101 protein-coding genes and 6 pseudogenes (1 of these 107 running past the window's edge) are annotated in these 113540 nt (G+C 67.2%); 49 read left to right on the top strand and 58 right to left on the bottom strand.

All coding sequences use genetic code 11. The features are described from left to right. Both HWY45_RS30305 and HWY45_RS30310 read right to left on the bottom strand, forming a co-directional pair. The coding region (locus tag HWY45_RS30305) for an AAA family ATPase (protein ID WP_176118417.1) at positions 1-938 on the bottom strand (938 nt) is incomplete at its 3' end. Between the two features lie 30 nt (positions 939-968). After that, positions 969-1478: a BCAM0308 family protein gene (locus HWY45_RS30310; protein ID WP_059807612.1), complete on the bottom strand. Its 510-nt coding sequence runs from the start codon at positions 1476-1478 to the stop codon at positions 969-971. A gap of 399 nt (positions 1479-1877) precedes the next feature. On the opposite strand from HWY45_RS30310, the gene HWY45_RS30315 reads away from it, so the two are divergent. Then, entirely contained in the window at positions 1878-3548 is a 1671-nt protein-coding gene (locus tag HWY45_RS30315; RefSeq protein WP_059880859.1) for an acid phosphatase, read from the top strand. A 124-nt stretch (positions 3549-3672) separates the two neighbouring features. Beyond that, positions 3673-3954 (top strand): annotated as a pseudogene (locus HWY45_RS30320) (NAD-dependent epimerase/dehydratase family protein); the annotation flags it as partial. A 105-nt stretch (positions 3955-4059) separates the two neighbouring features. Here HWY45_RS30320 and HWY45_RS30325 read toward each other — a convergent pair. Continuing rightward, on the bottom strand, positions 4060-5925 hold the full coding sequence (locus HWY45_RS30325; RefSeq protein WP_059880866.1) for a phosphoenolpyruvate carboxykinase (GTP): 1866 nt from the start codon (positions 5923-5925) through the stop codon (positions 4060-4062). A 1137-nt stretch (positions 5926-7062) separates the two neighbouring features. Between HWY45_RS30325 and HWY45_RS30330 the strand changes: the two genes are divergently transcribed. The 6 genes and pseudogenes from HWY45_RS30330 to HWY45_RS30355 all read left to right on the top strand — a co-directional run. Further along, positions 7063-7560 carry a YbaK/prolyl-tRNA synthetase associated domain-containing protein gene (locus tag HWY45_RS30330; RefSeq protein WP_059881015.1) on the top strand — a complete coding sequence of 166 codons (498 nt, stop codon included), beginning with the start codon at positions 7063-7065 and terminating at the stop codon, positions 7558-7560. Between the two features lie 24 nt (positions 7561-7584). Beyond that, a complete protein-coding gene (locus tag HWY45_RS30335) occupies positions 7585-8217 on the top strand; it encodes a helix-turn-helix transcriptional regulator (protein ID WP_059566754.1) in 633 nt (210 codons plus the stop codon). Beyond that, a complete protein-coding gene (locus HWY45_RS30340; RefSeq protein WP_059880869.1) occupies positions 8207-9178 on the top strand; it encodes an ornithine cyclodeaminase family protein in 972 nt (323 codons plus the stop codon). Before HWY45_RS30335 ends, HWY45_RS30340 begins: the two co-directional genes overlap by 11 nt. 164 nt (positions 9179-9342) lie before the next feature. Next, positions 9343-10320 (top strand): threo-3-hydroxy-L-aspartate ammonia-lyase, encoded by a 978-nt coding sequence (locus HWY45_RS30345; protein ID WP_059807625.1) that lies wholly within the window; start codon positions 9343-9345, stop codon positions 10318-10320. Positions 10321-10460: 140 nt separating this feature from the next. Then, positions 10461-10712, top strand: coding sequence for a hypothetical protein (locus HWY45_RS30350; RefSeq protein WP_059566772.1), 252 nt, complete (start codon positions 10461-10463; stop codon positions 10710-10712). A 48-nt stretch (positions 10713-10760) separates the two neighbouring features. Next, positions 10761-11045 (top strand): annotated as a pseudogene (locus HWY45_RS30355) (4-hydroxy-2-oxovalerate aldolase); the annotation flags it as partial. Positions 11046-11181: 136 nt separating this feature from the next. Here the strand turns inward: HWY45_RS30355 and infA are convergent. The 3 genes and pseudogenes from infA to HWY45_RS30370 form a co-directional block, all read right to left on the bottom strand. After that, positions 11182-11439, bottom strand: coding sequence for a translation initiation factor IF-1 (gene infA / locus HWY45_RS30360; RefSeq protein WP_026044026.1), 258 nt, complete (start codon positions 11437-11439; stop codon positions 11182-11184). 489 nt (positions 11440-11928) lie between these two features. Next, entirely contained in the window at positions 11929-12132 is a 204-nt protein-coding gene (locus HWY45_RS30365) for a cold-shock protein (protein WP_006751843.1), read from the bottom strand. A 289-nt stretch (positions 12133-12421) separates the two neighbouring features. Continuing rightward, positions 12422-13287: pseudogene (locus HWY45_RS30370) on the bottom strand (hypothetical protein); the annotation flags it as partial. A gap of 584 nt (positions 13288-13871) precedes the next feature. On the opposite strand from HWY45_RS30370, the gene HWY45_RS30375 reads away from it, so the two are divergent. Further along, positions 13872-15014: a trypsin-like serine peptidase gene (locus HWY45_RS30375; protein WP_230946763.1), complete on the top strand. Its 1143-nt coding sequence runs from the start codon at positions 13872-13874 to the stop codon at positions 15012-15014. A gap of 81 nt (positions 15015-15095) precedes the next feature. On the opposite strand, the pseudogene HWY45_RS37005 reads toward HWY45_RS30375, so the two are convergent. The 3 genes and pseudogenes from HWY45_RS37005 to HWY45_RS30385 all read right to left on the bottom strand — a co-directional run. After that, a pseudogene (locus tag HWY45_RS37005) lies at positions 15096-15248 on the bottom strand (PIN domain-containing protein); the annotation flags it as partial. Positions 15249-15355: 107 nt separating this feature from the next. Then, a pseudogene (locus HWY45_RS37495) lies at positions 15356-15548 on the bottom strand (hypothetical protein); the annotation flags it as partial. Continuing rightward, entirely contained in the window at positions 15490-16617 is a 1128-nt protein-coding gene (locus tag HWY45_RS30385; protein WP_059566750.1) for a 4-hydroxyphenylpyruvate dioxygenase family protein, read from the bottom strand. The pseudogene HWY45_RS37495 and the gene HWY45_RS30385, both read right to left, overlap by 59 nt. On the opposite strand from HWY45_RS30385, the gene HWY45_RS30390 reads away from it, so the two are divergent. From HWY45_RS30390 to HWY45_RS30405, 4 genes are all read left to right on the top strand, one after another. Beyond that, positions 16603-16830, top strand: a complete 228-nt coding sequence (locus HWY45_RS30390) for a hypothetical protein (RefSeq protein WP_155631715.1) — start codon at positions 16603-16605, stop codon at positions 16828-16830. The two genes, HWY45_RS30385 and HWY45_RS30390, sit on opposite strands and share 15 nt — an antisense overlap. A gap of 142 nt (positions 16831-16972) precedes the next feature. Beyond that, positions 16973-18280: a shikimate transporter gene (shiA, locus tag HWY45_RS30395; protein WP_059880877.1), complete on the top strand. Its 1308-nt coding sequence runs from the start codon at positions 16973-16975 to the stop codon at positions 18278-18280. A gap of 217 nt (positions 18281-18497) precedes the next feature. Further along, positions 18498-19799 (top strand): UDP-N-acetylglucosamine 1-carboxyvinyltransferase, encoded by a 1302-nt coding sequence (locus tag HWY45_RS30400; RefSeq protein WP_059807637.1) that lies wholly within the window; start codon positions 18498-18500, stop codon positions 19797-19799. Positions 19800-19969: 170 nt separating this feature from the next. Then, positions 19970-20740 carry an IclR family transcriptional regulator domain-containing protein gene (locus tag HWY45_RS30405; protein WP_059807641.1) on the top strand — a complete coding sequence of 257 codons (771 nt, stop codon included), beginning with the start codon at positions 19970-19972 and terminating at the stop codon, positions 20738-20740. 15 nt (positions 20741-20755) lie between these two features. Here the strand turns inward: HWY45_RS30405 and HWY45_RS30410 are convergent, their stop codons facing one another. From HWY45_RS30410 to HWY45_RS30420, 3 genes are all read right to left on the bottom strand, one after another. Beyond that, positions 20756-23056 (bottom strand): ATP-dependent DNA helicase, encoded by a 2301-nt coding sequence (locus tag HWY45_RS30410; protein WP_059880880.1) that lies wholly within the window; start codon positions 23054-23056, stop codon positions 20756-20758. Beyond that, on the bottom strand, positions 23053-24750 hold the full coding sequence (locus HWY45_RS30415; protein WP_059880883.1) for a VRR-NUC domain-containing protein: 1698 nt from the start codon (positions 24748-24750) through the stop codon (positions 23053-23055). Before HWY45_RS30415 ends, HWY45_RS30410 begins: the two co-directional genes overlap by 4 nt. 67 nt (positions 24751-24817) lie before the next feature. After that, positions 24818-25696 carry a MipA/OmpV family protein gene (locus HWY45_RS30420; protein ID WP_059880886.1) on the bottom strand — a complete coding sequence of 293 codons (879 nt, stop codon included), beginning with the start codon at positions 25694-25696 and terminating at the stop codon, positions 24818-24820. 306 nt (positions 25697-26002) lie between these two features. Here HWY45_RS30420 and HWY45_RS30425 point away from each other — a divergent pair, with 306 nt between their 5' ends. Next, the gene (locus HWY45_RS30425) at positions 26003-26269 is read left to right on the top strand and encodes a hypothetical protein (protein WP_059880888.1); all 267 of its coding nucleotides are present in this window, start codon (positions 26003-26005) and stop codon (positions 26267-26269) included. Positions 26270-26505: 236 nt separating this feature from the next. Here the strand turns inward: HWY45_RS30425 and HWY45_RS30430 are convergent, their stop codons facing one another. From HWY45_RS30430 to HWY45_RS30440, 3 genes are all read right to left on the bottom strand, one after another. Then, the gene (locus HWY45_RS30430) at positions 26506-28305 is read right to left on the bottom strand and encodes a methyl-accepting chemotaxis protein (protein ID WP_059566742.1); all 1800 of its coding nucleotides are present in this window, start codon (positions 28303-28305) and stop codon (positions 26506-26508) included. 218 nt (positions 28306-28523) lie between these two features. Beyond that, positions 28524-29510 (bottom strand): zinc-dependent alcohol dehydrogenase family protein, encoded by a 987-nt coding sequence (locus tag HWY45_RS30435; protein WP_059880891.1) that lies wholly within the window; start codon positions 29508-29510, stop codon positions 28524-28526. Next, on the bottom strand, positions 29491-29772 hold the full coding sequence (locus HWY45_RS30440; RefSeq protein ID WP_059880895.1) for a DUF3562 domain-containing protein: 282 nt from the start codon (positions 29770-29772) through the stop codon (positions 29491-29493). Before HWY45_RS30440 ends, HWY45_RS30435 begins: the two co-directional genes overlap by 20 nt. A gap of 690 nt (positions 29773-30462) precedes the next feature. Here HWY45_RS30440 and HWY45_RS37500 point away from each other — a divergent pair. After that, a pseudogene (locus HWY45_RS37500) lies at positions 30463-30687 on the top strand (hypothetical protein); the annotation flags it as partial. A 261-nt stretch (positions 30688-30948) separates the two neighbouring features. Here the strand turns inward: HWY45_RS37500 and HWY45_RS30450 are convergent. Both HWY45_RS30450 and HWY45_RS30455 read right to left on the bottom strand, forming a co-directional pair. Beyond that, positions 30949-32805 carry an FAD/NAD(P)-binding protein gene (locus HWY45_RS30450; protein WP_063888846.1) on the bottom strand — a complete coding sequence of 619 codons (1857 nt, stop codon included), beginning with the start codon at positions 32803-32805 and terminating at the stop codon, positions 30949-30951. Between the two features lie 90 nt (positions 32806-32895). Next, positions 32896-33852: a phytanoyl-CoA dioxygenase family protein gene (locus HWY45_RS30455; RefSeq protein WP_170304028.1), complete on the bottom strand. Its 957-nt coding sequence runs from the start codon at positions 33850-33852 to the stop codon at positions 32896-32898. Between the two features lie 321 nt (positions 33853-34173). Between HWY45_RS30455 and HWY45_RS30460 the strand changes: the two genes are divergently transcribed. From HWY45_RS30460 to HWY45_RS30475, 4 genes are all read left to right on the top strand, one after another. Further along, a complete protein-coding gene (locus tag HWY45_RS30460; protein ID WP_081069729.1) occupies positions 34174-35670 on the top strand; it encodes an amino acid adenylation domain-containing protein in 1497 nt (498 codons plus the stop codon). 2 nt (positions 35671-35672) lie between these two features. Next, positions 35673-35921 carry a phosphopantetheine-binding protein gene (locus tag HWY45_RS30465; protein ID WP_059566735.1) on the top strand — a complete coding sequence of 83 codons (249 nt, stop codon included), beginning with the start codon at positions 35673-35675 and terminating at the stop codon, positions 35919-35921. A 53-nt stretch (positions 35922-35974) separates the two neighbouring features. Continuing rightward, entirely contained in the window at positions 35975-36898 is a 924-nt protein-coding gene (locus HWY45_RS30470; protein ID WP_059566734.1) for a chlorinating enzyme, read from the top strand. A 79-nt stretch (positions 36899-36977) separates the two neighbouring features. Continuing rightward, positions 36978-37958 (top strand): SDR family NAD(P)-dependent oxidoreductase, encoded by a 981-nt coding sequence (locus HWY45_RS30475; protein WP_059991016.1) that lies wholly within the window; start codon positions 36978-36980, stop codon positions 37956-37958. Positions 37959-37989: 31 nt separating this feature from the next. Here HWY45_RS30475 and HWY45_RS30480 read toward each other — a convergent pair whose 3' ends face one another. The 8 genes from HWY45_RS30480 to HWY45_RS30515 form a co-directional block, all read right to left on the bottom strand. Continuing rightward, a complete protein-coding gene (locus tag HWY45_RS30480) occupies positions 37990-39384 on the bottom strand; it encodes an MFS transporter (RefSeq protein WP_059566732.1) in 1395 nt (464 codons plus the stop codon). 42 nt (positions 39385-39426) lie between these two features. Next, positions 39427-40116 carry an NUDIX hydrolase gene (locus tag HWY45_RS30485; protein WP_230941948.1) on the bottom strand — a complete coding sequence of 230 codons (690 nt, stop codon included), beginning with the start codon at positions 40114-40116 and terminating at the stop codon, positions 39427-39429. 405 nt (positions 40117-40521) lie between these two features. Then, positions 40522-41172 carry a BON domain-containing protein gene (locus HWY45_RS30490; RefSeq protein ID WP_059807673.1) on the bottom strand — a complete coding sequence of 217 codons (651 nt, stop codon included), beginning with the start codon at positions 41170-41172 and terminating at the stop codon, positions 40522-40524. A 118-nt stretch (positions 41173-41290) separates the two neighbouring features. Continuing rightward, positions 41291-42226, bottom strand: a complete 936-nt coding sequence (locus HWY45_RS30495) for a universal stress protein (RefSeq protein WP_059566729.1) — start codon at positions 42224-42226, stop codon at positions 41291-41293. Positions 42227-42436: 210 nt separating this feature from the next. Further along, positions 42437-43819, bottom strand: coding sequence for an amino acid permease (locus HWY45_RS30500; protein ID WP_150998693.1), 1383 nt, complete (start codon positions 43817-43819; stop codon positions 42437-42439). A gap of 444 nt (positions 43820-44263) precedes the next feature. Then, complete coding sequence (locus HWY45_RS30505) at positions 44264-45289, bottom strand: VTT domain-containing protein (RefSeq protein ID WP_059566727.1); 1026 nt, start codon at positions 45287-45289, stop codon at positions 44264-44266. Positions 45290-45480: 191 nt separating this feature from the next. After that, the gene (locus HWY45_RS30510) at positions 45481-46551 is read right to left on the bottom strand and encodes a zinc ribbon domain-containing protein (RefSeq protein ID WP_059566726.1); all 1071 of its coding nucleotides are present in this window, start codon (positions 46549-46551) and stop codon (positions 45481-45483) included. A gap of 193 nt (positions 46552-46744) precedes the next feature. After that, on the bottom strand, positions 46745-47215 hold the full coding sequence (locus HWY45_RS30515; RefSeq protein ID WP_059566725.1) for a universal stress protein: 471 nt from the start codon (positions 47213-47215) through the stop codon (positions 46745-46747). 331 nt (positions 47216-47546) lie between these two features. Between HWY45_RS30515 and HWY45_RS30520 the strand changes: the two genes are divergently transcribed. Both HWY45_RS30520 and HWY45_RS30525 read left to right on the top strand, forming a co-directional pair. Further along, complete coding sequence (locus HWY45_RS30520; protein WP_081069730.1) at positions 47547-49673, top strand: PAS domain-containing sensor histidine kinase; 2127 nt, start codon at positions 47547-47549, stop codon at positions 49671-49673. Further along, positions 49670-50317: a response regulator gene (locus HWY45_RS30525; RefSeq protein WP_017329510.1), complete on the top strand. Its 648-nt coding sequence runs from the start codon at positions 49670-49672 to the stop codon at positions 50315-50317. Before HWY45_RS30520 ends, HWY45_RS30525 begins: the two co-directional genes overlap by 4 nt. A 42-nt stretch (positions 50318-50359) precedes the next feature. Here HWY45_RS30525 and HWY45_RS30530 read toward each other — a convergent pair whose 3' ends face one another. Next, on the bottom strand, positions 50360-50761 hold the full coding sequence (locus tag HWY45_RS30530; RefSeq protein ID WP_059566723.1) for a lysozyme inhibitor LprI family protein: 402 nt from the start codon (positions 50759-50761) through the stop codon (positions 50360-50362). 397 nt (positions 50762-51158) lie between these two features. Between HWY45_RS30530 and HWY45_RS30535 the strand changes: the two genes are divergently transcribed. The 5 genes from HWY45_RS30535 (at position 51159) to HWY45_RS30555 (ending at position 56229) form a co-directional block, all read left to right on the top strand. Continuing rightward, positions 51159-51761: a DUF1326 domain-containing protein gene (locus HWY45_RS30535; protein ID WP_059566771.1), complete on the top strand. Its 603-nt coding sequence runs from the start codon at positions 51159-51161 to the stop codon at positions 51759-51761. 57 nt (positions 51762-51818) lie between these two features. Then, on the top strand, positions 51819-52619 hold the full coding sequence (locus HWY45_RS30540) for a DUF2182 domain-containing protein (RefSeq protein WP_059807685.1): 801 nt from the start codon (positions 51819-51821) through the stop codon (positions 52617-52619). Positions 52620-52704: 85 nt separating this feature from the next. Then, positions 52705-53538, top strand: coding sequence for a DMT family transporter (locus HWY45_RS30545; RefSeq protein ID WP_414143475.1), 834 nt, complete (start codon positions 52705-52707; stop codon positions 53536-53538). A gap of 116 nt (positions 53539-53654) precedes the next feature. Beyond that, a complete protein-coding gene (locus HWY45_RS30550) occupies positions 53655-53981 on the top strand; it encodes a hypothetical protein (protein WP_059880913.1) in 327 nt (108 codons plus the stop codon). Between the two features lie 244 nt (positions 53982-54225). After that, positions 54226-56229 (top strand): hypothetical protein, encoded by a 2004-nt coding sequence (locus HWY45_RS30555; protein WP_150998690.1) that lies wholly within the window; start codon positions 54226-54228, stop codon positions 56227-56229. A gap of 570 nt (positions 56230-56799) precedes the next feature. Here HWY45_RS30555 and HWY45_RS30560 read toward each other — a convergent pair. Next, complete coding sequence (locus HWY45_RS30560) at positions 56800-57759, bottom strand: hypothetical protein (protein ID WP_059880919.1); 960 nt, start codon at positions 57757-57759, stop codon at positions 56800-56802. Positions 57760-58140: 381 nt separating this feature from the next. Between HWY45_RS30560 and HWY45_RS30565 the strand changes: the two genes are divergently transcribed. From HWY45_RS30565 to HWY45_RS30575, 3 genes are all read left to right on the top strand, one after another. After that, entirely contained in the window at positions 58141-58767 is a 627-nt protein-coding gene (locus HWY45_RS30565) for a tyrosine-type recombinase/integrase (protein WP_059880922.1), read from the top strand. Positions 58768-59118: 351 nt separating this feature from the next. Continuing rightward, a complete protein-coding gene (locus HWY45_RS30570) occupies positions 59119-59901 on the top strand; it encodes a hypothetical protein (protein ID WP_150998684.1) in 783 nt (260 codons plus the stop codon). Positions 59902-60455: 554 nt separating this feature from the next. Then, positions 60456-61223: a hypothetical protein gene (locus tag HWY45_RS30575; protein ID WP_150998681.1), complete on the top strand. Its 768-nt coding sequence runs from the start codon at positions 60456-60458 to the stop codon at positions 61221-61223. Between the two features lie 427 nt (positions 61224-61650). Here HWY45_RS30575 and HWY45_RS30580 read toward each other — a convergent pair whose 3' ends face one another. The 7 genes from HWY45_RS30580 to HWY45_RS30610 all read right to left on the bottom strand — a co-directional run bounded on the left by HWY45_RS30580 (position 61651) and on the right by HWY45_RS30610 (position 70010). Continuing rightward, positions 61651-62418: a hypothetical protein gene (locus HWY45_RS30580; RefSeq protein WP_059880928.1), complete on the bottom strand. Its 768-nt coding sequence runs from the start codon at positions 62416-62418 to the stop codon at positions 61651-61653. Positions 62419-62675: 257 nt separating this feature from the next. Further along, positions 62676-63005 (bottom strand): DUF4148 domain-containing protein, encoded by a 330-nt coding sequence (locus tag HWY45_RS30585; protein WP_059880931.1) that lies wholly within the window; start codon positions 63003-63005, stop codon positions 62676-62678. A gap of 203 nt (positions 63006-63208) precedes the next feature. Then, the gene (locus HWY45_RS30590) at positions 63209-64069 is read right to left on the bottom strand and encodes a PilZ domain-containing protein (RefSeq protein ID WP_059880933.1); all 861 of its coding nucleotides are present in this window, start codon (positions 64067-64069) and stop codon (positions 63209-63211) included. 77 nt (positions 64070-64146) lie between these two features. Beyond that, positions 64147-66684, bottom strand: a complete 2538-nt coding sequence (locus HWY45_RS30595; protein ID WP_059881019.1) for a penicillin-binding protein 1A — start codon at positions 66682-66684, stop codon at positions 64147-64149. Positions 66685-66944: 260 nt separating this feature from the next. Continuing rightward, complete coding sequence (gene lhpH / locus HWY45_RS30600) at positions 66945-67952, bottom strand: trans-3-hydroxy-L-proline dehydratase (RefSeq protein WP_059880936.1); 1008 nt, start codon at positions 67950-67952, stop codon at positions 66945-66947. A 76-nt stretch (positions 67953-68028) separates the two neighbouring features. Further along, positions 68029-69150, bottom strand: a complete 1122-nt coding sequence (locus HWY45_RS30605) for a branched-chain amino acid ABC transporter substrate-binding protein (protein ID WP_059881022.1) — start codon at positions 69148-69150, stop codon at positions 68029-68031. A gap of 122 nt (positions 69151-69272) precedes the next feature. Continuing rightward, positions 69273-70010 carry a FadR/GntR family transcriptional regulator gene (locus HWY45_RS30610; RefSeq protein ID WP_059880939.1) on the bottom strand — a complete coding sequence of 246 codons (738 nt, stop codon included), beginning with the start codon at positions 70008-70010 and terminating at the stop codon, positions 69273-69275. A 275-nt stretch (positions 70011-70285) separates the two neighbouring features. On the opposite strand from HWY45_RS30610, the gene lhpI reads away from it, so the two are divergent. The 3 genes from lhpI to HWY45_RS30625 all read left to right on the top strand — a co-directional run bounded on the left by lhpI (position 70286) and on the right by HWY45_RS30625 (position 72568). Beyond that, a complete protein-coding gene (gene lhpI, locus HWY45_RS30615) occupies positions 70286-71221 on the top strand; it encodes a bifunctional Delta(1)-pyrroline-2-carboxylate/Delta(1)-piperideine-2-carboxylate reductase (RefSeq protein WP_059881024.1) in 936 nt (311 codons plus the stop codon). 133 nt (positions 71222-71354) lie between these two features. Further along, positions 71355-71762 (top strand): response regulator transcription factor, encoded by a 408-nt coding sequence (locus tag HWY45_RS30620; protein ID WP_059566715.1) that lies wholly within the window; start codon positions 71355-71357, stop codon positions 71760-71762. Positions 71763-71779: 17 nt separating this feature from the next. After that, positions 71780-72568 carry a helix-turn-helix domain-containing protein gene (locus HWY45_RS30625; protein ID WP_059566767.1) on the top strand — a complete coding sequence of 263 codons (789 nt, stop codon included), beginning with the start codon at positions 71780-71782 and terminating at the stop codon, positions 72566-72568. 38 nt (positions 72569-72606) lie between these two features. Here HWY45_RS30625 and HWY45_RS30630 read toward each other — a convergent pair whose 3' ends face one another. The 3 genes from HWY45_RS30630 to HWY45_RS30640 form a co-directional block, all read right to left on the bottom strand. After that, the gene (locus tag HWY45_RS30630; RefSeq protein WP_059807711.1) at positions 72607-72960 is read right to left on the bottom strand and encodes a hypothetical protein; all 354 of its coding nucleotides are present in this window, start codon (positions 72958-72960) and stop codon (positions 72607-72609) included. A gap of 187 nt (positions 72961-73147) precedes the next feature. Beyond that, on the bottom strand, positions 73148-73387 hold the full coding sequence (locus HWY45_RS30635; RefSeq protein WP_059880942.1) for a hypothetical protein: 240 nt from the start codon (positions 73385-73387) through the stop codon (positions 73148-73150). A gap of 41 nt (positions 73388-73428) precedes the next feature. Next, positions 73429-73704 (bottom strand): DUF1488 family protein, encoded by a 276-nt coding sequence (locus HWY45_RS30640; protein ID WP_059566712.1) that lies wholly within the window; start codon positions 73702-73704, stop codon positions 73429-73431. A gap of 206 nt (positions 73705-73910) precedes the next feature. On the opposite strand from HWY45_RS30640, the gene HWY45_RS30645 reads away from it, so the two are divergent. Next, positions 73911-74351, top strand: a complete 441-nt coding sequence (locus HWY45_RS30645) for a hypothetical protein (protein ID WP_059880946.1) — start codon at positions 73911-73913, stop codon at positions 74349-74351. 25 nt (positions 74352-74376) lie between these two features. On the opposite strand, the gene HWY45_RS30650 is transcribed toward HWY45_RS30645, so the two are convergent. The 3 genes from HWY45_RS30650 to HWY45_RS30660 all read right to left on the bottom strand — a co-directional run bounded on the left by HWY45_RS30650 (position 74377) and on the right by HWY45_RS30660 (position 76220). After that, positions 74377-74775 (bottom strand): DUF488 domain-containing protein, encoded by a 399-nt coding sequence (locus HWY45_RS30650; protein WP_059880949.1) that lies wholly within the window; start codon positions 74773-74775, stop codon positions 74377-74379. Between the two features lie 339 nt (positions 74776-75114). Further along, positions 75115-75894, bottom strand: coding sequence for an SDR family oxidoreductase (locus tag HWY45_RS30655; protein ID WP_059880952.1), 780 nt, complete (start codon positions 75892-75894; stop codon positions 75115-75117). Beyond that, positions 75891-76220: a nuclear transport factor 2 family protein gene (locus HWY45_RS30660; RefSeq protein ID WP_059880955.1), complete on the bottom strand. Its 330-nt coding sequence runs from the start codon at positions 76218-76220 to the stop codon at positions 75891-75893. Before HWY45_RS30660 ends, HWY45_RS30655 begins: the two co-directional genes overlap by 4 nt. A 90-nt stretch (positions 76221-76310) precedes the next feature. Here HWY45_RS30660 and HWY45_RS30665 point away from each other — a divergent pair, with 90 nt between their 5' ends. Further along, complete coding sequence (locus tag HWY45_RS30665; RefSeq protein WP_059989152.1) at positions 76311-76649, top strand: winged helix-turn-helix transcriptional regulator; 339 nt, start codon at positions 76311-76313, stop codon at positions 76647-76649. Positions 76650-76773: 124 nt separating this feature from the next. Here HWY45_RS30665 and HWY45_RS30670 read toward each other — a convergent pair whose 3' ends face one another. Next, positions 76774-77976, bottom strand: a complete 1203-nt coding sequence (locus tag HWY45_RS30670) for an amino acid aminotransferase (RefSeq protein WP_059880962.1) — start codon at positions 77974-77976, stop codon at positions 76774-76776. 69 nt (positions 77977-78045) lie between these two features. Beyond that, on the bottom strand, positions 78046-79431 hold the full coding sequence (locus HWY45_RS30675; RefSeq protein ID WP_059880965.1) for an amino acid permease: 1386 nt from the start codon (positions 79429-79431) through the stop codon (positions 78046-78048). 316 nt (positions 79432-79747) lie between these two features. Between HWY45_RS30675 and HWY45_RS30680 the strand changes: the two genes are divergently transcribed. The 4 genes from HWY45_RS30680 to HWY45_RS30695 all read left to right on the top strand — a co-directional run bounded on the left by HWY45_RS30680 (position 79748) and on the right by HWY45_RS30695 (position 84710). Continuing rightward, complete coding sequence (locus HWY45_RS30680; RefSeq protein WP_017329536.1) at positions 79748-80221, top strand: Lrp/AsnC family transcriptional regulator; 474 nt, start codon at positions 79748-79750, stop codon at positions 80219-80221. Positions 80222-80588: 367 nt separating this feature from the next. Next, complete coding sequence (locus HWY45_RS30685) at positions 80589-81302, top strand: lytic polysaccharide monooxygenase (protein WP_059880968.1); 714 nt, start codon at positions 80589-80591, stop codon at positions 81300-81302. A 239-nt stretch (positions 81303-81541) separates the two neighbouring features. Beyond that, complete coding sequence (locus HWY45_RS30690) at positions 81542-83209, top strand: phospholipase C (RefSeq protein ID WP_059881026.1); 1668 nt, start codon at positions 81542-81544, stop codon at positions 83207-83209. A gap of 82 nt (positions 83210-83291) precedes the next feature. Then, positions 83292-84710, top strand: a complete 1419-nt coding sequence (locus HWY45_RS30695; protein ID WP_059880971.1) for a cytochrome-c peroxidase — start codon at positions 83292-83294, stop codon at positions 84708-84710. A gap of 82 nt (positions 84711-84792) precedes the next feature. Here HWY45_RS30695 and HWY45_RS30700 read toward each other — a convergent pair whose 3' ends face one another. The 5 genes from HWY45_RS30700 to HWY45_RS30720 form a co-directional block, all read right to left on the bottom strand. Beyond that, on the bottom strand, positions 84793-85977 hold the full coding sequence (locus tag HWY45_RS30700; RefSeq protein WP_124490561.1) for a glycosyltransferase: 1185 nt from the start codon (positions 85975-85977) through the stop codon (positions 84793-84795). A gap of 174 nt (positions 85978-86151) precedes the next feature. Continuing rightward, complete coding sequence (locus HWY45_RS30705; RefSeq protein ID WP_059880973.1) at positions 86152-87474, bottom strand: TIGR00366 family protein; 1323 nt, start codon at positions 87472-87474, stop codon at positions 86152-86154. Positions 87475-87664: 190 nt separating this feature from the next. Beyond that, positions 87665-89011 carry a chloride channel protein gene (locus HWY45_RS30710; RefSeq protein ID WP_059880975.1) on the bottom strand — a complete coding sequence of 449 codons (1347 nt, stop codon included), beginning with the start codon at positions 89009-89011 and terminating at the stop codon, positions 87665-87667. 150 nt (positions 89012-89161) lie between these two features. Further along, positions 89162-90403, bottom strand: coding sequence for a cytosine deaminase (codA, locus tag HWY45_RS30715; RefSeq protein ID WP_059880978.1), 1242 nt, complete (start codon positions 90401-90403; stop codon positions 89162-89164). 94 nt (positions 90404-90497) lie between these two features. After that, positions 90498-90959 (bottom strand): VOC family protein, encoded by a 462-nt coding sequence (locus tag HWY45_RS30720; protein ID WP_059880980.1) that lies wholly within the window; start codon positions 90957-90959, stop codon positions 90498-90500. A 312-nt stretch (positions 90960-91271) separates the two neighbouring features. Here HWY45_RS30720 and HWY45_RS30725 point away from each other — a divergent pair, with 312 nt between their 5' ends. Together HWY45_RS30725 and HWY45_RS30730 are read left to right on the top strand one after the other, a co-directional pair. After that, positions 91272-92411 carry a porin gene (locus HWY45_RS30725; protein WP_059880982.1) on the top strand — a complete coding sequence of 380 codons (1140 nt, stop codon included), beginning with the start codon at positions 91272-91274 and terminating at the stop codon, positions 92409-92411. A gap of 220 nt (positions 92412-92631) precedes the next feature. After that, a complete protein-coding gene (locus HWY45_RS30730; protein WP_059880984.1) occupies positions 92632-92934 on the top strand; it encodes a DUF4148 domain-containing protein in 303 nt (100 codons plus the stop codon). A gap of 106 nt (positions 92935-93040) precedes the next feature. Here HWY45_RS30730 and HWY45_RS30735 read toward each other — a convergent pair whose 3' ends face one another. Beyond that, positions 93041-93991, bottom strand: a complete 951-nt coding sequence (locus HWY45_RS30735) for a LysR family transcriptional regulator (protein ID WP_059880986.1) — start codon at positions 93989-93991, stop codon at positions 93041-93043. Positions 93992-94199: 208 nt separating this feature from the next. Here HWY45_RS30735 and HWY45_RS30740 point away from each other — a divergent pair, with 208 nt between their 5' ends. Next, entirely contained in the window at positions 94200-96383 is a 2184-nt protein-coding gene (locus HWY45_RS30740; protein ID WP_059880988.1) for an FUSC family protein, read from the top strand. 130 nt (positions 96384-96513) lie between these two features. Continuing rightward, positions 96514-96726, top strand: coding sequence for a hypothetical protein (locus HWY45_RS30745; protein ID WP_059880990.1), 213 nt, complete (start codon positions 96514-96516; stop codon positions 96724-96726). Between the two features lie 139 nt (positions 96727-96865). Here the strand turns inward: HWY45_RS30745 and HWY45_RS30750 are convergent, their stop codons facing one another. After that, positions 96866-97975 carry a P1 family peptidase gene (locus HWY45_RS30750; protein ID WP_059566691.1) on the bottom strand — a complete coding sequence of 370 codons (1110 nt, stop codon included), beginning with the start codon at positions 97973-97975 and terminating at the stop codon, positions 96866-96868. Positions 97976-98014: 39 nt separating this feature from the next. Continuing rightward, a complete protein-coding gene (locus tag HWY45_RS30755; RefSeq protein ID WP_059807759.1) occupies positions 98015-99421 on the bottom strand; it encodes an APC family permease in 1407 nt (468 codons plus the stop codon). A gap of 124 nt (positions 99422-99545) precedes the next feature. On the opposite strand from HWY45_RS30755, the gene HWY45_RS30760 reads away from it, so the two are divergent. Beyond that, positions 99546-100346 (top strand): helix-turn-helix transcriptional regulator, encoded by an 801-nt coding sequence (locus HWY45_RS30760; protein WP_059880992.1) that lies wholly within the window; start codon positions 99546-99548, stop codon positions 100344-100346. Here the strand turns inward: HWY45_RS30760 and HWY45_RS30765 are convergent. Further along, positions 100312-101766, bottom strand: a complete 1455-nt coding sequence (locus tag HWY45_RS30765) for a cytochrome P450 (RefSeq protein ID WP_059881028.1) — start codon at positions 101764-101766, stop codon at positions 100312-100314. The two genes, HWY45_RS30760 and HWY45_RS30765, sit on opposite strands and share 35 nt — an antisense overlap. 87 nt (positions 101767-101853) lie before the next feature. On the opposite strand from HWY45_RS30765, the gene HWY45_RS30770 reads away from it, so the two are divergent. Beyond that, a complete protein-coding gene (locus tag HWY45_RS30770) occupies positions 101854-102798 on the top strand; it encodes an AraC family transcriptional regulator (RefSeq protein WP_059880994.1) in 945 nt (314 codons plus the stop codon). Between the two features lie 19 nt (positions 102799-102817). Here HWY45_RS30770 and HWY45_RS30775 read toward each other — a convergent pair whose 3' ends face one another. The 3 genes from HWY45_RS30775 to HWY45_RS30785 form a co-directional block, all read right to left on the bottom strand. After that, positions 102818-103123 (bottom strand): hypothetical protein, encoded by a 306-nt coding sequence (locus tag HWY45_RS30775; protein ID WP_059566763.1) that lies wholly within the window; start codon positions 103121-103123, stop codon positions 102818-102820. A gap of 88 nt (positions 103124-103211) precedes the next feature. Further along, positions 103212-104543, bottom strand: coding sequence for a carotenoid oxygenase family protein (locus tag HWY45_RS30780; RefSeq protein WP_059880996.1), 1332 nt, complete (start codon positions 104541-104543; stop codon positions 103212-103214). 4 nt (positions 104544-104547) lie between these two features. Then, positions 104548-105177: a DUF2239 family protein gene (locus tag HWY45_RS30785; RefSeq protein ID WP_059880998.1), complete on the bottom strand. Its 630-nt coding sequence runs from the start codon at positions 105175-105177 to the stop codon at positions 104548-104550. 262 nt (positions 105178-105439) lie between these two features. On the opposite strand from HWY45_RS30785, the gene HWY45_RS30790 reads away from it, so the two are divergent. The 3 genes from HWY45_RS30790 (at position 105440) to HWY45_RS30800 (ending at position 108408) form a co-directional block, all read left to right on the top strand. Continuing rightward, entirely contained in the window at positions 105440-106324 is an 885-nt protein-coding gene (locus tag HWY45_RS30790; protein WP_059566762.1) for a LysR family transcriptional regulator, read from the top strand. Positions 106325-106488: 164 nt separating this feature from the next. After that, a complete protein-coding gene (locus HWY45_RS30795) occupies positions 106489-107421 on the top strand; it encodes an AEC family transporter (protein WP_059881030.1) in 933 nt (310 codons plus the stop codon). Positions 107422-107475: 54 nt separating this feature from the next. Further along, the gene (locus HWY45_RS30800; protein WP_059881000.1) at positions 107476-108408 is read left to right on the top strand and encodes a DMT family transporter; all 933 of its coding nucleotides are present in this window, start codon (positions 107476-107478) and stop codon (positions 108406-108408) included. A 33-nt stretch (positions 108409-108441) separates the two neighbouring features. On the opposite strand, the gene HWY45_RS30805 is transcribed toward HWY45_RS30800, so the two are convergent. Together HWY45_RS30805 and HWY45_RS30810 are read right to left on the bottom strand one after the other, a co-directional pair. Continuing rightward, a complete protein-coding gene (locus tag HWY45_RS30805) occupies positions 108442-108801 on the bottom strand; it encodes a DUF4180 domain-containing protein (protein WP_059881001.1) in 360 nt (119 codons plus the stop codon). A 42-nt stretch (positions 108802-108843) separates the two neighbouring features. Next, positions 108844-109257 carry a helix-turn-helix domain-containing protein gene (locus HWY45_RS30810; RefSeq protein WP_059881003.1) on the bottom strand — a complete coding sequence of 138 codons (414 nt, stop codon included), beginning with the start codon at positions 109255-109257 and terminating at the stop codon, positions 108844-108846. 317 nt (positions 109258-109574) lie between these two features. On the opposite strand from HWY45_RS30810, the gene HWY45_RS30815 reads away from it, so the two are divergent. Continuing rightward, positions 109575-109949 (top strand): COG4315 family predicted lipoprotein, encoded by a 375-nt coding sequence (locus HWY45_RS30815; RefSeq protein ID WP_059566681.1) that lies wholly within the window; start codon positions 109575-109577, stop codon positions 109947-109949. A 121-nt stretch (positions 109950-110070) separates the two neighbouring features. Here HWY45_RS30815 and HWY45_RS30820 read toward each other — a convergent pair whose 3' ends face one another. Beyond that, positions 110071-111588 carry a CoA-acylating methylmalonate-semialdehyde dehydrogenase gene (locus HWY45_RS30820; RefSeq protein WP_059566680.1) on the bottom strand — a complete coding sequence of 506 codons (1518 nt, stop codon included), beginning with the start codon at positions 111586-111588 and terminating at the stop codon, positions 110071-110073. 54 nt (positions 111589-111642) lie between these two features. Beyond that, positions 111643-113001, bottom strand: coding sequence for an omega-aminotransferase AptA (aptA, locus tag HWY45_RS30825; protein WP_059881006.1), 1359 nt, complete (start codon positions 112999-113001; stop codon positions 111643-111645). Between the two features lie 106 nt (positions 113002-113107). Here aptA and HWY45_RS30830 point away from each other — a divergent pair, with 106 nt between their 5' ends. Then, positions 113108-113540, top strand: partial view of a LysR family transcriptional regulator gene (locus HWY45_RS30830; RefSeq protein ID WP_059566678.1) — the beginning only. It continues 527 nt past the right edge of the window; only the first 433 of its 960 coding nucleotides appear in the window; the start codon lies at positions 113108-113110; its stop codon lies beyond the right edge, outside the window.

Consider the following 113540-nt stretch of genomic DNA (forward strand, 5'->3'; position numbering starts at 1 on the left):
GCGGCCATGATGATCACGCCGGAATTGGCCTGGAAGCCGTCCATCTCGACGAGCAGCTGGTTCAGCGTCTGCTCGCGCTCGTCGTTGCCCGACATCACGCCGACGCCGCGCACCTTGCCGAGCGCGTCGAGCTCGTCGACGAACACGATGCACGGCGCCTTCTGCTGCGCCTGCTCGAACAGGTCGCGCACGCGCGCGGCGCCGACGCCGACGAACATCTCGACGAACGCCGAGCCGCTGATCGAGAAGAACGGCACGGCCGCCTCGCCGGCCACCGCGCGCGCGAGCAGCGTCTTGCCGGTGCCCGGCGCGCCGACGATCAGCACGCCCTTCGGGATCTTGCCGCCGAGCCGGCTGTAGCGCTCCGGGTTGCGCAGGAACGCGACGAGCTGCTGCAGCTCGGCCTTCGCCTCGTCGATGCCGGCGATGTCGTCGAACGTGATGCCGGTTTCCTGCTGCACGTAAACGCGCGCCTGGCTCTTGCCCATCCCGCTGAAGTCCTGCAGCCCGCCCTTCCTGCGCAGCATCATGTTCCAGATGAAGATGAAGGCGATCAGCGGCAACACCCACGACGCGAGCGCGGCAAGCCAGCTCGCGTCCGGCGTGCCGTGATAGCGGACGCCGGCGGCGGTGAGCGTGTCGATCAGGTGTTCGTCGGTGACGCGGTTGGTCGTGAAGCGCCACGGCGTGCCGGCTTCCTTGACGACGGCCACCTCCGACGCCGGCAGCAGCGTGCCCGCTTCGGGCATTCGCAGCGTGCCCGAGATCGACGACGGGCCGATCTCGAGATCGTCGACGAGCCTGGCGGCCACCAGCCGGTGAAAATCGCTGTACGCGATCTGGGTCGATGTCGGATGCAGCATCAGCAGCTGCACCGCGAACAGCACGAAGAAACCGATCGCGATCAGCACGCCGGGATAGTCGAACTTCTTGTCCATGGCATCGGGCCGGCCGCGCGGTTCGCTACGCTATGCGTCCGCGCGATGCCATTCGGCGCGCAGCATGCCTTCGCCGTCCGGATAGTGCAGCGTGAGCTTGCCGTGGTGCGCGCGCACCATCGCCTTGCCGAGGCGCCGCAGCAGGTGCACGCCGGTCGTGCGGATCGTCAGCGCCGCATCGCCGTCGTCGATTTCCATGATCCGTTCGAGCGGGTGCTCGCGGGTTTCGTCGTCCGCCTGGTGGTTGAGCAGCGCGAGGATGTCCGCGCGGCGGCGCGCCAGGTAGGCGCCGCTCAGGACCAGTTCGCCGGCCGGCGCGTGATCCTCGGTGCGCTTGCAGGCCGGGCACTGCTGGGCTTTCGCGTCGTCGGACGCCGCATGCCAGGTCCAGCGGCCGTCGTCGTAGGATGCGCCGCACGTGGTGCAACGGGTCGCGGTCTTGAGCCGCTTCGGCGCGTGATAGCTGTCATCGGTATGTGCGGGCGGCCGCTGGTCGCGCCGCATCGCCGACTGCACGGGAGTGGAGTTCGAGTGGTTCATCGTCGCCTCGTTTCGTCAAAGGAATGGGCGCTGGCGCGTTCGCGCGGCGACGCACCGGCCGGCGGTGGCGCGCGCCCCTGACCGACTCATTCCGCGCCGCATGCCGCGGCCTGTCCGTGCGGCCGATTCGGCTGGCCGGGTGGCGGCGGCCGGCGGCATCACCGGCACGCGCGTGCATGCAGCTCGTAAGTCCAGTCTAGTTCGCGCCCGCGCGTCGCGCGACCGGGGCGATTCGTCCGATGAAGCCTTTCAACCCCGAGCCTCGTCGCGTTATAGTCGCGTTCGTGACATTTATGTGACAAATCGGCGCACGCCGATGCACGATGCTCACGCGCGCGGCCGCCGCGCCGCCAACGATCCAACGACGCTATCCACCCGCCTATCCGAGGAGCACACGACGTGAACGACACCCCCGACCGGCCCGACGACCTTCCCGACGACCTCGACCGCCGCCGCGTGCTCGGCGGCATCGCCGCGCTCGGCGCGAGCGTCGCGCTCGCCGGCTGCGAGACGCAGCCGCTGGCCGGCGCCGCGTCGCGTTCCGCCGCCGACTTGCGGCTCGACGACGCGCTGCGCCACCACGTGCGCAACATCGTCGTGATCTACGCGGAAAACCGCAGCTTCGCGAACCTGTACGGCGATTTCCCCGGCGTGCAATACCCGCTGAGCGCGGTGCCGCCCGACCACGCACAGCAGCTCGACCGCGACGGCAAGACGCCGCTGCGCGAGCTGCCGAAGATCTGGGGCGGCCTCGTGCCGCAGGCGCAGGAGATCGACGGCAAGCGCTACATGATCGGCGAGCGCGATATCCGGAACCTGCCGAACGCGCCGTTCCTGATCCGCGACGCGCAGGGCAAGCCGCTGCCGAACAACGTGATCACGCGCGACCTGTGGCACCGCTTCTACCAGAACCAGATGCAGATCAACGCGGGCCGCAACGACCAGTTCGCCGCGTGGGCGGATTCGGGCGGCCTCGTGATGGGCCACTACCGCAATTCCGCCGACACGCTGCGGCTTTGGAACCTCGCGCGGCAGTACACGCTGTGCGACAACTTCTTCATGGCGGCCTTCGGCGGCTCGTGGCTCAACCACATGTACCTGATTTCCGCGCAGGCGCCGCTGTATCCGGATGCGCACAAGCATCCGCAGGCGAAGAAGCTGCTGTCGGTGGTCGAAGGCGATGACCCGACCGGCACGCGCCTGAAGGTCGCGGGCGATTCGCCGGCATCCGCGCTCGACGGCCCGCCGAAGTTCGTGAGCGACGGCCCGCTGACGCCGGACGGCTATGGCGTGAACACGATGGCGCCGCCGTACCAGCCGAGCTACGTGCCGCCGCCCGAAGGCGGCAACCCCGCGTATGCGGACCCGGCCGACCATCGCGTGCTGCCGCCGCAGGGCTACGCGACGATCGGCGACCGCCTGTCGGACAAGGGCGTCGACTGGGCGTGGTACAGCGGTGCGTGGCAATACGCGCTCGAGCATCGCGACACCGGCGACGTGCCCGATTTCCAGTACCACCACCAGCCGTTCAACTACTTCGTCAAGTACGCGCCGGGCACCGAAGCGCGCCGCCGCCACCTGCGCGACGCGGGGCTCGGCGACGCGCCGTCGACCAACCGCCTGCTCGCCGACATCGACGCGGGCCGCCTGCCCGCGGTCACGTTCTACAAGCCGCAGGGCAACCTGAACATGCACGCGGGCTACGCGGACATCGCGTCGGGCGACCGCCACATCGCGACCGTGATCGAGCATATCCAGCGCGGGCCGCAGTGGGCGAACACGGTGATCATCATGACGCACGACGAGAACGGCGGCTGGTGGGATCCGGTCGCGCCGCCGCTCGGCGACCGCTGGGGCCCCGGCTCGCGGATTCCGGCGCTGGTGATCGCGCCGTTCGCGAAGAAGGGTTACGTCGACCACACGCTGTATGACACGAACTCGATCCTGCGCTTCATCAGCCGCGTGCACGGGCTGGTGCCGCTCGACGGCGTGGCATCGCGCAACCAGGCGTTCGCCGCGCGCGGCCAGACGCCGCCGGGGGATCTGACGAACGCGCTCGACATCGGTTGAGTTGGTGCGCAAGCGAAACGACGGCGAGCCTCGTGCTCGCCGTCGTTTCTTCAGGTCATGGCGTTGGCGCAGCTAGGCGGCATCGCGCAGCGCGCCGCGCTCGGCCCGCGCCGCATGACGCCCCGCCATGCAGCGCGTCGCGTCGGGCAAGGCCTATCTGGTCGGCAACGAAAACCTGAGCTTTGCCGACTATTTCGCGGCGTTCTTCCGCGCGGCCGGCCAGCCGCAGCCGGTGCCGTGCGTCGACCACGAACATCCGCTGCTGCCGGACCTCGCGATCTATACGGGGCGCGGCAACGTCGTGTCGTACGAGCCGGACCCGGCGGATGTCGCGGTGCTGCGCTACCGGCGCGGCGACGTGCAGCCCGCGGTCGACGAAGTCGTCGCGCATTGCCGCGCGCTGTGAGCGGTGTCGTGCGCATCGTGGCGTGCGCATGAAAAACGTCCCGCGCGGCCTGCATGGCCGGCGCGGGACGTCGTGTGCGATGCGCCGGCGCTCCGGCGCATGAACTTACTCGCCGACGCGTTCCTCGATCTTCTTCATCGTGTCGAGCAGCGCGGCCGGCAGACGCAGCTTCAGCGTATCGAACAACTGCGCATGCAGCTTCAGCTCGTCGCGCCATTCGGCGGCGTCCATCGACGTGACCGCATCGAACTGCTCACGCGTGAACGCGAGCCCGTCCCAGTGCAGGTCGTCATAAGCCGGCGACACGCCGAACGCATGGTCGGCGCCGCCGCCCTGCCCTTCGAGACGGTCGAGCATCCACTTCAGCACCCGCATGTTCTCGCCGAAGCCCGGCCACACGAACTTGCCGTTGCCGTCCTTGCGGAACCAGTTCACGCAGTAGATCTTCGGCGGCGTCGCGCCGCTCGCGGCGAGTTGCTCGCCCATCTTCAGCCAGTGGCCGAAATAGTCGCTCATGTTGTAGCCGCAGAACGGCAGCATCGCGAACGGGTCGCGCCGCACGATGCCCTGCTGGCCGACCGCCGCGGCGGTCGTTTCCGAGCCCATCGTCGCAGCCATGTACACGCCTTCGACCCAGTCGCGCGCCTCGGTGACGAGCGGCACGGTGGTCGAACGGCGCCCGCCGAAGATGAACGCGTCGATCGGCACGCCGGCCGGGTTCTCCCAGTCGGCGTCGATCGACGGGCATTGCGCGGCCGGCGCGGTGAAGCGCGAGTTCGGATGCGCGGCCTTGCGGCCGGTTTCCTTGCCGATCTCCGGCGTCCACGGGTTGCCCTGCCAGTCGGTGAGCTTCGCGGGCGGCGTATCGGTCAGCCCTTCCCACCACACGTCGCCGTCCTCGGTCAGCGCGACGTTCGTGAAGATCACGTTTTCCTTCAGCGTCGAGATCGCGTTCGGATTGGTCTTTTCACCGGTGCCGGGCGCGACGCCGAAGAAACCCGCCTCCGGGTTGATCGCATACAGCCGGCCGTCGCGGCCGGGCTTCAGCCACGCGATGTCGTCGCCGATCGTCGTGACCTGCCAGCCGTCGAAGCCCTTCGGCGGAATCAGCATCGCGAAATTGGTCTTGCCGCACGCGGACGGGAACGCCGCCGCGACGTGATACTTCTTGCCGGCCGGCGACGTCACGCCGAGGATCAGCATGTGCTCGGCGAGCCAGCCCTGGTCGCGGCCCATCGTCGACGCGATGCGCAGCGCGAAGCATTTCTTGCCGAGCAGCGCGTTGCCGCCGTAGCCGGAGCCGAAGCTCCAGATCTCGCGCGACTCGGGAAAATGCACGATGTACTTGACCGGGTTGCACGGCCACGGCACGTCCTGCTGGCCCGCTTCGAGCGGATGGCCGACGCTGTGCACGCACGGCACGAAATCGCCGTCCTCGCCGAGCACGTCGTACACGTCGCGGCCCATGCGCGTCATGATCCGCATGTTCACCGCGACGTACGGGCTGTCCGACAGTTCGACGCCGACGTGCGCGATGGGCGAGCCGAGCGGGCCCATCGAGAACGGCACGACATACAGCGTGCGGCCGCGCATCGCGCCGCGGAACAGGCCGTCGAGCGTCTCGCGCATTTCGTCGGGCGCGACCCAGTTGTTGGTCGGGCCGACGTCGTCGCGCGACGCGGCGCAGATGAACGTGCGATCCTCGACGCGCGCGACGTCCGACGGATCGGACTGCGCCAGATACGAATTGGGACGCTTCACGGGATCGAGCCGCTTGAGCGTCCCCTGGTCGACCATTGCCTGGCACAGCGCGTCGTATTCGGCCTGCGAGCCGTCGCACCAGACGACGCGGTCGGGCTCGGTGAGTTCGGCGATGCGCGCCACCCAGTCGATCAGCCCGCGATGCTTGACGAATGCGGGCGGTGCGATCGTCGGGCCGTGTGTGACTTCGGCCATGGTGTTTCGCTGCATGAGAGTGTCTCCAGAATTATCGGCAACGGATGGGGGAAGCGGGCCGGGCCCGCGAGATGGGGAAGCGATTCGGGAGGCAGGTTGCAGCGTTCACGGCGCGCAGGACGGGACGCGCGAGCGGGGCGCGTGCCGGAGCCGTGATGCGGGCGAGAGGGCTGGATGTCTCGTTGGAATATGCGAACGCGTGTTTCGCCATGCATGCAACCTGACGTACGACTACATGCAGGTCAGCATACCATCGCAGAAATCGCATTGGCGTTGCGCTGCAGCAAGGCGGCGCTGCGAAAGCGGCCGGGCACGCGCGTTGCATGCGCGTAATTCTTACTGGCACTGTTTCGGCGCCGCGCGGTCCTGATCGGCGCACGTGGCCGTCCGGCAAGGGTTTCGCGGCGTCGGGAAATCCGACGCAAAACGGCCGAAGGCAACGAACGTGCCCGCATCGGCCGCATATTCGCGTTTTCGCTACTGCGGCAAACCCTGAATTAGGTTGCGGACACAACTTCGCGACCGGGCGCGCTCGGCGCGCTGGTCGAGGACGCGTGGCGAGTGTTGGGAGTCCGCTATATTCGACAGTCGGCCCGTCAGTTTCTTGATGTAGATCAGGGCTGCACGGAAAAACAAGGCGGCGAGTGCAATTCCGCCGACGCGGCTCGAAGCGACTCATGGTCGACCAGCCTGCCGAACGCCATGAGCAACCCAAAGAAGCAAAGGACGACGCCTCCTGACAATCCGATGCAGTCGTAAAGGCGCAATCGTGTGAACGGTTGCATGGCGTCGCCCGGTTGGACTGTTGAAGATCCGGATTCGTCAGTGGCCGCGAGCCAGCACGACCAATCCTGCACCGTATGCCGTGCCGGCCGCAGCACCGAGCGCGGCAACATGCGGGCCGAGCGCGGCACCCAAAGTGCCGCCGATTAACGCGCCCCAAGCGGCTGCTCGAGAGCGTGACCGCGCCGATCCCGCCGTCGTTCACGCTCACCGCGAACCGTTTCGCGCCCGCCGTTTCGACATCCCTCCCGACAGCAGCCGCACGCCTCCGGCCGGCCTTTCGTCACATCAAAGACGAAATGTCTAGAACTATACAAATCATCGATATATACTCGTGGGCATCTTCCCGAGTCGATGGGCACATCGGACATGAGCGACTACCCGGTTTTCGAGCGGCTTTGCACGTTGCTGAACACGTCCGGCGCGCGGTTTCGCGTGCTGGAACATCCCGCGGAGGGAAAGTCCGACGCGATCGCCGCGCTGCGCGGCACGGCCCCCGGCCAGGGCGCGAAGGCGATGCTCTGCACGTTCAAGGACGGCGGCGACGCCACGGTGCTCGCCGTGATCCCCGGCGACCGCAAGGTGGATTTCCGCAAGATCAGCGACGTCGTCGGCCGCAGGAAGGCCACGCTGGCGCCGCCCGAACTGGCCGCCGAGATCACGAACTGCGTGATGGGCGCCGTGCCGCCGTTCGTGTTCGACGATCGCGTGACGCTCGTCGTCGATCCGATGCTGATCGAATCCAACGCTGAAATCGCGTTCAACGCGGGCCGCCTCGACCGCTCGGTCGTCCTCGACGCCGCCGACTACGTGCGCATCGCGCAGCCGCTGCTGGCCGACATCACGCGGCCGGACGCGGCACTCTGACGCCCACCCCGGACCCCTTCGACCATGGCCAAGCCCAACGTCAAATCGGAGCAGGCATCGCTGCTCGAACAGGTGCAGCAGATCGCGCAGGGGCTCGGCGAGATGTTCGCGCCGTTCACCGAAGTCGTGGTGCACGACCTGCGCACCCCCGAGCACGCGATCCTCGCGATTCATAACAACCTGTCCGGCCGCGCGGTCGGCGATCCGGCCACCGAGCTCGGCCTCGCGCGCATCGCCGACGACGACTATCCGCAGGTGCTCGCGAACTACCCGAACCGGCTCGCCGACGGCCGCACCGCGAAAAGCACGTCGATCGGCATCAAGGATTCCAGCGGCCGCTACATCGCCGCGCTGTGCCTGAACGCCGACGTCACGCTGCTGCGCGGAATCCAGGGCATGCTGAGCCAGTTCTGCGCCACCGACGGCGCGCCGGCGCGCGAAACGCTGGATCCGGCCAACGCGGACGCGATCCGCGAGCGCATCGACGCGTTCGCGATGAACCTCGCGACCACGCCGCAATCGCTGAAGACCGAGCAGCGCCGCGAGCTGATGCAGGCGCTGAAGGCGGACGGCTATCTGGAAGTGCGGCGCTCGATGGAGATCGTCGCGCAGCATCTCGGCGTGTCGCGCGCGACGGTGTACAACGATGCGAAGTGACGCCCGCCTGCTGCTGCTCGACAAGGACGACGTCGAACGCCTGCTCGTCGCCGACGACGTGCTCGCGGCCGTCGCGCACGCATTCGAATTGCACCGGCTGCGCGACGGCCGCGTGTTCCCGGTGATCCGCGAGCGGCTCGCGACCGGCGGCGTGTTCGGCATCAAGGCCGGTGACGTGCCGTCCGAAGCGCTGCTGGGGTTCAAGGCGGCGGGCTTCTGGCCGTCGAACCGGGCCGTGGGCGGCGAGCCGCACCAGGCGACCGTGATGCTGATCGACCCGGCCACCGGCCGCCCGCGCTGCGTGATCGACGGCAATGCGATCACGACGATGCGCACCGGCGCGGCCGGCGGCCTCGGGCTGCGCGCGCTGGCGCGCCCCGACAGCCGCAGCCTGTGCGTATTCGGCACCGGCGTGCAGGCGCGCATCCAGGTGACGTTCGCGCTGCGCATGCTCCCCGCAATCGAGACCGTGCGCTACCTCACCGCGAGCGGCGCTGCCGATGCCCGTTTCGAGGCGCTGTTCCGCGACCGCTGCGCGGTGTCGCACGCGACGAACGCGGACGACACGGTGGCGGCCAGCGATGTCGTGATCACCGCGACGCCGGGCGGCGGCCCGCTGTTCGGCCCGGACGCGGTGCAGCCCGGCACGCACGTCAATTGCGTCGGCGCCGATACGGCCGGCAAGCGGGAGTTGCCCGACGGGCTGCTCGAACGCGCCCGGCTGTTCGTCGACGATCGCATCCAGGCGCGCCTGATCGGCGAAGCGCAATGGGCGCCCGGCGTCGACTGCGTCGAACTCGGCGACGTGCTCGCCGCGCCCGATGCCGTCGTGCGCGAGCCGCACGACATCACCGTCTTCGACATGACCGGCCTCGCGCTGCAGGATCTCGCCGTCGCGCGGATGCTGGTCGAGCGGGCCGACCAGGCCGGCATCGGCACGCGCGTGCCGTGGCCATGGTGACGTTACCGTCCGCCGCGTTACGCGGCGCCGCAGAACCTGTCGGGGCGGCCCGCCTGCCCCGATGCGTGCAAGACGTGCGTGACATGCGCCATGCACGCGAAACCGCTGGCGGCCTGCGCTGCGCAGGCCGCCCTTCCTGATCGATTCCCTAGAGCGAGTGTTCGATGAATCAGTTGCCTCTCCCCACCTACGCCGATGTCGCCGCCGCCGCGGCCCGCCTCGAAGGCCATGCGCACCGTACGCCGGTGATGACGTCGCGGACGATCAACGAGGAACTCGGCGCGCAGGTGTTCTTCAAGTGCGAGAACCTGCAGCGCATGGGGGCATTCAAGTTCCGCGGCGCGTTCAACGCGCTGTCCCGCTTCACCGACGAGCAGCGCCGCAACGGCGTGGTCGCCTTCTCGTCCGGCAACCATGCGCAGGCGATCGCGCTGTCGGCGCGGCTGCTCGGGATGCCCGCGACGATCGTGATGCCGAGCGACGCGCCGGCCGCGAAGGTCGAGGCAACGCGCGGCTACGGCGGCAACGTCGTGATGTACGACCGCTATACGGAAGATCGCGAGCAGATCGGCCGCAATCTCGCCGAACGTCACGGGCTCACGCTGGTCCCGCCGTACGATCACCCGGACGTGATCGCGGGCCAGGGCACCGCGGCAGCCGAGCTGTATGCGGAAGTCGGGCCGCTCGACGCGCTGTTCATGCCGCTCGGCGGCGGCGGCCTGCTGTCCGGTTCGGCGCTGGCGACGCGCGAGCTGTCGCCGGCCACGCGGCTGTACGGCGTGGAGCCCGAGGCCGGCAACGACGCGCAGCAGTCGTTCCGCTCCGGCAAGATCGTGCACATCGACACGCCGAAGACCATCGCGGACGGCGCGCAGACGCAGCACCTCGGCAACCTGACGTTCCCGATCATCCGTCGCGACGTCGACGACATCCTGACGGCCAGCGACGCGCAACTGATCGACTGCATGCGTTTCTTCGCATTGCGTATGAAGATTATCGTCGAGCCGACCGGCTGCCTCGGCCTGGCCGCCGCGCGGCAGATGAAGGAGCAGCTCGCGGGCAAGCGCGTCGGCGTGATCATCAGCGGCGGCAACGTCGATCTGGAGAAGTTCTGCGCGCTGGTGGCGCAGCCGGCGGCGTAAGCGTTCGGGCGTGCGCACGCACGCCTGAAAGAAGCCGCAGCATGCTGTCATGCGCACGACGCGGCGTCGTCACGCGGCGTTAAGTTTCGCGACCTAGACTGATGGAGTTGTTTCGCGGTTTTGTCGCGCAAGGAGTTGCCATGAACACGCACGCGATCGCCGCCGCCCTGGCGGCCGTTTCTCTTTCGGCGTTCGCTCAACCGGGCGCTTTGACGTCCGGCTCCCCGTCCTCCGCACCATCGCTCACTGACGTGCCGCAAACGGCGGCGCAACTGCCCGGCGCCCTGCCTTCCACCAGCGGTGTCGTGCTCGCGAAAATCGATCAGAACAATACGCCGCCCGATCGCGGCGGCGACCCGAGCGGCCGGCAGCACGCGGGCACGCGGATGTAAGCGCGCGACGGCGCGGGCTGCGCGCGTACTACCCGTTCGCATTCAAGGATCGAGACCGGTGTCGACGTGTTCGCGATTTCCGACGTCGCCAAGGATCTGGTCGTGCCGATCATGGACGCGCCGATCCGCATCGACCGCGACGCGCTGACGCTCGGCTATGCCGGCGTGTACTCGTCGTTCCTGCTGTTCGCGAAGCGCGCGGAGGCGAAGTACAAGGTGCCGGCGCGCGACATCCTCGTCGAACTGGGCGGGCAGCGGCTCGTCGGCGGGCAGGAAGACATGATCGAGGATGCGGCGCCGACGATGGCGCGGGCGCAGGGGGTGGCGGTGTGAGCGTTCGGAAAGCGGTTTCCCGAATCCGCGTGACGGCCCCGGGCCGCTGATCTCACTATGACGCCGCGGCGGGCCACGCCGCCGCGTCGTGCGAATCCGGCGGGGACCGCTCCCCGCCTTCGTCATGCCGCGTCGATCAGCGGCGCGGCGGGCCGCTGCGGGCCGGCGCGCGTTCGTCCTTGTGCCGGTAGTTGATGCGACCCTTCGTCAGGTCGTATACCGACAGCTCCAGCGTGACGCGGTCACCCGCGAGGATGCGGATATGGTTCTTGCGCATGCGGCCCGACGCATACGCGCCCACCACAGCACCGTTTTCCAGCGTGACGCGATATTTGCTGTCCGGCAGCACTTCGTCGACGATTCCGTCCAATTCCAGCAGTTCTTCTTTTGCCAAACCAATTCCTCCAGACAAGGTGATTGAGATCGCAGCTGCAACGGTCGCCGGGCGCATGCGCCCGTGCAAGCGCGTGCTCGAGCCGGCTCGCGATCGGAGCCCGGCGCGTCGCTGCGTGGTGCGATCGGAAAGGCGGTGCCGACGGTGCCGCCAAAATCAAGGCCGCGCCGGTATCGGCATGGCCTCGGGCCGCTCGGGTTGCTGCGATTGTTTCGATGCGAGACGCCCGGCGCTTTCGCCGAGATGCCTCGTTGCGCGTCATGCGGGCGCGCGATGGGTGGAGCGCCTGGCGATGGGTGCGTCGCGGATCTCGCGATGCGCCGCGTCATTCGCCGGCGATACGGGCTACGGGTGCGCCCATGAGCACTGGACGCTCGATCGGGAGGCGATTGCCGCCGTATGCCGACTGCAATCGCCAGGATGCGGCAGGCGCCGCGAGGCGGCATCTGCGCGGCGCCGGCCCCGTTCGGGAGGCCGGCGCGGTACGACTTACTGCGGCGTGATGTTCGACGCTTGCAGGCCCTTCGGGCCGCGCTTCACTTCGTAGCTGACCTTCTGGCCTTCGGCCAGGGTCTTGAAGCCCGTGCCGCGGATTTCCGAGAAGTGTGCGAACAGATCGTCGCCGCCGTTATCCGGGGAGATGAAGCCGAAACCCTTGGTTTCGTTGAACCACTTGACGGTACCGGTATCCATGAAATATTTCCTTAAAACAAATAATCAAACTCGCGCCCTGTCCGGGCACGAACAAAGAGTCAAAGAGGGAGAGACCAACGACTGCCGCACGCAGCGGCCAATGATGAGCAATCGAGCATCTTGAAGACTTCGGTCACGGACACTACCCTTCGCCGGGCATTCCGTCAAGCTGATTCGATGCGACGGGGTGGCGCAGGCAGCCGCCGGCGCCCCGACAAAAGGGCCGGGGCGCTTGCGCCGCCGCCCTCCCGCTGCCCGGTGGCGGCGCCCTCACGGGTCGATTCGACCCTTACCGCTCGAACACGTGATGCAGCGCCGGCGGCGCCCTCGCCGTCCCGGATCCGCATCTCGAACGCCTTGCGCGCGACGCTCGACGGCCGCACGTCCGACGAGATCATCTGGTCGTTGCAGTGCCGGCCGGCGTCGTGGGCAGCTTCACGTCGTGCGCGGCGGCGCGGTCGAGCGCGCCGCCGATTCGTCCATCGAATCGACTTCGGCCATCACGTGCACGCAGCCCGACGGCGCGGCCATCTCGAACAGTGCGATGCTGTGACGGCGCGCGTTGCGGCAGTGCATGAAGTGGATGCGCTTCTCCGGTTCCGCCGGATCGGGCGTGAATTTCACGCGGTAGACGCGGTAGATGTCGGACAGCTCGAAGCCGAGCACGTCGCGCACGATCGCGTCGGGCGCGCCGAACTGCGGCGCGGGCAGCACCGCGTGGCCGAGGCCCATGCTGCCGGTGACGAAGCGCGGCACGCCGAGCGGCGACACGAAGCGGCGAAAGTCGCAGCGCCCGCCCCAGTACAGCTCGTGGCGGTTGCCGGACGGATCCTCGCGCCACACCATCGCTCGCACGCGGCGCAGTGCGGCTTCGTCGCGGGTCGCCCGGATCGGCTCGACGGCCGCGCGCTGCAGCGCCGCGCAGGCCGCGTCGAACGCGGCGGCGTCGGCCAGCTCCCAGCCCGATGCGTGATAGCAGTCCGCGTTGCCGGGAACGATCAGGTAGCGGAAATCACGCTCGTCCATCTTCAGGTACAGCGCGCCGTCGGGCGTATCGAGCGCCTGCATGCCCAGCATGTCTTGCGCGTAGCGGCGCCACGCATCGACGCGCGTCGCCTTGGCGACGACGTAGCCGAGCGCACGGACCTCGATCATGTCGGCCTCCTCCAGGTTCAGAATCCGTTGTTCGTGAAAGGATTCTGGCCGGCCGGGGGCGCGTCACATCGTCTGTTGGGACGAGAGGCGGCGGGGTTGGGCGCCGATGCGGTTTTCGAACCGATTCCGTCGATTGAATCTTGCGGCGTGCATTTGAAACGATGCGAGACGGAATTCGATTAATTTTTTCCGGCGTTATTACGCGAACAAACCAACCGCACATAAATTACCGAAAATAATAACTCTTATTAAATAATATTATATTAACAAATTCATTTTCAAGATATAGATTTTCATTCATTGCTTTTGCAATTGCATTGAAGGCGAACCAGATAAATACAAATCTGCGATCAAGCCCTACCGGCCAATGAAGATCATTAAATAATCAATTAAAACAAGGCGCCTATCTGCCCACCGGCTCGATTAATCGGCAACAACAAAGAGAGTCATTGGAAGCGTTTCCAAGCCATGTCCTCGCAATGCATTTAATTCGCCCGGCATATTTTCATGCCAGCTGAGGGGCGCCTAATGTTCGATAAATATTTCGAATCTCAGAAATTCATAAGTTTGAAAAGGAGATTCAAATGAGCAAGTTGATCAATAAAATCGCTGTCGCCGCGTTGGGTTCGCTGCTCGCAAGCGGTGCGCTGGCCCAGCAAATCAGGACGCACGGGGCCGTCACGCAGATCACGTTACCCGAGCGTGCCCTGCAAGTTGCCGCGATCGATTTCAAGAACGCCAAGCCGATGCCGTTGCCAAGGCCGATCACTGCGCCGGCTTCGATGCTGGATTCGCTGATGTACAACGCCCGGCCGGCGCTCGGCGTGCCGGGCTTTGCGCAAGGCGGCGCCGGGGACGGGAAGCAAAGGCCCGTGCAACTCGTCGCGCCCATCGATTTGAGCCAGACCGGCGTCCAGCCGCAGGAATTCGGAACGTCGAATCAGCCCTATACCACCAGCCAGGTGAATGCATACGGCAACAATACGCAGTATTACTATCCGTTCCGCGCAGCCGGCAAGCTGTTCTTCAACATCGGCTCGGCGACTTATCTGTGCTCTGCGTCGCTGATCAAACCGGGGGTAGTCGTCACGGCCGCGCACTGCGTCGCGAATTTCGGCCAGCGGCAGTTCTACTCGAACTGGGTATTCGTTCCCGCCTATAGCAACGGAAGCGCGCCCTATGGCACATGGTACGGCGCGTCCGCCACCGTCATGACGTCCTACTACGACGGCTCCGATCCATGCGCCGTTGCCGGCGTCATCTGCCAGGACGACATCGCCGTGATCGTGCTGTCGCCGCAAGGCGGATCGTATGCGGGCAACAGCGCCGGATGGTATGGCTATGGATGGAACGGCTATAGCTACAACCCGTCGGGGTTCGCGCTGATCGACCAGCTCGGCTACCCGGTGGCGCTGGATAGCGGCGTCTACATGGAGCGCAACGAATCGCAAGGTTTCGTGTCCGCCAGCAACTCGAACAACACGATCATCGGTTCGCTGATGACCGGGGGTTCGAGCGGCGGCCCGTGGCTCGTCAACCTCGGCATGCCGCCGGCACTCAGCGGCACGGGTTTCGGCAACGCAGCGTCGCACAACGTCGTGGTGGGCGTGACGAGCTGGGGTTATACGGACACGACGGTGAAGCAGCAAGGCGCGTCGCCGTTCACGAGCGGCAACATCGTGACGCTCGTGAATACCGTATGCGGCAGCACGCCGGCAGCGTGTTGACGGCCGCCCGACGTAACGCGTCGCGCGTGGCTTTGCGCTCGTCGTGCCGATCGGCACCGCTGGTCGGCGCTTCGCGCGACGCTAATCGAACGGATTCGCCAGCCGGACCCCTGTCTTCGCGAAATCGTCGACGTTGCGGGTCACGACCGTCAGGTCGTCGATGAGCGCCGTTGCGGCGATCAGCTTGTCGAGCGCATGCTCCGGATGCGGGACGCGCAGGTGGCCCCACCGCTGGCCGCTGGCCGCTGGCCGCTGTCGATGTCGCTGTCGCTATCGCTATCGCTATCGCTATCGCTATCGAATGTCGATGTCGATGTCGATGTCGATGTCGATGTCGATGTCGATGTCGATGTCGATCGGCAGGATGTTCGGCGCGTAGTCGGACAGGATCGTCGCGAGCCATGCCTCGAGCGTCGACGCCTGCCGGAGATCGCCGCGAACCGGCTGCCGGCCGCGCGCTGAGCCGCGTGCCCGCTCAGCCGATGTCGCGCGCCTGCGCGAGCGCCGCCAGGTTCCCTTCCCCGAACCCGTGATGCCCCCGGCGCTGGACGATCTCGAAGAAGATCTCGCCCGGCCGGCGCTTGACGAAGGTCTGGAAGAACAGCTTCGGCACGCCGTCGTCGCCGATCTCGCCGTCGATCAGCACCGCCCGGCTGCGCAGCGCGCCGAGATCGACGCCGTGCCCCGGCAGCCGCGCATCGACCGCGTCGTAGTAGCGCGCGGGCGGCTCGATGAACTCGACGCCGTTCGCGCGCAGCCGGTCGACGCACGACAGGATGTCGTCCGTCGCAAGCGCGACGTGCTGCACGCCCTCGCCCGGATGATCCGGCAGGTACGCGTGCATCAGCTCGGTGCGGCGCGTGCCCTCCTCGTAGACGGGAATCCGCAGCGCGCCGCACGGCGACACCATCACGCGCGATTCCTCCGACACGTGCCAGTGCGCGTCGATCTCGTGGATTTCGCGGAAATGCAGCAGGTCGTGGTAGAAGTCCAGCCATTCCTGCATGCGCCCCGCGCCGACCGTCTGCGTGAAATGGTCGACCTGCTGCAGCCCGGTGCCCGCGAAGTCGAGATCGGTGTGCGCAGTGGCGACGTCGATCGGCCGGAAGTCGATGTCGAAGATCGAGATGTCGCCGACGCCGCCGCGCTGGCCGTCCCGCCCGCGCCAGCGGTCGACGAAGTACAGATGCGAATCGCCGATGCCCTGGATCGCCGGGATCTTCAGCTCGCCGACGCCGACCCGCTCGCCCTCGAACGCCCACGCGCCGAGCGTGATCGCCCGCTCGAACGCGCGCCGCGCATTGGCCACGCGCAGGCCGATCGCGCACACCCCCATCCCGTACTCCTGCGCATAGCGCGCGGCGAACGAATCGGGCTCGGCGTTGATCAGGAAATGCATCTGGCCCTGCCGATACAGCGTGACGGCCTTGCTCACGTGCCGGGCGATCGCCTTGAAGCCGAGCTGCTCGAAGCGTTGCGCGAGCGCCTGCGGCACGGGCGCCGCGAACTCGACGAATTCCAGGCCGGCCATCCCGAGCGGATTGGCGGCCGGATCGTCGACGGGCGGCGTATCGCTGGACAAGGGGGGATGAGTGCCGAGCATTCCAGTCTCCGGGGGCAAGCGGTCGTTGACGATGCGCCGGGCGCAGTGCTGCCCGGCCTGCGCGGCACCGGACCTTCGGCCCGTGCCGCCAATGTGTTCAATGGTGCCGATTTTAACCAGATCGTTCATGCCGGCACACCTCGGCCGAACGGCCAGGTGTTTCGTCCCGCTCAGTGCAAACCCGGAAAGCGTTCGATAAACGCACGCATTTGAACGATAATCGCGCAATTTGGCCGTCCGGCCGATTGCCGCGCCGCCACGCCGGCCCTATGCTCCGGTCACCCATCGCCTTCAATGCAGCATCGGACGCGGCGCCGCCACGATTCCATGATGCGCCGTGCCAGGAGACATCACCATGACCCCAGCCTTTGACACCCTCGACACCGCAGGCACCGCGCGGGCGCGCAGCCAGGCCCGCAAGGCGGCGCTCGGCAGCTTCGTCGGCGCCGTCGTCGACTGGTACGACTTCCTGCTGTACGGGATCGTCGCCGCGCTCGTGTTCAATTCCGAGTTCTTCCCGAAGGTCAGCCCGACGATGGGCACGCTCGCGGCGTTCGCGACATTCGGCGTCGGCTTTCTGTTCCGCCCGCTCGGCGGTGTCGTGTTCGGCCATTACGGCGACCGTTTCGGCCGCAAGCGGATGCTCGTGCTGACGGTGATGCTGATGGGGCTGTCGACCGTCGCGATCGGCCTGCTGCCGACCTTCGCGACGATCGGCTGGTGGGCGCCGGTGCTGCTCGTCGCGATGCGTGCGCTGCAGGGCTTCGCGGTCGGCGGCGAATGGGGCGGCGCGGCGCTGATGGCCGTCGAGAGCGCGCCGCGCAAGAAGAAGGCGTTCTACAGCAGCGGCGTGCAGGTCGGCTACGGCGTCGGCCTCGTGCTCGCGACGGGCATCGTGTCGATTCTCGGCCACACGTTCGGCGATGCGGCGTTCAAGGCATGGGCGTGGCGCCTGCCGTTCGTGTTCAGCATCGTGCTGGTGCTGATCGGCCTGTGGGTGCGCCGCAGCATGGACGAGTCGCAGGAGTTCGTCGAGAAGGTCGAGCACGCGAACCGCAAGGTGCGCATGCCGGTGCTGGAAGCGCTGACGCGCCACCCGAAGGCGTTCCTGCTGATCATCGCGCTGCGCCTTGCCGAGCTGTTCACGATGTATATCGTCACCGCGTTCGCGCTCAGCTATTCGACCACCAACCTCGGCATGTCGCGCGACCTGTTCCTGAACATCGGCCTGCTGGTCGGCGCGGTGAGCTGCGTGACGATCCCCTGCTTTGCATGGCTCGCCGACCGTTTCGGCCTGCGCCGCATCTACCTGATCGGCGCGCTGATCGGCCTCGCGTCCGCGGTGCCGTTCTTCGTCGCGCTCGAGGCCCGGTCGATCGCGTGGATCGTGATCTTCTCGGTGCTGCTCGCGAACGTCGCGCACGACATGGTCGTGAGCGTCCAGCAGCCGCTCTTCACCGAGCTGTTCGGCGCGGAATACCGCTACAGCGGCGCGGGCGTCGGCTACCAGTTCGCGAGCGTGGTCGGCGGCGGCTTCACGCCGTTCATCGCGGTCGCCCTCACCAGCTTCGCCGGCGGTTCGTGGCACCTCGTCGCGGGCTACCTCGCGGCCGGTTGCCTGATTTCGCTGGTCGTTGCCGCGCGGATGCGGACGGCAAACTGATCTGCCCGCGTGATCTGCCCGCGTGATCTGCCCGCGTGATCCGCCCGCGCGTGGCCTGCCGTCGCGCGGCCGGCCACGCCGCCGTGTGCGCGACACGACGTCAAACACTGTCAATCCGGGCTGCGACCTCCCTGTTTCCAGCACGCAGTCTCCACGGGCACGTCCGACCAGTGGCATCATATGGGCCTACGTCAGTCACCGATCTACCCCCAATACCATGTCGAATCTCATCGTTCACGGCGGCACGCCGCTGCGCGGCAACATCCAGCCGTCCGCGAACAAGAACGCCGTCCTGCCGATCCTGTGCGCCACCCTGCTCACCGACCAGCCGCTGCGGCTCGTCGGCGTGCCCGACATCACCGACGTGCGCAAGATCCTCGACATCTTCCGCACGCTCGGCAGCGACGTGTCGATCGATTTCACCACCGGCATCCTCGAGCTCCATCACCGCAACACGACGTTCGACCCGGCCGTGCACCGGCTGCCCGAGGCGATGCGCTCGTCGATCATGCTGATTCCGCCGCTGCTCGCGCGCTTCGGCGTTGCCCGCCTCGAGAACGACGTGAAGGGCTGCACGCTCGGCGTGCGCGAGATCGATCCGCACGTCGAGGTGTTCGAGCGCTTCGGCGCGCACATCGAGCGTACGCCCGACTCGCTGATCGTCCGCGCGGACGGCCCGCTGAAAGCCAACGATCACTGGCTCGACTACGCGTCGGTCACCACCACCGAGAACTTCGCGCTGTGCGCGACGGCGGCGGCGGGCACGTCGACGCTGATGAACGCGGCGTCCGAGCCGCACGTGCAGGAGTTCTCGCAATTCCTCGCGATGCTGGGCGTCGGCATCGAAGGCATCGGCACGTCGCGGCTGTGCGTCACCGGCGGGTGCAAGCTCGGCGGCGGCGAGTTCCGCTTCGCCGAGGATTTCCACGAGATCGCGACGTTCCTCGCGCTCGGCGCGATCACCGGCGGGGACATCGCCGTGCGCAACTCCGTGCCCGAGCATTTCCCGCTGATCGATCGCACGTTCGCGAAGTTCGGCGTCAACGTCACGCACCGCGACGGCTGGTCGCGCGCGGAACGCGACGGCCCGCTGCGCGTGCGCAGGCCGTTCACGCAGAACATCCTGACCAAGATCGAAGCCGCGCCGTGGCCGTACCTGCCGGTCGACCTGCTGCCGATCTTCATCGCGCTCGGCGTGCAGGCCGAAGGCAGCGCGATGTTCTGGAACAAGGTCTACGACGGCGCGCTCGGCTGGTCGGGCGAACTGTCGAAGTTCGGCGCGCACGTGCTGCTGTCGGATCCGCACCGGCTGATCACGTTCGGCGGGCTGAAGCTCACGCCCGCGCGCGTCGAGAGCCCGTACATCATCCGCGTCGCGATCGCGCTGCTGATGGTGGCCGCGAGCATCGAAGGCCGCTCGGAAATCATGAACGCACTGCCGATCCGCCGCGCGCACCCGCATTTCGTCGAGAACCTGCGCTCGGTCGGCGCGAACGTGGAGTGGACGAGCAGCGAGTAACGCCGCTCCGGAAGCCCCACACGTCATACCTTCCGTCTCGCTTCCCGGCCGCGTCCCGCGCGCGGCCGGGCAATTGCTGCCGCATATCCTGACCGACCCGCACGCCCTCCCATTTGCGCGATAATCGCCCACACCCGCGCGCTCACCGCCCCACCCCACGTTTCCGCCCCATGAAAAAGGCCGAACTCGACAAGCGCGACTGGATCGCCGGCCTGGAAAAAGGCCTGATGATCCTCGAGGCGTTCGACAGCCAGCACGCGCGCATGACGCCGACCCAGGCCGCCGCCCGCACCGGCCTCACGCGCACCGCCGCGCGGCGCTATCTGCTGACGCTCGAATCGCTCGGCTACGTCTACACCGACGGCAAGCTGTACGGCCTCACGCCGCGCGTGCTGCGGGTCGGCTGGTCGTATTTCGATTCCGCGCGCCTGCCGCGCACCGTGCAGCCGTATCTGCAGCAGCTCAGCGCGACGCTCAACGAATCGGCCTACGTGAGCGTGCTCGACGAATGGGAACTGGTGTTCATCGCGCGCAACGGCGTGTCGCGCGTGATGACGACGGGCTTCGTGCTCGGCGCGCGCGTGCCGGCGCCGCTGACGTCGCCGGGCGTCGTGCTGCTCGCGCACCAGCCCGACCGCGACGCGATGCGCGCGTGGCTCGACCGGGCCGAACTTGCGCCGTTCACGCCGCATACGATCACCAACAAGGCCCGCCTGCTCGAACAGATCGACCACGCCCGCGACGACGGCTTCGCGGTGATCGAGCAGCAATTGCAGGTGGGCGTGCGCGGCATCGCGGTGCCGCTGAAGAACCGTCACGGCGAAGTCGTCGCCGCGCTCAGCACCAACATGCCGATCGGCGCGGAAACCACCGAAGCGGCCGTGCGCCGCGTGCTGCCGTCGCTGCAGGAAACCGCGCTCGCGATGCTGAACGTGCTCTGAGCGCCGCTCAGCCGCTCAGCCGATCCGCCACCAGCGCGGCAGCAGGTCGCGCACCTCGCGCCGCCGGTAGCGGTCGTCGATCAGGTGCACCACACCCTCGTCGTGCTCGGTGCGTATCACGCGCCCTGCCGCCTGCACGACCTTCTGCAGCCCCGGATACAGGTAGATGTAGTCGTAGCCGTTGCCGAAGCGGGCGTCCATCGCGCGGCGCATCTGCTCGTTGACGTCGTTGACCTGCGGCAGCCCGAGCGTCGCGATGAACGCGCCGATCAGCCGCTCGCCCGCCAGGTCCACCCCTTCCGAAAACGCGCCGCCCAGCACCGCGAAGCCGACGCCGCGCCCGCCCGCGTCGAAGCGCGCGAGGAACGCGTCCCGCTCGGCCTCGGCCATGCCGGGCGCCTGCGCCCACACGGGCACGTCCGGATGGCGCTCCTGCATCAGCGCGACGACGCGCTGCAGGTAATCGAAACTGCTCAGGAAACTCAGGTAGTTGCCCGGACGCGCCGCGTACTGCCCGGCGATCAGGTCGACGATCGGCGCGAGCGAGCGGTCCCGGTCGCGCCAGCGCGTCGACACGTGGCTCGCGACGCGCACGGTCAGTTGCTCGGCGCGGAACGGCCCGTCGACGTCGAGCCAGCCGGTGTCGGTCGGCAAGCCGAGCGTGTCGCGATAAAAATGGAACGGGCGCAGCGTGCCGGAGAACAGCACGGTCGCGCGGGCGGCCGAGTAGCGCGGCGCGAGAAAACCGGCCGGCACCACGTTGCGCACGCACAGTGTCGATTGCACGCGGCGCCGCCGGCCGGCCGGCGCAACGCCGTCGAGCCCCGGCTGGCGCGGCGTCGGCTCGCCGTGCAGCGTCGCGTCGAAGATCGACGCCTCGTCGAACGCATCCGCGAGCGCGCCGAACTGGATTGCGTCGAAGTGGAAGCGCAGCAGCGCGTCGCCGTTCGCGCGCGGCGCGTCGGCGAGATGCTCGCCGATCGCCGCGACCAGGTTCTGCACGGCCGACACGAGCGAACCGGGGAGATCCGGATACGCGGCATAGCGCGTCTCCTGCGCGCGATTCAGCGCGCCCCACGCGCGGCCGAGCCGCTCGAACGGCTTGCGCAGCGCGGCCGGCGCCGCCTCGCGCGCGGCCGCGAACGCGAACGGATCGAGCGATGCGCTGTACATCTTGCGCGCGCGGTCGAGCAGGTTGTGCGCCTCGTCGACGAGCACGCCGATGCGCCACTGGTTCTGCTGCGCGAGCGTGTGCAGCATCGCGCTGCTGTCGTAGTAGTAGTTGTAGTCGCCGATCACCATGTCGGACCAGCGCGCCAGCTCCTGCGCGAGGTAGTACGGGCAGATGTCGTGCGCGAGCGCCGCCGTGCGCACCGTGTCGCGGTCGAGCAGCCCGCGGCCGATCGCGGCATCCCGCGCGGCGGCGAGGCGATCGTAGAAGCCGCGCGCGAGCGGACACGATTCGCCGTGGCACGCGTTGTCCGGATGCTCACACGCCTTGTCGCGCGCGACGAGTTCCAGCACGCGCAGCGGCAGCGCCGGCGTGCCCGCGCCGAGCGTCGTGGCTGCCTCGAGCGCGAGCGCGCGGCCCGGCGTCTTCGCGGTCAGGAAAAACACCCGGTCGAGCTGATCCTCGCCGCACGCCTTCAGCAGCGGGAACACCGTGCCGATCGTCTTGCCGATGCCGGTCGGCGCCTGCGCCATCAGGCAGCGCTCGTCGCGCGCGGCGCGATAGACGGCGACTGCCAGCTCGCGCTGCCCGCTGCGGAACCGCGCATGCGGAAACTGCAGCGCGCGCAGCGCCGCGTCGCGCGCGGCCCGGTGCGCGGTTTCGCGTTCGGCCCAGCCGACGAAGCACGCGCACTGCTCCGCGAAGAACGCCGCGAGCGCGTCCGCGCCGAGCGTCTCGCTCAGCACGGTCTCGCGCTCGTGCACGATGTCGAAATACACGAGCGCGACGTCGACCTCCGCAAGCCCGCGCGTCGCGCACAGCAGATGCGCGTACACCTTCGCCTGCGCCCAGTGCAGCGCGCGATGGTTGGCCGGCATCGCATCGAGGCTGCCGCGGTAGGTCTTGATTTCCTCCAGGCGGTTCGACACGGGGTCGTAGCCGTCCGCGCGGCCGCGCACGGTCAGCGTGCCCCATGTGCCCGTCAGCGCAATCTCGGTTTCATAGCGCGCGCCACGGCGCGACGTCACCGCGCCGTGGCCGGCGATGCCTTCGAGCGCGGTCGGCGCGGGCGTGAAGCGCAGGTCGAGGTCGCCGCGCCGCGCGGTGAACTCGCACATCGCCCGCACCGCGACGACGTAGCTCATGCGGATTGCCCCGCCGCCTCGGCACGCGCGACGGCATCGCCCGCCCATTCGACGTCCACCACGCGCACGGGCATCCCGTGCGCGACGCAGTAGCCGAGCCAGCGCGTCTGGTTGTCCTGCAGGCGATCGCCGGGCCCCTTCACCTCGATCATTTCGTAGCGCCGCGCGTCCGGCCAGAACCGGATCAGATCGGGGAACCCCGAGCGGTTGCTGCGGATGTCGGCGAGCAGGCGCGCGAACCAGAGCCGCAGATGCGCGGGCGGCAGGCACGCGAGCGCTTCGTCGAGCAGCGCCTCGCTCAGCACGCCCCAGAACACGAACGGCGACTGCAGGCTCGCCTTCGTCGCGAAGTGGCGGCGGATCGTCTCCTGGTAGGCGCCGGAATCGAGCTGCGCGAAGCACGCGGCGAACGCGTCCGCGCGACGCGCGGCGAAATCGGGCGCATGCAGGTCGGCCGGCCCGCGCTGGAACGGATGGAAGAACGCGCCCGGCACGGCGGCGAACACGGGCTCCCAGCACAGCAGCCCGAACAGCGAGTTGATCAGCGTGTTCTCGACGTAGTGGACCGGCGCGTCCGGTTGCGAGAGATGGTCGCGCACCGCGTACTCGACGCTCACGAACGCGTCCGGGCGCGCCAGCACCAGCGTGTCGCGCGGCACGTCCGGCGCGGCGGCCGCGCGTTCGGCCGCACGGCCGAGGCGCCGCCGCAGGCGCGGCAGCATCCGTTCGACCCGCTGGCGCTCTTCGTCGCTTTCGAACGCGGTGCGCGCATCGAGGGCGAGCGCGAGCGCGTCGTCGTCGCGGCCGCAGCGTTCGAGCACGCGAATCCGCCGGTGGCGGCTGCCGGGCCACGCGCTGCGCGCATACGCGTCGAGCGCGAGCGGCCACGCGCCGCGCCGCTCGCCGGCCTGGCCCACCGCGAACAGCAGCTTCGCGCGGCGCGTCTCGAGCCACGGCTGCCCGCAGGCGACCGCGCCGATCGCGTCGACGAGCGGGTCGAGCGCGGTGTCGTCGGGCCACGCGTCGAGCGCGTCACGGCACGCGTGCAGCGCGAGATACGCGTCGACGTCGCCGCGCTGCTGGAACGCGCGCGACGACGGCGCGAACGGCACGTTTTCGTACTGGAACACGCCGAGATCGGCGAGCACGAACTCGCTCCAGTCCTGATACAGATTGCCGAAGAACATCAGCCGCAGCCGGTCGCACAGCGCGCCGACCGTCACGCGCAGCACGCAGTCGTCGGCCGCCGGATGCCACGCGTCGAACGCCTGCGCGGCGGCGTCGTGCGCGGGCCGCAGCCGCTCGAGCCATTCGGCCTTGCGCTCGCCCGCCTGCGCGGCGAGCGCCGGAAACATCCGCAGCAGCTCGGCCTTGGTGGACAGCGCGAACACGTCGTCGAGCGTCAGCGCCGGCGCCGGATCGACCCAGCCCAGCGCGACGAGCGGCGCGGCGGCCGCGAGCGGGCAGCCGATTTCGTCGTACGCGAGCTTGCTGGCGCGGAAATCGGGCCCGTTGCGCATCAGCATCCGCACGAGCAGCGCGCGCGACGCCTGCGGCAGCAGCGCAAAGGCATGCAGGAACGCGCGTTCGCCGTCGTCGAACACGTCGCCGTAGCGCTCGCCGAGCCAGGCGAGCGCGCGCTCGAAATTGGTGAGGTAGTAGAACGCCGGGGGCGCTGGCGAGGCAGGTGTCACGGAAATCGGTCACTGTACATTTGTACAGGTGCGAATCATAGCAAATGTGAAACCGGCCGCGCGCGCGTCAGAACTGGTAATTGACCGACAGATCGAGCACGCCGTTCGTCGTCTGCTGCGTGACGGGGCTGTGCGCCGCGCGGCCGACGAGCTGCTCGATCGCGCCGTCCATCGTCAGGAACCAGTGCTTGTTCACGAACCAGACCATCGTCACGCCCGCGCCGACCGACTTGAGCCCGGCGCCCGACGAATAGCGCGGCAGCCCGGAACGTGCGGCCGCGCCGTCGCTGACGCCGAACCAGCTGTTCAGGTAGCGTGCGTCGGCGAACGACACGGTCGGCCCGGCGAACCAGAAGAAGTGCTCGTTGCTGCCGGGCAGCGGCATGTATGCGGACAAGTCGCCGACCCAGCCGTTCGAGCCGCCGAGGCTGCGCCGCACGTCCGCGCGCAGCACGAGCGGGAAATCCTTCGAGATCACGTAGTCGGCCGACAGCTTCATCACCGGCGCGGGGTTGATGTTGTCGAAGCCGTTCAGGTGGCCGACATCGTCCGACGAGCGGCGCCCGAGGTCGTAGCCCACCGACAGGCTGACGCGCCAGTTCGGGCCGCGCAGCACGTTCGCGCCGAGGCCCTCGCCGGTCGACAGGAAGAACAGGTCGCGGTAGCGCACGTCGACGTTCGGGCCGCCGAGCAGGCGATAGCGATCGGAGCCCGCGTAGCGCGGCAGGAACGCCATCCCCGCGCCGACGCTCACCTGCCAGGTCGGCGGGTTCGGTTCGAACAGCTTCATCAGCGGCACGCCCGCCGAATACTGCCATTCGCCGAGCGGCGACGGTGTCTGGGCATGCACGGCGGGCGGCATGGCCGCCGAGAGCGCCGCGACCGCCGACGCGCCAGACAGGAACCGGCGTGCGCCGGACGACAGCAACGGGCGAGCGATGACCATGAGCGGGTATCCGTCGGTTGCGCGAAACAGGGCAAACGCCGCACACCGCGTGCCGTACCGGCGAAACGCGCGCGGTACAAATGCAGCGTGCGCTGAATTAACGAACATCCTACGCGACGCGCGCGTGCGCGCCTAGCGCCCGCTGCATCCATGCGCCCGCCCCGCGACGGCGAACGTCAATCGCCGCGGCAGGTGCGCGCGGCGTAACGTAGACTTTCTGTGGATGCCTTCATCGCGAGCCGCGTTCATCCGCGTCGGGAACGCGGCTTGCCGATACGCACTCGCCAGACCGAAGGAGGTTCGACCATGACCGTCCACGCCACCGGCAGCCGCGCTGCGCGCGCATCGGCCGCCGGCCCATCCCGCGTGCTTGCGTCGCAACGCAAGCCGCCGCCAGACAAGACGGAAGAACGCATCGACGAAGGGCTGGAAGAAACGTTTCCCGCGAGCGATCCGCCCGCGATCGGCGGCGGCACCCGGATCGATCCGGCGAAGCCGTCCGGCGAGCGCGGCAAGCACACGCCGGCCACGCCGTCGAAACCGGACCGCCGCGGCCAGGCCAGTTCAGGCTAATAGCGGGCTTGCGAACGCGCGTTGCCGGTCGTCCCCCAAGGGGACTTCGTTCAGGGCGCGTGCCAGAAGCAAGGAACGCCGTTTGGCCGAGCCAAACAAGCGACGCGCGACGCCGCAATGCGGCCGGCAACGCACGTTCCCCTGATCTTGAAAGTTCATTCGCGGGGCTGGACGCATACGGCCCCGCACGACAACCGATGCCGCAAGATTTCGACGGCTCGGCCCCCGCCGCCGCGTCAGGCGACCTTGAACTGACCGACCGTCGCCGCGAGCTGGTGCGCCTGCGTCTGCAGCGCCGATGCCGCGGCCGTCGACTGTTCGACCAGCGCCGCGTTCTGCTGCACCATCTCGTCGAGCTGCGTGACCGCGCGGTTGACTTCCTGAATCCCGCGGGTCTGCTCGTTCGCCGCGTGGGTGATCTCGGAGATGATCGTCGTCACGTTCGCGACGTTGGTGACGATCTCGCTCATCGTCTCGCCGGCCTGGCGCACCTGCCCGGACCCGGCCTCGACGCTCGCAACCGTCGATTCGACCAGCACCTTCACCTCGCGCGCGGCCTGCGCGCTGCGCTGCGCGAGGCTGCGCACTTCCTGCGCGACCACCGCGAAGCCGCGGCCCTGCTCGCCCGCGCGCGCCGCCTCGACGGCCGCGTTCAGCGCGAGGATGTTGGTCTGGAACGCGATGCCGTCGATCACCCCGATGATGTCGCCGATCCGGCCCGACGCTTCCTCGATCTTCTCCATCGTCGAAACCACGTCCGACACGACCACGCCGCCGTGCGACGCGATCTTCGACGCGGCAGCCGCCCGTTCGTCGGCCTGGCCCGCCGCCGCGGCCGATTGGCCGACAGTCGCAGTGATTTCCTCCATCGACGCGGCCGTTTCCTCGAGGCTCGCGGCCGCAGCCTCGGTGCGCGACGACAAATCCTGGTTGCCGGCCGCGATCTCGTTGGCCGCCGTGCGCACCGATTCGCTCGCGTCGCGGATCTGCTGCATCACCTGCTGCAGCTTGTTCACGAAGCTGTTGAACGAGCGGGCGATGTCCGCCACTTCGTCGCGGCCTTCGTCGGGCAGGCGCTGCGTCAGGTCGCCGTCACCGGAACCGATCGCGGCCATCGCATCGCGCACCTGCGACAGGCGGCGGAACGCGGTCGCGGTGACCGCGCCGATGATCAGCGCCGCCAGCGCGATGATGACGACGAGCGTGACGACCGCCGTGACCAGGAACGAACGCATCGCCGCGGTCGCTTCGCTCTTGTCGAGCGCGACGAGCACGAACCAGTCGGTGCCGGGCACCGGCTGCCCACGGACGAGCTTGTGCGCGCCGGCGGCGTTCACCTCGAGGGGCGCGCTGCCCGACGCGATCGAGGCCGGGCTGACGCCGCCGAGATCGGCCGACACCTCGGCCACGGGCTTGAGCGTGAGCTTCGGGTCGGCATGCGCGACGATATGGCCCGCGCTGTCGATCAGCATGCCGAAGCTGGCCGGCGTCGGATGGATCGCCTTGACGTTCGCGATCACCGTATCCATCGCAACGTCCGCCGCCACGACCGCCTTGAGCACGCCGTCGCGCACCACGGGCGCTGCGAACGTGACGACCAGCTTGCCCGTGCCCGCATCGATGTAAGGCGGCGTGACGACCGGCTTGCCGGCCTGCGCGGCCTGCTTGAACCACGGCCGCCCGGTCGGGTCGTAGTCGGCCGGGATGCCGGTCGGGTCGGTGAACTTGAACGCCTTGTCCGCGTAGCCGACGTAGACGTTGATGAAGCCGCCGGCCGCGGCGATCTGCTTGAGCGCCGGCATCGCGTCGGGCGACAGCGTCGCGTCCTGCAGCGAGTCGATCATCTTCGATTTCGATGCGACCCACTCGCCGATCGCGCTCGCGTACAGGCTCGACGTGGACGACAGGCTGCTGTCGATATCGCCATCGCTGTACGTCTTCGCGACGATGGCGTTGATCAGGGCGCTCGCGACGAGCGCAAACGTGACGATGGCGACACTCACGGCAATAATCCGTGCGCGGATGGACGAGAACATGGCAACGACTCTGGTGGGGAGCGCGAACGCAAGATGGATGAATTCCCCGTGTAAACGGCGCGTCCGGCGCTTTCTTGAGGGGCGCGTGCACAAGATTGATGCATTGACGGCGCCCGCGCAAATCGGGGCCCGAGCTGCCGCGCATCGAGCGGCCGGGCACGGCCCGGCGCGGCGATGCAACGCCGTCAGCACATTGTCAGAACAACGTCAGCACAACGTCAGACCATCGTCAGCACGGCCGCGCCCGACACGCGTCCGGCGCGCAGGTCGTCGAGCGCCCGGTTCGCATCGGCGAGCGGGTAGCGCGTCGTCTCGATGTCGAGCGGGATCCGCCCCGCCAGCGCCATGAACGCGTCGCCGTCCGCGCGGGTCAGGTTCGCGACCGACAGCAGCCGGCGCTCCTCCCACAGCAGCGCATACGGGAACGACGGGATATCCGTCATGTGAATACCGGCGCAGACGACGGTGCCGCCCTTCTCCACCGCGCCGAGCGCGAGCGGCACGAGCGCGCCGACCGGCGCGAAGATCAGCGCCGCGTCGAGCGGCTCCGGCGCCGGCTCATCGCTGCCGCCGGCCCAGCATGCGCCCAGGCGCAACGCGAGCTGCTGCGCGACGGTGTCGCCCGGCCGCGTGAACGCGTACACGCGGCGGCCCTGATGCCGCGCGACCTGCGCGACGATGTGCGCGGCCGCGCCGAATCCGTACAGGCCGAGGCGCCGCGCGTCACCGGCCAGCGTCAACGCGCGGTAGCCGATTAGCCCCGCGCACAGCAGCGGCGCGGCCTGGACGTCGTCGTAGCCCGGCGGCAGGCGCAGGCAGAAGCGCGCGTCGGCGACCGTGCGTTCCGCATAGCCGCCGTCGAGCGTATAGCCGGTGAAGCCCGGCGTGTCGCACAGGTTCTCGCGGCCGCTCGCGCAGAACGCGCAATGGCCGCAGGTATGGCCGAGCCACGGCACGCCGACGCGCTCGCCGATCGCGAAGCCGCTCGTACCGTGGCCCAGCGCCGCGACGGTGCCGACGATCTCGTGACCGGGAATTACCGGGCGCTTCGGTGCGCGCAGGTCGCCGTCGACCACGTGCAGATCGGTGCGGCAGACGCCGCACGCGCGGACGTCGATCAGAAGCTGGCCCGGCCCCGGCGACGGATCGGGCAGCTCGCGCAGCGTCAGGTGCGGCGAATGGCCGTCATAGACGCTGGCTCGCATGCCGGGTGGGCTCCGTGGATGTGTGGCCGGGCGGCGCGTTGTCCGCCTGCCGGCCGTGATCGGCCTGCGCGGCCTGCTCGTCGAGCTTGCGCATCCGGTCGCGCAGGTGACGGATCGCAAATACGTGAACGTAGTCGTGCACGCGGGCATCGGCGGCCAGCGCGCGCACCTCGTCGTCGATCATCGTGCGCAACTGGTCTTCGCTGATCGCGCGCTGCGCGGCGAATTCCTTGAGGGATTCCAGCAAATTATCCCGGGACATCGACGGACTCCTTACAGTCGAGGCAAGCAGAGAGAGAGGGATCTATTGGCAGCGTATAGACAGACAGGCGATGCGACGGACGCTGCATCGCCGCGCCCTTGCGCTGCGTCAACGACGCGGCACGATGCACGGGCATCGGGCATCGGGCATCGGGCGTCGCGACCCGAGAAGAATCGGCAGCGGCCGGGCTGGTGCGGACTTGCGCCGCACGGGCAATTCGATGAAAGACGCACTTACCCCGAAAGCGCGGCGCCGACGCGCTGGCACGTCATGGACATGCATCAGCGGTCGGCGTAACAGCCAAAGTAGACCGGACGACACGCATCGTCAAGCCGCTCGACCTTTGTATCGTTCGTTGAAAAACGACCGGCCGGCGCCGCGCTTCCCGCCGCCATGCAGCGATGCCGCAGGTACGCGCAGGCATCGGGCGACGGCCCGCTTCGGGTAAACAACGAGCGTCGCATGCCGTGCGCGCCGCGCCCCGCCACACCGCGCGCGGCCGTCGATCGGCCGCGCGCGTGTCAGGAAATTCCTATGGCGCGGCGGATTTCCTGACGCCGACTTCAGCGTGCCCTGATTGGAAGCGCGCATTCCCCACACGATACTGATGCCATGGACAGACCGTTCATGCCGGGCCATCGCCCAGCCGGCCGCCGAGCCGGCACGCGGGTCAGGCGGAGGAGACCACTCATGTCATCTGGCACGTTTTCGAACGGCAACGGGCAACGGCGCACGAATGCCGAACCCAAGCCGGCATCCGACGCCGCGTCGCGCGACGATCTGGAGGCGCTGCTCGCGATCGCCCGCCAGGCCGGGCTGCTCGTCACGCTCGACGGGCAGATCGGCCGGGAGAAGTACCAGAGCATCGCCGGGTCGGTGGCCGCGCTGCAGCGGTTTGCCGCGGCGCTGCGCCAGCAGGCCACGCGCGAGGCGGCCGCACCGCCGGCGCCCCGGCATGCGACGCGACGCAGCCGCGCGCGCGTGCACCGGGGCCGGCGCTTCTCGCCCTGCCGGGCCTGCCCGCTCGAGGCCGTGCGCCACCATGCACACGCGCGCCACGGCGGGCGTCAGCGGCGCAGCGCGCGGCCGGGCTGCGCGTCCTGAGCGCCTACGCGGCCGGCGCGCCAAGAGGCGCACCGCTTCAGCGCCTCGCCGGCTCGGGCGACGCTCGCCCGCTCATTCTCCGATCGGTTGCAGGTCTTCCGGCTGGCGCTGGCCCGCGGTCGTCAATTCGCTGCACAGGCCTTGTACGACAATTTCCGCGTCGACCGTTTGCCTCGACAAGATGCCGGATCTCGGCAACACGTTGGTGTAGTAATGCGCGCCCTCCACCACGAATCCCGTCGCCCACATCCGCGAATGCGGCACGCCGCCGCGATCCTTGACGCGCAAGTCTTCGGCGATGTCGATCCCGCCCGGGTGATAGTCGCCGTTCATCAGCGGCCGGATCATCCCGCGCTTCAGCAGGCTGGCCGACAGCGTCGACGAATCGGTGAGCGGCGAGTATCGGTCCGATCGGGCCGCGATGACCACGTCGACAGCCGTGCGCTCCTCGTAGGCTTCATGCTCGACACACACCCGGTACGTCCAGTCGTCGCCGGTTTCGACGCGCGTGCGGGAGCCGCCCGCCACCTGAAGGATGCCGGCCTCGAACAGCGCGAGCCATTCCTCGTTGCGCCGTAGCGGCGGCCCGAACGAAATCCGGTTGATGATCGGGTTGAATTCCTCGATGAAGTATCGGTGCGACTCCGCCGACATGCCGTTGAATTCCACCGTGGCGCGCAACGCGTCACGCGCGTCGCGCAGCACGTCGGTCGCGGCCTTGTACCCGCTCGCGCAGTTGCCCCGGTACGCTTCCTGGAGATCTCGCTTCATCGCGTCGATGAACCATTGCCGAAACGCATCCGGCCGCTCGAACGTACGCTCGCGTATCGGCCACAGGATGGCGTGAACGATCCGCACTTCCTCCGCCGTCGGTTCGAACCCGGCCGGATCGACTTCCGCACCGCCTTCGGCGATGCGATAGGCCAGGGCCATTTCCTTGACGATCAGCGGAAGGACTTCCCGCGAGAAGTCGATGCCGGAACGCCCTGCCGCAATGGCGCGCCTGCGCAATTCGTCGGCCGCCTGCGGCGTGTAGAACCGGCACGCGTACTGCCCTTTCTGCCCCTTCTGATTGACGCCGCGCGCCGCGAAAGGCAGCGTGTGGCGCGACCCGAGCCAAATCCTCGGCTCGTGTCCCGACGGCACGTAAACCAGCCGATCGCCCGCCGTGCGATACGTGCCGCCACGGCCGATGGTCAGCGCCGACACGACGTCGTGGGCCGTCAGCCCCAGCCCCCGCACCGCGACGCGCGCGCCCGCATCGATCGCATCGAGCTTTTCCACCGGATACGGCGCTGCGACATAGGCGAGGTGCGGATTGAACGAACGCCCGGCCAGTGCGAATGCCGCCAGCTTCCTGTCCTCGTCGTCGGACGCCCGCGTGCCGTGCCCCGTCGCGAGCACGACGAACTGCGCGGCGATCGCGTCGGCGCGATCCAGATCGATCGCGTAGCCGCCCGCAGCCGGTCGAATGTCGATCGCCCTGGCGCGAACGTGACGGACCGCGATATTGGCCGGAAGCGCCGCCAGCACCTCGCGCCCGAATGCGGCGAGATACTTTCCGAGCAGGCTGCGCGGCAAATGGTGGCGCTCGGTCAGCTGCTCGCCGCCAGGCGCGACCTCGATCTGATACCCATCCGCGAAACGCCGGTATCCCTGGCGCTCGGCCCAATGCAGGAACGACGGCTTCGCGTCGCCGCCGACCGCGCTCACCGGCGGATACATCGTGATCTGCGCCGCGAGCGTATTGATCATCAGATGCCCGGCCTGCGCCGCGGAGTGCGCCCCCTCGCCGAGATCGCCCGGGTCGATCACCACGACCTCCAGGCGGACGTGGTCGGGAATGCTTTCCCGATATTCCAGCAGCCGCTCCAATATAGACAAGGCGCGTGGTCCGCCGCCGACGATCGCAAGCCGCAAACTCGCCATATGGCACTCCTTGGTGCACTGTGGCCCAGAATTCCGCGCAACGCCGGCATGGTGTTGCGCGCCCGGCGTCAACCCGCGGGCAGACCCGCGTCAGTCGCTGCCCGAGAGCGACGCATGGCCGCGCGGCGCATCGCCGACGTCCAGCAGGCGTCGCGTGCCCTCGGCAACGGGCGTGAAATCCCTCGCCGCGATGAATTCCGGCCTCGGCCGCGCCGACGGGGGCAGCACATTCTCGACGCTGTTGTACGTGATGTAGAGCATGGTCCGGTCGTAAGGCGACATGTTCGCGGACGACGCGTGATAGACGTTCGGATGGAAGAACATCACCGAGCCGCGCTTGAGTTTCGGCACCGTGACGCCGTGCGCGTCCGCGAGTTCGGCAATCAGCTTGCGATTGGCCTTGTACTTCATCTCCGCGCCGAAATACTGCTGCCAGTCGTCGCCGCCGTTGTCGCGCACCTCGACCGGATACTCGCCCCCACGGTGCGAGCCCGGGATGAACATCAGCGGCCCGTTGAATTCGTAGATGTCGTCGAGCGTGATGCACGCCGTCACCGCGCGCGGCGCCTGCATCTGGTCGGCATCGCGCCAGAACGTGAAGTCCTGATGCCACTCCCAGCGCTCGCCGATGAAAGCCAGCTTCGCATTGATCTTGAACTGGTGAACGTACACCCGGCTCCCCAACAGCTGCTCGGCCGGCCGGATCAATTGCGGCACGCGGATCAATTCCGAGAACACCGGGTTGCGCAGATGAGAACCGTTGACCGCGCGCGGGCGCTCGGTTCCGTCTTCGGCGACCAGCCCCACTCGATCCTCTCCCAGCTCGCGCATGGCCTCGTGTTTCAAAAGCGCCATCTCCTCCCGCGTGAAATCGTCGTCGACGATCAGCAGCCCGTCGTCCTCATATCTTCCAATCTGGGCCTGGGTCAGTTCCATAAGATCTCTCCGTGGGAAGCTTCTCTTGATGACGGTTTCATAACGGCGGGAGTGATGCAGCCGGGCATGATTGCGCCCGATCGCCCGGCGGTATTTAAAACGCGCTTTCACGAAGACAACATGCGGCCTTTGCGAAAGCGCCTCTTGAATCAGACTCGGAACACTATGAAGGCAACGATATTGCCCGGGCAACCTGTAAGAAATTTCACTTGAATTTTCGCGCATCCCGTTTCACGATCAATTAGCCAAATCGAGGTATTTAAAATAGGGGTAGATCGAAGAGAGGAACGTGACGATCAGGTTTGACATTAGCGCTCGCCTCGCCCTATTCTCCGTTGAATCGCTCATTCGCCGCAAAGCTCTGGTTCGCAGTTTTATATAGCGTTGATTTACCTTGAATCAACCCGAAAAAGCGAGTAAGGAGTATTCACCATGCTGCTGGAGGCATCACATCGGCAATCCAGTCCAGGATCCCGCCGTCTCGCGGATCCATTGCTTCAGAAGCTCTGTCGCATCGCGGAGCTGAATCCTGAAAAGACCGCCGTAATCGATGCCCGCGGGTCATATAGTTATTACGATATATTCTCAAGCGGCCGGACTTTCTCCGCGGCTTTACAGAATGCCGGCATCGGCCCGAATGCAATCGTCGCGCTTTCAATGCGCAAGGAATGCTCGTATATCGAGGCGGTAATCGGCTGCCTGCTTTCCGGTAACGCATTCCTGCCGATCGACCCGGATTATCCGCCGGAACGCAAGCGCCATATGATTGCCGATTCCGGTGCGGTGGCGGCCGCCATCAATTTCGATATGTGCACGCCTGTCGACGTTCCGATTCTCCTGGATACGCGCACGCTCCCGCCGGGCAATGCGCCTGATTTTCCGGACGAATTGCGCGCCGCCTACACGATCTATACGTCCGGCACGACGGGCCGCCCGAAAGGCGTGCCGATCGAATCAGCCGCATTGGCCGATTTCATTGCCGTCCAGGGTGCGACGCTGGCGGTCACCGGCGCGAGTCGCTTTGCGTCGATTGCGTCGATCTCGTTCGATATGTCGATCTGGGAACTGTTCATGGCGCTGTGCCATGGCGCGACCCTCGTCATGCTCGATCGCGACACCATCGTCGACGGACGAAAGCTCGGTGCGGCGCTCGACGCGCATGCCGTCAGCCATGTGCTGATGACGCCGTCCATGTTGTCGCTGCTGCCGGCAGGCGCATATCCGGCGCTTCGCTATGTCGTCTCGGCGGGCGAAAAATGCGGTTCGCAGAACGTGAAAACCTGGTCTCCCGTGACGCATTTCTTCGATGCGTACGGCGCCACGGAAGCGACGATTTATACGACCATCGTCCGCAAGACGCCCGATACGCCGCCGGCCTGCGTCGGCCAGCCCATGGCGGGCAGCGGGATCGCCGTCATCGATTCGAACGGCCGCGAGGTAAATAACGGAGAAACCGGTGAGATCTGTATCGTCGGAAACGCGGTTTCTCGCGGGTACCACAATCGGCCGGAATTGAATGCGAACGTGTTCATCGAGCTTGACGGGAAACGGGCTTATCGCACCGGCGATATCGGCTATCTCGACGAATCGGGTTTCCTGTTCTGCAAGGGCCGCCTCGACCGGCAAGTCAAGTTCAATGGCTACCGAATCGAACTCGAAGAGATCGAGCGAGTGGCGAATGAGACGCTGCTCGTCGCCGCATCCGCCGCCGCGCTTCATACCTCCGAATCCGGAAAGACGTTCCTCTATCTTTTCGTCGTGCCGCGCGATGAAACGGATTTCAAGCCGCTCGCCTTCCGCGAGGCATTACGCAGGGTTCTGCCGATGTTCATGATGCCGAGCCGGATCTTCGCGGTTCCGGCCATGCCAGTCACTTCCAGCGGTAAAGCCGATATCTCCCGTTTAATGACCCTTGCTCACGAAAATTGAACATGACCGACCTCACTGCCCCCTTGCTTGCCGACGCAACCGAGCGCATGCATGCCATCTGGCGCCGCATGCTCGATCACGACGAGTTCGGGCCGACCGACAGCTTTTTCGACGTCGGCGGCCATTCGCTGCTGATAACGGAACTGGCCATCGAAATAGAAAAGGAATTCGGCGTGAACATCCCTGCCGACGCGATATTCGATCATCAGACGATCGCCGCCCTCTGCGCATTCGTCAGCCGCCCGCGGTAACGACCGTCGCCGCCGCAACCTCTCGCCTACTGCGGATCCAGGAGATTCAAAACATGGTAGATGCCAAAGAAGTTCGGGAAAGATTTTTTCGCGATGGATTCTACGGCCCGTTTGTCGTGTATCCACCGGACACCGCAAAATCGATGCTCGCGTCGATTCGACGCCAGAGCCAGGACATGAGCCGGGCGATTTTCCAGAACAGCTGCAATTACGATCGCCATTTCGACATCGACGAGCTGGCGGCCCACGTCGAGAATGAAGTGATCATTTCCCACGCGCGGGCAATTCTGGGCGATGACCTGCTGTGCTGGCGATCCGAGTATTTTCCGAAATTCCCCGGCGCCAAGGGCACCGAGTGGCACCAGGTCGAGCGGTTCCAGTACACCACCGGGTCGCCGCAACTGCAGCCCGTCGACGGGCAGCCGGGCGACGTCCCGTTCGAGCTGACCGTCTGGACCGCTTTCACCGAGTCGACGATCGACAACGGCTGCATGAAGTTCCTGCCCGGCTCGCACCGGACGAAATATTTCGACGAGTCGATCGAGCCGACGACCGGACGAAACCAGCGCTACGATCCGATATCGGCCGACGAAACAGCCTTCTTCGGCTACAACTTCTCGGAGTTCAAGGTCGATCCCGACTGGGCGCCCGATGAATCCGAGGCCTGCTCCATGGAGATGAAACCCGGCGAGGCCGTCATGTTCATGGCCAAGTGCGTCCACGGTTCGCATCCGAACATCACGAAGAACAAGACGCGTTTTGCATTTACGACGCGATACGTGTCGCCTGACGTGCTCGTCTATCCGGGACAGGATACGTTCGTCGAGCACGGCGGGTTCTTCGACCTCGGCCAGTACGGCGTCGTGCACGTGTCGGGCAAGGACACGTTCCAGCACAACCGGACGCGCCACTCGACCAACACCGGTTACCGATTCCGGCCAGCCGCGGCCCGTGCAGGCACCGGCAGCGGTCAATAAACGCCCGTCGACACGCGGCACGCGCCGCCATGCGCCGGCGCGTGCCTTTTTGCGCACCATTCGGAAGCCGAGTGAGGACATGCACAAGCCAGGGGCCGGGTTCGCGGATCAAGTGATTCTTGTAACGGGCGGGTCGGAAGGCATCGGGGCCAGCGTGGTCGAGAAGATGGCGCGGGAAGGCGCCCGCGTACTGAGCGTTTCGCGGTCGGCGCGCGGAGCCGAGGCCGCGGCCCGCCTCGGTCGGCAGGGTTTCGACGTCGCGTGGATTCAGGCCGATGTTTCGGATCCCGGTGCATGTGCCGACGTGGTTCGCGAGGCCATTCGCCGGCACGGGCGCCTCGATGTCCTCGTCAACAATGCGGGCAACCGCCCCGCGACGCTGCAGCGGCCGATCGATTCGTTGACCGATGCCGATCTGCGAGAGGCGCTGGGCACCCACCTGCACGGCCCGTACAACCTGTCGATCGCAGCGTGGCCGCACATGGCCGCGCAACGCTATGGCCGTATCCTCAACTTTTGCTCGGGCCATCTCTTCAGCTCGTTCGACGAGCACGGCCTTCTCCCGTTCGGGATCGCGAAATCCGGCATCATCGGGCTGACGAAGATGATGGCCACGCCCGGCGCACGGTGCGGCATTGCCGTCAACGCGCTGTTCCCTGCCGCACTCGATTCGCAGTGGAACCGGGTCGAGTGGCGTGTTCCGTCACAGCAGGAAGAGCGTGATCTCGCGGACGTGTGCTCCCACGCGGGCCTTTGGCCGTTCATCGAATGGATTTGCGGGCCGAACGCGTGCAACGGGGAAATGTTCAGCGTATGCAACACGAACCTGACCCACGTGTTCGTGGGCGATACCGACAACTTTTCCTATTCGGCCTATCCGGACATGGGCGCATGTGTACGGGCCGCGATGGAATCGGCCAGTCATGACCGCCCCAGGACGGTCGGCCAGTTCTTCAGCAAGCATCTCGGCGCGCCGCGCAGCAGGCGCCTCGTTCAGCTGCTCGCGTCACTGGCCACCCGCCGGCACAGGGCGCCTGAACGCGTGCCCGCGCCGGACTGAGCGCCGGCGCCGCGAACACGACGCATACGCGTCACGCCGAATCGCGCCGCCTGTACACGCGCGCCATGCTGGCGAGAAACGAGAGCGCGGCGATCGCGCAGGCCAGCGCAAACACGTACACGGAGAATTGCCCGTCCGCGCTTCCGCTTGCGCCGCCCACCAGTGCGATCACCACGGCGACCAGCGCGGCGCCGATCGATTGGCCGGTCGTTCTCGCCGTCGACAGCACGCCGGACGCGGTGGCGGTCCTGTTCCTTGCCGCGTTGGCGAACATTTCCTTGTTGTTGGGCGGCAGGAAGAAACCGTACCCCATTCCGCAAAGCGCGACGCGCCACAGGAAGTCGCCCGCCTGCGGATGCGCCGGCAGCAACGCGAGCGAGCCGAGCCCCACGCAAAAGATCAATACGCCGATGCTCGACACCTGGGTCGCATTCAGGCGATTCGTCAGTCTCCCGGCAAACGGCGCGCACAGTGCGACCGTGATCGGCCATGGCGTAAAGATCAGCGCGGATTTCAACGCACTGTACGAATAGGTGTGCTGCAGCACGAACGGCAGCGCAACCAGGGCCATGCCTTGTGAAACGAACATCGTGACGGACGTCAGCACCGCGAATGTGTAGCGGCGCGATTGAAAGATATCCAGGGGCAGAAGCGGATACCTGGCCCGGGTCTGACCGATGCCGAATGCACACAACAGCGCCGCCGATGCGGCGGCAAGCAGAAAGACGGTGCGATCGCTCCACCGGCCGATTTGATCGACGGCGAGCGCAAACAGGCCGAATGCCGCGGCCGACGTCACCGCGCCGAGCACGTCGAAGCCGCGTTCCTTGTGCGTGTCCTTGCCCAGCGCGAGCACCGAGAACGCGGTGGCCGCTATCCCGAGCGGAATGTTGATGTAGAACAGCCAGGGCCACGATGCGTACGAGACGATCAGCCCGCCGAGTGCGGGGCCGAGGGCCGTTCCCACGGCGAACACCAGTGCATTGAGGCCGAAGACCGTTCCCAGCGCGCGCGGCGGAAAGATCACGCGATAGAGACCGTAGCCGACGCTGATCAGTATCGCGTAGCTGATGCCCTGGACGATCCGCATCGCCACCAGCGCACTGAAGGTGGTCGCGAGCCCGCACCCCAGGGACGACAGCGTGAACAACACGAGCCCGGCCGTGTAAAAGCGTCGTTCGCCGATTCTCGAGCCGAGCGACGCACAGGTCAGCATGATCGCCGCGCTGGCCACCTGGTACCCGTTCGCGACCCAGATGACCGAGGCCGCGCTGACGCCCAGGTCGGTCGAGATGGTGGGCAGTGCGATATTGACGATGGCGCTATCGAGGGCCGACATGAACACGCCGACCAGAATCGCGACTGCGGCAAAATAGCGCCGAGGTATTTCGAACCCTTCTTCGCTGAATTCTTCTGCAATCTGCATGAAGTGATTGTGCTCGATGGAGGAGAGGTCGAATGCGCGAATCTAGCCGTGACGCAGACGCTCGCCGTGCGCGGCGTCGAGCGCCAGGCCTGCGAGCGATTTCAATATCACCGCGGTGACACCCCAGATGTCGTATTGCTGATCCGCCCAATACCAGGACCCCGTGCGCTCTCCTTCGACATACTGCCGCGGCAGGTCCGGATTCAGCAGCGTGGCAAACGGAAACTCGAATATTTCCTCGACTTCGGCCGGTGCGGCTTCCCAGCGGGCCGTATCCGACACAATGCCGATAACCGGGAAAATGGCGTGATTGCGCTTTCTCGTTTTGTGAATCGGCAAGCTGCCGATAACCTGGACCGCGCCGGGTTCAAGGCATATTTCCTCGAAAGCTTCCCGCAATGCCGTCGCGCCGACCGTATCGTCGGATTCCGCCGGACGGCCGCCGGGAAAACTGACGTGCGACGAATATTCGCTGAGCCCCGACGAGCGCTTGGTCAGCAAGATCGTCGGCTCGCGCCGCGCCACGATCGCCACCAGCACGGCGGAGAATTTCCACTGGCCATCGTTGTCCGCAAGGAGCAGCTTCGCCGCGGGCCAATCCGTCGACGCGGGAATCCGAAAGCCTTCCACGCCGCGTACGATCGATTCCAGCGCGACCTGCTGCGCGTCGATATCCGGGTGCGCCTTGGCGAACGCACCGTGGGTCTCCAAGATAATTCTGTCGCTTCCCATGTCTTCCTCCGGCATGCCTGGGCCTACGCACTTCGAGTGACACTGAATCGGGAAATCCTGCTCCGGAACGGCGTCTTCGCCGCAAAAACCGTTTGAGTATATGTTCGTTTTCGGTCAAACGGGGATTTGGTTTGCTTAAATTTTAAAGCATGCCCGTTCAGTCGCGGATAACCGATCCAGAAAGCCGATCCGCTACGAATCCGCCGATAAACTCATCATGCCGATTTACCGTGCCCATTATTCGGCCAAATCGGCATTCAATTGCGAATGCGATCAAACGGCTCAGCCAGCGCACCGCGCCAGGAAAGCGGGCGGGGTATGACCCACCCCCGCCCGTCCCCCAAGGCAGCCTGACGGCAGCCTACCCTCGTGCCAGAGAGTTCTGTCGGGGCCGACGGCATGCGCCTATTCGACCACCAGGTTGTCGATCACCGCGCGCACGCCGGGCGCGGACCATGCGGCGCCGCGCGCGACCTCGCGTTCCGCATACGAATCGACCTTGCCGTTGAGCGTCACCGTGCCGTCCTGCACGAGCACCTCGATACGGCTCGCCTCGCGCTCCGCGTGGCGCTGCATCGCCTTGCGGATCGTCGTGCCGATGTCGCCGGCCACGACGTCGCCGCCCACCTCGAGCGCATCGGACACGCCGGTGATCCCGCGCATCTCCGATACCGCACGCAGCGCGCGCAGCCGCTGATAGCCCCAGTCGACCTTGCCGGTCAGCGTGACCCAGCCCTTCTCGACCTGCACGTGGAGCGCGTCGTCGCGCAGGCCTTCCGTCCAGTGCAGCACCGCGCGCACCGCCTTCGCGACGTCTTCGTCGGTATGGCGGTTTTCGTGCGGCAGCTGCACGGCCAGGTCGACGACGACGGCGCGCACGCCCGCCACGCGATGCGCGGCGTGCTCGGCGGCAACCTTCTCCGCGAAACTCGACGGCCGGCCGGACAGCGTGACGACCCGGTCCTCGACCTCGACGCCGATGCGCGTCGAGTCGACCGCCGGATCCCACGCGAGTTCCTCCTCGACGTCCTGCTTCACCTGCCTGTCGGTCTTCATCGCTCGCTCCCGAGCAGCCGCGCGCCGGAACGCACGGAATACCCGCTTTTCACACGGCCCGGCGGCGATGTCGGACGCAGGTCAATGCGCGCGCCGATCCGCCGCCCTTGGGCCACGCTCAATCCGCGCCGCGCACGAGCAGCACCGGCACCTGCGCGAGGTGCGCGACGCGGCGCGCGACGCTGCCGATCAGCAGCGCGGCCAGCCCGCGCCGGCCATGCGTGCCGACCACCAGCATCTCCGCGTCCCAGCGCACGGCCTCGCGCATCAGCGCGTGCGCGACGTCGTCGCTCGTCGCGAGCGTTTCGATCAAGCCGCGCTTGGTCGGATTCGCGCAGGCCTGGAACAGCGCGTCGACCCGCGCCAGGGCCACCTCGCCTTCCGCGCGGTACGCATCCTCGAGCGCGCGCACCGGCACGATGTCCGTCAGACGAATCGCGCGATCGACGACGTAGGCCGCATACAGCAGCGTGCTCGGCGTCGCGAACGCCATGCCGGTCTGCACCGCGTGCAGCGACGGCTCGCTGCCGTCGACCGCGAACATCATCCGCTGCGGCGGCCCTTCGATCGGCCGCTCGTAGCTCGCCGGCACGATCAGCAGCGCGCAGCGCGCGCGCCGCGTCAGCGTGTCCGACACCGCGCCTTCGACCAGCCGCAGCAGGCCGTGATGCCCGCTCGCGCCGACCACGAGCGCATCGGCCTGCCACGCGGCCGTGTCGCCGACCAGCGCACCGGCGATCGTGCCGCCCGCGACCGACGCGTCGACGATGCCGTGCTCGACGTCCGCGCCGCTGTCGGCGAACATCGGCATGATCCGGTCGAGCACGGCCTGCGCGTCGTCCGTCATTTCCTTGCGGGCGGACGTGAGCAATGCATCGATGCGCGGGATGTCGGGCAGCAGCAGGCGCGGATTGTCGATCACGCTGACCACGCGCAACTGCATGCCGGGGCGCAGCAGCGCGCGCGTGTACTGCGCGGCGCGCAGCGATTCGGGCGTCGGATCGACGGCAAGCGCGATCCGCGACGGTGACGGGACGGACTGGGCAGGCTGCATGGCGAAGGCACTCCGTACGTGCGCGTCGTCCGTGGCGGACGACGCCGGAGCTTCGCACGGGTGCGGTGCGCGGCGGTCCGGCCGCCGCATGCCTGGCCGCGGGATCGGCTGGCAGCCGCGCGAAGCGCGGACAAGCGATGCCGACAGCATAGAACGTCCGGCCCGCCCGTGCATGATCGAAATCAAGCCGCGGGCCGCGGCCGGCCACGCTTACGACTTCGTCGGCGCCGATACGGCCGGACGGTTCGCGTAGAACACCGCGTACGCGATGCCGAGCAGCACGATCCACAGCGGCCCGATCACGAGCGCGACGCGCGTATCGGGCGTGAACGCCATCAGCACGACCACGAGCGCGAGGAACGCAAGCGCGACGTACGAGCCGAGCGGAAAGAACGGCGCGCGGATCGGCAGGCGCGCGATCTGGTCCGCCGACAGCGTGCGGCGGAAGCGCAGCTGCGCGATCAGGATCACGCACCACGTCCAGATCGCGCCGAACGTCGACACCGACGTGAGCCACACGAACACGTGCTGCGGCGCCAGGTAGTTGAGCAGCACGCCGACCAGCAGCAGCGCGACCGACACGCTCACGCCGTACACCGGCACGCCGCTGCGGCTCACGCGCCCGAGCACGCGCGGCGCCTGGCCCTGCTGCGCGAGGTTGTAGAGCATCCGCGCGGTGCTGAACAGGCCGCTGTTGCACGACGACAGCGCGGCCGTCAGCACGACGAAGTTGATGATGCCGGCGGCGGCCGGGATGCCGAGCCGCGAGAACGTCATCACGAACGGGCTGCCCTGCGTGCCGATCTGGTTCCACGGGTAGATCGACATGATCACGAACAGCGCGCCGATGTAGAAGATCAGCACGCGCCAGAACACCGAGTTCACGGCCTTCGACAGCGATTTCTCCGGATTGCGCGCCTCGCCAGCGGTCAAGCCGAGCATCTCGACGCCGAGATACGCGAACATCACGATCGGCAGCGCGCCGATCACGCCGGACCAGCCGTTCGGCATGAAGCCGCCGTTCACCCACAGGTTCGAGATGCCGGTCGCGACGCCGCCGTTGCCGAGACCAAGCGTGATCATCAGGCCGCCGCCGATGATCATCAGCACGATCGTGACGATCTTGATCAGCGCGAACCAGAACTCGAACTCGCCGTACAGCTTCACCGCGACGAAGTTCACCGCGCCCATCGCCGTGAGACCGAGCAGCGCCCAGATCCAGTTCGGCACGTCGGGGAACCAGACGTGCATGTAGACCGCGACGCCCGTCACCTCCGCCATGCAGGTGACGATCCACACGAACCAGTAGGTCCAGCCGGTCACGTAGCCGGCAAACGGGCCGAGGTAGTCGCGCGCATAGCGGCTGAAGGCGCCGGCGACCGGGTTGGTGATCGCCATTTCGCCGAGCGCGCGCATGATCAGGAAAATCACGATGCCGCCCAGCAGATAGGTCAGCAGAATCGCGGGGCCGGCGGTGCGGATCGCGGAAGCCGAGCCGAGGAACAGGCCGACGCCGATCGTCGCGCCGAGCGCCATCAGGTTGATGTGTCGTTCTTCCAGCCGGCGGTGCAGCTGGTCTTCTTCTTGTCTCAAGTGCGTCTCCAGGCGGCCGCGCGCGGCTGCCGTCATTGTGTCAAGGTCATTGCGCGACAGGTCGGTGCCGTATACGGCTGCCGAAAACGAAATGATCCCCGCCGCCGGTTTCCCCATCGGCAATGAAACCGATATTGCGCGAAACCGTCCGGAATGGCCGTGGATTATCGGGCGATTCCGGAATAATCCGGGAAACGGCCCCCGCACTGCCGGGTAACGAGCGGTGCGTCAGGCGCAGCGCGCCTGCCCGCGCGTTCAACGGGAATTCAATCGCGTTCGGCGCGGCGTGCCGCGCGTCGTATGTGCGCGATCACGCGCACGCAATATGCAGGCGCGATTATATGAATGATCAGAGGATTTGCGCCAGTCGATTCTTGCCGGAAGGCGCGATCAGGAATGACAGGATGATGATTTAAACGGCCGGCGCGCGCGGATGCGCGCGGGTCATTTGGACAGCGTCGCGCGCACCGTGTACTCGCCTTGCGTCGCGTCGTGCTCGTGCCGCACGAAATAGCGCGACGCATCCACGTCGGCGGGCATCGGCTCGACCGGGTAGCCGTGCTTTTCCCATGCGTCGAGGCCGCCCTTCAGCGCCTTGATGTGATGCGCCATCTGCTTGCGCTGCAACTGCGCGACGATGCGCTTCGCGGTCGCCTCGTTCGGGCACACGCAATAGACGACGATCGGCCGCTTCAGCAGCTCGGGATCGAGCAGCTCCGGCGAATCGAGATCCAGCGGCACCGCGCCGGCGATCCGGTAAGGCTCGCGTTCGCGCACCCCGCGCGGCCGCGCGTCGAAGATCAGCGGCGGCTCGTCCGACGTCATCATCTCGGCGAGCTGCGGCGGCGAGATGCGCATCTGCGCGAGCCAGCGCCGGAACTGCACGCGGCGCACCCAGCGGTACAGCAGGAACGTGATGAAGATCGCGAGGAACGCGTCGAGGATCGTCCCGCCGCTCGAGCGCACCCACAGCACGAACTGGACGATCTGGTCGTGAATCGCCGCGCCGCCGATGAGCCAGAACCCGGCCCACAGCGAAGCGCCGGCCAGATCCCACAGCAGGAACACGCCGACGCCGATCGCCGTCGTGCCGAGCAGCGGCGCGGACACGAGGCCGAGACCCGGCAGGAACTTGGCGAGCACGAGCAGCGGCGCGCCGTGGCGTTCGAACACATTGCGCGCGAAGCGCAGCGTCGTGTCGAGCGACAGCGAGAAGCGCACCAGCGCGTTGATCAGGCGCCGGCCGCGGGTGCGGCCCATGAAGAACCACAGCGAATCGGCCAGCATCGTCGCGCCGACGGCCGCCACGAACATGCTCACGTACGACGCCTGCCCCATCGCCGCCATCGTGCCGCCGAGGATCAGCATCGGCACGGCCGGCACGGGCACGCCGAGCTGCGTGATCAGCACGCTCGCGAACACGGCCCACGGGCCGAGCGATGACGGAATCGCAACGGGAAAGTGCCACACGGCGGCGCTCCTGGATGACATGCGGGCCGAATCGGCTAAGCCGGCCATCGACCGGCGGTGCAACGACTGCCGCGGCACTTCCGCAGCTGGAACGGCATGAACGGCATTCTAAACGGGTTTGATGAACGCCGCGCGGCGCAGCCTTGCGCGCCGCGCGGGTTTTGCCGCCCGCGTGCGGCCGCCCGCGAGCGTCACGCAGCAGGCGCGGACGGCCCCGACGGGCCCGCGGACGTGCCGCACGACGGGCAGAACCGGCTGAACGCGTTCTTGCGCGTGCGGCACTGCCCGCAGGCGTTGAACACGCAGATCCCGCAGTGCGGGCAGAAATTCGCGTTCGGATCGGCGGTGTCGAGCGGCCGCTCGCAGCCGGGGCACACCTTCTTCGCGATGCGCGCATACGCGGTCACGAAATCGATCGCCTCGCGCCGCGACACGTCGGGCTGCTGCTCCTCGCGGCGCTTCTGTTCGAGGTAGCGCGACAGCGCGCGGATCGCGTACTGCCCGACCGCCACCGTCAGCACGATGCCGACGATATAGCGCACGTAGCCGCCGTAGCTCGGCAGATACGGCACCAGCTCGACGAAGAACCCATACAGCGCAAAGAAAATGAAGCCCCACACGAACGGCCAGTAGCGGCTGCCGCGCTTCTTCGCGAACAGCCAGCCGGCGGCCAGCAGCAGCGGCAGCGTGAACAGCAGCCGGATGCCGAACACGCGCAGTTCCTGCTTGCGCTGCGCCGCGTCGAGCCTGCGGTCCGCGTCGGTTTCGAGTTTGGCGAGCGCGAGCCGCGCGGCGCCCTGCTCCCGTTCAAGCCCCTGCGCGGCTTGCCTCAGCGCGCCGATGCGGGCCTGCGCATCGCGTTCGCGCTGCGTCGCCGCCTCGAGCGCACGGGCATGCGCGATCACGGCCGGATCCTGCTCGGCCCGCTCGGTCGCATGGCGGGTCGCGATCTCCGCGCGGAACGCTTCGCGCGCCTGCCGCGTGTCCTGCTCGGCGGCCGTCAGCAGCAGCGACGCCTGCTCGGTCGCGTCGCGGTTCGCGTTCAGGTCGGCCTGCAGTTTGGTGAGCGTCTGGCGCAGCGGCACGGCCGCCTGCCGGTCGATAAACGCCTCGCGGTCGAGCGACACCTCGACGCGCGGCAGATCGCCGACGATCAGCCCGCCGAGCCCGATCAGGAAGCCGGCGAACACCACGGCGATGATCCATAGCGCGCGCTGGAACCACACCTCGGCCAGTCGCAGTCCCTTTGTCGATATTGTCATGTTGGTTGGGTTCCATGAGCGCCGGCTGCGCGCCCGGCGGTGAACGGGAGGGGCTACGGGGAGGATGCTGCCAGATGTGCGCGGCGCGGCGCAACTTCCGCGCGGCGCGGTGAAGGGCGTGCAGAAAACGTGCGGCCACGGCGGCGCGCGCCGCGTCGCCGTGGCTTGACTACGCTCGCCTGCGGGCCGCCGCCTACGCGGGCGGCGTCGCGACCTGCTCGTTGTGCCGCACCATCAGCACCGGCCGGTCCGCGGAGCGCAGCAGCGATTCCGCGACGCTGCCGGCCAGCAGCCGGCGCAGCCCGTGCCGCCCGCTCGTGCCCATCACGATCAGGTCGGCGTCGGCTTCAGCCGCCGTGCGCATCAGCACCGCCGCGATGTCCTCGCCGTACGCGTCGAGCGCGCGCACCGTGCCCGGCACGCGGCTCGCGTCGAGCGTGGCCTTCGCGCCATCGAGCACGGCGGTCACGGCTTCGGCCGACGTCGGCTCGACGTCGCGTGTATCCGCGAAACTCGCGTCGACGTCCACGAGCTGCTGCTTGTGCTCGACGACATACGCGCAGGTGATCGCGCCGCCGGACGCGGACGCGATCCTGATCGCCTCATCCAGCGCCAGACGCGCGCTGGGGCTGTCGTCGAGCGCCACGAAAATCCGCTTGTACATGGTCCGACCCTCCCATAGGAAATCCGTTTCGAATCCGCTGGCCGGCGCCGGCCCGTTCGCGCCCACATCACGCACGCGAATCGGCCGCGCCGGCCACCCATTCAGTCTGGCCCCACGCGCGTCGGTCGCCGTTGACGCGGGTCAAGCATGCGCCGCGCCCCGTCGCATCGGATGATTTGCAGCTTTTTCTGCTGACCCCATTACAAAAAACGCGCAAAACGCGCACAATTTCATCTTGTAAACAGATACCGCCAAACATCGGGTGCCGGCCGCGCCCGGTATTCCCACGCTGCCCATGTGCCAGGGCGGCCTCGGAGAGAGTGGCCCGTAGATGACCGCCAGCGGAACCCCAATGCGCGACGCCCGACCGTCCACGCGCTATCAGTCCATGTTACGCCAGCCGCTTGCGGCTGGCGTCGCCGCGCTCGTCGTCGGCGCAGTGCTGTCGCTGTGCGTCGCGCTGCTGGTGCGCGAGCAATGGCAAAGCACCATCCACGCCCGCTTCGAGCGCCGCACCTCGCACGTGACGGCGATGCTGCGCCACGAACTGCAGGCCGGCGTCGCCGTGCTCGAAAGCGCGCGCGGCGCGCTCGCCCTCACGCCGCAGATGACGCTGGAGCAGTGGCGCCAGTATGTCGACGCGCTGAATCTCGACAATGGCCGCTCGCCGGTCAGGCAGCTCGGCTATGCGCCGCTGTCGCCCGAGGCGCGCGTGCTGCTCGCGGGCGCCGGCGCCCCCACGGCCGAGCCGCTCGCCGTCGCGACGCTGAGCGCGCCCGCGTCGGCGGCGCCCGTCGCACGCTTCGGCGGGCCCGACACGGCGTCGTTGCGGCGCGCCGTGCAGACCGGCAATGCCGCGCTGGGCGTCCACTCCACCGATGACGACACCACCCGCGACGGGCGCACCGTCACGCTGTTCCTGCCCGTCGCCGACGAGCCGGCCCCCGCCACGCCGGCCAAACCGGGCACGGTGCGGGACGCCGCGATCGACGGCGTGCTGTTCGCCGCACTCAGCCCGCAGCGGCTGATCGAGCGCGCGCTCGACTCGGAACGCGGGATCGACCTTCGCGTAAGCGCGGACGGCGACCCGCGGCCGATCTTCAGCGCGGAAACCTCCACCGAGGAAGCCTTCGCGTCGCCCGACCTGATGCGCCAGACCGACGTGCTGGTGTTCGGCGGCAGCACCCTGAAGCTCGATTATTCGGCGGACGGCCGGCCCGGCGCGACCGGCGCGCAGCGCGCGGCGGGCACGGTGCTCACGGCGGGCCTGCTCGCGTCGCTCGCGCTCGCGGCGCTCGTGTACGTGCTGCTGCGCGGCCGGCCGGGGTCCGCCGCGGACGTCGGCGCCCGCAGCAGCGGCATCCTCAACGAGGCGCGGATGATGGGCATCATCCGCTCGTCGATGGAGGCGATCATCACGATCGACGAGAAGCAGACGGTCGTGATCTTCAACCCGATGGCTGAACAGGTGTTCGGCGTATCCGCGATGGAGGCGATCGGCGCGCCGCTGTCGCGCTTCATCCCGGAGCGGTTCCGCGCCGCGCACGCGAAGCACGTCGACCAGTTCGGCGTGACGGGCGTGTCCGAGCGGCAGATGGGCCGCCAGCGCGTGCTGTTCGGGCTGCGCGGCAACGGCGAGGAATTCCCGATCGAGGCGTCGATCTCGCAGATCCGCGATGCGTCCGGCAAGCTCTACACGGTAATGCTGCGCGACATCACCGAGCGCGTGCGCGCCGAGAACGCGCTGAAGCAATCGCGCGAGGAGCTGCGCGAGCTGTCGGCGAACCTGCAGAACGTGCGTGAGGAAGAGAAGACGCGCATCGCGCGCGAGCTGCACGACGATCTCGGCCAGCAGCTCACCGCGCTGAAGATGGACCTGTCCGTCGTCGAGCACCAGTTGCGGGCGCCCGACGCGGTGCAGCCGCGCGAGGACGTGCTCGTCCACCTGCAGGGCATGCGGCGGCTGATCGATGCGACGGTCGCATCGGTGCGGCGCATCGCGGCCGACCTGCGGCCGGTGATGCTCGACGATCTCGGCCTCGTGCCGGCGATCGAATGGCTCGCGAACGATTTCACGAACCGCTACGGGATCAATGTCGAGCGCAACATCGAGACCGGCGGCCTCGCCTTCACCAATGCGGGCGCGACGACGCTGTTCCGCATCGTCCAGGAGGCGCTGACCAACGTCGCGCGCCACGCCGACGCGACGCGGGTCGCGCTGACGCTCGACATCGAGAGCGGCTTCTGCGTGCTGCGCATCGCCGACAACGGCCGCGGCGCGGCGCCCGTCACCGGGACGGCGACGCACGAGGAGAAGTCGTTCGGGCTGATCGGCATCCGCGAGCGCGCCCACATGCTCGGCGGCAGCGTGACGATCGACACCGCCCTCGCGCGCGGCTTCTCGATCACCGTCGCGTTTCCGCTGACCACGATTCAACAGGAAACTTCAACCATATGATCAAGGTGCTCATCGCCGACGACCATACGCTCGTGCGCGACGGGTTGCGGCACATTCTGCAGAACGCCAGCGGCTTCGAGGTCGCGGGCGAGGCCTGGGACGGCCCGACGACGATCGCGCTCGTGCGCGCAACCCCCGCGCAGGTGCTGGTGCTCGACTTGTCGATGCCGGGGCGCAACGGCGTCGAGCTCATCAAGCAGATCAAGGACGAAAAACCGGCGCTGCGCGTGCTCGTGCTGACGATGCACGCCGAACAGCAGTACGCGGTGCGCGCGTTTCGCGCGGGCGCGTCCGGCTATCTGACGAAGGAAAGCGCCAGCGCCGAGCTGGTCGGCGCGGTGTCGAAGGTCGCGTCGGGCGGCGTGTACGTGAGCCTCGCGATGGCCGAGCAGTTCGCGCAAAGCCTGAACGAACCGGCCGAGACGCTGCCGCACCAGCGGCTGTCCGACCGCGAGTTCGACGTGTTCCGTCGCATCGCCGCCGGGCAGACGCTGACCGAGATCGCGCAGGCGCTGTGCGTGAGCGCGAAGACGGTCAGCACGTACAAGACCCGGATTCTCGAAAAGATGCAGATGCCGCACGAGGCCGCGCTGGTGCGCTACGCGATGCGGCACAAGCTGCTCGACGAGACGGACGACGTCTAGCCGCGGCAGGCGGCACATGGCCGCCGCGCCGTCATCCCGCTGTCACTTCGCCGGCACCGGGCACGCGAGGTCGCCCTCCTCGCACGACAGGTAGCCCTGCAGGCTCTCGGTGCGCGCTTTCGTCAGATCGTCGAGGCACATCGACACCACCATCGGATAGACGCTGCCGCCCTCCGCGCCCGCGCTCGAGAAGCCGCATTCGGCATCGCGGTATGCGACCCACGCACGCTGCGCCGACACGAGCTTGTCCGCAAGCGGACGGTTGTCTCGCACGCGCGTGGTGACGGCCTGGTAGGCGCGGTTCAGTTCCGCGTCGGATTTCTTGTATGCGCGATCGGCGCACGCGCTCATCGCCGCCTGGTCGGGCGCATTCGCGCAGTTCGCCTGCGCATGGGCGTTCGCTGCCATCGCCAGCGACAGCAGCAAACCGGTCAAGACACGCATGGATGCTCCTTGTTGTTCGTTGATGTGTGGAACCCGATGCCGGGACGGCCGCCCTGCCGTGCCTCGGAGCACGGCGCCGCGCGCCGGGCCGGCGCGCTCGCATGCGCATCGGCCGCCGTGGCGCGGCGACATCGACGGCGATGCTAGCGCACGCCCGCGCGCTTGTCAGCCGCTGCCCGCACGCCGCGGCACGCGCTTGAATATCGCCCTTGCCCGCCTACACTGGAAAATCGATACGCCGCTTCGGTCCCGATATCGCATCCATCCCGCGTTCCCCACACCCGCTGCATTCCTCAGCGCATTCCGCCATCGCATCGCCGCCGCGGCCCGACCTCCTGCCGGCCGCCCGTCGCTGCATCGCGCACGGCGCGCTCGCCTGACCACGAAGGAGGCAACAATGAGCTATCACCTGGAAGGCCGTCTGCTGGAGGTCTGCAATTGCCGCGTGCTGTGTCCGTGCTGGATCGGCGAGGATCCCGATTTCGGCACCTGCGACACGATCGTCTCGTGGCACATGGACAAGGGCACCGTCGACGGCGTCGACGTCAGCGGCTGCACGATCGCCGCCGTCTGCCACGTGCCCGGCAACATCCTGCAGGGCAACTGGACCGCCGCGATCTACATCAACGACACCGCGTCGGACGAGCAGGAGAAGGCGCTGCTGAAGGTCTACACGGGCCAGGCCGGCGGGCCGATCGCCGATCTCGCGAAGCTGATCGGCACCGTCGTGTCGGTCGAGCGCGCGCCGATCACGTTCGACGTCGTCGGCGCGAAGGGCACGCTGAAGATCGGCACCGACTACCACGCGGAACTCGAGCCGTACCTCGGCCCGAGCGGCGCGCCGACGACGCTGACCGACACCGTGTTCTCGACCGTGCCCGGCGCGCCCGTGTTCGTCGGCAAGGCGCCTGTCTATCGCTCGAAGAATGCGGCGATCGGCATCGACGTCAACCTGACGAACCACAACGCGCTGCAGAGCACCTTCCTGTTCGACGCCTGAACAGCGCCGCACGCCGCGCGAACCGGCTGCGTTCGCGCGGCGGCGACGAAACCGGCCATGGCCGCGCTGCCGCATCGACGCGCGCATTTGCGCATCTTCCCGCTCGTGCTCGCGAGCCTCGTCGCGCTCGCGTGGGCCGCGCTGTGGGCGTGGACGCGCAGCCCGTACGGCCGCTACCTCGAACATGACGGCTGGACCGCGTCCGGGCCGGCCGCCGCGCTGTGCCGCGCGCTGCCCGGTGGCGCGGTATGGCTGCCGGCCGTGTTCTCCGCGGCCGCATGGACGCTGATGATTCTCGCGATGATGCTGCCGACCACGCTGTCGCTGTTCAACGCGTTCGCGCGCATCGTCGCGGGCCGGCCGGACCGCGCACGCCTGCTCGTGCTGTTGGGCGCCGGCTACGTCGCGGTGTGGAGCGCGTTCGGGCTGCTCGCGCATGCGCTGCACGCGCTGCTGCTGGCCGGCGTCGCGCAGGTGCCGGCGCTCGCGTGGCGCGGCTGGGTGATCGGCGCGGCCGTGTTCGCCCTCGCCGGCGCGTTCCAGTTCAGTGCGCTGAAGACGCGCTGCCTCGACCGCTGCCGCACGCCGCTCAGTTTCGTGATCAGCCACTGGCGCGGTCGCGCGCCGCACCGCCAGGCGTTCGCGCTCGGCGGCCGGCACGGGCTGTTCTGCGTCGGCTGCTGCTGGGCGCTGATGCTGCTGATGTTCGTCGTCGGCGCAGGCAGCCTCGGCTGGATGCTCGCGCTCGCGGCCGCGATGGCGGTCGAGAAGAACGTCGCGTGGGGGCGGCGGCTCACCGCCCCGCTCGGCTTCGCGCTGCTCGCCGGCGCGGCGCTGATCGCCGCCGGCCATCTGTGAGGCCGCGGTGCGCCCGCTCGCCACGTCCGATCCGGCCAGGCACGCCCAGCCCGTCGCGCGCACCGTGCTGCTGACGGCCGCCGCGATGCTGGCGTTCGCGTCGAATTCCCTGCTGTGCCGTCTCGCGCTGCACGACGCGCAGATCGACGCGGCCAGCTTCGGCAGCGTGCGCCTCGTCTCGGGCGCGCTGATGCTCGCGATCGTGGTTCGCGCGGGCGCGCGCCGCGCGCCGCCGCGCGTGGACTGGCTGGCTGCGACGATGCTGTTCGCGTATGTCGCGTGCTTCTCGTTCGCGTACCTGACGGTGAGCGCGGCGACCGGCGCGCTGATCCTGTTCGGCGCGGTTCAGTTGACGATGTTCGCGGCCGGGCTGTATGGCGGCGAACGGTTCGCCGCGTCGGGCTGGCTCGGGATGGGCGCTGCGGTCGCGGGGCTGCTGTACCTCGTGTCGCCTGGTGTGTCCGCGCCGACGCCGGCCGGCGTCGTGCTGATGTCGGCTGCCGGCATCGCGTGGGGCATTTATTCGCTGCGCGGGCGTGGGCTCGCCGATCCGCTCGCGGCCACTGCCGGCAACTTCCTGCGTGCCGCGCCGATGGCGCTGGTGTTGAGTGTGGTCGCGGCCGGGCGCTTTCATATGACGGCGCGGGGCGTGCTGCTGGCGGTGGCTTCCGGGGCGGTGACGTCCGGTATCGGCTATGTGATCTGGTATGCGGCGTTGAAGCACCTCACTGCGATGCGGGCCGCCGCGGTGCAGTTGTCGGTGCCACCGATTGCGGCGGGCGGCGCGGTGCTGTTTCTTGCGGAGCAGCCGACTTGGCGGCTTGCGATCGCGTCGGCGGCGATTCTTGGGGGGATTGCGCTTGTGCTTGCGGGGCGGGCGACGCTTCAGATCAGTCCGCCGCCCGATGGGCGTAAATGAGCCGTGCGGTTGCCGTCGATCGGGTTTCTAGAAAGGTTTCCCGCGTGGGCTTTCGGCGTAAGGAGTTTCATCGAGGAATAACAGGAGAACACGGGGCAGACCGTCGGCGTTCGGCCATGAAGCGGCCGCTCGACCTCCGCGGCCAGTTCGTCGACAATGCAGCTGCGGAAGACGTCGAGCTCGGAGATATGGACAAAAATCGAGAGTTTTTTCTGCCGTTCGGAATCGACCTTAGGGTTGAGGACGGTACCGCAAGTATCGAATCCGACTTGCCGGAGTCGCTTCCTAGTCATAGCGACCCCGTCGAAAACGCGCGCATCGTTGGGGTCGTTGAAGGCGTCGAGCAATTGTTGCTTTCGCTGGCGCGTGTCGGTATCGATTTATCCAATCCACAGTTCGCGCAGGCAATCCATGACTGCGTAGCCAACTTGCAATCTGGCTGATCGGCAAACGGCCATGTCCGGCCAAGAATAGTCACTCGCTGCTGCGATCGATTGCGCATTCGAGCGACCACTTCGCATCCGTCAACGGCCGTTTGAGACCCGTGATGTGCGTTTCATCGTCGGCCAAATCCGTCATTGAGGTGACGACTTCGGTGAGGCAGATACGCTAAGCTATCGCGCCGAGCGCGGAACGTCACCGTACTCCGCACTAAGCGCTGTTCGAGGAGGATATGTGGACCTAAGCTTGTTTAAAGCACTTGTTGATTCATGCCCCACCCCGTCGGCAGCGGATCTGGCGAAACTTAGAGCTAACGAATCGCTTGCGGAAATACGAGGTTGTTTCCGAGTCGAAGACAGCGACAAAGCGCGCATGGAGGTCCGCGGATTCATTGCTGACCTCGGATTTCGCTTCATGTGCGACCAATCCTCTCCGGATCCCTACCGCGATGTTGCATTTGCCCTCCAGGATGCGCTCAAAGAGCGTGGGCACTCGGTAGAGCCGACGAGCAATTGGACCTATGCGGTCCAACTCGCGTTCACGCACGCAGCTAGATTCCGCACGGGGCTACCCGCCGACCAACAGTGGATTGCGGATACACGGGTAACTTCCCTCTCCAAGGCGATTCGCAGTTTGAGGGGGCTTGGTTATCAGATCGACCTGCCGGCCAGCGGTGGCGTGAATATCCCGGATTCCGAGGTGCAACGATTGGCGGACGAGATAGCCGGTTTGTCCGCCTCTTTGGGGCGCGCGTTGGCATTCAGTGCAGCCGGCGCAATGGGACCCCATTACAGTAGGATGACGGGTCGATTCAGACTCGGGCGCGTCGGGAAGACAATACAGATCGATGCACCACCGGAAATGCCGCTTGCCTATCTTTACCAGCTGGGCCTTCGCTATTTCGCGCATCAGCCGACTGCCTCCAAACCAGAAGAAACATTCGCCCGACTCGTCGACCTCGTGACATGGGCAACGGCATTGCTTGACCTGTCCGTAAGTACCTTCGAATTGATATTCGCGCGACCGTCGGACATCGTAAGCATCATGCAGAAGTCGGCAGTCTACGATTCCGTCTTTTTGGTGGCTCAAGCGAAGCCGTCGCATGCCCGCGAATACATTCAGTGGATTATGTCGCAGGAGGCGCTCGCCAAGCTGGAAGACAAGCGTGGGAGAACGGCCGACCAGATTCTTGCGGTCGCCCTGAGAATGTTACGTGCTTGCGAGCGAGTTGCGCCGCATGACTTCTCCATATTTGCCGTGCAAGATGCTGCGTTCGCTTCGAATCTCGATCTCAAACCAGCAACAGAATTGCTACGCGAGGTCTTCTGTCACCCACAAGACGTCAACCGAAAACTCGTATATCCACCGAGTGATAACGACATAGACGCGGCTTTCCGGCCTCTCGTAGCCGACGGCCAAGCATTCGTGATGCAGCCACCGCCCATGGCGTCGAGAGCCATTGCGAACGCAGCACTCGACTGGTGCAAGAACAACTGGCCAAACAAACGGTTCGACGACGAAGCAATGGGACCGCTGTTCGAGCGATTTGTGCGTGCCAAGATGGAAGAGCGCGGCGTCACCGTACTGCACGGAGAGTACAAAGCCGGGCAGTCGAGTGGCGAATGCGATGCGGTCGTGGAAACGGCGACCGTAATTTGCTTCTTCGAATTGAAGAGCAAGATGTTTACCAGGGCTGCACGCGCGGGCAATGATGTCACCGCCTTGGGAGACCTTGCGCAGGCTCTGGTCCGACCACAAGCTCAGGCCATGGAGAGGCACGCTGTGCTTCAAGAACATGGTGCGATTTCGCTGGAAGGCAATTCATCGAAATCGACGATTGAGCTGAACGGCCGGGAAGTTCTCAAAGTTTCGATTACACGTGGCGAGCTTGGAAGTCTGCACGATCGACCGTTCCTGCAGCACTTCTTGCGAGCAGGATGCGTTTCGACATTTAACACTTTGGATCCAAAGCAGCAGAGCAAGCTAAATGACCTACATGTGTGGTTCGAAAAATTGAGAGGAGCCGCGATGCGAGCGGGTGATGGCGATTTCTATGGGAGAACGTTTTTTTCCAAATCGTGGAGCATCTCCATCTATCAGCTACTCCTTCTGCTTGAACGCACAGCCGACAACGAAACCCTCGGTCAGGAGTTCTTGCGAACGAGGCAGATGATTACGTCGACGCGGGACTTCTACACCGAGTACGAGCACAAGCTCCAACTGGACCAGTTCAAGGAGGCGAATCAGTGACCGTCGGTGTAGTGGACAGGCGGCGCCCCCGCGGCGATCAGGCAACTAAATGTTTCGGTGGTGGGCAAGATAGTGAGCGCGTATGTGACATTGATGCGCTGCATACGGCTGATCCTGGTGCTCTTCCGGTTCTTCCTCCTCGTCCCGCTCGTGCTTGGCTACCTGTCTACAGCGGGTCGCCCGATATCGAAGCAGATAGATAGTCATGCCGCGCTGCGGACTAGTGTCCTTTGATACGCCCGTGTTCATCACAGAGAAATCCGAAGAAAACGGGAACTCTCGTGGCGCGCCTTCGCTAACTTGTCTTTCAGTGACAGTGTTGAACGACCGTTGCACTTGGATACCTGCCCCTCCTGATCTGATTATCTCGACCGGCAGAAAAGGGGCGATCTCGGTCGACCGCATCGGACAGTAGTCGGCCAGAAGGCGACACTTAATCGGTCGGCCAGTTGGGCGGGCGGGTGGCGGGTTAGCATCAAAAACCGGCCCGTCACGATCCACGCCAAATTGACGCGAGGCGGCCATAGCTGTCGGCGACGTTGGCCAAAATAATGCAGGACGATCCGGGACCTACGTCAGGCCGGACGTTTGCAAAACTTTGATCAGACGCCGGAATTCGTCGTTGTCACTGTCGCTCTTCCATCGATTGATGAAACGACAAACCAGTTGCAGATTGCCGCGCTCGTAATGGCCGCTACTTTCGATGCGATCAAGCGAGCACAGCATCTCCGGGTCTGTCTCCACACCCATGAACTGAAGTTGAAGAGAGGTGATCGCGCACAGGTTTTGCTGCTGCTTGGCGAGATCCTTGATGTGTTCCTCGAGTTCGGGCTGCGAGGAAAACATCATGTCCTTGTTTTTCAAGGTACGAGTGACGTCCTGGCCGTTCGCGTAGGCCGTCGTCTGCATGGCTGTGTACGCCATTTGCCATGCGGACTTAGCGATCGGATCGTAGTTCGTTACTTGGCCTTTGCCGGACTTCTGACGGGCGGCTTCCCAACGCGGCTGCGAATGCCACTGCGCAAGACTGTCGCCGTTGATCAGTGCGAGTGCATAGTCGGGATGGGTCGCCACAGACTGAACTGTGGCCTCCGTCGTGAGGAACCAGCGAGCGGTCGGATGAATTTCTTTCCAGAGGATACGGTTGCCTTTCCTATCGCGGTTCGACCACGGTTCCACCGGCTTATGCGTAATGTAGATCTCGCTCGTCTTACCGGTCGGATCGTTCCATGGCTCGAGCGTGGTAGTAGCCGGCTCTGCCTTCGACACGGTCCACCACAGGTAGTCGCCATCGCGATGGATCCAGATGTCACCTGCTGTGCCAAGAATGATCTCTGGTAGATTGAACCAGCGTCCCGCTGTCTGCGCTACCGTGCCAAGCGTCTTGGCAACGGCAATATAGCCCTCACGATCACGGCGTTCCCAGAACGGACGCAGTCTTACATCTTCGAACAGGGCGATCGTGGATCGCTCAAGACACGTTGGCCAGAGATGGTTCTGGATGCCGAGATTTGCAATGTATATCTTCATGCGGCAAGTCACCGTCGTTTAATTGCGGAGTATAAAGTAGTCAGCAAAAGGAGGGCCACAAAGGTCCTTCTATGCTCGATTGCCCAACTGGATTACTGTGCAAGCTTTCATGTTTTTTCGGTGTTCGCCATCGGGATGGTGTTTATCATGTCAACCGTCGGCTCATTAAGCACATCTGCAATTGCAATCGGCGCGGTTACGTCGTATGGACGAACAGGCGCATGAGTGCTGGCAACATGGACTTTGACAACGGGACGAACTTCCGAAGTCGACCGCCAAGCAGCCATCTATTTCCACGATTACGATTGGCTGCTCAGGGTCGGATAGCGCCCGCCGGAAAAGGCGCACACTCAATCTCCCTTTGCTTGAAAGGAGATTGTCATGGAATCCGAGAATGTCGTCGTTCGTGACCGTGTGCCATGGAACAAGGGCAAGCTCACCGGGCAGAAGCCGCCGTTAAAACTCCGAGAAATCTGGGCGATTCGGACGCGACTTCAAATGGCGCCGAACCTTCGTGAGCTCGCAATGTTTAATCTCGCAATTGATAGCAAGCTCCGAGCGTGCGATCTTACGCGGTTGCTGGTTCAAGATGTCCGCCACGGAAGCCACGTGGCGTCCAGAGCGACAATCATGCAGCAGAAGACCCAGCGGCCGGTGCAATTCGAGATCACGGAACAGACCCGTGAGAGCCTCGAAGCTTGGATCGAAGCGCGAGGACTGAAGGCGGCGGATTTTCTGTTCCCGAGTCGGTCGCACACGTCACCGCATCTGTCGACGCGGCAATATGCCCGGCTGGTACATCGTTGGATTGCATCGATTGGCCTTGACGATACTGCATACGGAACCCATACGATGCGCCGCACAAAAGCTTCGCTGATCTACCGGCGGACGAAGAACCTTCGGGCGGTGCAGTTGCTGCTCGGACACACGAAGCTGGAAAGTACGGTTCGCTATCTCGGCATCGAGGTCGACGATGCCCTTGAGATGGCGGAGCAGACGGAGGTTTGATGGCATCACGGCCGGCGAGCGGTCGCTTGCCGGCCATGAACGGTCGGTCGACGTGTTCACCAAAATCGTCGACAATCACTAGCCACGGACGACGAAATTAAGGTCGGTAGTAGGATATGCCGCAGACGCCGATGCCCTATTGCCGTAGAAAACCTTTTGAAGCTCCCAAGGATTCGAGTCATGCCCTACCGTCTCTACAGAAGAGACCCAGTAGTGAAGGGTCAATGGTATGTAGTTCTTAAGTGTAAAGGTTGTCACGAACTCATTTACGTTCTTGACGACATGTCCAACGGGACACGGCCAATTACATTCGCAGGCGATGGGGATCTCAGTGTTCCGTGCAGACGATGCATGCACGATGGCCTTTATTCTCCTAGTGACCTGCAAATCGTAAAATCTGAAGAGTCTTTTCCTTCAACATATCCGGAAAGAGAAGCGGTCTCAAATTCACCAAGGAAACCGCTCACTAGATCGTACCCGGACGCAAAAGTCACTATGGGGGTCGGCTATATCGAGGACCGTCCGAAAGCGGCGGCGCTTGTGGGGCGAATCATAACGTCCTGGGCTGACGTCGAAGTTCAAGTTACCCGACTACTCGCAGAACTGATGGGAGCCAATATCCCTCAAGTTGCAGCCGTCTTCGGTTCATTGCGGAATAGTCGCACGCAGTCTGATGCGCTTGGCGCCGCTGCCGAGGTGGTGTTGAATGGAAATGATCTCCTGTTGTTCCAGGCTTACATACTTCGAAAGGCATCTCTTGAGAAAGAGCGAAATGACCTCGCTCATGGATGTTTCGGTGTATCTGTGAACATTCCGGATCATATTATCTGGGTGTCGCAGTCGGACCTCCTTGCGTTTAATGCGGCCCATAAGGCGAATCAAAACATATTTGATCTGCGGGAAAAACAGTTTGTTTATGAACTAGGTTCGTTAGAGCGTATCGCAAGGGAAATCGCAGAATTTTATGATCAGTTGGGATTCTTAACAGGATATTTGTCTGCGCGTCACAACGGACCTGCGGGAGAAGCTTTTCGCGCGACTAGATACAACGAGCTGTGTAATCAGCCTCACATCAAGGATGCACTTAAGTCTATACAAGCCAAAAGGACTTCAGCTGGAAAGAAAAAATCTTGACCAATGCGGGCAGCTTGCATCGCACCCGTTTTCGACTAGTCTGTGAACCGGTGTGAAAACGAGCCGCAGATGACCTCTTCCGGTTGCTCCGGGCGACTGCAACGGGTCGGCTTTCGCCGGTCACCACGGCAGTTGCCGGCCACAGGCGGTCGGTCGATGAGTGAAGCTCGTCAACAAGTCACATTTAGGCGTTTGACCAGTTACGCCAATAAGGCGTACCTCCACGCTACCAACAAGACGGAGAAGCGCAGGGTCCTCCGAGGCCGACTGTCCGAGTCGGGCGCGCAACAATAGCGACAGTGCCTAACAGAAAACCATGATGAGCAAAGCGCTGAATGTACCGCCGAAGTCGGTGGCGCTGTCTCATTCCCGAGGTCGGTCTAGTGCTCCGGCACAGCAGCGCCTGACGCTATTTCCATAGCGCCACAGTCCCACATTCGATTCCGTTACACTGAGTTCGGAGTCGTGTCGCACGGGATCGCGCGATCGGCTGCCCAGACGTCAAAAGCCTCCAAACCCACTTTCCGATTGCAGCTCTCTATCGACGAACGACCATGGCAGAACCCACAACTGAGACCACACTCGCGCCATTCGAACTTTATCTTGCATACGACTATTTGCCGGCGAGGCAGTATGGCCAAATCCTCACGACTTTAGATGAGCTGTACCAGTCGCTGACACGCTCGCAATTCGACGAACTCAACTTTCCTTGGTACCTCCGCCGCCCTTTCGCAGCCAGCCCAATAGCGCCACCACTTTGTATTGAACGCGTCGAAACTGGTCAATCTATCAAATGTCGATTCGCTGGAGTGGGGGAATCGGGGAAGCTGAAATGGGAGAACTGGGATCTTGAATTCGTCATCCCTGTATTTATGGCGCCTCTCGTCGCGCTTGCTGGAATAATCGCGGGCGGAGTATGGGTCTGCGACCACTACCTCGACTTGCGCGTCAAGCAATCGCAGATAGACCTCAACCATGCGCAGGCGGAGGTCGCGAAGCAGCAGGCATACATGAACGCTGCGCAGACCGAGCAAGCTCGCAGTCAGGCAGAGCTCAACCACGCGCTCGCCGCAGATGCGCTTCGGCATGCAGAGGTCAACGCCGCGCAGGCAGAGGAAACAAGACTTCGCACCCATCACCTTATGCAGCAGCATGTAGAACGCCATGAACCGCCCAAATCAGAGCCCGCACGTAGCGTGCACTTCGAAGTGCAAGCGCAGGTTCAGAATTTCTACGCTCTGATCAATCAACCTAACATTACCCGATCGACCGTGAATGGATTCGATGTCCGTGCACCAAGCGACACCGATGATCTGAGATAGCGAATCTCACGCGGGTTGGCACCTGTAAGGTGCAGGCGAGTTAGCGACCCAAAGTCAAACGCAGTTGAAAAGGCGCTGGCTCGCACGACGTCTGCCGTGAGAGTACAAACAGGCGAGACATCTCCCGCTTTTCCAATCGGCCAAATGCGTGCGGGCTTTCGACCACTCGAGTGGCGGGTTTTGGCATTTCTGAGAGTCCGCTCCGGGTCGATAGCGGTAGTTCGGCGGCCGGTGCCGGAGCGCGACTGTCGACCAACTTCGAGCTCCCGGGTTCGGCCAGTTGCGGTCATTCGAGGACCGTTTTCCCGAGGGCCCATTAAATACCCACGCGCCCGTTCGGTGAGGCTAAAATATCCATCCGCCGTGCCTCCAGACACGGACGGCGCACGTATGGTCCACCTCGCGCACCGTCCGCAGGAGAGGATTACTAGGTGTTGGCGGCAGCAAATGCACTGGAGTAAGCTTTCTTGAGAAACGTTTTTACAATCGACGTGACGAACGCGTGAGCCTCTTCAAGAGTCATTGACGCGGTTTTATTCTGCTTTACAATCTGCTTGAAGCCGTGGCGAGAGTCGAAACCTGATAACGAAAAGTTGTTAGCGGTGTTGGTGAAAGCCTTCCGGGTTTTGTCATCGGTGCCTAAGTCAATGGATTTCGCTGCCGCAAACTGCTCCACCGCCTCCATAAGCTTGTAATATGTAACCCAGCCGGCTTCCATATTCAGATATTTGAGGATGAAGTAAACGTCTTGGTTTTCCGTTGCGAGATGTATCAGGGAGAACGTGGCCGAAAGCCTTCTGCCATGCTCCCGTTCCTCGTCAATTCGCTGCTGCGGGAATGGAGGTGGCCCAAGTAGGGCTGCTGAACTTTCCATCGGTTCCCACTTGACCCCTGCAGAAGAGCCTTTGTACAGCAACGAGTTAATAGACACCCTCCGGATGTTGTAAGAAAAAAGTGCACTTGCACCGTTGAAAAGACCAACGAGCTCATACCCCACTTGCCAAATCGTGTGCGAGTCAGTTTCATCCTGCGCATATAACGTTGTCATTCTGAAATCATCGTTGCGACAATCCAGATAATGGTCGATGCCACCACCAACGCGAAAATATGCGGTTCCGAGCGACTCGGAAAGATCACGCAGTTCGTGGGGGTTCCCGTCGATGGCAAACTCCCAATCCATATAGTTTTCGCTCATATTTCTTTATATGTTGTTAAAGTGCTGACGAGCATGTGGTTTGTCCGTTGCGATGATACCTTCTCTCACTTCCGTTGCGGTGCTCTGTGCATCATGAACGGCCGTTTTCAGGAAATCTGAAGGGCAGCTCGGGGTCGGCAAGCGCCAACCACCGAAATTCACGAAAAACAAAAAAGCCTGCACTCGACATGAGTGCAGGCTTTTTCCCTTCTGGCTTGGCGATCCGGCAGCCCTGAACGGCCGCCGGCATCCGACGCTCAATGACCCCGATAAATCTCCGACGCATCCCCCGCAGCCGGCACAACCACCCGCTGGCCCGCTTGCGACACGGCGGCGGCATTCGCGCCATAACCCGTCGTATCAGCCTGCGCGCCGGTGTTCTGCGCGGCGGCGATCTTGGCCTGCGCGGCCTGGATGTTTTCCGGGTAGTTGATCCAGTCGTTCGGGTTGTAGCCGGCCTTTTCGAGCTGGGCCAGTTCGGCGCGCACTTGCGCGCGGGTCAGCGGCTGCTGGTTCGATTGGGCGAACGAAGCGACCGGGGCGGCCACGATGACGGCCAGTGCAACTGCGTTGATCAGCGATTTCATGATTCAGAACCTCCGAGATTGTTTTTTCAAACGCATCGGACTCTGGGTTCGGTGCGCATGAGTAGAAGTCTAGGAGGCTCGACTATCAGGGTAAATACTTAAATCGCGAATTCACTGTTGACTGGAATCGGACAATCGACGGGAATTTTCCACATTCATCAGATGATTAGCCGCATTGACATACAGAATCCCGCCAGCCACGCTCAGCCCGCCCCGCCCTCCGACGCCATTAGCCTGTCAAACAGCAACGCCTTCAAACGCAGCACATCGGCCGCTTCCATGTCGCCATAAGCGACGTGATGCAACACGAGCGCCGGCGCGGCCGGGTCCGCGTGTGTGTGGCGCACCGTGCCGTCCAGCGCCAGCAGTGCGACGCTGCCGCCGACCTCGTAAGGCAGCCGGATGCGCAACGGCTCGCCCGCCGGCGCGATCGTCTCGGTCGCGGCGATCGACAGCCCGCTCACGCTGATGTCGTGAACGATGCCGAAGCTGCCGACGCCGTCCTGCCCGCTGCTGCAGCGGGCGGCGAGCCGCGCCGGCACGCGCGGCTCCGAGCGGGCGCGCAGCCGCTCGACGAAGCCGGGCGGCGACAGGATCATGTACGGCGACGGCGCGGCCTGCAGCACGTCGACGGTCGCCGCGAAGCGAAACACCGCGGCGCGCCCGATCGCGATCACCTCGACGTCGTCGCCGCGCGCGAACGCCAGCACCGCCCCGTGGCGCGGCTCGACGAACAGCGACTGCGACGCGCCGTGGCCGATCACCCGGCAACGCTGCATCGTCCGCGTTTCGCCGACCCGCCGGCGGATGCCGACCACCCGGCCGATCGACAGCCCCATGCCCGCGACCGCGGGCACGCCGTCCGGCGGCGCCTGCCGGGCGACTTCGCCGCGCCGCGCGGGGCGGAAATGGTCGAACAGGAATGCATGCTGCGCGTGGTCGTGCAACGTGGTGCCGGCCGGCAGCAGCGCTGCGCCGCCGATGTCGTAGACATCGAAGCCGACCGGCGTGCCGGCCGCGAAATCGTCGCGCTCGAGCGCGACGTAATCGTAGAAATTGCGCATCAGGGAACGCGGCGCGGCCGCGGGGCTGTCGTATTGGCGGTATTACGGCAGCCCCGCGCAAAACCTGAACGCGCGGATCAGTACACGCTGCTGGCGCCGGTCGGCGGTTGCGTGTCGGCCGGCTCCGGCGCGGGCGGCGACGCAGGCGCGGCGGGCGACGGGGTTGCGACAGGCGGCGAGCCGGCGGGCGGTGTCGCATTGCCCGCACCGTTCGACGGCGGCTGCGGCGCGCTGCCCGCGCTCGCCCCCAACGCCGCCGCCGATGCGGCCACCTCGGACGCCGGCACCCATTCCTCGACGACGCCGCCCGACGCGGCTTCCGGCGCGGACGCCGCCGACGCGGCGCTCGCCTCCTCTTCCTCCGGCTCCGGCGCACGCCGGATCTTCGCCGTGGGCGGCGTTTTCGTCTCGGTCTTGAACCAGCTGCCGAACAGGCCGGTCACCCGTTCCTGCATCGACGCGAACCAGCCCGGCGACGGCTCGGTGTCGAACTTCGCCTTGCCGTCGATCAGCCGCGCCCGCAGCGCCCGCTGGAACACGTCGCCGACGATCGGCAGCGCGCTGTGCGCGCCCTGTCCCCAGTAATCGCTGCGCAGCGTCACGCGGCCGTCGTCGAAGCCGACCCACGCGCCCGCGACGAGGTTCGGCTGCATCAGGATGAACCAGCCGTCCGCGTTGTCCTGCGTGGTGCCGGTCTTGCCCGCGACGTCGCCGCGAATCCCGAAGCGCGTGCGGATGCTCGTGCCCGTACCGCGATCGACGACGTCGCGCATCACGTCGACGAGCGTCTTGTCGACCTCGGCGTCGAGCGCGCGCTCGGGCGGCGCCGGCGCGAACTCGGCGAGCACCTCGCCGTCGCGGGTCTCGATGCGCGTGACCATCTGCGGTTCGACGTACAGACCGCCGTTGGCGATCGTCGCGTACGACGCCACCATTTCCTTCAGCGTGACCGGGCTCGTGCCGAGCGCGAGCGACGGCACGCGTTCGAGCGTGCTGTCGCGCACGCCCATCGAATACGCAAGCCGCGCGACCTTGGCCGGCCCGAGCTTGTCCATCACCTGCGCGGTGATCCGGTTGCGCGACAGCGCGATCGCGTCGCGCAGCGTCATCGGCTTGCCGGTCGGTGGCGCGTCGTCGTTCGGCCGCCAGATCTCGCCGCCCTTCAGCGCAATCTCCACCTGCTGGTCGATGAACGTGTCGTCGGGCGTCATCCCGCTCGCGAAAGCCGCGCCGTAGACGAACGGCTTGAACGTCGAACCCGGCTGGCGGCGCGCCTGCACGACGTGGTCGAACGGCTCGCTCGTGAAATCGCGGCTGCCGACCCACGCGCGGATCTGCCCGTTGCGCGGGTCGATCGCCAGAAAGCCCGCCTGCACGTCGGTCTTCGTCTTGCACAGCGCGCGCATGAAGCCGCGGTCGGCGGCGAGCGCCTTCATCGCGGCGGCGTCGCCCTTGCCGGCGTCCTGCATCGCCTTGTATTCCGGCGCCTCGCGCATGAACATGCGGAACACTTCGTTGTCGGTCCCGCAGCCGTCGCGGCCGCTCCATGCGCCGTTCGCGATGCCCTGCAGCGCGTTCGCCTGCTGCTTCAGCGCCTGCGTCGCCATCGCCTGCAGGCGCGCGTCGATCGTCGTGCGCACGATCAGGCCATCGGAGTAGATGTTGTAGTCGTTGCGGTCGGCCCACGCGATCAGCCACTTGCGCAACTGCTGCGCGAAATGCGGCGCGGGGCCCGGCGGCTCCTTCTGGCGCTCGAAGTCGACCCGCAGCGGCCGGCGCTTGAGCTGTTCGAACTGGGCCGGCGTGAGCTTGCCGTACTTCACCATCTGGCCGAGCACCGTATTGCGCCGCTGCAGCGCGCGCTCGGGGTTCAGCACCGGGTTGTAGTAGCTGTTGCCCTTCAGCATCCCGACCAGCGTCGCGCTGTCGAGCACGTCGAGCTCGTCGGCCGACTTGTCGAAATAAGTGCGCGCGGCCATCTCGACGCCGTACGCGTTGTACAGGAACGGCACCGTGTTCAGGTAGGTCTCGAGGATCTGCGGCTTGCTGTAGACCGCCTCGATCTTCAGCGCGGTGATCGCCTCCTTCAGCTTGCGCGTGAGCGTCGGCGCGCGGCCGATCTCGTCCGGGTACAGGTTGCGCGCGAGCTGCTGCGTGATCGTCGAGCCGCCCTGCCGGCTGCCCGAGAACGTATGCAGCGCAGCCCCCGCCGTGCGCCGCCAGTCGAGGCCGTGATGTTCGTAGAAGCGGTGATCCTCGGTCGCGATCAGTGCGTCGATCATGTGCGGCGAGATCTGCTTGAGCGCAACCCATTCGCGGTTCGACGGCTTGAATTCCGCGAGCAGCTTGCCGTCGGCCGACAGCACCTGCGCGGGCTGGTCGACGCGCGCCTTGCGGATGTCGCCGATGCCCGGCGTGAACGGGACAAGCGCGAGCACGTACAACAGGAACAGCGCCGGCACGGCGGCGACGGCAAGCACGACGCCGCGGCGCGTCGGATGACGCAGGCGGAACCATGCGACGGCGAGAAGACGCTTGACCGGCGCGGCGGCGGCGGCCGCGACGGGTTGGGCGCGCGCGATCCACTTGGCACAGAGGTCACGCACTGACGACACGTTTCGGCGATTCACGCGGATGGGGGATCTGCTGGAAAGGCAGCATCGTACCAAAACTTGCGCGGCCTTCCGGCGGGTTGGCCCCCGGCGCCCCCGGTGCACGCGCCGGCGATGCGTGCAAAAAAGGCGCGCGCCCGGGAGCCGGGAACGCGCGCCAAGCCTGGTACTGCAAGCGGTTCAACGTGTGATCGGCTGTCGAACGGGCTGTCCGTCAGGCGAACGCACGGCAGGGTCGCGGGCCGCTTTCGGCGCCGCTGCGCTCAGCGCACGAGGAAACCGTAGGTTTGCGGATCGCGCTCGTCGATGATCCAGTTCGCGAAGCCGCAGATGTACGCGCGGCCCTCCACCTCCGGAATCACGGCCGGCAGGCCGCCGACCGTCGTCTCGCGCAGCACCCGCCCCTTGAAGATCGTGCCGACGATCGATTCGTTGACGAGCGTGTCGCCGGCCGCGAGCAATCCGCGCTGGTAAAGCTGCGCGACCCGGCCGCCGGTGCCGGAGCCGGTGGGCGAGCGGTCGACCTCGCGGTCGGCGAACACGCAGCAGTTCGCCTGCGTCGAGCCCGGATGGCGCGGCGCGTTCGCGATGATCGTGCCGTAGATGTGGTTGATCTCCGGAATCTCGGGATGCACGACCGGGTACGCGGCATTCGCCGCCGCCTTCACTTCCGCGCCGAAGCGGATCAGCTGCTCGACCGCCGCTTCGCGCACCGGCAGGTCGAACGGCGCGCCGTCGACATAGAAATAGAATGCGCCGCCGTACGCGATGTCGCCCGTCACGGTGCCGAACGACGGCGTCTCGACCGACACGTCGCGCCGCCAGATGAACGACGGCACGTTGACGAAGCGCACCGGCCCCGCATGCTCGCCGTCCCACTTGACGAACGCCTCGATGAAGCCGCACGGCGCGTCGATGCCGACCCGCGTTTCCGGCGCGGTGCGCTGCACCCAGCCGAGCTCGACCGCGGCGGTCGCGAGCGCGATCACGCCGTGCCCGCAGTGGTCGCTGTAGCCCTCGTTGTGCAGGAAGATCACGCCGAAATCGGCCTGCGGCGACACCGGCTCGGTCAGGTAGCCGCCGTACATGTCGGCGTGGCCGCGCGGCTCGAACATCAGCGCGCGGCGGATTTCGTCGGCGTGCTCCTTCAGCCAGGCGCGGCGCTGGACGATCGTGTCGCCCGGCAGGCGCGGCAGCCCGCTCGTGACGATGCGGAACGCTTCGCCGCCGGTGTGGACTTCGACGGTGGACAGGGATCGGGTCAGTTTCATCGTGGATTCAGGGAGGGGAATTCGATGGCGCGCGTCGTGGGACGCGCGCCCAAACGGGCCGGCGGGGCCGTGCCGGTCAATCGCCGTAAGGCGCCGGCAGGCCGTTGCGGATCACGTAGACGGTGGTCGGCGCACCCTTCAGGTCGCCGTTCGCATCGAACGAATAGGTGCCCGCGACGCCCTTGTAGTTCGATTTCGCGAGCTGCGCGGTGAGCTTCGCCTTGTCGGTCGTCGTGCCGGCCTTGACCATCGCGTCGGCGAGCAGCTTCACGCCGTCGTAGTAGTTCACGCCGTACACCTGCGTGTCGATGTGATAGGTGTCGTGATACTTCTTCAGGAACTCGCGCCCGGCGGGCGTCTTCTCGAGCGCGACGCCGCCCTGCGCGCAATAGACGATCGACGCGGCCTCGCCCGCCACCTTGCCCATGTCGGCCGAGCAGATGCCGTCGCCGCCGAGCAGCTTCGCGCGCAGGCCGCGCTGCTTCATCTGCTTGGCCATCGGCGCGCCCTGCGCCGCGTAGCCGCCGAAGAAGATCACGTCGGGGTTGGCGGCCTTGATCTTGGTGAGAATGCCGAGGAAATCGGTGGCCGACGAATTCGTGAATTCCTGGTCGACGATCTTGATGCCGTTCGCCTTCGCGACGTTCGCGAACTGCTCGGCCACGCCCTGGCCGTATGCGGTGCGATCGTCGATGATCGCGGCGGTCTTCGCGTGGAGCGTCTTCGCGGCGAACACGGCCATCGTGCCGCCGAGCTGCTCGTCGCTCGCGCCGATCCGGAAGATGTTCTTGAAGCCCTGCTTCGTCAGCGCCGGGTTCGACGCGACCGGCAGGATCGGCACGCCCGCGGTGCTGTACACGCGCGACGCGGGAATCGCGACGCCGGAGTTGTACGGCCCGAGCACCGCCACGACGCCCTTGTCGACGAGGTTCTGCGCGACCTGCACGCCGGCTTTCGGGTCGGCCTGGTCGTCCTCGGAAACCAGTTTGAACGTGACGGTCTTGCCGGCGACCTTCAGGCCCTGCTTGTTGAGCTCGTCGACCGCGAGCCGGACGCCGTTCTCGTTGTCCTTGCCGTTCGCGGCCTGCGGGCCGGTCAGCGGCGCCGAATGGCCGATCGTGACGACTTCCTGCGCGTGCGCGGAAGCCAGCGCGCCGGTGGCGGCGGCCACGGCGAGCACGGTGAAGAGTTGACGCATCATGTGTCTCCAGATTGGTTTTTGTCAAACCAATGTAGAACACAAGTGGTCACTGCGCAAGCACTTTCAAAATAGATTTCCGCATTCTGGTCAAAAATCAGACCAGAGCGAGCACCGGCCGATCACTTCGGCGCGATGTCGCGCCGCACACGGCGGATATGCTGTTCGACGTAGAACGCGGCCGCGTCGGCGTCGCCGGAGACGATCGCCTCGTAGATCAGCCGGTGCTCGGACACGTAGAGCCGGATCCGGCCCGCGTCGTAGATCCCGTCGTCCTTCAGGCGCTTCCACAGCGGCTGGTCCATCGTCTTCGCGACCTCGTCGGCGATCTTCACGATCAGCGCATCGCCCGTCATCAGCGCGAGCTGGCGGTGGAACAGCCGGTCGCTCTCGTTCCACAGCGCGCGCTGGTGCGGATCGTCGATGTCGGTGATCGTCTCCATCTGCGACAGATAGCCTTCGGCGATCGGGTCCGGCCGGCCGTGCTCGGCCGCGCGGCGTGCGATCGCAGGCTCCAGAATGAGCCGCACGTCGAGCGTCGAGGTCGGGCTGAAATCGGCCTCGGCCGTGTCGGGCGCGTGGCCGCGCTGCGTCAGCACGTCGAGCGGGGCCGACACCACGTAGGTGCCCGAGTTGCGCTTCGTGAACACCAGCCCCTCGTTCTGCAGCGCGCCCAGCGCCTCGCGCACGGCCGGGCGGCCGACCTGGAACAGCGCCGCGAGTTCGCGCTCCGACGGCAGGCGGGAATCGGGCGCATAGCGGCCCGCGCGGATCTCCTCGCGGACCCGCTCCGCCACCTGCTCGTAGATTTGCAGCGGCCTGAAACCGCTTTCGACTGATTCGAGACGCGCGGACGACATCGTGATGCTCCTGCCGGATCGTGGGGGCGTGGATCGGAATGGGTTCGCACTATACCGGAGCGGCGCGGCCGGCTGGCCGGTTTGCGTACCGCAGCGGCCCGTTTGGACTGATATTAGAACCAAAATCACCGAATTGCATGATTTTGTGGGTTGCCGTGCCGCCGCCAATTGGTATAAATTTGATCCAGACTGGCTGTGTCGCACTATTCGACAGTCCCCGTAGCGGGCGCGCGACGCATCCACCTTCCATGCTCACCGACGAAACGACGCACACGATGACCACCCTTACCCAGACTCCCGTTTTCGATGCGGCCGCGACGGCCGCACTGCTCGACTATCCGGCGCTGCTCGCCACGCTCCGGCAAACCGTCGTCGAATACGCGGCCGGCGGCATCGTCAGCCCCGAGCGGCTCGTCGTGCCGCTGCAGGCGGGCGGCGTGATGCTGTCGATGCCGTCGAGCGCGCACGATCTCGCGATCCACAAGCTGGTGAACGTGTGCCCCGGCAACGGTGCGCGCGGGCTGCCGACGATCCTCGGGCAGGTGATCGCGTGCGACGCGGTGACGGGCGAAATGCGCTTCGTGCTCGACGGCCCGACCGTCACCGGTCGGCGCACCGCCGCGATCACCGCGCTCGGCATCCAGGCGCTGCACGGCGACGCGCCGCGCGAGATCCTGCTGATCGGCACCGGCAAGCAGGCGGCCAATCATGCGGAAGCGTTCGCGGCGGTCTTCCCCGGCGCGCGGCTGCACGTGCGCGGCACCACCGCCGCGAGCGCCGCCGAATTCTGCGCAGCCCATCGCGCGCATGCGCCGCAGCTTGCGCCGCTCGACGACGAACGGATTCCCGACGCGATCGACGTCGTCGTCACGCTGACGACGAGCCGCGCGCCCGTCTACCGCGAACCCGCGCGCGAAGGCCGGCTGGTGGTGGGCGTCGGCGCGTTCACGGCCGATGCGGCGGAAATCGACGCGGGCACCGTGCGCAACAGCCGGCTCGTGGTCGACGATCCGGCCGGCGCGCGCCACGAGGCGGGCGACCTGATCCTCGCGCAGGTCGACTGGCGCGACGTCGCGTCGCTCGCCGACGTGCTGCGCGGCACGTTCGAGCGCCGCGGGCCGCTGCTGTTCAAGAGCGTCGGCTGCGCCGCGTGGGATCTCGCCGCGTGCCGCACCGCGCGCGACGCGCTCGCCGCACGCGCAAACGGGTGACCCAGCCGCCGCCGCGCGGCGGCGCACGACGTCGCGCGGTGTAGGAAAAACCCTACACCGCGACGAACCGGCCTACGCAAACTTCCAATTCGGCCGATTTCAATTTGGGCGGCGCAACAGGATACTGGTTTACATGAATGCCAGCCTGTCACCCGCCGCACTCAGGGTATTTCTCGTCGATCATGCCGCTGCCGTGCGGCGCCGGATCGCGCTGCTCGTCGGCGCGATCCGCGGCGTCGACGTCGTCGGCGAAGCGGAAGACGGGCACGGCGCGTGGTCGCACATCCGCCGGTGCCAGGCGGATGTCGTGATCGTCGACTTGCGGCTCGCGGACGGCAGTGGCCTCGACCTGATCGGGATGCTGTCGAAGGCCGCGCCGCGCGTCGTCACCATCGTGCTGACGAACCATTCGGCGCCGGCATTCAGAGAGGCATGCGCGACGGCCGGGGCGGACTACTTCTTCGACAAGACCGCCGAATTCGACGCTGCATGCCACGTGATCGAATCGCTGGTGCGCTCGCGTCACGCGCACCCTTCCTGAACGTGCCGGAGTGCATCATGTCCCCAGCATCCGTTAGCGCAGCCGCCGCCGAGCCCTTCGCGCCCGTCGCGCCGCGGCCCGTGACGCTCCACGCGATCGCCCGCGCCGACGCCCCGAAACATCCCTCCGCGCGCTGCTCGGTCTGCGCGATGCGATCCCTGTGCCTGCCGCCGCACCTGACCGCGGCCGAATACGGCCGGCTCGACGCGATCATCTGCACGACCCGCCACGTGCGCCAGGGCGACGCGCTGTTCCGCACCGACGATCCGTTCCAGAGCATCTACGCGGTGCGCGCGGGGTCGTTCAAGACGGTGATGGTGCATCGCGACGGCCGCGAGCAAGTGACCGGCTTCCAGATCGCCGGCGAGACGCTCGGCATGGACGGCATCGGCGGCGGCCAGCACTGCTGCGACGCGATCGCGCTCGAGGACAGCGTCGTGTGCATCATCCCGTTCGGCCAGCTCGAGGCGGCCTGTCGCGAAATGAAGCCGATGCAGCATTTCCTGTACCAGATGCTGAGCAGCGAGATCGTCCGCGAATCGAGCCAGATGCTGCTGCTCGGCACGATGTCCGCCGAACAGCGCGTCGCGCATTTCCTGCTGAACCTGTCGTCGCGCTTCCAGGCGCGCGGCTATTCGGCGTCCGAGTTCAATTTGCGGATGACGCGCGAGGAAATCGGCTGCTATCTCGGGATGAAGCTCGAGACCGTCAGCCGGATGTTCTCCCGCTTCCATCGCGACGCGCTCGTCGAGACGCACGGCAAGCGCGTGCGCATCATCGACGCCGAGGCGCTCGCGCGCGTCTGACGCGGCCGGGCCCGCCCGCCGGCCCCCGCGCGCGCCGCTCAGCGCACCCCATGCGAGCCCTGCGCGAGCGCGCCGGGCTTTCCCGCCCCCTGCCCGACCTGCCATGCGAGCAGCGCGCGTTCGGCTTGCGCGAACGCCGTGCGCACCGCCTCGCTCGCGTCCTCGCCGACGCAGTGCGGAATCGGCCGCAACTCGTTGCCATGGGTAATCAGGTCGAGCCGCACGTCGTATGCGCGCGGCCCCGCGCCGCCCGGGCGCGCCTCGATCGCCAGGTGGCAGCCGCTGATCAGCGATCGGAACCGGTCGAGGCGCACCAGTTGCGCGCCCGCTTCCGCTTCCAACGCGGCCGAACCCGCGAATCCGAAGTAGGCGATCTGCATGCTCACGCCCATATTGTTTCTCCTGACGGCGCCGCCTCGTGCCGACCACCTTGTATGCGCCGGCCGCATTGCTGCGGCGCGGCAAAGATTCATCTGCGACTGCGTGGCTTGTGCTCGCCGGCCGCAGTCCGACCGGCATCGTGCGCTGATCCTGCCGCGCGTTCCCCGCACGCCCCCGCGTGCGGCATTCGTTCCGTTCCTACACGCTGAACACCTGCGAGCGCTTCAGCTCGATCCACGTCATGCCGGCCCGCAGGCCCGCCAGCACCGCCTCGCGCTCGGTCGGATACGCCTGCCCGTGCTCGAATTCATGGTGGAACCGGCCGGCGCCTTCGCCGTGCTCGACGCGCACCCGGCAGCGGAACCCGCCCGCGTCGTCCGGCCGCGTCTCGACCTCGACGGTCCAGTCGTGTTCCCGGATATTGCCCGACAGTGCCATGCCTCCTCCTGCAGCCATCCGGCCGCGTCCTGCCTGCCGCCTCATCCGGCGGACCGGAAATGCCCGCTGTGCAGCAGCACCGGCCGCCCGCCGATCTCCTCGAGCATCCTGCGCGCCTCGCGCTCGATCGCCGTGCGATGCGCGTCGAACGCGCCGATCAGGTCGCGCTCGAGCAGCGACGCCGCGCCGAAATGATCCTCCAGCGCCTCGGCCGTGATGGCGCACTGCACGCAATCGCCATCGACGATCGCGGAAAACGCGACGACCAGATCCCGCCCGCAATACTCCGGCGGATCTGGCGGGAAATGAATCTGCATCGCCAGCCCGTCACCGTTTCGACGTGTCCATGACGTGAGCATAGAGGCGCGGGCCGCCGCGCGCTTGACCCACGTCAAGCGAGTCGCCCGCGGCGGCGGCGCTCAACGCCGCGGCCGCGTGGCTGTCAAAGGAAGTGTAGGTCGGCATGCTCGGGCCGGGAGCCGGGATCATTGCAGCGGAGCCGTTGAACCGCACGGGACGCGAGATGGGATTGATTGCGAATCTGGACGGCGCGCGCGACCTCTACCGGCTGTGTTTCGTGCGTGCGCCATGGGCGTACTTCACGTGCCTGCCGCTCGACGAGCAATGCGGCGAGCGCTGGGCGGAGGTGCCGTATCAGGACGCGGCGCAGCCGCCGTACAGCGATTCCCGCACGCAGGTGCTGAAGGTCGCGTTCGACGCGCCGCTGCTGCTGCCGCCCGAAGCGGGTCGCCACGCATGCGCGTGCAGCGTCGAGCAGATTAATCGCAGCGCGGCGCCGTGGCTGCGCAGTGAGAATTTTCTCGACGGCAATACGTTGCGCGTGATGGGTGGCGCGACGCTGCGGGAATTCGTCGAGACGGTGGAGTCGGCGGGCGGGACGGTGTATGGGCCGCTTGGGTGGGCAGAGTTGCCGCCGTGGGCGGCGCGCGGTGAGTCGCTGTGAGTGTGGCCCGCCTGCCCCACGCGCTTCAGCGCGCGTCCGGCTCGATCGCTGCGCCGCGCTCGGCGAGAAGCTCGCGCAGGATGCTGCGGTGGCAGCGCTGTTCGTTCTCGCAATAACAGCCGATCGAGAAGTGCGAAGTCGCCGACAACGCGGCCAGCACGTCGAGCACCTTCGCCGCATCGCCGTGATTCATCTCTGCGCGGAATTTGCGGGCGAATGCGCGCCAGTCGGCGTCGGTCTCGGCGGCCTGCGCCTGGGTGACGAGTTCAGGCGTCGGTGACAACGTCGGCAGCCAGACGTCGTAATAGTCGCGTGACGCGAACTCGGCCTTCGGCACGCCGCGCGGCGGGCGCCGCACCGTGCCGATTCGCACGCCTTCGCCGGATGCGCGCGGGGATCCCAGTTGGACGATTCGGATGGTCATGCTTGTTCTGTGCCTTCGATTCCAGGATTGCCATGCGCGCATCGTACCGCTGTGCGCATGGGAGCGACAGGTGTTCGGGGCGGGATCACGTGCCGCACAACAATGTTCATCGAGGCTTATGACCGTCGGGGTTCGGCCAGTCTGAGTCGCTCAAAGAAGATTTACGACCGCCCGCTCCCGGACCAAGAAGAAACGGTCGTCAATGATGCTGTCCCCTTCGGATCGTCGACCGTTGCGGCGTCGCGAACAGAAACCCTGTCTCGCGGAAGAGGCTTGGTCGTGACTGCCAGTCTGTTGGCAAACCGGTTCGGCACGGCGCGGCCGGGCGAGTGGCTCAGATCACGCAGTCGGAACAGTTCCTCCGTCGATGACGTATTCAGTGCCGGTGATTGCGCTGGCCCGCGCGGAGACGAGGAAGCCAATGAGCTCCGCAACCTCCCGAGGCGAGCATGGTCGGCCGAGAGGAATGCCACCGAGCGAATCCATGATGATCTTGCGGGCGCCTTCCGTGTCGATACCGCCTTGTCGGGCGATCTCGGCAACGAGACCTGCAGCGGCATCGGTCTCGACCCAGCCCGGGGAGACACGCACGACGCGAACGCCCTTCGGACTGACCTCCTTGGACAAGGCTTTGCTGTAGTTTGACAGGGCAGCCTTGGCGGCGGCATAGGCAATCGTCGCCTCCGGCAACGGCAATTGCCGCTGGATCGACGTGACATGGATGATGACGCCCGAACGCTGCTCGACCATCGAGGGCAGCAGCGCGCGATCGATGCGCACTGCCGGGAATAGGTTCAGGCTCAATGCCTTGTTCCATTCATCGTCATCTAGCACGCTGAAGCCACCGGCCGGTGCAGATGAGCCGCCCACGACGTGCACGACTATATCAATGCCACCCAATCGCTCGAGCACGGCGTCGACAATGGCTTTACAGCCCTCGGCCGTCGTAATGTCCGCCCCGATGAACCGTTCTTCGGCAAGCTCATCGGGACGGGAACGCGCGGTCGTCAGGACGTTCGCACCTGCCTCGCAAAGGCGTGCGACAACGGCTTTGCCGACGCCTTTGGTTCCGCCCGTCACGAGCGCCCGAAGCCCCAGAAGTTCGGGTGCGGAGCTCATGGGCGAATCTCCAGCGACGCAATCCTGTCGCCGGCCAGGACGAACGTATAGGTCAGCTCGACCGGGCTACCCGGGAAGGTGCCCGTGAGCCGTGCACGCATCGTCACGGTGGCGCCGTCCTGCGATACGTCCAGCGGCTCAATGCTGTACTGGTACCTGGTTTTGCTGTCTTTCTTCCAGGCCTGGATGGCTTCCAGCCCCTTGATCGTGCGGCCTTCGTCCCGCACGACGGCATCGGCGGTAAAGCAGTCCGATAGAGGGGCGGTGTCGGTGACGGTTTCCGCGAGCAGATAGGCATCCAGCGGCGGAGGCAGCTTCATGTTCATCGGGGTTCACCTCAACGTGAAGGTTTGCATGCCCCAATCATGGCGCTACAGTTACCGCATCGCAAGAACGCACAAAGAAGTAAGCACCCCTTGGCTAACCGAAAAAACACCACCCCTGCGACTGCCGCAATCGACGTCGAAGCTGCATTCAAGCTGCTGGAAGGCCGCTGGAAACTGGTGATCCTGTTCCACCTGTTCGGTGGGCAAGTGAGGCGCTTTTCGGACCTCGAGAGGCTGATCCCCGGCATCACGCAGAAGATGCTTGCCCAGCAGTTGCGCCGCCTCGAAGCGGACGGCCTCGTAACGCGCACGGTCTACCACCAGGTGCCGCCGAAGGTGGACTACCGCCTGACCGATTGGGGTCAGGCGTTGTGCCCGGCACTGGATGCGATCCTGGCATGGGCGGAGCGCCGTGAAGACTTTCCGTAGACCGCGCGGAGCTTGCGTGCGTGAGGCTGATATGACTCGCGGTGTCAATCGGGATCGGTTTTTCGAGCAACGGCTGCCCCCACGATGGGAGCAGCCGGTTTCTTGCCAGATCGCGCAGGCCTACTCAAACCCCGCTTTTCAGCACCTTCCCGATCGCATCGGCGACGATCCCGACATTCGAATCGTTCAACCCCGCGACGCACATCCGCCCCGAGCGCAGGATATACACGCCGTGCACCTCACGCAGCGCGTCGACTTGCGATTCGCTCAGCCCCGTATACGTAAACATCCCCCGCTGCTTCACATACCGCGTCAGCGCCTCGCCGCTGACGTGATCACGCAGGCCGTCATGAATCGACTGACGCATCCGCGCGATACGCCGGCACATCGCCGACAGTTCCTCTTCCCACTGCTTGCGCAGCGCCGGCGTATTAAGCACGGTAGCCACGATCTTCGCGCCATGGATCGGCGGGTTGCTGTAATTCGAACGCACCGCGCCCGCCAACTGCCCGAGCACGCGCTCCGCCGCAGCCGCATCCTCGCAGACCACGCTCAACCCACCCACCCGCTCCCCATACAACGAGAAGTTCTTCGAGAACGAATTCGCGACCAACGCCGGCAGCCCGCGACGAGCCAGTTCGCGCACCGCGAACGCGTCCGCGTCGAGGCCCGCGCCGAAGCCCTGATACGCCATATCGACGAACGGCAGCAGCCCGCGCGTCTCGATCACGTCGATCAGCTTCTGCCACTGGCCTTCGTCGAGGTCGACACCGGTCGGGTTATGGCAGCACGCATGCAGCAGCACGACACTGCGCGCCGGCAGCGCGTCGATCGCCGCGAGCATCGCGTCGAACTTCAGGCCGCCCGTCGCCGCGTCGTAATACGGGTACGTGTTCACGGTGAAGCCCGCGCGCTCGAAGATGAAGCGGTGGTTTTCCCAGCTCGGATCGCTGAGCCACACCTGCGCATCCGGGAAGTAGCGCTTCAGGAAATCGGCGCCGACCTTCAGCGCGCCGGAGCCGCCGAGCGTCTGCACGGTCGCGATGCGGCCCGCCGTGCGCGCCGGGTGATCCGCGCCGAACACGAGCGCCTGCACCGCGTCGCGGTACGGCGCCATGCCGACCATCGGCAGGTACGGCTTCGGGCCGACGTCGCGCTGCTGCGCCGTCTCGGCTTCGCGCACGGCTTCCATCACGGGAATCCGGCCCTCGGCATCGAAATAGATGCCGATGCTCAAGTTGACTTTCTGCTCGCGCGGGTCTTTCTGGAAGTTCTCGTTGAGCGTCAGGATCGGATCGCCGGGATACGCGTCGATGTGTTCGAACATGGCTTTATCGGTCTGGTTGGATGAAAAATCGTGCTGTCTCCGGGCACACGGCCGGCATCGCCGCCTGCGTCACCGCGCCGACGCGCGGCTGCCCACTTCGTACCGGGCGTTCTTCTGGCGGAAACGGTACCCGATCGCGAGCACGGCGAGCCACACCGGGATCAGGTACACCGACAGCCGCAGGTCCGGCGTCAGGTACATCACGACGAGAATGGCGGCCATGAACGCCAGGCACAGGTAATTCGTGAAAGGATAGCCCAGACTGCGGAAGCGCGTCTCCTGTCCCGCCGCGCGCTTGGCCTGACGGAACTTCAGGTGAATCAGGCTGATCATCGCCCAGTTGATGATCAGCGCCGACACGACGAGCCCCATCAGCACCTCGAACGCCTTGCCCGGCATGAAGTAGTTGACCAGCACGCACACGCCGGTCGCGAGCGCCGACGCGCCGAGCGCCGCGAGCGGGATGCCGCGCTTGTTCACGCGCATCAGCGCCTTCGGCGCATTGCCCTGCTGCGCGAGGCCGAACAGCATGCGGCTGTTGCAGTACACGCCGCTGTTGTAGACCGACAGCGCGGCCGTCAGCACGACGACGTTCAGCACGTTCGCGACGAGGTCGCTGCTCAGCGCGTGGAAGATCAGCACGAACGGGCTGCCGCCGGTGACGACCTTCTGCCACGGATACAGCGACAGCAGCACGGCGAGCGCGCCGATGTAGAAAATCAGAATGCGGTAGATCACCTGATTCGTCGCGCGCGGGATGCTGTGCTGCGGATCGTCCGCCTCGGCCGCGGTGATGCCGACCAGCTCCAGCCCGCCGAACGAGAACATGATCGCCGCCATCGACATCACGAGGCCCGACACGCCGTTCGGGAAGAAGCCGCCGTGCTGCCACAGGTTCGCGACGCTGGCCTCCGGGCCCGCATGGCCGCTCAGGAGCAGCCAGCCGCCGAAGCCGATCATGCCGACGATCGCGGCCACCTTGATGATCGAGAACCAGAATTCCGTCTCGCCGTACGACTTGACGCTCGTCAGGTTGATCAGGTTGATCGCGACGAAGAACACGAGCGCGGACACCCAGGTCGGCACGCCCGGCCACCAGTACTGCACGTAGATCCCGACCGCCGACAGCTCGGCCATGCTGACGAGGATGTACAGCACCCAGTAGTTCCAGCCGGAAATGAAGCCGGTGAAGTGACCGAGGTATTTGTCTGCGAAATAGCTGAACGAGCCCGCGACCGGCTCGTCGACCACCATCTCGCCGAGCTGCCGCATGATGAAAAACGCGACGACGCCGGCCACCGCGTAGCCGAGCAGCACCGACGGGCCCGCCATCTTGATCGTCTGCGCGATGCCGAGGAACAGCCCCGTGCCGAGCGCGCCGCCGAGCGCGATCAGCTGGATGTGGCGGTTCTTCAGCCCGCGCTTCAGGCCGTCCTTCTCATGTCCAGAAACCATGTCTTCTCCACTCTTTCCGCCTCCTCTGGAAGCGGTGCGCCTTCGGTGTGCCGGGCGCTGTGTTTTGCTGTGCCGACGGCCGTTCGTGGGGCCGCCGAGTTGGGGACTGCAATCTTCGCGCCGGCCTCCGACCGCCTTCGGCAGGCCCACCCAACCGGCCCGCCGATCGCCGTGCCTGCTGCCCTATTTGCAGCCGCACACGAAAATCGGCCGTCAGTTTAGCGTCGCGACGGCGAAATCGGGTTTCGTAACCCGTTCATGCAAACCCTACATTATGAGATAAGATTGCATCCGGGAGACACATGAGGAAACAAAAATGCCTGAACCGGTACTCGACCGCATCGATCGCCACTTGCTGTCGATCCTGCAGGAGCATGGCCGCGCGTCGAATCTTGAACTGGCGAAGGCGGTCGGCCTGTCGCCTGCGCAGACGCTGCGCCGCCACCGGCGGCTCGAGGAAATCGGCGCGATCCGCCGCTACGAGACGCGGCTTTGCCCCGACACGCTCGGCTTCGGCGTCACCGCGTTCGTGCACGTGACGATGGAGCGCGGGCATATCCGCGACCTGTCCAAGTTCCAGAAGCTCGTGTCCGATCTCGCGCAGATCCAGGAATGCTTCTCGGTGACGGGTGACATCGACTACGTGCTGAAGGTAGTCGCGCACGACCTGAAGGGCTTGTCCCGGTTCCTGCTCGAAACGCTGATGCGCATTCCCGGCGTGAGCGGCGTGCATTCGAGCGTGTGTCTCGACGAGATCAAGTGCACGAGCGCGATGCCGGTCGAAAGCTGAGCGGCGCGGGCGGCGTATCGCCGATTGCGATTCGATACGCCGCTCCATTCGAAATTCCGATCAACAAAATCGAAACAATGATCGCTCAGGTTTGCGGACGTCTAAAAATACTCGTTTAAAAACAGATACATTCCGCACGACAGATACCTGAATCGAAATTCACTCGATTCAATCAGCGATTCATCCGGATTCAATTTCCTTTTCCGATTTTTCCGACTATGGTTCCTGTCGGCGAAAGCCGATTGTCATGATGCGCGGTGGCGAATAATCGCTGCCGCCATTACGCGCGACGATGCGTCGACACGCACCGCTGCCGCACATCCCGCAGCGGTCTTGTTGCGCACACAACCATTCAGACCGAGGGCCCATGAAACACACCATTCGCAGATCCGTTGTTTCCGTGATGCTGCGGCACGCGCTGGCCGGCGCGGCGCTGCTGAGCGCGATGGCCGGCGCGCACGCGCACGGCCGCCTGACCGAACCGCCGTCGCGCATCGTGCTGTGCACGCAAGGCCAGAACCCCAATTGCCCGGTCGACGCGTGGCATGCAAACGCGATGGAAAACGGCAAGTTCTTCCCCGCGACGCAAAGCGGCCTGTCGGATTCGTTCGCGCCCGACGACGCGAAGAACGCCGCGCCGCCGAAGGACGGCGAGATCGCCAGCTCCAGCACGAACGGCCCGGTGCCGGTGCTGGACGAGCAATCGCCGAGCCGCTGGCAGAAGATTCCGCTGCGCTCGGGCGCGCTGCAGAATTTCAAATGGGAATTCAGCGCCGTGCACAAGACACGCCGCTGGAACTACTTCATCACGCGCGCCGACTGGAATCCGTCCGCGAAGCTGACCCGCGCGCAGTTCGAGCCCACGCCGTTCTGCACGATCCAGAATCCCGGCCAGCCGTACTGGAACCCGAACGCGAACCTGGTGCCGCAGCAGCCGACGGTCCATCAATGCCGGCTGCCGGTGCGCACCGGCTATCACGTGATCCTCGCGGTGTGGGAAGTGGCCGACACGGCGATGGGCTTCTATCAGGTCGTCGACGCAACCTTCACCAACGGCGACACGACGCGCAGCCCGTTCTGATCCGCCACCATCGCATGGCGCGCGGGCGATGCCCGGCGCGTCATGCGGCCGGCCGCCCGCGCGGCCCCACACGCGCGTAAGACAGCCGACATTCCGGCGTAACGGCACCGAAAGCGCCCGGCCTCCATATCTTCATACTGAACTGTTTCAATGCGCGTGCCCGTCGCCGGCCCGCTGCGATTGCCTCCATTGCGCATGCGTGCCGCATTCACTGACCCGCCCGCATGGAGTTCCAGAAGATGTTCCGTCAAGCCTTGCTCGTCACCGCCTGCGCAGGCGCCGCCCTCGCCCTGTTCGCCTGCGGCGGCAGCGACGACGTGACCACCGTGTCATCGCAGGATGCGATGCAGACCGCCACGCCGATCAAGCACCTCGTCGTGATCTACGGCGAAAACATTTCGTTCGACCACTACTTCGGCACCTACCCGAACGCGACGAACCCGCCGGGCGAGCCGACGTTTGCCGCGGCCGCGAACACGCCGGCCGTCAACGGCCTGTCGGGCACGCTGCTCACCGCGAACCCGAACTTCACGAACACGGCGAACGGCACCGACGCCGCGAACCCGTTCCGCCTCGACCGCACGCAGGCCGCGACCGCCGACCAGAACCATGCGTATACGGCCGAGCAGCTGGCCGAGGACAACGGCCTCGCCGACCTGTTCCCGAAATACACGGGCAGGGGCTCGTCCGGCGGCGCCGGCGCGTTCGGCACGAAGGGCCAGGTGATGGGCTACTTCGACGGCAACACCGTGACCGCGCTGTGGAACTACGCGCAGCGCTTCGCGATGAGCGACAACATGTACACGACGTCGTACGGCCCGTCGACGCCGGGCGCGCTGAACGTGATCTCCGGCCAGACCAACGGCATGCAGATCGTCAAGGCGTCGAAGCAGCCGTCGACGCTCGCCGCCAGCTCGTACTACATCAACGACGGCCAGGGCGGCTTCACGATGATCAACGACGTCGACCCCGGCTACGACGTGTGCTCGAGCACGACCGACCAGGCGATGATGGCCGGCAAGAACATCGGCGACCTGCTGAACGGCGCGAAGATCACGTGGGGCGGCTTCATGGGCGGCTTCAACCTGTCGACGGTGAACGGCAACGGCACGACAGGCTGCAGCCGCAGCACGGTCGCGACCGCGGTGAACGCCGCGACGACCGATTACATCCCGCATCACAACTGGTTCCAGTACTACGCGTCGACCGCGAACCCGCAGCACACGCGGCCGAGTTCGCTCGCGGCGATCGGCTCGAGCGTGCAGGCGGACGGCAAGACGGCCGAGCCTGCGAACCACCAGTACGACACCGACGATTTCTTCGCGGCGGTCAAGTCCGGCAACTTCCCGTCGGTCAGCTTCCTGAAGGCGCCGGCCGCGCAGGACGGCCACGCGGGCTATTCGGATCCGCTCGACGAGCAGGCGTTCGTCACGAAGGTCGTCAACTTCCTGCAGCAGCAGCCCGACTGGCAGAACACCGCCGTGATCGTCACCTATGACGATTCGGACGGCTGGTACGACCACGTGTACGCGGCCCCGACGCACGCGTCGTTCGATGCGGTCGACCAGTTGAACGGCAGCGGCCAGTGCGGCACCGGCGCGGCCGGCGCGGGCGTGAACGGCCAGCCGGTCAACGGCCGCTGCGGCCCGGGCGTGCGGGTTCCGCTCGTCGTGATCTCGCCGTACGCGAAGCAGAACTACGTCGATCACACGATGATCGACCAGGCATCGGTGGTCCGCTTCATCGAGGACAACTGGCTCGGCGGCCAGCGCATCGGCGGCGGCTCGTTCGATGCGCTGGCGGGCGACCTGCGCGGCCTGTTCGACTTCGCGTCGAAGCCGAACACGACGCCGCTGTATCTCGATCCGACGCTCGGCACCGCGCTCGCCTCGGCGCCGTCGATCTGATCGCCGACGTCATCCTCCGTCAGGCCGGCGCGCGACGCGCCGGCCTGTTCCGTTTCCACACGCCGCCTTCACGATCGACCGCATGACAGCCCGCCCCGCCTTCCCGCCGCCCGGCCCCGCCTCGGCCACCCCGCCGCGCCGCCCGCTCCGTCTCCTGCGCCGCGCGGCGCTCGCGCTCGGCGCGGCCGCGATCGGCTATGCCGCGTTCGCCGTCGCGTTTCCCGCGCACACGCCCGCCGCGATCGGCGACGTCGTCGCGGGCTGGACCGGCGCGAACCCGCACCCGATCGTGCTGCAGCGCCCGGCGGCCGCGCCGCTGTCGGCGGTCGCGCAGCTCGGGCGCGCGCTGTTCTTCGATCCGGCACTGTCGGCATCGGGCAAGCAATCGTGCGCGTCGTGCCACAGCCCCGATCACGCGTACGGGCCGCCGAACGCGCTGGAAGTGCAGCCCGGCGGCATCGCGATGACCCTGCACGGCTACCGGCCGCCGCCGTCGCTGATGTACCTGTACCGGCAGCCGAACTTCAGCATCGGCCCCGACGCCAGCGAAAACGACGACGCGGCGAGCGTCGCGCAGCAGGCCGCGTCGGCGGCGGGCGTCGTGAAGGCGCAGAAGGTGGCTGGCACGGCGGCCGCGCCGCAGCTCGTGCCGCAAGGCGGGCTGTTCTGGGACGGCCGCGCGGACACGCTGCAGCAGCAGGCGTTCGGCCCGCTGCTGAACCCGGTGGAGATGGCCAACACGAGCATCGACGACGTCGCGCGCAAGCTCGCGCGCTCGCCGTACCGCGCGCAGTTCACGCAGCTGTTCGGCGCGCGCATCTTCGACGATGCACGGCTGTCGGTGGCCGAGGCGATGTTCGCGATCGCACGCTACCAGGTCGAGGATCCTTCGTTCCACCCGTACGACAGCAAGTACGACCGCTGGCTCGAGGGCCGCGCGCGGCTCACGCAGGCGGAGCTGCGCGGCCTGCGGCTGTTCAACGATCCGGCGAAGGCGAATTGCGCGGGCTGCCACCTGTCGAAGCCCGGCGCCGACGGGCTGCCGCCGATGTTCACCGACTTCCAGTACGAGGCGCTCGGCGCGCCGCGCAATCGCCTGCTCGCGCAGAACCGCGATCCGGCATTTTACGATCTCGGGGTGTGCGGGCCGTTCCGCGACGACCTGAAGGACCAGGCCCAGTACTGCGGGATGTTCCTGACGCCGACGCTGCGCAATGCGGCCACCCGCCACGTGTTCTTCCACAACGGCGTGTTCCACTCGCTCGATCAGGTGATGGCGTTCTACAACGAGCGCAACACGGCGCCGGAGAAGTTCTATCCGCGCGGGCCGGACGGCAAGGTGGACGCGTACGACGACCTGCCCGCGCAATATCGCGGCAACGTCGACGTGACCGATGCGCCGTTCGACCGCAAGCCGGGCGACGCGCCCGCGATGACGGCGCAGGATATCCAGGATATCGAAGCATTCCTGCACACGCTGACCGACGCGCCGGCGCGTTGAGCGCGGCGCGGCCGGTGTCGAACCGGATGTGAGTGGATGATGCGAATGCGGCGGTGAAACCCGCCGCGTTCGCTGAAGGCGATCAGCCGGCGCGCTGCGCGCGGATCGCGGCGATGCACGCGGCGAGCCGCCGGTTGCTCTCGTCGATGCCGAAGCTCGCCGCGCGGGCCTGCGCGCGCGCCGCGAGATCGGCGCGCAGCGCATCGTCGGTCAGCAGGCGCGCCATCGCGTCGGCCAGCGCGTCGACGTCGCCGATCGGCACCAGCATGCCGGCCCGGCCGTCGTCGAGGATGTCGCGCGGCCCGGTCGGGCAATCGGTCGACACGATCGCCTTGCCCAGCGCGAGCGCCTCGATCAGCACCATCGGCATCCCTTCGTTCTTCGAACTGAGCACCTGGATCGAGGCGCCCGCCATCACCGGGTGCGGGTTGTTCATCTGCCCGGTGAAATGCACGCGCGCGCCGACGCCGAGCGTGTCCGCCAGTTGCCGGAGTTCGTCGCGATACGCGCCGTCGCCCACCAGCACGAGATGCTCGGCCACCGCGTGCCGCGCGACCAGCTGTGCGTACGCGCGCAGCAGCGTGCGGTGATCCTTCTGCAACTCGTCGAGGCGCGCGACCGACACGATGTACGGCGCGCCGCCCGGCACGACCGGCTGCTGGGCCGCCGCCGCGTTCGCGCGAATCGCGTCGATGTCGATCGCATTGGGCAGCACCATCACGCGCGGCTGCCGCTCGCCGAACATCTGCCCGGCTTCGGCGGCCATCTGCGGATTCAGCGCGGCAAGGCTGTCGTAGCGGTTGTACTGGTTCATCAGGCGCCGCACGCGGCGGCCCTGGCCGCCGAGCCGTGCGATGAAGCTGAAGTGATTGACGCCGATCCAGGGCACGCCGAAGCGGCCGGCGAGCCGCCGCAGCGACAGGTCGTAGTCGACGATCACGTCGACGTTGCGCGCCAGTTCCGCGACCCGCCGCGCGATGTGCGGGCGCACGGCGAACGCGCCGTGGATGTCGCGTGCGATCCGCCCGGCCTTGCCGAGCCGGCTCGCATGGCGCCGGTCCTGGAAATAGCGGAGCCAGCGCGGCTGCACGAGGATCTCGACCGGCACGTCGGCCGGAATCAGCGCGCGGAAGCGCTGGGCCAGCATCGGCGACGCGTACGTCACCGACAGCACGATCCGGAAACGCGTGCGGTCGAGAATCCGCAGCCACTGGATCAGCGACGACTCGATGCCGCCATTGCCGAAATCCGTTACATGGAACAGCACGCGCACCCGCGTGTCCCGGCCCTCGTCGATACCCCGTTCAACCATGATTCTTATGCGAAAAACCGCTCAATTTTCGGAATGCGGCATAACCGCGGCGCGGCACTTTATAACACAGCCCCCCTGTGCCGCCAACCGGCGCCCCGGTGGGGTCGCGATCGACTTCGACGCCGCCGCTTAGAACAGGTACATCCCGGCGACGAACACCACGCCCGAAAACAGCAGCGTGGTCACGCAGTAGCCCATGATGTCGCGCACGCCGAGCCCCGCGATCGCGAGCGCCGGCAGCGCCCAGAACGGCTGCGCCATGTTGGTCCAGGCCTCGCCGTACGCGATCGCCATCGCCGCCTTGCCGAGATCGGCGCCGAGCGCCTGCGCGGCCGGCATCACGAACGGCCCCTGCACGACCCAGTGGCCGCCGCCCGACGGCACCGCGAAATTGATCACCGCCGAGCTCAGGAACGCGAGCAGCGGGAACGTGTGGACGTTCGCGACGTCGACGAACCATTTCGTGATCACGCCCGCGAGGCCCGAATGGTCCATCAGCGCCTGAATGCCCGCATAGAACGGGAACTGGATCATGATCCCCGACGCGCCCCGCGCCGCGCCCGCTACCGCGCGCGCGTAGGCCATCGGCGTGCGGTGCAGCAGGATGCCGGCCGCGAGAAACGCGAGGTTCACGGTATCGATGTCGAGCACGAAGCCCTTCTGCATGAAGCGCAGCACGAGGAACACCGCGCACAGCATCGCGACGAGCACCGACAGCGCACGGCTTTCCTCCAGCCGCTCGGCGAACGTCGCATCGGGCCCGAGCGTGCGCTCGACGCTCGGCGGCTCCGCGAGCAGCGCCGGATCGACGCTGACGACGTCCCCCGGCTTCGGCATCATCATGCGCGCGAGAAACGGCAGCATCACGATCAGGCCGATCGTCACGAATGCGTTGTAGCCGGTGAACAGCGTCTGCGACACCGGGATCAGGCCGATGGTCTTCTCCATCGGGTTGCCCTTCGTCGCGGCTACGAGCGGAATCGAGCCCGACAGCCCGCCGTGCCAGCTCAGGAAGCCCATGTACGCGGACGCGACCAGCAGCCGGTAGTCGCTGCCGGCCACGCGCCGCGCGACCTCACGCGCGAGCATCGCGCCGAGCACGAGGCCGAAGCCCCAGTTGATCGCGCACGCGAGCGCGGCGACGAACGTGACGAGCATCACGCCCTGCCCCGGCGTGCGCGCCGTGCTCGCGAGCGCGACGAGCGCGCGCTTGACCGGCGGCGAGCTCGCGAGTGCATGGCCGGTGACGAGGATCATCACCATCTGCATCGAGAACGCGAGCAGGTTCCAGAAGCCCGAGCCCCACATCGTCGTGAGTTGCGCGGGCGAATTCGGCGTGAGGCCGAACGCGAGCGCGAACGTGACGATCGTCAGCAGGATCGCGAAAATCAACGGGTCGGGCAGCACGCGGTGGACCACCTGCGTGAAAAAGCGGGAAATGCGCTGGATCAACTTGGGCTCCTCGTTTCCTGATATGAACGGCCGCACGGGTATGGTTGTTGGAGATGCGCGGGCCGCGCGGATTCTTGCACAGAACCGAAGTTCGCGCGTCGAACCGCATCGGGATGCGTGGGAAACGGGATGGGGTGTCTGTTCTCCCGGACTCGATTCGGATGGTTCGTCGATACCGCGTACCGAAGCGTCAGGGCTGGCGAACCGCGACCGCCAGTTCCGGCACGGTCTCGCGCTGCGCGGCGGCACGGCGTTCGGCCTGCCGCTCGGCCCACCGGTACGCGGCGAGCGACCCGGCCACCGCGAACAGCATCGGCACGAGGCTGTCATGGCCCACGCGCGTGAACTCGAGGAGCAGCACGACCGCGGTGATCGGCATCTGCATCGACGCCGCCAGGAACGCCGTCGCGCCGACCAGCGCGCATCCGCCGGCCGACGCGCCCGGCCACGCGAGGCTCCACGCGCCGCCGAGCACGATGCCGAGCAGTGCGCCGTTCGCGAGGCCGGGCGTCAGCAGCCCGCCCTCCGCGCCCGCGCGCAGGCTGCTCGCGGTGATCAGCACCTTCAGCGCGAGCAGCGTCGCCGCGACCCCGATCGTCAGCGCGCCGTCGAAGCTCAGCGACGCCGCGCCCTTGCCGTTGCCGAGCAACTGTGGAAAGCGCATTGCGAGCCAGCCGATCGCCGCGAAGTTCAGCAGCGCGAGCACCGGCAGCCGCCAGTCCTTCGGCGCGGCCGCGCGCGCCCGGCTCGTGAGCCGCACGAAGCCGTACGCGGCGAGCCCGAACACGGGCCCGCACAGCGCCGACCATGCCACCAGCGACGCGCTCAGCACGAACGGCGGCACGCTGTACTGGTGCTCGTTGCCGAGGCCGAGCCACGCAACCGCCGCCGCGATCGCCGACGTCGCGACGGCCGGCACCAGCGCGCGCAGCTCGAAGGTGCCGAGCAGCACTTCGAGCACGAACACCGCGCCGCCGAGCGGCACGTTGTAGACGGCCGCCAGCCCCGCTCCGGCGCCGCACGCGACCATCAGCCGGCAGTCGGCCGGCGACAGCCCCGCTCGATGCGCGAGCCGGCCGGCCAGCAGCGCGCCGATCTCGCGCGGCGCGACCTCGCGGCCGAGCGGCGAGCCGAGCGCGACAGTGACGATCTGCAGCAGCGCGTGGAGCGTCGTGCTGGCGGCCGGCATCCGCGGATCGTCCGCGCGAATCGCGCGCCGGATGCTGACGAGCGGCCGGCCGTAGCGGTACAGCGCCCACCAGCCGACGCCGGCGACGAGCCCGCAGCCGGTCAGCACGACGAGCCGACGCAGCGGGTCGGCCGCGCTCACGCCGGCCAGGAAGCTTTCGTTACCGATGAGGTGTGTGGTGCTGTAGCCGTACGCGGCATGCTGGATCGCGTGCAGCAGCAGCGCGAGCAGCATGCCGCCGAGGCCGGCGCCAGCGCCGGTCAGCACGATGACGGCGGCGAGTTTGACGAGCGGGCTGCCGGACGAAGACGGCGGTGCGGAGGAAGCAGGCGGGAGATCGGAGCGCATGGAGTCGGCCAACGGAAGCGGAGCGGACGGCGCGCGTCGCGCACGCCGTAACCAGCCCGCATCCTAGGCTTCCGGCCCTCATGATACAAACGCATTTTTCTGATCAACTCATGCGTTCAAAGAATGATTGATCGATCGACCTCCCGACGATCACGCCGGATAGTCGATCCGCTCCGGCGCGCGCCGCATGATCACCTTGCCGCCCCGGATCGACAGCGCGGCCTTCGCCTGGCGGCGCAGCGCGTCGTAGTCGCTGTCGGCGTCGAGCACGACGAGGTTCGCCGGCCGGCCGACCGCGATCCCGTAGCCGTCGCCGAGCTGCATCGCCTTCGCGCTGTGGTCGGTCACGAAGTCGAGGCCGCGCTGCAGATCCTGATAGCCCATCATGTGGCAGATGTGCAGCCCCGCATCGAGCACGCGCAGGATGTTGCCGTTGCCGAGCGGATACCATGGATCCTTGATCGAATCCTGCCCGAAGCACACGTTGATGCCGGCGCGGTCGAGTTCGGCGACGCGCGTGACGCCGCGCCGCTTCGGGAACATGTCGAAGCGCCCCTGCAGGTGGATGCTCTCGGTCGGGCACGAGATGAAGTTGAGCCCCGCGCGCTTGAGCAGGCGGAACAGCTTCGAGCAATACGCGTTGTCGTACGAGCCCATCGCGGTGGTATGGCTCGCCGTCACCCGCGCGCCCATGCCGCGCACGCGCGCTTCCTCGGCGAGCACTTCGAGAAAGCGCGAATGCGGATCGTCGGTTTCGTCGCAGTGCACGTCGACGAGGCAGCCGGTGCGTTCGGCCAGATCCATCAGGAAGCCGATCGAGCTGACGCCCTGCTCGCGCGTGTTCTCGAAATGCGGAATCCCGCCGACGACGTCCGCGCCCATCTCGATCGCCTGCGTCATCAGCGCGCGGCCGCCGTCGAACGATTCGATCCCCTCCTGCGGGAACGCGACGATCTGCAGGTCGATCACGTCGCGCGCCTCCTCCTTCACCTCGAGCATCGCCTTCAGCGCGGCGAGCGACGGGTCGGTCACGTCGACATGGGTGCGCACGTGCTGGATGCCGTGGTCGCGCAGCATGCCGATCGCCGCATGTGCGCGCGTCTTGGTGTCTTCGTGCGTGATCGTCGCCTTGCGTTCGGCCCAGCGCTCGATCCCCTCGAACAGCGTGCCGCTCATGTTCCATGCGGGTTCGCCGGCGGTAAGCACCGCGTCGAGATGGATATGCGGCTCGACGAGCGGCGGGATCGCGAGGCGGCCGCCCGCGTCGGCATCATCGCCGTGCATGGCATCGATGCGGGCCGGCTGCGCGTCGATGCGGGCAATCCGGCCCGCGTCGATGCCGATCGTGAAGAGGCCGTCGCGGCCGCGCAAGCGTACGTTGAACAGGTTCATGTGGGGTCCTGGCATGAAGCGTCCGCGCGCCGGGCGCGGCGAACGCGTGACGTGAAATCGACAAAGGAAATGGCTGATGCGGCGAAGCCGCGCGTCACGACCAGCCTTCGATCCGCAGCCCGGTGGCGGCGGCCGCCTCGTCGCGCGACACCGCGCGCACCTGCTGGCCGAACGTCCACACATGCTGCTCGGGATCGCGCGCGCGATAGGTGCGGTCGCCCCAGAACTGGTCGGCCGGCGCCTGCAGGATCGCCGCGCCGGCCTGTCGCGCGCGCTCGCAATGCGCGTCGATGCCGTCGGCGAGCTGCACGTGCACGCACTGCGTGTTCTTGCCGCCGACGCCCAGCGGGCTCGCGACGAAGTCGGCCCATTCGCCGCCGATCATCACGGTGCCGCCGTCGCAGCTCAGCTCGGCATGCGCGAGCTGGCCGTCCGGCGTGCTGACGACGACGCTGCGCACGAAGCCGAACGCGCGCTCGAGCCAGTCGAGCGCGGCCCATGGATCGCGGTAGAACACGGCGGCACTGACGGACGGACGGCGGCTGGGCGTGGTCATCTTCGGTCTCCGGCGCGAGGGAATGAAACGCCCATTCTCCGCGCGCGCGGCGCGCCGATCAACCGCCGCGCGGCCGTCCACCCCGTGTTGCGACGGCGCGACATCAGCAGGGCATTCGCGCCTCGGCCGCCGCGCGCGATTCCGCCCGTGCGGCCCGCCTGCGGCGCATGCGCCGCTGCATGTCGGTTTTGTGAAGCACTCTTGCGCGATCTGCAACGGAGCTGTCGCGCCGCCCTGCCGAAATCGCCGGGCGTGCGTCCCTATACTTGCGCCGAACTTTTTGTCCGCAGTCCCACACGCAGGAGCCTTTACGTGAAAAAAACCCTTGTCGCCGGCGCAGCTGTCGCCCTGTTCGCCCCGCTCGCGCACGCACAGAGCTCGGTCACGCTGTACGGCCTGATCGACGCCGGCATCGTCTACACCAACAACGCGAACGGCGCGTCGCTGTGGCGCCTGAACAGCGGCACGATCAACGGCAACCGTTTCGGCCTGCGCGGCACCGAGGATCTCGGCGGCGGCCTGAAGGCGCTGTTCGTGCTCGAGAACGGCTTCAACGTCAACAACGGCGCGCTCGGCCAGGACGGCAAGCTGTTCGGCCGCCACGCGTACATCGGCCTGAGCCGGAACGGCTTCGGCACGGTGACGCTCGGCCGCCAGTACGACACGATGGTCGACTTCGTCGCACCGCTGTCGGCCACCGCCGGCGACTTCGGCGACGCGAGCTTCGCGCATCCGTTCGACAACGACAACCTGAACCACTCGCTGCGCATCAACAACGCGGTCAAGTACACGAGCGACACGATCGCGGGCTTCAAGTTCGGCGCGATGTACGCGTTCTCGAACGCGACGAACTTCGGCGCGAACCGCGCGTACAGCGCCGCCGCGAGCTACACGAACGGCCCGCTGAAGCTGGCCGGCGCGTACCTGCAGATGAACGGCACGAAGGGCACGACGAGCGCGAGCCCGGGCGCGACGGACGCCGCCGAGGCGAAGGGCTTGAACCAGGGCGGCTGGTCGATCGGTTCGGATCGCATGCGTTCGTACGGCGGCGGCATCAACTATGCGTTCGGCCCGGCCACCGTCGGCTTCGTGTACACGCGCTCGCAGTACGACAACACGGGCTCGTTCGGCTCGACCGGGCAAATCGCGTTCAATAACTACGACGTGAACGTGCGCTATGCGGTGACGCAGGCCTTCAGCCTCGGCGCCGCGTACGTGTACACGGACGCCACCGTGTCGCGCCCGGACAGCAGGCACGGCACCGATCCGAAGTGGCACCAGGTCGACCTGCAGGCCGTCTACAAGCTGTCGCGCCGCACCGACGTGTATGCGGAAGCGATCTACCAGCACGCGTCCGGCCGCGGCTACCAGGCGTTCATCAACGGCTCGGGCGGCGCATCGAGCACGCCGAACCAGGTCGTCGGCACGATCGGCATGCGCACGCGCTTCTGAACGCCGTCGCACGACGCGCCCGCCATACGACGAACCCGCCTGCGAAGGCGGGTTTTTCGTTTGGCGCGTGCGCGCCGGGCGCCGCTTCAATGTTGCTCGTTCTGGAAGGCTGCCTGCCTGGAATCGGGGTTTTTGCGCGCGCCGCCGCTGCGTAGACTTCGGTCAACGGTTCGGATCACTCGCTAATTGCCGGACCGCATCGCATACCCAGGAGGAAATCGTGAAATCGCTCGTCGTCACCGCCGCCGCAGCCGCCGTGCTGCTCGCTTCGCCTGCCCTGTCGTTCGCGCAGTCGTCGTCGCACGTCACGCGCGCGCAGGTGCTGCAGGAACTGTACGACCTCGAATCCGTCGGCTACAACCCGTCGACCGGCGACGCCGGCAACTATCCGGACGACATCATGGCCGCGCAGGCGCGCCTCGACGCGAAGCGTCTCGCCGAGCACAAGGCCGCCACGGCCGCGTACGGCCCGGCCGGCACCCCGGCAGTGGAATCGGGCACGGCCGCGAAGCCGTCGCTGTAAGCACGAACGGCGCCGTGTGCATGCCCGTGGTCCGGGCATGCGCGCGGTGCGCGCGAGTCAATCGTTCCGGGGAATCGACCCGCGACGCAGGCCATGACGCCACCCATCACGCCGCCTGCTGCGGGCTCCGGTCGAGCGCCATCAGCATCTCAACGTCGCGCGCGATCATGCCCGGCACTTCCGCGCGCAGCATCTCTACCCAGGTCCGCACCTTCGCGTCGATGAAGCGGCGCGACGGATACAGCGCATAGACGTTCATCTTCTGCAGGATATGGTTCGGCAGCACGCGCACGAGCGAACCGTCGCGCAGCGCGTCGATCGCCGAATACAGCGGCAGCATCCCGATGCCGATGCCGTCGCGGATCGCGAGCGCGAGCGACTCGGCGGTGTTGGTCTGCACCGGCCCCGTGACGTGGATCTGTTCGACGCCGCCCGGCCCTTCGAGCAGCCATTCGTGCGTCGGGAACGCCGGCGTGCACAGGGTCAGGCACGCGTGCGCGCCGAGGTCCTGCGGCCGGGCCGGCGCGCCGTGCAGGCGTGCGTATTCTGGCGACGCGCACAGGATGCTGAACGTCGAGCCGAGCAGGTGCGACACGAGTTCCGAATCGGGCAGCGACGACGCGGTCACGACCGCCATGTCGCTCGTGCCGTCGAACAGGTCCGGCATCCGCTGCGACAGCGACAGCTCGATCGACACGTCGGGAAACTGCGCGTGATAGCGCGTGAGCGCGGGCAGCACGTAGTGATGGCCGACGCTCGCGAAGCTGTGCATGCGCAGCACGCCGGCCGACCGCTCGTGCGCGCAGCTCGCTTCCTCTTCCGCGCGATCGACGTCGGCGAGGATCTGCCGGCAGCGCCGCAGATAGCTTTCGCCGGCGGAGGTCAGCGCGAGACGGCGCGTCGAGCGGTTCATCAGGCGGGTGCGCAGCCGCGCCTCGAGCTCCGACACCGCGCGCGACATCGCGCCCGTCGTCGAATTCAGCGATTGCGCGGCGGCGGTGAAACTGCCCGTCTCGACGACGCGCGTGAACACCCGCATGTTTTGAAGCGTATCCATTACCGTGAACCCGTGAAGCCCCTGTGTAGGAGCGCTATTTTCCTCCACGGAATGCGATGCATTGTTACGCCGCCTGCAACTATCGTTTCCCCGGAGCTGCGTTAATGTGCGCGCGCCGCGCTCCTACAATCGGCGCCTCACCAGTCGAACGGGCGCGTTCGGCCAGGCCCGGGCGTCCCGCCTGGCGCGGGCCGCGCCCTCTCTTGCCATGAAGCCACAACCTGCGATCGAGCCCCCTTCCGTCGGTATCCAGCGATGGGGACGACGGCTCGATCCGCTCGGCAAGACGGCGCGCGACTGGGCCGCGAGCGACGGGCTGATCTGGCTGCACCTCGCGAAAACCGTGTTCGCGGCGCTGCTCGCGATGGGCATCGCGATGCGGCTCGAGATGTCGCAGCCGCGCACCGCGATGACGACGGTGTTCGTGCTGATGCAGCCGCTGTCCGGGATGGTGTTCGCCAAAAGCTTCTACCGGGTGCTCGGCACGGCGGCCGGCCTCGTCGCCGCGCTGGCGCTCGGCGGCCTGTTCGCGCAGCAGCCCGAGCTCTACATGGCCGGCATCACGCTGTGGGTGGGCGGCTGCATCGCGCTCGCGGTGCGCAACCGCCACTTCCGCTGGTACGGCTTCGTGCTGGCCGGCTACACGGCCGCGCTGATCGGGCTGCCCGCGGTGATGACTCCGCAGACGCTGTTCCAGTCCGCGCTGACGCGCGCCGCCGAGGTCGCGCTCGGCATCGTGTGCTCCGGCGTCGTCAGCGCGCTGGTGCTGCCGCTCAGCTCCGCGAAGGCGCTGATGCGATCGTTGAGCGCGCGCCACGCGAAGTTCGCCGCGTTCGCGGCCGGCGCGCTGGGCGGCGACGTCGAGCGCGGCGCGTTCGAACGCCAGTTCGCCGATTTCGTCGACGAGATCGTCGGCTTCGAGGCGAACCGCGCGTTCGCATCGTTCGAGGATCCGCACATCCGCGCCCGCAGCCGGCGCCTCGCGCGGCTGAACAGCGAATTCATGAACGCGTGCACGCGGCTGCATGCGCTGCACCAGCTCGTCAAGCGCCTGCGGGCGGGCCAAGCGGACGCCGTGCTCGCGGCGCTCGCGCCGCACGTCGACGCGCTCGCGCAACGGCTCGTCGCGCTGCGCGACGAACTGCGCCGCGGGCCCGCGCGCGCGACCGGCGCGCTACTGGACCTGCGCCGCTTCCATTCGGCGCTGCCGAAAGCCGCGCGGGCGTCGCGCCGCGACCTCGAGGACCATGCGGCCGGCGGCCTGCTCGACTACGACACCGCGATCGAGCTGATGTATCGCTTCGCGGGCGAGTTCATCGGCTATGCGGATACCTACGCGTCGCTCGACGAGGACGACCATGCGTTCGAGCGTTCCGTCACGCACTACGCGGTGAAGACCAACGGCTTCTTCGTCGGCTTCACGTTCCTGCGCACCGTGGTCGCGGTGGGCGCGACGAGCTGCTTCTGGATCGCGTCGGAATGGCCGAGCGGCGCGCTCGCCGTGATCGGCGCCGCGATTGCGTGCGCGCTCAGCTCGACGTCGCCGCGCGCGCCGAAATTCGTCGCGCAGATGGCCGTCGGCGCGGGGTTCGCGACGCTCGTCGGCTATCTGTTCCTGTGCTACGTGTATCCGAACATCGACGGATTCCCGCTGCTGTGCGCGGTGCTCGCGCCGGTGCTCGGCTTCGGCGCGTTCCTCGCGATGCGGCCGGGCATGTCCGGCTACGGGATCGGCTTCGCGGTGTTCTTCTGCCTGCTCGCGGGCCCCGACAACGTGATCGCGTATACGCCCGAGGTGCTGATCAACAACGGCTTCGCGGTCGTCGTCGCGATGCTCGCGTGTGCCCTCGTGTTCGCGGTGGTGTTTCCAACCCACATGCCCTGGCTGACCGGACGCATCGCGCACGACCTGCGCCGCCAGGTGACGCTCGCGTGCGAAGGCGCGCCCGACGGGCTCGCGCAGCGCTTCCAGTCGAGCACGCACGACCTGATGGCGCAGCTGCGCACGCTGCTGGTCAGGCGCACGCGCCAGCATCGCGACGCGCTGCGCTGGATGCTCGCGACGCTCGAGGTCGGCCACGCGGTGATCGACCTGCGCGACGAGGTGCGCGCGTTCGCCGCATCGAAGCCGCCGCAGGCGCTGCGCTGGACCGCGTCGATCGAGCCCGTGCTCGACACGCTGCCGCGCTTCTTCGACGACCCGACGCCCGCCCATCACGTGCGCACGCTGAAATCCGTGAACCTCGCGATCCGCACCGCGCAGCATGTGCTGATCGCATGGCATGCGGTGCCGGAAGAGCGCCGCCGCATGCAGCGCATCGTCGGCTGCCTGCACTTCGTGCGCAGCGCGCTGCTCGACAAGGATGCGCCGTTCAACCGGCATCGCCGTTGAACGCGCGAGCGCGGCATCCTTGTTCGGAATGCAAATAAGCTCTCCCGGCACGGTGATTAATCTCCAGGCAGTGCGAGCCTATAGTTGGGTCACTGCCAGCGAGACTGGCCCTCACCCAGGAGAAACCGAAATGAAGCCGCTGCACCTCGCCCTCGTTGCCCTGTCGCTCACCGCCGCTGTCGCGCACGCGCAGCCGGCGCCGGCCGAGCAGGCGCCGCAACAGGCGAACCGCGCCGAAGCCGTGCAGGCCGCCGGCCGCGTCGACCACGCGCAATCGAAGAAGGACGACCCGAACGCCTGCGTCGGCCCGGTCAGCTTCTGCAACGTCTACTTCGGCAGCTGAGCATGACGCCGCGTCGCGACGGCCTTGCCCGCAGTGCCCGCATCGGGTGCGCGGGCGCGCGCCGGGGCGCCCGCTCACCCGAGCATCACCTTCGCTCCCTTCGCTCGCGCCGCTTCGCCTGAACCGGCGCGCACGGCGTTTACGTCCCCCGCCCCGGCCGCCAGCCGACCTCGCGCAACGCATCCAGCAAGCGCGCCCCGCCCAGCCCTTCCACCCGCACGCCGCGCGATTCGACGTCGCCGCCCGCGACGAGCGCATTCACGATCGCTTCCTCCACCGCTTCCGCCGCCGCGACGAACAGCGCGGAAAGATGATCGTTGTTGACCATCTTCACGCTCGTCGTCGGTGCGCCCTTGCGTCCGTAGTCCGCCGCCGGCAGCCCGTGATTGCCGGTCGCGAACGCCAGGAAGATGTCGCCGCTCGAATCCTCGGTGCCGCCGCCGACGCGCGCGAGCCCGACGCTCGCACGCTGCGCGAGGCGCGTGCACTGATGCGGCAGCAGCGGCGCGTCGGTCGCGAGCGTGACGACGATCGAGCCCATGCCCGGCTCGCCCCGCGCGGCCGGCGCACGGAACGGCGAATGCGCGTGCCCGAGCACCTCGCCGACCGGATAGCCGGCCACGCGCAGCATGTCGCGCACGCCGTGGTTCGCCTGCACGAGCGCGCCGACCGTCCAGCCGCCCGCGTCCGCGCCCAGCACGCGCGACGCGGTGCCGATGCCGCCCTTGAACTCGTGGCAGATCATCCCCGTGCCGCCGCCGACGCCGCCTTCGGCGACCGGCCCCGAGCGCGCGGCGGCCTGCGCCTGCTGCACATGCGACGCCGTCACGTGCTGCCCCCAGATGTCGTTCAGCAGGCCGTCGAAGGTTTCCATCACGACCGGCATGCACCAGTACACGCGATCGCGCGCGGCATCGCGTTCGGCCGCGACCAGCGCGTCGCGCACGACGCCGACGCTGTGCGTGTTGGTGGTCGCGATCGGCGTGGTCAGCAGGCCGGCTTCGCGAATCCATTCGAGGCCCGTCGCGTCGCCGTTGCCGTTCAGCACGTGCACGCCGGCGAAGCACGGATCGTCGTGCGCGATGCCCGCGCGCGGCTCGATCACCGTCACGCCGGTGCGGATCGACGCGTCGCCGGCGTCGACGTTCAGCGTGCAGTGCCCGACCCGCACGCCCACGACGTCGGTGATCGCGTTGAAGCGGCCCGGCGTGCCGAGCCCGATGCGGATGCCGAGATCCCTCGTGCGCATGATGCAAATCCTCCAGTAAGTAGTTCGTTCGATGGTCGGTCAGAGTGCGCGGAACGCGTCGCTGTGACGCGCCCACTTCACGTACATCGCGAGCGCGGCGACGAACAGCCCCGCGATGATGATCAGGTCGGTCGGCCTGGCCGACGACGACAACGTCGTATAGAGCGTATACGCGGCGCCGGCCACCGCGACGAGCGGCGTCACGGGCCACAGCGGCATCCGGTAATGATGCGCCACGTCGCGGCGCACGAAGCGGCTCGCGAGCGCGGCGAGGCCGACGACGAGATAGACGAGCAGCAGCAGGTCGACCGTGAACGCGGTCAGCTCGTCGAGGCTCGACACGAACACGAGCCCGGCGGACGGCACCGCGAGCGCGAGCGTCGCGAGCCACGGCGACTGCAGGCGCGGGTGGATCGACGAGAACGCGCGATTGCACGCGCGCGGCCACAACGCATGGCGGCCGCTGCTGTACAGCAGGCGCCCCATCGTGATCACGATCGCGATGATCGCGTTGAACACCGACAGGAAGATCCCGCCGCTCACCACGCGCGACACGGCCGGATTGCTGAGCGCACCGACCACGTAGCCGATCGGATCGGCGCTCTTCGTCAGCTCGGTCAGCGACGGCGCGCCGAGCACGATCGCGGTGAGCGGCACGAGCTCGACGACGAGGATCACCAGCAGCGAATAGATGACCGTCTTCGCGACGTTGCGGTTGCCGCCGCGCAGGTCTTCCGCGAGGAACACCGCGGAGCCGAAGCCGTTGTAGCAGAAGATCGCGGTGCCGATCGCCGGCACGATCGCGGCGGCCGCGGCCGGTATCAACACGCCGCCGCTCGCGACGACCGGATGAAGCAGCGCGTCGGCGCCGCGATGCGGCGCGCCGAAGCCGAGCCCCGCGATCAGCATCAGCACGCCGATCTCGACGACCAGGAACGCGCCCGTGATCCACGCGTTGGTCTTGATGTTGAGCATGCCGAGCACGTAGCTGAGCAGCACGATCGTCAGCGCGACCGGCTGGTTGCCGAAGTGCGTGCCGAGCGCGTTGTTCAGGTACGGCGCGGCGCCGCTCGCGAGCACCGCCGGAATGAACACGCTGACGGACAGCACCGCGATGAAGGTCAGGTAGCCGGGCAGCGTGCCGAACACGCGCTTGGCCATCACGTACTCGCCGCCCGCGCTGCGGTGCGCGGCGCTGAGCTCCGCATAGCAGAGCGCGAACGCGAACGCGAGCACGCCGCCGAGCAGAAACGACAGCACCGCGCCGCTGCCCGCCTGCTGGATCGCGAACGGCGCGATCACGAAGATCGAGCTCGCGGGCGTCACGCCCGACACGGTGATCATCACCACGTCGCGCACGCCGAGCGTCTGCGCGAGCGCGTGCGGCGCCTCCTCTGCTGCAGGCGCCGCTTGCATCGCGCCCGTCGATTCCGACATCATCGCCATCTTGCTCTCCTATGCTGCGTTTTTTTGAACGCCCATACTCGGGGCCACCTGATTGCGTGGCAGTCTAGGAAGCCAATTTCGGCGCCGCTATTCCCCCTTCGTGTTACGCCCTTCCGGTGGTGGTATGGATCGACTGTTTTCGGAAATCGCGATGCACCAGGCGCTCGGCCGCGCGATCGACCATCTCGGCCAGCCGCGGTTCTGGCGCTTCCTGGTGCTGCTGCTCAACGAGATGGTGCCGTTCGACAACGCGCTCGCGACCGCGATCGGCCGCGACGGCGTGCCGGTCGTGCTCGACGAGTACGACACCGGCGGCACGGATGCGCCGTCGCCGGTGCCGCTGTACCTGAACGGGCTCTATCTGCTCGACCCGTTTCTGCAGGCCGCGCACGACGGGCTCGCGGACGGCTGTTACCGGCTCGAGGAAGTCGCGCCGGACCTGTTCCGGCAGAGCGAGTATTTCCAGAGCTATTTCCGCGATGCGGTGGGCGAGGACGAGATCCAGATCCTGTTGCGGCCGCAGCAGGGCCTGCTGCTGTCGCTGTCGCTCGGGGCCGCGGCACGCTTCGACGTCGAGCCGCTCGGCAAGCTGACGGCCGCGCTGCCGTGGGTACTGGCGACGGTGCGCCAGCATTGGCGGCTGGCAGGCGACGCCGCGCGCGCGGCGCCCGACAGCGATCTCGGCGCGCGCGTCGAGCAGGCGCTCGCGCGGTTCGGCGCGGATCTGCTGACCGATCGCGAGATGTCGATCGCGCGGATGGTGCTGCGCGGCAATTCGTCGAAGGCGATCGCCGACAAGCTGGCGATTTCGCCGGAAACCGTGAAGGTGCACCGGCGGCATCTGTATACGAAGCTCGGGATTTCGTCGCAGCCGGAATTGTTTTCGCGGTTCATCCAGGCGCTGGGGCGCGACGAGACGCCGTGATCAGGCCGGCGGCCGCCGCAATCCCGAGATGCAACGCCCGATCGGGCCGCAGCGTAACGTTCAACACCGGCTTCGGCGCGGCCATGCCCGCCGGCGCCGACAGCACGAAGCGCTGCAACACCATCGCCGCAATGACGGTCATCTCGGTCATCGCCAGATGCTGCCCGAGACACACGCGCGGCCCCGTGCCGAACGGCATGTAGGCGCCGCGCGGCACCGCCGGCGCACCGTCGGCGAAACGCTCCGGCCGGAATGCGTGCGGCTGCGGAAACCACCGCGCGTCGCGATGCATCAGCTGGATCGGCAGCATGAACAGCGTGCGGGCCGGCAATTGCCACCCGCCCAGCGCAATCGGCCGCGACGCGCGCCGGCTGATCAGGATCGGCGCGGCCGGATACAGGCGCATCGTCTCCTCGAGCGTCTGCGTCAGGTAGCGCAGCGCGGGCCGCGTCTGCGTCGTCGGCGCGCGGCCGCCCAGCACCCGCGCCACCTCGTCGCGCGCGGCGTCCTGCGCCGCCGGATTCGACGCCATGCACCACGTCCACCACGTGAGCGTCGCCGCGGTCGTCTCGTGCCCGGCCAGGAACGCCGTCATGCATTCGTCGTGCACCGCCTGCAGCGGCCAGGTGCGCGCGTCGTCCCGGTGCAGCCGCAACAGGCGGGACAGCAGGTCGTCCGGCCAGGCGCTGTCCGGCTTGTCGAGGCGCGCGCGCAGTTGCCGGTCGATCAGCGCGTTCAGCACCGCCTGCGCCCGCGCCTTGGCCCGCTTCCACGGCATCCAGTCCGGCGCGATCGCCGGCTGGTAGAACGCCGCGTTGGCCGCCGCGCTCACCGTGCGCACGGCCTGCTCGGCCGCGCGCGCATCGTCGCCGATCACGTCGGAGAACATCGTGCGCACGATCACGTCCATCGCGAGCGACGTCAGCGCGCTTTCGATCGGCCAGTGCGGATCGTGCGCGGGCCACTGCGCGAGCGCATGGCCGGCCGTCGACGCGATCGTCGGCGCGAACGACTGCACCGGCTTCGGCATGAAACCCGGTTGCAGCGCATGCCGCTTGCCGCGCCACGCGTCGCCCTCGGCGATCAGCACGCTGTGCCCGTGGACCTGCGAGAACACGCGGATGCCGCGCTCCCAGCGGGCCACCGCATCGTGATGCGTCACGAGCAGTTCGCGAACGAGCTGCGGATCGGTGACCGCCACCGCATGCTCGGGCCACATGCGCAGATGCACGACGTCGCCGAACGCCTGTTGCCAGCCGCCGAGCGCGCCGAGCAGGTCGCGCGACATGGCGCGCAGCAAACCCCAACCCGTCAGGCCGGCGCGCGGCCCCGGCGGCCACACGCCGGGCGGGTGAAGCGCGGGCGCGGGCATCGGCGCCCCCGCATGGAATGGACATTGAGAGGAGGATCGCGTGTTCATGCGGCGCATTGTCCGCACGCCCGGGGCACGCGTCTTGAACGCAAACGACATCGACAGCCAATGGGCCCGCACCTATACTCCGCCGTCATGTCCTCCGCTTCGCTCACGACGTTGCCGACGTGTCCCGACCCGCTGGCGCGCGCACCGCGCGCGACGCATCGCGGGCAGCCCCCTCACGCGCGGCTGTATCCCGCGCCGCCCGCGCTGCAAGGTGCGCTCGTCGCGAGCGTCTGCCGCGATACGCGCGGCTTCACGCTGAACGACGCGCAGCGCCTGACGCATTGCCCGGCCACGCCGCTCGTGTCGCTGTCCTGGTATCGAAACCTCGATACGGGGCTCGTGGAGCGAACCGCGCACGGCCCGCGCTGGCAGCCGTTCGACGCGCCGGTCATGCTGTCGGGCAGCCAGTCCGCCCCGCTCACGAGCTGGGCGCCGACGACGGGAAGCGGCGGCATGGCCTGCTTCACCGCCGACGCGGCGCGCGCGTTGTTCGGCGTCGATCTCGCCGCGATCCACGACCGCTTCGTCGATGCGCACGCGCTGCTCGGCGACGCATGGCGCCCGCTGCTGGATGCGTTGTCCGACGCCGACGACGATACGGCCGTGCGGGACGCGCTCGCGCATCATCTCGCGCCGCGCTGGCGCGCGCTTCAGCGTCAAGGCGACGGCTCGGCCCTCGCGTCGCTGCGCGACGCCGGCCGCCACTGGGTCGGCCGCCTCGCATGGCAGGCGCGCGAATGGGGGCGCACGCACAGCCCGCGCCAGGTCGAGCGCCGCATCAAGTCATGGAGCGGCCGGTCGTTGCGCGACTGGCAGGCGCTCGTGCGCGCCGAAAGCCTGTTCTTCGCCGCGCGCGAGCGCTACGAAACCGGCATGCCGTTCGACTGGGCCGGCCTCGCGCACGACGAAGGGTTCGCCGACCAGGCGCACCTGAGCCGCGTGGCCAAGCGCATCACCGGCTTCGCGCCGACCGAATTCGCGCAACGCTTCGCCGACGATGAATCGTTCTGGCTTTACCGGCTGTGGGTGTGAAGGATCGGCGAGCGCCCCGCTACTTCCATTTCTCGCCGAGTTGCGCGAGCCCGGCTTTGCGGAGATCGTCCGGCAGCATCGCCACACGAAACTCGCAGTCGGCGTTGAACATCAGGAACCACGGCTCCGCGAGCGCCGGGATCCGCGACGGGTCGTTCAGGTCGACGATCACGACCGCGCCGCGCGCGCCGTTCTGCTCGGTGAAATACACGGCCTCCGGCTTGATCTCGTCGAGTATTCGCGCGACCACGTCGCCGACGGTGCCGTCGCGCACCAGCGTGTTGAACGGCTCGTGTGGGATTCGTATGTTGAGAAGCATGCGCATGGTCATCCTCCTTGGGCTGCGCCCCGCATGGGCCCTTCAAGGATAGGTGCTGCGCCCTGCCGCGCCAGTGCGGCGGAACCCGGCCCGCTCAACGCACCTTCGGCACCCACGCGCCATGGAATCCCGCCGGCACGCGCCTCGGCAGGTGCACCGTCGCCACCGGCCCGCGCTCGATGCAGCGTGCGTCGAGCACGACGAGATCGCTGGTGTCGGTCGCGTGCCGATACACCCAGGTCAGCACCCAGCCGTCATCCTCCCCGGCCGCGCCGGCGCGCGCGACGAACACGGGCTCGCTGTTCTGGTCGCCTGCCGGCACTGCGTAGCGCGCGATCGTTCCTTGCCGCAGATCGTAACGAACCACGCCGCGCATCTCGGCATTCGACGGCTGTTCCACCGCATAGCAATACCGGTATGCGCGCCCCGTCCATGCGTCGTTGATCCGCGGCAGTTCGACGCCCGCATCGCCGAGCGGCGCTTCCTCGACCGTCCCGTCGGCGGGATCGATCACGTAACGCCACAGCACCGCCAGCGGGTTGTCGTCGAACGTCCCGCGCCGCTCGCCCGGCCGCAGGAACCACGGGTAGCGGACCACGTCCAGCACGATGGCGCCGTCGTCGCAGTCGTAGGCGTTCGCCACGTGCTGGATGAAGCACGGCGCGATGTCGAACCAGCGCGGCGCGCCGCCGTGGCGCGGCAGCACCCCGATCCGCGCGCGACGATCGTCGTGCCAGCGCAGCGGCATCCGATAGCCGTCGGCGAGCATCGAGAAGTCGTATCCGACGTTGAGGTCGAACAGGAGGCTGCGGGTCGCGGTGATCGCCATGTCGTGCATCATCGACGGCGCCGGCAGGTCGAGCTCGACGTCGACGGTCTGCACGCCCTGTGCGTCGAGCACGCCGTAACGCAGCCATGGCGCCTGCCAATCCGCACAAAACAGCATCAGTTCGCCGGTGCGCGGATCGACCTTCGGATGCGCGGTCATGCCGCCGCCGAGCCCCGCGTGCCGACGTGGACGATCGAACCCGTCGAGCGCGCCGACGATCGCGAGCGGCGCGCCGCCTTCGGCCAGCGCCAGCACCTCCCCCGCGTGCAGCAGCACGTTCACGTTTGGATTGGTGTCGGGCAGCGATGCCGCGCGCGCCGGCGCATATACGTCCGCCCAGCGCCGCGTGCGCGCCCAGCGGTTCCGGTAGCCCGTCACGCGGCCGTCCTCGAACGACAGCGCGTGCAGCATCGCGTCTTCGGGCCACCACGACAGCACGTCGTTGCCGGCAAAGCGGCCGCGCAACGGATTGGGGCCGTTGCGCAGCAGCATGCCGTTCAGCTCGCGCGGCAGGCTTCCGGTGACGCGCAGGTCGACGAGATCGGCCTCGTCCGCGACCGGCGCGATCGCGCCGCTGTTCAGGTCGAACGTCGTCATGCCGTCAGGCTCCGGAGGACGATTCGGCCGCCGGCATCGGCGGAATCTCGCCGAGCGCGAGTGCGAGCGCATGGTCGCGAACGTCGCCGGGCCACGTCGCGATCAGCTCGCCCATGCGCGACCGGTCGCCCGCATACAGCGCGCGCACGGCTTCCTCGAAACCGGGCAGATTGCCCCCGATCGCCGACATGAAGTGATACGCGCGATCCCGCGCCGCGCGGCGCTGGTCTTCGGTCGCACGCGCGCGCCGCACTTCGTCGACGAGCTTGCGCAGCGCGACGGACGCGCCGCCCGGCTGCGCGCCGAGCCATTCCCAGTGGCGCGGCAGCAGCGTGACCTCGCGCGACACCACGCCGAGCTTCGGACGCCCGCGGCCGCGCGGCTCGTCGGCGCGCGCGTCGTCGTCCGCCTGCTCGGGCGCGGATTCGGCGGGCGGCGCGAAGCGGGCCAGGATGTCGGCGTCCGAGCCGCGGGTGTCGATGTCGATCGAGCGCCCGGTGCTGTCGTCGAAGATCAGCACCGCGCCGGCGGCGTTGGCGTCGAGCGCGCGCCGGAGCGCGAGCGCCACCGTCGACAGCGGCCCGGTGGCCAGCCGCCGGTGGCCTTCGAACGCCGTGTAGGAACTGGAAATCATGCGGGTCTCTCCATCAGTGAAGAATGCGATGACCGCATTTATACCCGGGTGTAAATGGCGCGTCAATATTATCCGGGTATAAATCGAATTGCCCGATCCCTGCCGCGCAGGCATGATGTGGCCCGAACCGACAGGCTTGCGCGCCGTGCCGCCACGGGCGCAGGCCTCGCGGGCGGATCGAGCGCAGCCCGATCCCCCTTGATCATCGATGCGGCGCGCACGCGCCGCGATCGATCCATCCGGCTGCCATGCCCGCTTGCCCATGTCCTTACGCGCATTCAGAACGCTGGTCGCCATCGCCCGCTACGGCACCTTCGCCCGGGCCGGTGAAGCCATCGGGCTCACGCAGTCGGCGGTGAGCCTGCAGGTCAAGACGCTCGAAAGCGAATTCAGCGTGCAACTGTTCGACCGGTCGCGCCGGCAGCCCGCGCTGACCGAAGCAGGCCGCATCCTGCTCGCGCAGGCCGAGCAGGTGCTCGCGATGGTCGACCGGATTCCCGATGCGCTCAGCGACGAAAAGAAGCTGGTCGGCCGCTTGCGAATCGGCGCGATCCAGACCGCGCTCGCCGGCCCGCTGCCCGACGCGCTGCTCGCGTTGCGCGATGCGCATCCGTCGTTGCGCGTGCACGTTTGCGCGGGGATGTCGGCGGAGCTCGCGCAGCGCGTCGCGGCCGGCGAGCTCGACGCCGCGATCACGACCCGGCCCGTGAAGCCGCATCCGGCCGAACTGACCTGGACCACGCTCTACGAGGATCGCTTCTGGCTGCTCGCGCCGCCGCAGTACGCGGAACGCGATGCCGGCACGCTGCTGGCGGAACTGCCGTTCATCCGCTTCGACGCGCAGGCGTGGGCCGGCCGGATGATTGCCGCCGAGCTGCGGCGCCTCGGCGTGCGGGTGCGCGAGGAGATGGTGCTGGACAGCACGGAGACGATCGTCCGCATGGTCGCGCGCGGCCTCGGCGCGGCGATCGTCGCGCTGTCCGATTCGACGCTCGCCCGCCTGCCGCCAGTGGCCCGCTTGCCGTTCGGCGAGCCGCAGATGGGCCGCGCCGTCGTGCTGCTCGAACACCAGTCGCGCCCGGCCGAGCGTTTCGCGCGCGCGCTCGCCACGGAAGTGATCGCGTCATCGATGAGAATTTCTCATTGAACGTACGATAATTAACAATTATTCCTGTTGACATGGCGTGTTAACTTGGCGGCGTCGTCACTCGTTCGATCGCTCGCCGTCATGCCGCTCACCCGTCTCTTTTCCCTATGGCCCTGCCGCCGGGCCGCGTCGCTTTCCCGCGCGGCCGGCCCGCGCGCACGGCGATGATCCCGGCCATCCTGCTCGCGCTGGCGCCGGTCGCGCTGCTGGTCGCGCTCGGCCACGGGCTCAGGCGCTCGGGCTTCGTCGCCGACGCGTTCTGGCCGCAGGCCGAACGGCTTTGCTATTACGTGCTGCTGCCCGCGCTGTTCGCGCACGGGCTCGCGGGCGCCCGGCTGCAATCGCTGGCCGTGCTGCCGCTCGCGGGCACGCTGGTGGGCGCCACCGTCGCCGCCGCCGCGGTGCTGGTGCTGGCGCGCCCGTTCGTGCGCGTGGACGGCGCCGGCTTCACGTCGGTGTTCCAGGGCGCGGTGCGCTTCAACAACTATGTCGGCACGTCGCTCGCGGCCGGCCTGTTCGGCGCCGGCGGCATCGCGCTGTCGGCCGTGTGCGTGGCCGCGATCGTGCCGACCGTCAACCTGATGTGCGTGCTGGTATTCGCCCGCTACGGCGCGACGCGGCTGGGCGCCGCCGCGCTCATGCGCCAGATCGTGTCGAATCCGCTGGTGGTCGCGTGCGCGCTCGGCATTGCGATGCAGGCCGGCGGCGTGACGTTCCCGGCTGCCGTCGAACCGGCCGTGCGCGCGCTCGGCGCCGCATCGATGCCGCTCGGGCTGCTGTGCGTCGGCGCCGCGCTGAAATTCGACGCCGCGCGCGCGTGGATGCAGCCGGTGTGCATCGCGTCGGCGTTCAAGTTCCTCGCGATGCCGCTGCTTACGATCGTCGCGGCACGCGCGTTCGGCCTGAGCGACGCCGCGCTGACGGTCGCGCTGCTGTTCCAGGCGCTGCCCACCTCGTCGGCGTCATACCTCATGGCGCGCCAGCTCGGCGGCGATGCGGCGCTGATGGCCGGCATCACCGCGTTCCAGACGCTGTTCGCGACGATCGCGATGCCGATCGTGATGACGATGCTCGTCGCGGCGCCGACGTTCCGTTGATGTTGCCCGGACCTTCCCCGACCCGCCTTCCCGCCTCACCCCGTTGCCGAATCCATGAATGCTCCCGCCATCCCGGCCGCCACGGCCAAAGCGCCGTCGTACACCGCGCTCTACGTCAAGCTCACGCTGGTCGCCCTGTTCTGGGGCGGCACCTTCATCGCGGGCCGCGTGCTCGCCGGTTCGCTGCCCGCGACGAGCGCCGCGACCGGACGTTTCGCGATTGCCGCCTTGCTGCTGGCGGGCCTGACCTGGAAACTCGAAGGCGGCCTGCCGAGGTTGAACCGCCGGCAGTTGCTGGCCACCTTCGCGCTCGGCGCGACCGGCATCTTTCTCTACAACATCAGCTTCTTCGCGGCGCTCGCGCGCATGCCGGCGGGGCGCACCGCGCTGTTCGTCGCGCTGAATCCGGTGGCGACCGCGCTGCTGCTGGCGATCGTGTTCCGCGAGCGGCTGTCGCCCGCCCGCTGGGCAGGCATCGCGCTGGCGCTGTTCGGCGCGCTGGTCGTGATCAGCCGCGGCGAGTTGCTCGCGGCCCTCACCGACCTGCGCAGCACCTTCGGCGACGGCGAGCGCGCGATGCTGTGCGCGGTCGCCAGCTGGGCCGCGTACACGGTGATCGGCCGCTATGCGCTCGAAGGGCTTTCGCCGCTCGCGTCGACCACGTGCGCGGCGCTGTGGGGGCTGGCGCTGCTGTGCGTGGCGAGCCTGTTCGACACGCACGCGAGCACGGGCTTTCACCCGACCTGGCAGGCGGCCGCCGCGATGGCCTACCTCGGCGCGATCGGCACGGTGGTCGCATTCGTCTGGTATTCGCAGGGCATCCGCGAACTGGGGCCGGCCCGCACCGCGGTGTTCACGAACCTGGTGCCGGTGTTCGGCGTGCTGCTGTCGATCTGCCTGCTCGGCGAAACGCTGATGCCGTCGATGGTGGCCGGCGGCGTGCTCGTGATTGCCGGCGTGATGCTGACGAATCGCGTCGGCCGCTGACGCGCGGCCGCGGTTCGCCCCACCGTTCGCACGTCACGCGCCGGCGGCCAGCGCGTCGAGATTCGCGACGAACCGCACCGTGCCGCCGCGCCGGCTCTCGTGGACGAACGCGCGCAACGCCTGGCTGCGCGCAAGCCAGCCGTCGATGTCGCCGACGATCGCCAGCCCGATCCCGTAGTTCGCGAACTTCTGCACGATGCCGCCCAGCACGCGGGTTTCGAGCCGGAAGAAGTCGGGATGCACGGCCTCGACGGGCGCGGCGACCCAGCTTGCCTCGTGGCTCCACGCGTCGCCGATCAGCGTGACCGCATCCGCTTCGCTCGCCAGCGCGATCGCGTGGCGCGGGCAGACGAGCACGCGGCGCTCGCCGAGGGTCAGCACGTCAGCAGACATCTTCGTTTCTCCGGGTTGTGTTGACGAAAGTGCGCGGCACGCTCAGCCGCGAAACGATTGCAGCAGGGTATCGAGTGTTTGAAGCAGCGCGGCGGTGTCGCCAAGCGACGCAATGATGACGATCTTGATCCGCCCCAGCTCGGGATCGAGGATCGCTTCGAGATGCACGGCGCTATCGCGCTGCGTGCGGCTGTTCAGCACGGCCTGCAGGCTGCGCGCCACGTATTGATGAAGCGCGGGGCCGGCATCGGGCACGTCGACGGCGGTGGTGACGCGCACGGGCGCCGGTTCGGGCGCCTCGCCGGCGAGGGCCGCGAGATCGGCGCGCCGGATGCGGTAGGCCTTGCCGACGCGGCTCGCGTTCAGCTTGCCGTCGCGGATGAAGCGAAGAATGGTTTTCGGGTGAACGCGCAGGATTCGCGCCGCTTCGTCGACCGTATGGAAATCGTCCAGCACGCCGATTGGCCCTCAGATTTGTTCCCTATTACTCCGCATCATAATTCATTCAAGGAGCAATAAGGAATATCTTCACCATGAGTCGGCTGATTCGACCGAACCCGCGCCGCTGCGAAGCGGCCCGGGCGCACCGGCGCGCACATTCACGCTCCCGCCAAAAACCGCCTATCGTGAAGGCAGCACGCCCGTGGCGAGCGGCCCGCTCCACCGTCGCTCGCGCGGCCGGCCGCGCGCCGCCGCATCACGGCATGTGCGGAACGCGATCCCGCCCGTCGCGATCGCCACCCGCGAAACCGCTGAAGAACAAGGAGGCAACCATGAAAACCGTGCGTCTCGCCAGTTCCGCCCTGCTCGCCGTCGCTTGTGCGTCGGCCCTTGCCCAGAACGCCATCACCAAGGTCGAAAACGGCGCGCTGGTCGCCGCGAACGGGATGACCGTCTACGCGTTCGACAAGGACAAGCCCAACGCCGGCACCAGCGCGTGCACGGGCCAGTGCGAAAGCTTCTGGCCGCCGTACAAAGCCAGCGCGAACGACGTGCCGGCCGGCCCGTACACGATCGTCAAGCGCGACGACGGCACGCAGCAATGGGCGTACAAGGGCCGGCCGCTGTATTTCTTCTCGAAGGACATGAAACAGGGCGACCGCAACGGCGACAACTTCAAGGACATGTGGCACGTGGTGGCGCCGTAAGCGCCAGCCCCCGGCAGCCCCGACGCAAAAAAAGCCTGGCCGGATCGCGCCGGCCAGGCTTTCATCGATCGTTCGCGTCACGCGCCGCCCGGGCAGGCGGCGCGCACGCTCCCGCGCCGCGTCAGCGGCTCGACGGGAAGCTGAACACCGTCCCCTCGCGCACGCCGGCCGACGGCCAGCGCTGCGTGATCGTCTTGCGCTTCGTGTAGAACCGCACCGCGTCGGGGCCGTACGCGTGCAGGTCGCCGAACAGCGAGCGCTTCCAGCCGCCGAACGAGTGATACGCGACCGGCACCGGCAGCGGCACGTTGATGCCGACCATGCCGATCTGGATGTTGTCGCTGAAGTAGCGTGCCGCCTCGCCGTCGCGCGTGAAGAGGCACGTGCCGTTGCCGTATTCGTGCGCGTCGATCAGCGCCATCGCTTCGTCGAGCGACTTCACGCGGATCACGCCCAGCACCGGCCCGAAGATCTCGTGCTGGTAGATCGGCATGCCGGGCTTCACGTCGTCGAACAGGCACGGGCCGAGGTAGTAGCCGCCGTCGTGCCCATCCACCTTCACGCCGCGGCCGTCCACCACCAGCTTCGCGCCGGCCGCGACGCCGGCCTCGACGAAACCCGTCACCTTGTCGAAATGCTGCTGCGTGACGAGCGGGCCCATGTCGACGCCCGCGCCGCTGCCCGGCCCGACCTTCATCTTCGCGATCTCGGCCTTCAGGCCCGCGACGACCTGGTCGCCCGTCTCGTCGCCGATCGCGACGACGAGCGGAATCGCCATGCAGCGCTCGCCGCACGAACCGTACGCAGCGCCCATCAGCGCGTTCACCGCGTTGTCGATGTCGGCGTCCGGCATCACGACCGCGAAATTCTTCGCGCCGCCGAGCGCCTGCACGCGCTTGCCGTGCGCACAGCCGGTCGAGTAGATGTATTCGGCGATCGGCGTCGAGCCGACGAAGCTCACCGCCTTCACGCGCGGGTCGGTCAGGATCGTGTCGACCGCTTCCTTGTCGCCGTTCACGACGTTCAGCACGCCCGGCGGCAGGCCCGCCTCGAGCGCCAGCTCGGCCATCCGCAGCGTCGACGACGGCGTGCGCTCCGACGGCTTCAGCACGAACGTGTTGCCGCACGCGACGGCCATCGGCCACATCCACAGCGGCACCATCACCGGGAAGTTGAACGGCGTGATGCCCGCGACGACGCCGAGCGACTGGAACTCGCTCCACGAGTCGATCGCCGGACCCACGTTCTTGCTGTGCTCGCCCTTCAGCAGCTCGGGCACGTAGGTCGCGTACTCGACGTTCTCGATGCCGCGCTGCAGCTCGCCCATCGCATCGGCGAGCACCTTGCCGTGCTCGGCCGTGATCAGCGCGCACAGCTCGTCCGCGTGTTCCTCGAGCAGCGTCTTGAAGCGGCTCATCACGCGCGCACGCTTCAGCGGCGGCGTGTTGCGCCACGCCGGGAACGCGGCCTGCGCGGACGCGATCGCGGCCTCGACGGTCGGCTTGTCGGCGAGCGCGACGCTCTTGTCCGATGCGCCGGTCGCCGGATCGAACACCGGCTGCACGCGGCTGCCGCCATCGACGCGCTTGCCGTCGATCAGGTGGCCGAGGGTGGAAGTGACGTTGCTATCGTGTTTCATCGTCGAGGCTCGTTCGTGAATTCGGTCAGTCGTTCGGCAGGCCGGCGGCGCGGCTCAGTCCACTTCGTTCAGCGCGTCGGACAGCGCGTTCACGAGGTTGTCGATCTCGCGCTTCTCGGAGATGAACGGCGGCGCGAGCTGGATCGTGTCGCCGCCGTAGCGCACGTAGAAGCCTTTCGCCCAGCAGCGCATCGCGATCTCGTAGGGGCGGCGCGCCGGCTCGCCGGGCAGCGCCGCGATCGTCAGGCCGGCGGCGAGCCCGCAGTTGCGGATGTCCGCGATATGGCGCTGGCCCTTCAGCCCGTGCACGGCCGCCTCGAAATGCGGCGCGAGTTCGCGCACGCGGCCGATCGCGTCCTCCTTCACGAGCAGGTCGAGCGCCGCGACGCCGGCCGCGCACGCGACCGGGTGCGCCGAGTACGTGTAGCCGTGCGGGAACTCGAGCATGTACTCGGGGCCGCCGGCGGCCATGAACGTGTCGTAGATGTCCTTCTTCGCGACCACGGCGCCGAGCGGCTGCGCGCCGTTGGTCACCTGCTTCGCGATGTTCAGGATGTCCGGCGTCACGCCGAACGCTTCCGCGCCCGTCAGCGCGCCGGCGCGGCCGAAGCCCGTGATGACCTCGTCGAAGATCAGCAGGATGTCGTGTGCGGTGCAGATCTCGCGCAGGCGCTGCAGATAGCCTTTCGGCGGCACGATGACGCCCGCCGAGCCCGCGAACGGCTCGACGATCACCGCCGCGATGTTCGACGCGTCGTGCAGCGCGATCAGGTCGAGCAGGCGGTCGGCCAGCTCGGCGCCGTGTTCCGGCATGCCGCGCGAGAACGCGTTCTGCGCGAGCTGCGTATGCGGCAGGAAATCGGCGTCGATGCCCTGGCCGAACAGCTTGCGGTTCGGCCCGATGCCGCCCACCGAGATGCCGCCGAAATTCACGCCGTGGTAGCCCTTCTCGCGGCCGATCAGGCGCGTCTTGGTGCCCTTGCCCTTCGCGCGCCAGTACGCGCGCGCCAGCTTCAGCGACGTGTCGGTCGCCTCCGAGCCCGAACTCGTGAAGAACACGTAGTCGAGGCCGGCCGGCGTCAGGTCCTTGATCCTGTTCGCGAGCTCGAACGACTTCGGGTGGCCGTACTGGAACGCCGGCGCGTAGTCGAGCTGCGCGACCTGGCGGCTCACCGCTTCGGTGATCTCGGTGCGGCCGTGGCCGAGGCCCGTGCACCAGAGGCCCGACAGGCCGTCGTAGATCTTGCGGCCTTCGGCATCCGTGTAATACGCGCCCTTGGCCGACACGATCATGCGCGGATCGGCCTTGAACTGGCGGTTGGCGGTAAACGGCATCCAGTGCGCGTCGAGCCACGCGGCATCGGTGCGCAGGGTCGTGTTGTCCTGTTGTGCAGCGGTGAGGGTGTCGGTCATATGTCGGTCGGCGCGGCGCGCCTCTCCTCCTGGGTAGATGTTGCGCATTGTCGGCACGCCAATTAGTCTTTTGAATATCGCAATATCAATGTTCACTTGCGCAACTATGCAAGCAAAGAAACCGAAGAGCCGCGCGCTGCTCGGCCAGCTCAGCGACATGGACCTGCGCCTCTTGCGGGTCTTCAAGGGCGTCGTGCAGTGCGGCGGGATGGCGGCGGCCGAGCTGGAGCTGAACATCGGCATCTCGACCATCAGCCGGCATGTGAAGGATCTCGAGACACGCCTCGGCCTCGTGCTGTGCCGGCGCGGCCGCGCGGGCTTCACGCTGACGCCCGAGGGCCAGACGGTCTACGAGGAGACGCTGCGCCTGCTCGCGTCGATGGAGGCGTTCCGCAGCCGGGTGGATGGCATCCACGACCGGATGGGCGGCGAGCTGCACGTCGCGGTGTTCGACAAGACCGCGACCAACCCGAACGCACGCCTCGGCGACGCGATCCGCCAGTTCGCCGACGAAGCGCCGGATGTCGCGCTGAACCTGC

Origin of the sequence: Burkholderia stagnalis, assembly GCF_902830275.1 — a bacterium.
Lineage (GTDB): Bacteria > Pseudomonadota > Gammaproteobacteria > Burkholderiales > Burkholderiaceae > Burkholderia > Burkholderia stagnalis.

Coding starts and splice junctions, on each gene's coding strand:
- HWY45_RS30310 (WP_059807612.1), bottom strand. CDS start 1,478: ATGAACCACTCGAACTCCACTCCCGTGCAGTCGGCGATGCGGCGCGAC.
- HWY45_RS30325 (WP_059880866.1), bottom strand. CDS start 5,925: ATGCAGCGAAACACCATGGCCGAAGTCACACACGGCCCGACGATCGCA.
- HWY45_RS30330 (WP_059881015.1), top strand. CDS start 7,063: ATGAGCGACTACCCGGTTTTCGAGCGGCTTTGCACGTTGCTGAACACG.
- HWY45_RS30335 (WP_059566754.1), top strand. CDS start 7,585: ATGGCCAAGCCCAACGTCAAATCGGAGCAGGCATCGCTGCTCGAACAG.
- HWY45_RS30340 (WP_059880869.1), top strand. CDS start 8,207: ATGCGAAGTGACGCCCGCCTGCTGCTGCTCGACAAGGACGACGTCGAA.
- HWY45_RS30345 (WP_059807625.1), top strand. CDS start 9,343: ATGAATCAGTTGCCTCTCCCCACCTACGCCGATGTCGCCGCCGCCGCG.
- HWY45_RS30350 (WP_059566772.1), top strand. CDS start 10,461: ATGAACACGCACGCGATCGCCGCCGCCCTGGCGGCCGTTTCTCTTTCG.
- HWY45_RS30365 (WP_006751843.1), bottom strand. CDS start 12,132: ATGGATACCGGTACCGTCAAGTGGTTCAACGAAACCAAGGGTTTCGGC.
- HWY45_RS30375 (WP_230946763.1), top strand. CDS start 13,872: ATGAGCAAGTTGATCAATAAAATCGCTGTCGCCGCGTTGGGTTCGCTG.
- HWY45_RS30390 (WP_155631715.1), top strand. CDS start 16,603: ATGAGTGCCGAGCATTCCAGTCTCCGGGGGCAAGCGGTCGTTGACGAT.
- HWY45_RS30385 (WP_059566750.1), bottom strand. CDS start 16,617: ATGCTCGGCACTCATCCCCCCTTGTCCAGCGATACGCCGCCCGTCGAC.
- shiA (WP_059880877.1), top strand. CDS start 16,973: ATGACCCCAGCCTTTGACACCCTCGACACCGCAGGCACCGCGCGGGCG.
- HWY45_RS30400 (WP_059807637.1), top strand. CDS start 18,498: ATGTCGAATCTCATCGTTCACGGCGGCACGCCGCTGCGCGGCAACATC.
- HWY45_RS30405 (WP_059807641.1), top strand. CDS start 19,970: ATGAAAAAGGCCGAACTCGACAAGCGCGACTGGATCGCCGGCCTGGAA.
- HWY45_RS30410 (WP_059880880.1), bottom strand. CDS start 23,056: ATGAGCTACGTCGTCGCGGTGCGGGCGATGTGCGAGTTCACCGCGCGG.
- HWY45_RS30420 (WP_059880886.1), bottom strand. CDS start 25,696: ATGGTCATCGCTCGCCCGTTGCTGTCGTCCGGCGCACGCCGGTTCCTG.
- HWY45_RS30425 (WP_059880888.1), top strand. CDS start 26,003: ATGACCGTCCACGCCACCGGCAGCCGCGCTGCGCGCGCATCGGCCGCC.
- HWY45_RS30430 (WP_059566742.1), bottom strand. CDS start 28,305: ATGTTCTCGTCCATCCGCGCACGGATTATTGCCGTGAGTGTCGCCATC.
- HWY45_RS30435 (WP_059880891.1), bottom strand. CDS start 29,510: ATGCGAGCCAGCGTCTATGACGGCCATTCGCCGCACCTGACGCTGCGC.
- HWY45_RS30440 (WP_059880895.1), bottom strand. CDS start 29,772: ATGTCCCGGGATAATTTGCTGGAATCCCTCAAGGAATTCGCCGCGCAG.
- HWY45_RS30450 (WP_063888846.1), bottom strand. CDS start 32,805: ATGGCGAGTTTGCGGCTTGCGATCGTCGGCGGCGGACCACGCGCCTTG.
- HWY45_RS30460 (WP_081069729.1), top strand. CDS start 34,174: ATGCTGCTGGAGGCATCACATCGGCAATCCAGTCCAGGATCCCGCCGT.
- HWY45_RS30465 (WP_059566735.1), top strand. CDS start 35,673: ATGACCGACCTCACTGCCCCCTTGCTTGCCGACGCAACCGAGCGCATG.
- HWY45_RS30470 (WP_059566734.1), top strand. CDS start 35,975: ATGGTAGATGCCAAAGAAGTTCGGGAAAGATTTTTTCGCGATGGATTC.
- HWY45_RS30475 (WP_059991016.1), top strand. CDS start 36,978: ATGCACAAGCCAGGGGCCGGGTTCGCGGATCAAGTGATTCTTGTAACG.
- HWY45_RS30480 (WP_059566732.1), bottom strand. CDS start 39,384: ATGCAGATTGCAGAAGAATTCAGCGAAGAAGGGTTCGAAATACCTCGG.
- HWY45_RS30485 (WP_230941948.1), bottom strand. CDS start 40,116: ATGGGAAGCGACAGAATTATCTTGGAGACCCACGGTGCGTTCGCCAAG.
- HWY45_RS30490 (WP_059807673.1), bottom strand. CDS start 41,172: ATGAAGACCGACAGGCAGGTGAAGCAGGACGTCGAGGAGGAACTCGCG.
- HWY45_RS30495 (WP_059566729.1), bottom strand. CDS start 42,226: ATGCAGCCTGCCCAGTCCGTCCCGTCACCGTCGCGGATCGCGCTTGCC.
- HWY45_RS30510 (WP_059566726.1), bottom strand. CDS start 46,551: ATGACAATATCGACAAAGGGACTGCGACTGGCCGAGGTGTGGTTCCAG.
- HWY45_RS30515 (WP_059566725.1), bottom strand. CDS start 47,215: ATGTACAAGCGGATTTTCGTGGCGCTCGACGACAGCCCCAGCGCGCGT.
- HWY45_RS30520 (WP_081069730.1), top strand. CDS start 47,547: ATGACCGCCAGCGGAACCCCAATGCGCGACGCCCGACCGTCCACGCGC.
- HWY45_RS30525 (WP_017329510.1), top strand. CDS start 49,670: ATGATCAAGGTGCTCATCGCCGACGACCATACGCTCGTGCGCGACGGG.
- HWY45_RS30530 (WP_059566723.1), bottom strand. CDS start 50,761: ATGCGTGTCTTGACCGGTTTGCTGCTGTCGCTGGCGATGGCAGCGAAC.
- HWY45_RS30535 (WP_059566771.1), top strand. CDS start 51,159: ATGAGCTATCACCTGGAAGGCCGTCTGCTGGAGGTCTGCAATTGCCGC.
- HWY45_RS30540 (WP_059807685.1), top strand. CDS start 51,819: ATGGCCGCGCTGCCGCATCGACGCGCGCATTTGCGCATCTTCCCGCTC.
- HWY45_RS30545 (WP_414143475.1), top strand. CDS start 52,705: ATGCTGGCGTTCGCGTCGAATTCCCTGCTGTGCCGTCTCGCGCTGCAC.
- HWY45_RS30550 (WP_059880913.1), top strand. CDS start 53,655: ATGAAGCGGCCGCTCGACCTCCGCGGCCAGTTCGTCGACAATGCAGCT.
- HWY45_RS30560 (WP_059880919.1), bottom strand. CDS start 57,759: ATGAAGATATACATTGCAAATCTCGGCATCCAGAACCATCTCTGGCCA.
- HWY45_RS30565 (WP_059880922.1), top strand. CDS start 58,141: ATGGAATCCGAGAATGTCGTCGTTCGTGACCGTGTGCCATGGAACAAG.
- HWY45_RS30570 (WP_150998684.1), top strand. CDS start 59,119: ATGCACGATGGCCTTTATTCTCCTAGTGACCTGCAAATCGTAAAATCT.
- HWY45_RS30575 (WP_150998681.1), top strand. CDS start 60,456: ATGGCAGAACCCACAACTGAGACCACACTCGCGCCATTCGAACTTTAT.
- HWY45_RS30580 (WP_059880928.1), bottom strand. CDS start 62,418: ATGAGCGAAAACTATATGGATTGGGAGTTTGCCATCGACGGGAACCCC.
- HWY45_RS30585 (WP_059880931.1), bottom strand. CDS start 63,005: ATGAAATCGCTGATCAACGCAGTTGCACTGGCCGTCATCGTGGCCGCC.
- HWY45_RS30590 (WP_059880933.1), bottom strand. CDS start 64,069: ATGCGCAATTTCTACGATTACGTCGCGCTCGAGCGCGACGATTTCGCG.
- lhpH (WP_059880936.1), bottom strand. CDS start 67,952: ATGAAACTGACCCGATCCCTGTCCACCGTCGAAGTCCACACCGGCGGC.
- HWY45_RS30605 (WP_059881022.1), bottom strand. CDS start 69,150: ATGCGTCAACTCTTCACCGTGCTCGCCGTGGCCGCCGCCACCGGCGCG.
- HWY45_RS30610 (WP_059880939.1), bottom strand. CDS start 70,010: ATGTCGTCCGCGCGTCTCGAATCAGTCGAAAGCGGTTTCAGGCCGCTG.
- lhpI (WP_059881024.1), top strand. CDS start 70,286: ATGACCACCCTTACCCAGACTCCCGTTTTCGATGCGGCCGCGACGGCC.
- HWY45_RS30620 (WP_059566715.1), top strand. CDS start 71,355: ATGAATGCCAGCCTGTCACCCGCCGCACTCAGGGTATTTCTCGTCGAT.
- HWY45_RS30625 (WP_059566767.1), top strand. CDS start 71,780: ATGTCCCCAGCATCCGTTAGCGCAGCCGCCGCCGAGCCCTTCGCGCCC.
- HWY45_RS30630 (WP_059807711.1), bottom strand. CDS start 72,960: ATGGGCGTGAGCATGCAGATCGCCTACTTCGGATTCGCGGGTTCGGCC.
- HWY45_RS30635 (WP_059880942.1), bottom strand. CDS start 73,387: ATGGCACTGTCGGGCAATATCCGGGAACACGACTGGACCGTCGAGGTC.
- HWY45_RS30640 (WP_059566712.1), bottom strand. CDS start 73,704: ATGCAGATTCATTTCCCGCCAGATCCGCCGGAGTATTGCGGGCGGGAT.
- HWY45_RS30645 (WP_059880946.1), top strand. CDS start 73,911: ATGGGATTGATTGCGAATCTGGACGGCGCGCGCGACCTCTACCGGCTG.
- HWY45_RS30650 (WP_059880949.1), bottom strand. CDS start 74,775: ATGACCATCCGAATCGTCCAACTGGGATCCCCGCGCGCATCCGGCGAA.
- HWY45_RS30655 (WP_059880952.1), bottom strand. CDS start 75,894: ATGAGCTCCGCACCCGAACTTCTGGGGCTTCGGGCGCTCGTGACGGGC.
- HWY45_RS30660 (WP_059880955.1), bottom strand. CDS start 76,220: ATGAACATGAAGCTGCCTCCGCCGCTGGATGCCTATCTGCTCGCGGAA.
- HWY45_RS30670 (WP_059880962.1), bottom strand. CDS start 77,976: ATGTTCGAACACATCGACGCGTATCCCGGCGATCCGATCCTGACGCTC.
- HWY45_RS30675 (WP_059880965.1), bottom strand. CDS start 79,431: ATGGTTTCTGGACATGAGAAGGACGGCCTGAAGCGCGGGCTGAAGAAC.
- HWY45_RS30680 (WP_017329536.1), top strand. CDS start 79,748: ATGCCTGAACCGGTACTCGACCGCATCGATCGCCACTTGCTGTCGATC.
- HWY45_RS30685 (WP_059880968.1), top strand. CDS start 80,589: ATGAAACACACCATTCGCAGATCCGTTGTTTCCGTGATGCTGCGGCAC.
- HWY45_RS30690 (WP_059881026.1), top strand. CDS start 81,542: ATGTTCCGTCAAGCCTTGCTCGTCACCGCCTGCGCAGGCGCCGCCCTC.
- HWY45_RS30695 (WP_059880971.1), top strand. CDS start 83,292: ATGACAGCCCGCCCCGCCTTCCCGCCGCCCGGCCCCGCCTCGGCCACC.
- HWY45_RS30710 (WP_059880975.1), bottom strand. CDS start 89,011: ATGCGCTCCGATCTCCCGCCTGCTTCCTCCGCACCGCCGTCTTCGTCC.
- codA (WP_059880978.1), bottom strand. CDS start 90,403: ATGAACCTGTTCAACGTACGCTTGCGCGGCCGCGACGGCCTCTTCACG.
- HWY45_RS30720 (WP_059880980.1), bottom strand. CDS start 90,959: ATGACCACGCCCAGCCGCCGTCCGTCCGTCAGTGCCGCCGTGTTCTAC.
- HWY45_RS30735 (WP_059880986.1), bottom strand. CDS start 93,991: ATGGATACGCTTCAAAACATGCGGGTGTTCACGCGCGTCGTCGAGACG.
- HWY45_RS30740 (WP_059880988.1), top strand. CDS start 94,200: ATGAAGCCACAACCTGCGATCGAGCCCCCTTCCGTCGGTATCCAGCGA.
- HWY45_RS30745 (WP_059880990.1), top strand. CDS start 96,514: ATGAAGCCGCTGCACCTCGCCCTCGTTGCCCTGTCGCTCACCGCCGCT.
- HWY45_RS30750 (WP_059566691.1), bottom strand. CDS start 97,975: ATGCGCACGAGGGATCTCGGCATCCGCATCGGGCTCGGCACGCCGGGC.
- HWY45_RS30755 (WP_059807759.1), bottom strand. CDS start 99,421: ATGGCGATGATGTCGGAATCGACGGGCGCGATGCAAGCGGCGCCTGCA.
- HWY45_RS30760 (WP_059880992.1), top strand. CDS start 99,546: ATGGATCGACTGTTTTCGGAAATCGCGATGCACCAGGCGCTCGGCCGC.
- HWY45_RS30765 (WP_059881028.1), bottom strand. CDS start 101,766: ATGAACACGCGATCCTCCTCTCAATGTCCATTCCATGCGGGGGCGCCG.
- HWY45_RS30770 (WP_059880994.1), top strand. CDS start 101,854: ATGTCCTCCGCTTCGCTCACGACGTTGCCGACGTGTCCCGACCCGCTG.
- HWY45_RS30775 (WP_059566763.1), bottom strand. CDS start 103,123: ATGCGCATGCTTCTCAACATACGAATCCCACACGAGCCGTTCAACACG.
- HWY45_RS30780 (WP_059880996.1), bottom strand. CDS start 104,543: ATGACGACGTTCGACCTGAACAGCGGCGCGATCGCGCCGGTCGCGGAC.
- HWY45_RS30785 (WP_059880998.1), bottom strand. CDS start 105,177: ATGATTTCCAGTTCCTACACGGCGTTCGAAGGCCACCGGCGGCTGGCC.
- HWY45_RS30790 (WP_059566762.1), top strand. CDS start 105,440: ATGTCCTTACGCGCATTCAGAACGCTGGTCGCCATCGCCCGCTACGGC.
- HWY45_RS30795 (WP_059881030.1), top strand. CDS start 106,489: ATGATCCCGGCCATCCTGCTCGCGCTGGCGCCGGTCGCGCTGCTGGTC.
- HWY45_RS30800 (WP_059881000.1), top strand. CDS start 107,476: ATGAATGCTCCCGCCATCCCGGCCGCCACGGCCAAAGCGCCGTCGTAC.
- HWY45_RS30805 (WP_059881001.1), bottom strand. CDS start 108,801: ATGTCTGCTGACGTGCTGACCCTCGGCGAGCGCCGCGTGCTCGTCTGC.
- HWY45_RS30815 (WP_059566681.1), top strand. CDS start 109,575: ATGAAAACCGTGCGTCTCGCCAGTTCCGCCCTGCTCGCCGTCGCTTGT.
- HWY45_RS30820 (WP_059566680.1), bottom strand. CDS start 111,588: ATGAAACACGATAGCAACGTCACTTCCACCCTCGGCCACCTGATCGAC.
- aptA (WP_059881006.1), bottom strand. CDS start 113,001: ATGACCGACACCCTCACCGCTGCACAACAGGACAACACGACCCTGCGC.